Raw genomic sequence first — 115,343 nt, 5'->3', positions numbered from 1 at the left:
TCCGACAACCCTCTTGGAGTCGTCGAGCCAGTAGGTGACTTTTACGCTCTAGCTAAGGGGCGGCCATTGCCTCTCCCCCAGACATTGCGATGTTCATGGAACCATCTATGCGATTCGTCGTCATCTTCTTCACGCCGTTAATCAAGGCGCTAGAAAAATCGTTCTTATTAGCCTTCACCTTGATAAAAAGCGTATTCAGATGGGGGTTAGGGGCAGCGCCAGCAGACACTCACCGCCTTACCAGCGGCATTCGCCCCGTCGGCGCGACCACCGCATGCCATCCAAAGACAGACTCGTCGCAGCAATCATGACGAGCGCTGCAACCTTCACGGGAATTCCTGGAACAAGTCGCATAAAAATCACAGCTCGGGACATACCATCCCTTTTTGGAGGAATACTACATATACTTGCAAGGTATGGCGGGCCTCAAGATTTGTATCGGACGATCCGCCGCTTCGTAAAGCTACCCCACTGATTCAGTTCAGCAGGCAGTACCACCAGAGGGCAATGATGGTGACACCGATGATCGTCACAACAACGACGATGAGCCACGTCAGCCAGTCAGGACGCTTACGCACCGCGAGCTGCTCGTCACTGTCATCACGCATAGGAAACCTCCGGGACCGGGTCGCATGAGGGGATGCAGATGCCAGAGTAGCGTCGCGTCACAACTCTCCCGATCCAGCCGGTTAGCGTTCAGTAAACGGCGCTCCAGATGACGTATCGACGTTTAGGGAGGCGCCAGCGCCGCGCTGTATCATGTATCCCGTTCATCTTCCCCTAAGAAATGAATCAGAGTTCTCATTTCGCGCACACAATCATGGAGGTACTGTGCCATCGAGACTGACCCGTCGTTCGGTTCTGGCTACAGGTGCCGTCGCTTTGCCAATGACAGCCGCTGCCTGCGCCAAGACCTCCGTTGGTAATGGTTTTGGCTCTAGTGGGAACTCTGCCACCCCGACGCCTACTCCGACCCCAACCCCCGCCACTCTGACAATCGCCGCAGACCACCCGATCACCGAGCTCCAGCCTGGTGATGCGCTGAAGTTTGCTGTCGCCAATGGAACCCTCAAGGACGTCAAGGTCACGGATTCCGAGGGCAGCGAAGTCACGGGCACTCTCAAGGACGCAGTGTGGACCCCGTCGAAACCTTGGAGTCTCAAGACCTCTTACACCGTCGCTGCGACCCTCTCGAATACCGACCCCCATGCTGGCTCGACAACGACGGTGACCAAAAACATCAAGAGCATCGATGGCGCCGTCAACGTCGTCGAGATGCTCTACAGCGACGCTTCGGTTGGCATCGGCATGCCGGTCATCATCAAGTTCGGGCACGAGGTCATCGACGCTGACATGCGCGCCAGGATTCAGAAGGCCATGCACATTGATGTCTCCCCACAGCAGGAGGGAGCGTGGGGATGGATCGACCATTCCCAGTTGATGTGGCGCCCCAAGGATTTTTGGAAGGCCGGCACGAAAGTCAACGTGAGCGGCAACCTCACCGGTCTCCCGACCTCCAGTCACCGCTGGATCACCCATGACGTCAAGGGTTCCTTCCAGGTTGGTCAAGCGCGAATCGTCAAGATTTACATCAACAAACACAAGATGGACGTCCTCCAGGACGGCAACGTTGTGCGCACGATCCCGGTGACCACCGGGAAGCCCGGTGCAAGCACCACTACTCGGTCTGGCACCAAGGTCATCATTGAACGCGATGCCACCAGAATCATGGACTCCTCGACGGTTGGCATCCCTAAGGGGAGCTCGGATTATTACCACCTCAAGGTCAAGTACGCCATGCGCGTCACCTACACCGGTGAGTTTATCCACGCCGCGCCGTGGTCCGAGCGCTCTCAGGGCAGCGCCAATGTCTCGCACGGTTGCGTCGGTTTGTCCACCGAGAACGCCAGATGGCTGTTTAACTTCTGCGCCGCCGGTGATCCCGTCATCAACTCAGGTTCAAACCGTATGTTCAAGCCGGACGAAGGTATCGGTTGCTGGTGCTACGACTGGAGCGGCTGGCAGAAACTCAGCGCAGTGTGAGTTAGTCCCCTCATACCTGCGAAACCCTCTACCTCGATGCAAGGTAGAGGGTTTCATCATGTCTAGGTGTCCTCACAGTTTGATGGCTTCTTTTCGGCTCCATGACGCGGTTTCAGCCCTCGTCGACGGTGGCCTATCACCGGTTGACGCGACACGCTCAAACCCTCAACGTCCTTGGGGCGACCGGTGGTGAATTCCTAATGTCCCACCCGTCCCGGAAACGCCGGGATCGAAGCCCCGATGCCTTTAATGGCGAGAGGAAGTCACACCGTGATCCGCCCCAAGCGCTCAGTCCGAGGTGCTGCCGCCACCATCGCCCTCACCTCCGGTATCAGCGTTGTTGCGCCGGCCGTCATTGGCTCGGTCGCACACGCAGCAAATACGCAGACGATGTACACGACCGCGGACGTCAACGTGCGGTCTGCCTCCTCCAACTCCGGCAGGGTGCTCACTGTCGCGGCACGCGGCCAGTCGGTGAAGGTCACCGGCGAGAAGGTGCGCGGGTGGGTCCCCGTTGCCGTCAATGGCACCAGCGGCTGGATCTACCAGCGCTACCTCACCGAGGAGAACGTCCACCCGGTGCACTTCGGCTCCGATCCTCTTCCCGACACCATGATCGCCGCTGTCCCGGTTAACGTTCGTAGCGACTCTGCTAATGCTGGCAAAGTCCTCACCGTTGCCGAGCGTGGTCAGCAGGTGCAGATCACCGGGCGTCCTGACGGCGGTTGGGTCCCGGTCTCCGTCAACGGCAAGTCCGGATGGATTTACGGCCGCTACCTCACCACGGGGAAGGCAGCTGCGGCCCCCGCCAAGCCAAAGACTGACGCTAAGAACGACTCTTCGACGAGCCGCGACCAGGGTCGTCCAGCCCTTGGCAACGCCGCCACCCGCACCACCAGCGGGCTCAACATGCGCACCGCCCCTTCGCCGTCCGGGCAGGTCATCAACCAGCTTGCCAGCGGTGCAGGAGTCCAAGTTACCGGCGAAGTCCACGGCAACTGGGTCCAAATCCGCGCCAACGGCTACACCGGCTGGGCATACCGCACCCACCTCACCGGCAACGTCCCAGCCGCCCAGCCCATCAAACACGCCGAACCCACAAAACCCAGCACCCCAGCCAAACCACGAACTCCAGCCAAGGACGACGCCCCCATCCACACCACCAGCGACGTCAACGTGCGCACCGCTCCCAGCCCCACAGCCAAGGCCATCACCGCCCTCGCGCAGGGAACCGGAGCCCGCCCCACCGGCGAAGTCCACGGCAACTGGGTCCAAATCCGCGCCAACGGCTACACCGGCTGGGCATACCGCACCCACCTCACCGGCAACGTCCCAGCCACTAAGGTGGACACTCCCTCTCGTAACACGCACAGGGGGAGCGATACCAGCCGCGACAAAGCCCGTCCGCCGCGTCAGGATTCGAGCAACGACGATTCGGTCAAGGGTTCCGGTCGCATCGCCGGCCGCTGCATTGCCTCGTTTTACGACGAGCCGCAGACGACCGCCTCGGGCGAGCAGTTCAACCCGAACGCCATGACCGCGGCCAACAAGACTCTGCCGCTGGGCACCCGCATCCGCGTCACCAACGTCCGTAATGGCCGTTCGACCGTCGTCCGGATCAATGACCGTGGCCCGTACGTCGCCGGGCGTTGCGTCGACCTGTCGCGTGCTTCGTTCGCCAGGATTGCGGATATCGGTCAGGGCACAGCCCCGATCACCTACACCATCCTCGGCTGAGCTCAACGCCTCGTAGGGGCGGTTCGCTATTAAGCGGGCCGCCCCTACGCACATCTACCGGGTCTACGTTGGTCGCTCCAACCCAGTGACGAAAACTGTCAGCCGACGCCCGAACACATCTGAACCATGAGAAATATGCCGGTTTCTTGGTGATTTTCATTCGCTAGCCGTAGCCTTGGTTGTGCCATAGTTCACACCGTGGTGACGCTCGGGAACGAACCCGCAGTGCCACCCGTCCACGTATGTCCGGCCACCGGTGATTGTCCGGACGAGGCCGCCAGGAAGGAACGCACGATGGGTTCGAGTGCAAGGTTCGTCGACGAAGACACTCACCTCGATTTCAGCAAGGTTGTCGCTACTGACGGCCAGGTGGGTTACGACGTCGCGGGTCTGCTCAACAAGACCGGCAACGTCATGATCGACCCGGGATTCGTCAACACGGCATCCTGCGAGTCACAGATCACCTACATTGACGGTGAGCAGGGAGTTTTGCGTTACCGCGGCTACCCGATTGAGCAGCTCGCTGAACAGTCGACCTTCCTTGAGACCGCCTACCTTGTCCTCTATGGGGAACTGCCAAGCAAGGCCCAATTGGACGGCTTCGAGGAGCGTATTCGTCGCACTACCCTCATCGACGAGCGGATGCGTGACCTCTTCCGATGCTTCCCCCGTCGGTCCCACCCGATGCCTGTGTTGGCTGCGGGCATCATGGCCCTGTCGACCTTCTCACAGAAATCCTCCGGCACTGATCCCGACCAAATCGAGGCGGCCACCACTCGCCTCATCGCCAAGGTCCCCACCCTGGCCGCCTTCGGCTACAAGAACTCGATGGGCCAGCCGACCCTCTACCCCGATAACTCCCTGAGCTACGTCCAGAACTTCATCCGGATGAGCTTCGGCTTCCCGACTGAACCCTACGAGTTCAATGACGAAATCACCCGCGCTCTGGAAACCCTGCTCATCCTGCACGTTGATCACGAGCAGAACTGTTCAACCTCGACGGTCCGTATGGTCGCGTCGTCGGGTGCCAACATGTACGCGGCGGTTGCCGCAGGCGTCAACGCCCTGTCCGGCCCGAAGCACGGTGGCGCAAACCAGGCCGTCCTCGAAATGCTGCAATTTATTCGCGACTCCGGCATGACCACTAAGGAGTTCGTCCGTAAGGTCAAGGACAAAGAATCCGACATCAAGCTGATGGGCTTTGGCCACCGGATCTACAAGAACTACGATCCACGCGCCGCCATCATCAAGAAACATGCCGACCGCATTATGGAACTCCATACCGGTCGTGAGGACCTTCTCGAGATCGCCAAGGAACTTGAAGAGACCGCGCTAAACGATGACTACTTCAAGGAGCGCAAGCTCTACCCGAACGTTGATTTCTATACCGGCCTCATCTACGAGGCCATGGGCTTCCCGATGAATATGTTCACCGTGCTGTTCGCACTGGGACGTCTGCCCGGGTGGATCGCCCAGTACCGAGAGCAAGTTGCCAGCGGAGGCAACAAGATTTGGCGTCCGCGTCAGATCTTCACCGGGTCTGACAAGCGAGATTACGTACCACTCAACAAGCGTGCCTGACGTAAACCGGCCTGGGAGGAAACTCGACCTCCCAGGCCGGTGTGTCTAAGGACTCGTATGTGTCTCTGGCCCTCGCATACGCCCCGTACCGATATCCGATTCCCCTAACCATTTTTGTCGGCTCCGGGCGCCTCGGATCATCAGGGTGTCCCGACCACCCTTCGCTCGGGATTTTTGTTCACCAGACTTCGGGCTGCTCCGCGCTTCTCCCCGGTGCGACGCCGATAGACTCCGGCACATGGATTCGGCCGAAGCGATGAACCTCCCCAAAGTCGTGCTGCACGATCATCTGGATGGTGGGCTACGTCCGGCGACAGTTTTAGAACTCGCCGCGCAGCGAGGCCGGCCCGTGCCTGCACAAACCCCCGAGGACCTCGCAACCTGGTTTTTTGAGTCAGCCGATTCCGGCTCTTTGGCCCGTTATCTCGACGCCTTCACCGAAACTATCGCCCTCATGCAGGATGCTGATTCCCTCCGGCGCGTCGCACGGGAATTCGTGGTAGATATGGCCACTGACGGCGTTATTTACGCCGAAGCTCGATGGGCTCCCCAACAGCATTTAACAGGTGGGTTGTCCGCTGCGGAGGCCGTCGAGGCAGTCCAGGTTGGCTTAGTAGACGGGATGGAATCTGCATCGCTGTCGGGCACGACGATCATCGCCCGCCAAATTCTGTGCCTCATGAGGCATCTCGACGTCCCCGAGGACGTGGTAGATCTTGCCGTCAACCATGCTCCGGGGGTCGTTGGCGTCGACGTTGCTGGGCCAGAGGATGGTTTTCCGCTAGCTCCGTTTACCAACGCGCTCACGCGCGTCCAAGCGGCCGGAATCCACCTCACCGTTCATGCCGGCGAAGCTGCTGGGCCGGAGTCTATTCTCGACGCCCTTAATCATGGGGCAGAGCGTCTCGGACATGGGGTGCGGATCATTGAAGACCGCGACGAATCCGGGTGGGGTCCGACAGCCCAGCAGGTGTTGTCGAATCAGGTGCCGTTGGAGGTCTGCCCAACGTCGAACACCCAGACCGGCATCTGCCGCAAGGTTGCCGAGCATCCGCTATCGACGCTGTGGTCTACCGGATTTAACATCACGGTGAGCTGTGATAACCGCCTCATGAGCCGTACGACGACGTCTCGAGAGATATCGCTGGTCTCCCAGGCACTCTGCTGGAACCGCGACGACGCCCTGGCTGCCCAGCGCAATGCGCTGCAAGCAGCCTTCTGTTCCCAGGACGATAAGCAGTCTCTCGTTCCCCTGCTGGTCTGAGCGCACGGTAGGTGGGGGTGGTGTGGTTTCACCCCCACCACCAACCTCACAACACCTCAGACACAGGCACACACTCAATACCCAACGCCTCACCCACCGGCGCACTCACCAACTTCCCACCACAAGTCGCCAAACCACGCCGCAAATCATCACGCGACCCACACGCACCCCTCCAACCCTCATCAGCCAACAACAACACATACCGCATCGTCGCATTCGTCAACGCATACGTCGACGTATGCGGCACCGCACCCGGCATATTCGCCACACAATAAAACACCGAACCCCCCACCACAAACGTCGGATCCGCATGCGTCGTCGGATGAGAATCCTCAAAACACCCACCCTGATCCACCGCAACATCCACCAACACCGACCCCGGCACCATCCCCAACACCATCTCATGATCCACCAAATGCGGAGTCCGAGCACCAGGCACCAACACCGACCCAATCACCACATCAGACTCACCACACGCCTCCCGAACCGCCAACGGACTCGAAAACCGCGTACCAATACGCCCACCCCACACCTCATCGATATAACGCATCCGCGCCACATCCACATCAAACACCGTCACATCAGCACCCATACCCGCAGCCACACGAGCCGCACACAACCCAGCCACACCACCACCAAGCACACTCACCCGACCACGACGCACACCCGAACCACCACCAAACAACACACCACGACCCCCAGCAGACTGCAACAAACAATTCGCACCCACCTGAGCAGCCAACCGACCCGCAATCTCCGACATCGGAGACAACAACGGCAACGAATGATCAGCCAACTCCACCGTCTCATACGCAATCGACGTCACCCCACGCCCCAAAAGCTCACGAGTCAACGCCTCATCAGCAGCCAAATGAAGATACGTAAAAAGAACCAAACCCTCATGCAACCGCCCATACTCCTCCGCAACAGGCTCCTTCACCTTCAACACCAAATCAGCATCACCCCACACCGACTCCACATCACCCACAACCCGCGCACCAGCACCCACAAAATCCGAATCCGGAATACCCGAACCCACACCAGCACCAGCCTGAACCAACACCTCATGACCACGACCAACCAACGCATGAACACCCGCCGGCGTCACAGCCACACGAAACTCACTATTCTTAACCTCAGTAGGAACACCAACACGCATCACACACACTCCTTACAACAACACCCGCCAACAACAACGTTGACCGGCTGCGACTAGTTACCACGAGAATAAGCATCGATACAACCCCAATACCACGGCATGACAAAGGAACTTTCGACTTTTCCACATTGACCCCGTAAACCTCGGGATCCATCCATCTGAAACCGGCAGTGCTAGTGATCGGCCCTCTCGAATGCCCCAATGAGCGGCGGGCAGACAAACTCTCCGGTGGTGCGGCCGTCCCGGTCCAAAACCCACCCCATGGACTTGTGGCTGCGCATATACACAATCGTCTCCGCAGGAGCTAGACCCGGTATTGCCTCAGCAACCGCGGACTCGATCATGCCGATTCCGTTCTGACGCTCCACCCGAAAGTTGACCCGTAGGTTGTTACTACCCGTGATCCACATACATGAGCGCAATCCCGACTGCTGGCGCAACAGCTCCAGCACTCGAGTCTTGTGGTTAAGAGGGATGGTGGCGGTCCACGTGCACTCCAAACTCCACCCGCCCAGCTCCGCGACGTCACACCGCAATTCGATCTGCCGATTGGTTAGCAACTTCTGCAGCCGACGATGCAGGGTGCTGGCGGGGACGTCGAGGGTACGGGCAAGTGAGGTGGCGCTGGTACGTCCATCGACAGCGAGCGACTGAGCCAGCTCCCGGTCCAGGTCGTCAGGAGGAAGCATCCATAACTCTCCTGGTCGGGGGCCCCTGGCAAGGATTTTCTCCGTTTTACTCAACGCATCGATGCGCCAGGAATTCGAGCCGATAACGACCGATGTCACTAAGGCGCTGCGCGAGCCATGAACCCCACGCAGCCCTCCGATCCAGTCGATGACCATGTCTGACAGGGTGGGAAGATCAGGCGCAACGACTGTCAAGAGAAGGTCACGGTCCCCCGTCGTCTCGTCAATGCTGACGATCATGGGGTTAGCGCATAGTGTCTTGATGACTTGGGGGAGACTCTCGGTATGGCAGTCGACCTCAACGATGGCCGTCATCTGCTGATTGAGGTTCGGGCACGCAGTTATCCATGCGATTCCGTCATCGACCAGGCGCTGCCAGCGGTGGGCGACAGTCGTCGGGGAGACACCCAAAACTTTGCCTACCTTGGCCCAGCTGGCACGCGGGTCGATCTGCAAGACGTTGACGAGTCGTCGGTCAAGCTCTTCGTACATGTGGCTCCTTCGCCGACGCTGGGAAGATCCTTAAAAGTGTCTCACTTCAATTGGAAATAATGTGCACCTACCCCGCCAATTGTGCGCACATCTGTCGCAAGGATCGCTGCACGAACTCCCAGTGCCAAGGTAGGGGCCACACGGATCAGCGAAGAGCCGTCGGCCTGCACAGCTGCAGGTCAGGGCAGGCCCCTTGGACTGCAGAAATGCCGCCAGTACAGCGCATGTGACTGACAGTGACGCCAAGGAAACCGGCTCTTCAGCATCAGACATCGTCGTCAGGAGGAACCACAATGACCGCCACTAATCCCATCCGAGTCGTCCAGTGGGGCCTGGGAGCGATGGGCCAGGGCATGGCCAAACTCATCACGGCCAAAGACGGACTGGAGCTTGTCGGGGCTATCGACGTCAATCCGGCTCTGGACGGTAAGGATATCGGTGAGGTCCTCGGCATCGATCCTCTCGGAGCCAACGTCACAACCGATCCCGCCTCCATCCTCGATTCCAACAAGGTCGACGTCGTCACCATCGCCACAACCTCGTGGGTCCACGACCAGATCGCCGATCTGCGCACCATCATCACCGCTGGCATCAACGTCGTGAGCATCGCCGAAGAGATGTCCTGTCCTGAGGCCCAGAACCCCGACATGGCCAAGGAACTCGACGAACTCGCCAAAAAGCACGGCGTCTCGGCTGTCGGTGTCGGTGTCAACCCCGGATTCGTGCTGGACCACCTCGTCGTCGCCCTCAGCTCCGGAAGCCAGGACGTCACCCATATCGAAGCCCGCCGCGTCAACGACCTCGCCCCCTATGGCCAGACTGTGCTGCGTACTCAGGGAGTCGGAACCACCCCCGAGGAGTTCAAGGCTGGAGTGGCGGACGGATCCATCGTTGGCCACGTGGGCTTCCCCGAGTCCATCCGGCTCATCAGCGACGCTCTCGGACTGGGAGTCGACTCGATCGAGCAACACATCGAGCCCATCATCGCCAAGGTCGCCCGTCCCGCCCGCGACCGCACCGTCGAGCCAGGCCAAGTGGCTGGCTGCAACCACACCGCCGTCGGCCGCAGGGAAGGCGAGGAGGTCATCCGACTCATCCATCCGCAGCAGGTCGCCCCAGAGGCCGAAGGCCAGGAAACCAGCGACTTCATCACCATCACTGGTGTTCCGGACATCTCCATGTCAACAGGCCCAGAAATTGCCGGCGGCAAAGCCACCGCGGGAATTTGCGTCAACACCATCCCGCGCATCGTCGCTGCCACCCCCGGCCTCAAGCGCATCATCGACCTGCCCTCGCCGTGTGCCCTCATGGGACCGTCGGCCTACGAGCGTCGCTGAGCGAGGTCACCATGGCAGATATATCTCACACCGCCCCGCTAGCGGACAGCCCCATTCCGAAGGGCACCTGGGTCGAGGTCCGTACCATCATCCTGCAGCCTTCCGAACGGGCCGCTGCCGTACCGGAAGACACCGCCGCCACCCCTCTCGTGCAGTGGGTTAGCGGATTTCTCGACGAAGAAGCACACATCGGCGACGAGGTCACCATCACCTCGATAATCGGACGACGTCACACCGGCGTCCTCGACTGCGTCAATCCCAGTTACAGCCACAGCTTCGGCAACACCGTGCCCGAGCTACTGACCATCGGCACCACGCACGAACCCATCACATTTCACGGGCAGGAGGACCAGTCATGAGCAACTCATATGACGACGTCATGGCCCGCCGCAGCGACATCATGCGGCGCGCCCTCGCCCTGGACTATGACAGTTTTCAACACGGTGACCTCATCTTCGATTACGACGCCCTGATGTCCTCCACTGGCTACAGCCTCGATGACGTCGCACGCATCCAGGCCGAGACCAAAGTTGGCGACACCCCGCTGTACGAGTTGCACCGTCTCACCGAAGCCGTCCGTGAGATCGCCGGCCCTGGAAAGGGCGCCCGGATTCTCCTCAAGGACGAGGCTGCTAATGCGTCGGGCAGCTTCAAAGCTCGTCGTGCCTCCCTGAGCGCCCATGAGGCCCAAGCCAAGGGGTTCGCCGGCATGGTAACGGCAACCAGTGGAAACTACGGCGCTGGCGTCGCCTCCCAAGCCGCTCAGCGCGCGCTGGCCTGCATCGTCATCCAAGAAATCTACGACTCCCAACACGTCGGCCAACCCGAGATTGTCGAAAAATCCCGAGCCTGCGAGGCCTACGGCGCAGAAGTGATCAAGCTGACGGTTGGACCGGAACTTTTCTACGTGCTGCTGCGCACCCTGGAGGACACCGGATACTTCAACGCCAGCCTTTACACCCCCTACGGCATCGCCGGTATCGAAACTCTCGGCGCCGAGATCGGCCGCGAGGTGCAGCAACGCTACGGACGCCAGCCCGACGCCGTCGTCGTTACTCACGCCGGTGGCGGAAACATCACCGGGACCACCCGCGGCCTGCGCAAGATGGGCTGCGACCAGACCCAGGTCATCGCCGTATCGGTGGATCTCACCGGGCTGCACATGGCCTCCGACCACGACTTCAACAACAAGTCGTTTACGACCGGCCACACCGGCTTCGGCGTGCCTTTCGCAACCTGGCCGGACCGCGTCGACGTCCCGCGCAATGCCGCACGTCCGCTACGTTACATGGACGGCTACCAGCTAGTGTCCCAGGGCGAGGTCTTCTACATGACCGAGCTTCTCACCAAGATCGAAGGCCTAGAGCGCGGACCGGCCGGCAACACCAGCTTGACGGCCGCGGTTGCCATGGCTCGTCAGATGGATCGCGACCAGATCGTTGTCGTCCAAGAGACCGAGTACACCGGCGCTGGAAAACACCACAACAGCCAGCTGTCATTCGCACGGTCGCGCGGCATCGAGGTTCGGCGCGGGGATCCAGCCGGCAACGTCCCGGGCAAAGCGATCGTCATTCCTGAACGCCTCGATCAAGTGAGCGTCCACCCACTCGACCTCGACAAGCTGCGTCACAGCTACTTGCGCCACGCCAGTCAGATCGTGGCACCAGAGCAATGGGGAGACGCCGAGTTGGAGTTCCTGGCGGCTGAGACCAACACCACCACTGACGACGTCCGCCTGATCGGCACTGAGCTGGCGACGCGCACGAAAGGAGCATGATGTCCAACCCGGATCAGGAGCGCGTCGAACGCTACGAAGCTCTGCGCACCGAACTCGCCGATCTCGACGACGCCGCCCTCAAGGAACGCTTCTGGCAATTGTGCGAAGAGGTTATGACCCCGGTCGTTGACCTCGCCCGCACCCACACCACCCCGTCCATTGAACGGTCCGTCCTACTGCGCATGGGCATCGACTCGGTGACAACCCACGCCGTCGTGGAGAACGTGTTCGCAGCAGGCCTGGGTGGCAAAGGGGCTGGCCACGCCGTGCTGCGACTATCACGTCGTGACGGCATTGGTCTGCGTGACGCAGCTACCCGCATAGCCGAGGACCCCAAGGCCCTCGACGAACTATTCGACGGCAGCCCGCTGCCACCTGCAAAGACACCGACCACGGATTCCAAGGAAGGAGCCTCGGCATGACTATCCAAGACACGTGCCTGCACCACAAGCACACCCGCGAACGCGAGCAGCTCGGCCCGAATAACAAGTCCGCCGTGACGCCTTCAGAGCCCGTCGAGCCCCGCACCGAGCAGGACCTCCCAGGCCCGAATACCAAACTCAATGTCGAGGAGATCCTCACCGACCTTGAGCACTACCACCCCCGTCGCAAGGGATGGACCTGGCGGAACGTGCCGGAAGAGGGAATCGACATGGGCGACTTCCACTACCGGAACATGTCCACCCCGTTGAAGCAGAGCATGCCTCTGCCCGCCGCAGAGTACTTCGAGAACATTGATCCCCAGCCGGCACCCGTCGTCACCTCCGAGATCGCCTCCGGGCACTTCGAGGACGACCTGCGCCGTATGAGGATGGCGGCCTGGCACGGAGCTGACCACATCATGGTCATCCGCACCACCGGACAGAGCCACATCGACGGACTACTAGAGGGCACCCCGGAAGGTATCGGCGGCGTTCCGATCACCCGTAAACAGCTGCGCGCTAGCCGCAAGGCCTGCGACCTCATCGAGGACGAGGTAGGGCGCCCCATCAACTTCCACTCCTACGTGTCCGGAGTCGCCGGCCCTGAGGTGGCCGTCCTCTTCGCCGAAGAGGGGGTTAACGGTGCTCATCAAGACCCGCAATACAACCTGCTGTACCGCAACATCAACGCCTACCGCAGCTATGTTGACGCCGGTGAAGCCAAGAAGGCGATGGCGGGAGCTCAGATCTTCCAAATCGACGGTGCACACAACGCCAACGCCACTGCCCGGCACGGTTGGAAGGTCATGCCCGAGCTCATGGTCCAGCACGGCCTCAACTGCATGTACTCAGTGCTGGTAGGAATGCCGAAGGACCTCATCGGCCTGTCGACGGTTCCGCCCAGCGCTCCCCCGGCGCCGAAACTCTGGTACGACCTGCCGTACGCAGTAGCCCTGCGCGATCTGTTCAGCGAGTACAAAATGCGCGCCCAGCAGAACACCCGGTACATCGAGTCCGACCTCGCCGAGGCCATCCGCACCCACACCATCGACACTCTCATCTCAATGCTGACCAGCGCGGACATCCAGAGCACCATCACCCCTGATGAAGGCCGCAACCTGCCCTGGCACCACAACTCTGTCCGCGGCGTCCAGACGGTCAAACAGACCTGGGCCGCTCTCGATGGCATCAAGGAGATGGTGACCATCAACCGCGAGGGGCCACTCGGCCACATGGTGCGTGACCTCAAGGAGCGGGCGATCGGTTTCCTCACCGAGATGCTGCACGTGGGTGGCTACTTCGTCGCCGTTGAGGACGGATTCTTCGTCGACTCGGCAGAATTCCCGGAACGCAACCACGACGGCATCGCCCGTGACGGCCAAGGCGGAATCGCCGAGGGAACCGTCGTCGAGCGTGACCCCGACTACCTCGCCCCAGTCTGCGACCATTTCGGCAACAACAACCTGCCCGAGGGCCTTAACAAGCCGTGCGACCTCATCGACGGCTGCACCTTGTGCAAACCCGAGAAAATCGTCTACATCGATGAGCTCGACCCCAACGACTCGGCCGCGACCCGCCTGGCCTGCACCCGCCCGTTCCGCGACGGCACAGCGCTACGGCCCGAGGCTGAATGGGCCGGTGACGGTGTCGTCCTGGTACAGATGAACATCCCCGGCTCCGAGGACATCGCCCGCGAGGCGGCCGTCGAGATGGCACGCAAGATGGGCATCACCGACCCACAGGTATGCAACCTGCAAGTGCTGCACCCCGCCGAAGGATGCTTCGTTGAGGTCAAAGGCCAGGCGACCCACGTCGACGTCAACCCATCCAAGCTGACGATCCCCGAGAAGATCGAACTGCTACCCGCCGACGAACTACGCCAATTCGTCACCGACCACGAGTTGTCGGTGGTGGCCGGCACTGTCGGTGAGGACGAGCACAGCGTCGGGCTGCGCGAGATCCTCGACATCAAGCACGGTGGCATCGAGAAGTACGGGGTGCAATATCGCTACCTTGGCACATCGGTGCCGGTGGAAAAGATGGTCGATGCCGCTATCGAGAGTGGCGCCGACGCCATCCTCATCTCCACGATCATCAGTCACAACGACATCCATCGCACCATGATGCGGAAGTTGGCTGATCTGGCCACCGAGAAGGGCATCCGCGACAAGGTCGTTCTCGTCGCCGGCGGCACCCAGGTGAACCGGGAGATGGCAGCAGAGACCGGCTTGGACGCCACCTTCGGGCGCGGCACCAAGGGCATCGACGTCCTTGACGCCATCGTGCGCACTATGCGGACCCACGCGGAAGCCTGATCGATATGACCGTGCTCACGACTCTGGAGATCGGCTCCACCATCACCAAAGCCAACGCCTTCCGCATGGAGTCCGGGCTACTGCACCACATCGGGCAGGGATTCGCCCCCACCTCGGTGGCCGCCGGCGACGTGCGTATCGGCGCGGATGCCGCGATCGCTCAGATGCGTGAGCAATGCGCCTCACCTCCGGCCGCCGGGGAGATCTTCGTGAACTCCTCGGCGGCCGGTGGACTGCGTATGAGCGTCCATGGCCTCACTCGGTCCATGACGGCCAGGGCTGCCCGCGAAGCGGCTCTGGGCGCCGGGGCCATTGTCACTATGACCACCGTCGGGGCAATGGACGAGTTCGACCTGGAAGATCTCCAGGAGAATCGCCCCAGCATCATCTTGCTGGCCGGTGGAGTCGATGACGGAGAGAAACGCATCGTTGTCGAGAACGCGAAAGTCATTGCGTCCGCCCAGCTTGGGGTGCCAGTGGTCTATGCCGGAAATTCCCGAGTGAGGCGGCGGGTCGAGCACATTTTTGTCGATGCCGGCCAGCCGCTGACATGCGTTGACAATGTCTTCCCTGACGTCGACGTGCTGCGTGTCGAACCGGTGCGCGCCGTCATTCACGACGTCTTCAACGACCACATCACCGCTGCCCCAGGCATGCACGGCCTAGTTGAGCTGACCAACCACGAGATCCTGCCAACCCCAAGAGCCGTACTGCTCGCCACTGAGTTGTTCGCCGATGCTGTGGGCGATGCGGTGGTGGTCGACGTTGGCGGTGCCACAACTGACGTTCACAGCGTCACCGACGGGTCCTCGGAGTGGTCGGCTCGGGTGATCGACCCCGAACCACGTACCAAGAGAACCGTCGAGGGAGACCTCGGCGTCTTCGTTAACGCACGTCGCGTCGCGGCGATGACTGACGAGGGAGAGGACGAGGAGTGTCTGGAGTGGCTACGCGCCATTCCCAGCGACGAGCGGGAAGCCGAGGTGACTCGGTGGCTTGCCCGGGAGGCTGTCGAGGCTGGGGTAGGCCGTCACGCCGGGACGGTGACCGAGATCTTCACCCCGACCGGCAAGACCCAGGTGGTGCGTGGCAAAGACCTCAGCGCGGTCCGCTGGGTGGTGGGAACCGGTGGGGCCCTGACTCGAGTGCCGGGCGGTGCGGATATTCTCCGTCGAATCTGTACCGGAGCTGGCGCCCAACTGTTGCCCAGCCCTGAAGCCACCATTGTCATCGACCGCGACTATCGATTCTCCGCCCTCGGGACGGTAGCCCAGTGCTACCCCGACGAGGTCCGTCGTACCTTCGCGGCCTGGATCGAATCCCTCACTGGCAACACAAAACTGCCCAGCGACGAGGGGGTAGGTGTCAATGATGACGCTGCCCCACCCGACGTGACAAAAAACGACACCCCACACGGGTTGGAAAGCACATCATGAACCGCTCCACTCCCCGGTTGGAGATTTTCGCCGACCGTATCCGCGACAACGCGCGAGCAATCGTCACTCAATGCGCCAAACACGGCGTTCAGGTCGCAGCAGTCACCAAGGTGTTACATGCCCACCCAGTGCTCCTCCAGGCTCTGGAGGACACCGGCATCACGATGCTTGCTGATTCTCGACTTCAAAACCTGCGTCAGATCGCCGAATGTGGCACCTCGCTGCCAACCATGCTGTTGCGAGCCCCCGGGCGTCACGACATTGACGACACTGTTCAGCTCGCCGACATTTCTCTCAACTCCTCCCTCACGACGATGACCGCCTTATCGGAGGCTGCTGTTCGGGCCGGAACCCGCCACGGAGTCATCGTCATGGTCGATGTCGGTGATCTGCGTGAGGGAGTGTGGCCCGACCATCTCGTCGATGTTGTCTCCTCGGCAGCCGCCCTGCCCGGCATCGACGTTAAGGGGGTCGGTACCAACCTGGCCTGCTACGGTGGAGTCCAACCGAGCGTCGAAAATATGACTCGCCTAGTCCAGCTACGCGACATGGCGCGCGCGGCCACCGGCCTTGAGCTGGGTCTTATCTCAGGCGGGAACTCGGCAAATCTTCCGCTCATGATGAGTGGTGCCATGCCGTCCGAAATCAACAATCTGCGCATTGGTGAAGCCATCATTCTGGGGCGCAACACCTTGGATCGGTCACCATGGCCGCAAACTCGTCAAGACACCGTCGAGGTCGTCGCCGAGATCATCGAACTCGAGCGCAAGCCGTCAATTCCGCTGGGACGCACCGGCGAGGACGCGTTCGGTCAACATGTCACCTTCACTGATCGCGGCATTCGACTGCGTGCCATCTGTAATCTCGGTCGTCAGGACGTCAATCCGTCCGATCTGGCGCCCGTCGACCCCGGCAACATCGTGCTGGGAGCCAGTTCGGATCACCTCATCGTTGATATGACTGATTCTTCCGAGTCCGTCGAGATCGGCACCGAAGTGAGATTCTGGCCTACCTATGCCGGTTTACTCGCCACCGCCACCTCCTCTGCTGTGTGGAAGGCAGCGGCCACTCCCCATCGCCTATGAGGCGACCATCATCACCTTCACCGAACAAAGGAGTTCCTGTGAGTGCACGAGAAACGCAATCCGTCGACACACCGCGCCGCAGCGCCTTGGCCAGACCCGTGAAGAAACCGCCAGCCACTCTCGACCTGGAAAGCCCCACAGAGGAGCGCGAGCTACAACGCGGGCTGACCAACCGTCACCTACAGCTCATTGCTTTGGGCGGTGCCATCGGCACCGGAATGTTCATGGGATCCAGCAGCACCATCCACCTTGCTGGCCCATCTAGTGCTCTCGTCTACGCTCTCATTGGGTTTTTCCTCTATTTCATGATGCGAGCCCTCGGTGAGATGCTGCTGTCCAATCTCAACTACAAGTCTTTCCGAGATATCGCTGAGGACCTACTTGGCCCAGCTGGTGGTTTTATCGCCGGCTGGACGTATTGGTTCTCGTGGATCGTGGCCGCCATGGGCGACATGGCCGCTATTACCGCCTACTTCCAATATTGGTGGCCGAATATCCCAAAGTGGCTACCCGCAACCGCCCTGGCCGCTGTCCTCCTCGCCCTCAACATCATTGCCGTGCAGTTCTTTGGTGAAGCCGAATTCTGGTTCGCCCTCATCAAGCTCATCGCGGTCGGCGCGCTGGTCATTGTCGCCATCGCGCTGTTGGCAAGCCGCTTCGTCTCCCCTGACGGTGACCCCGCTACTATCGCCAACCTGTGGAATGATGGCGGTTTCTTCCCCAACGGCCTGATGGGCTTCCTTGGTGGCTTCCAAATCGCGTTCTTCGCCTTCGTCGGCATCGAACTCGTTGGTACTGCTGCCGCTGAAACTAAGGATCCTTGCACCACTCTCCCAAAGGCGATCAATGCCATCCCGGTGCGGCTTGCCCTGTTCTACGTGTTCGCCCTGCTTGCTATTACCGCTGTCATTCCGTGGCGCAAAGTCGTGCCCGGGGTAAGCCCCTTCGTGTCGCTGTTCGGCTTGGCGGGCTTCGGCGCAGCTGCCAGTGTGATGAACTTCGTCCTGCTTACCGCTGCGGCGTCCTCGGATAACTCTGGTCTGTATTCGACCTCACGAATGATGTACGGCTTAGCTCTCGATGGTCAGGCTCCCTCGCGGTTCCGAAAACTGTCGAGTAACAACGTGCCACGCAACGCACTCGTCGCTTCGTGCCTGCTGCTGCTAAGCGGCATCACTTTCCTCTACACCTCGGATTCGATCATGCAGGCCTTCGCCCTGGTGACGACAGTTGCCGCCCTGCTGTTCCTTTTCACCTGGTCACTCATCGTTGTGTGCTACATCGTGTACCGCCGCAAGCGCCCACAGCTCCACGAAGAGTCCATCTACAAGATGCCTGGTGGCGTCCCCATGTGCTGGGTTGTGCTGGCCTTCTTCACCATCAGCCTGGTCATTCTTACCTTGGACCCAACCACTCGGATCGCAGTGCTCATCACCCCGATCTGGTTCGCGTTCATCGGATCGATGTACTTCGTGCACCACCGCCACGAACAGCGTAAAGAGGCGCTGCGCTAATTTTTACCGTCACCCCAGCGCCGCAGGCACGCCACATGCTCGCCAGGCCGGGGCTCGGGGATTTTTACGTGAACCGAGGTGACGCGGTTGACTGCGCACTGCAACATGCTGGCTCGACCACCTCAGTGCCCCGTTACACATCGGCCAACACCTGCGCGAAAATTTCATGGGCATGTTCGCACAGACAGCCGTGAATCCTCCTTGGATTACCATTATCCTGCCCTGACCATATATCAAATCCGTCGCACGTAAACCTACCGGTGTTACACTGCAATAAATCGCGTCGCGGCAAGTTGAGTCATCGTCGATTCAGCCTCATCGCGCGCCCCTGATCTTGGTGATCGTTTTTAGGAGGCGATTGATATGACTGGTTTTAACCAGATTCCAGATAGGGAGCGGTACCCGCACGCATTGGCGTCAAACGAGCACCGCGGCTTGACTGCACAGGAACCTGAATCGTCGCCATCCAGCCCCCACCCAGAGGCCCATCTGCATCGCAACCTGAACAACCGTCACATTCAGCTCATCGCCATCGGTGGGGCTATCGGAACCGGACTGTTCCTAGGCTCTGGCAAAGCCATCCGCGCCGCCGGCCCTAGCATCATCGTGTCGTACCTCATCATCGGTACCATGCTTTATTTCGTCGTCAGGGCTATGGGCGAGTTGCTCATGTATAACCTCGACTACAAGAGTTTCCAAGACTTCGCAGCTGACCTGATCGGCCCTTGGGCTGGATTCTTTCTGGGGTGGACGTATTGGCTTTGTTGGATCGTCACCGGTATGGCTGAGCTCATTGGAATTACAACCTATTGGGACTTCTGGGTTAAGAATAGAGGGACTGCAGCTCTGCTCGCAGCCGCCACATTGTTTCTCCTACTCTGTTTAAATCTGCTCACCGTAAGGATGTTTGGAGAGTTAGAATTCTGGTTTGCGCTCATCAAGATCATCGCGATTATTTCCCTCATCGTCCTCGCCATCGTGCTGGCGGTCATGAAGTTCCAGTTTCCGTCGGGAAGCATGGCATCCGTGGCCAACCTGTGGAACCGTGGCGGCTTCATGCCCAACGGCTGGAGTGGGTTCTTCGCTGGTTTTCAGATGGCAGCATTCGCGTTTGTGGGAATCGAGCTCATCGGGACCACCGCCGCCGAGACACGGGATCCCGAGAAGACCCTGCCTCGGGCTATCAGCGCCGTCCCCGCTCGAATCCTCATCTTTTATGTCGGTGCCCTGCTCGCGATCATGACTGCCGTTCCGTGGGACGAGGTCCGGGCAGATTCCTCCCCGTTCGTGCAGGTTCTCGGGCTAGTTGGATTCGCTGGTGCAGCTAGCGTGATGAATTTCGTCGTCCTGACATCGGCAGCCTCGTCGTCTAACTCTGGGATTTACTCCATCTCAAGAATGCTTTTCGGACTCGCTCACAAGCGCATGGCGCCGAAGGTGTTCGGCGGACTCAGTAAGAACGGCGTCCCCCGCTGGGGCCTCGTCATCACTGTCCTGGTCCTGAGCACGGCACTACTCCTAGCCGCATCAGAGTCGTTTGTCGAGGCATTCACTCTCGTGACGACAATTTCGTCGGTACTATTCATCTTCGTCTGGAGCATGATCGTCATCAGCTACATGAAATACCGCAGGGTTGCTCCCGCAGCCCATGCTGCATCGAAGTACCCCATGCCTGGAGGTCGCGGCATGTGCTGGGCCGTGTTGGTGTTCTTCGTGTTCGTCCTCGTGTTGCTGGCCCAGGAAGCCGACACTGCGCGAGCTCTGGCCCTCACACCAATATGGTTTGTCATCCTCGGCGTCGGCTGGTTCTTCGACCGCCACCACGCTACCCATGACGACGTAGGCACCGACGAGGCCCATCCGAAGGGAGATAGCTAAGTGACGATAATCGTCAGGCACGGTTCCACCTGAACGCCGTGCCTGCGCCGCAGTTCTCTACTACCGACCCTCAATCCTCAGGTTTTACTTTTCTATCCCCTACTCGCCGCTTCTCAGCCAATGTCCCCAGTCTTTCTCCGAAGCGACCCGACCCTACTCAACCCGGCCCCGCACCGGGCCAACCCGGTGCTTCGCTATTTCTGACAGTTCACAGGAGTTATGACACATGCCACGTTGTCCATCGCCTTCTCACGCCATTATTGATCTGTCTGCCATCGCTGCGAACCTCGCCGTCGTGAGGAAACGCGCAGGCGACCGAAAGGTCCTCTTTGCCGTCAAGGCCGACGCCTATGGGCATGGGGCAGTGGAAGTCTCGCGCTATGTCGAAAAACACCGGTATGCCGACTGGCTCGCCGTCGCCACGGTCGCTGAAGGCCAAGAGCTGGTTGAAGCCGGCATCACCCTGCCCATACTCAAACTCTCCCCCGCCGATCCTTGGGACATGGATGCAGCCATTACGTCCGGGATTCGTCTCACCGTGGTGGATTTCGACACCCTGGAGGCGGTAAGCAAAGCCGCTGTACGACTAGGAATCACTGCCAAGATTCATATCGCTGTTGATAGCGGCATGGGACGCATCGGGCTGCGTCCTGAATGCCTTGCTGAACTCACTGCTGCCGCTGACCGCGCCAAAGGCGTCGAAGTCGAAGGCGTCTTCACTCACCTGCCCATTAGCGATGTGCCGGAGGGGGCGGAGTTCACCCGCCGCGAGATCGACACTTTCATGACTGCTGTCTCGCTAATAGAAACACATCGTGGGCCGTTCCCCCTTGTGCACCTGGCCAATTCCGGCGCCATCCTCGGGCACGATCTGGGGAAAACCTCCATGGTGCGCGCCGGCATCGTTGGGTACGGATACGATCCCAACCCTCACGCCGACCGTGCCGACCTACACCCTGCCCTGTCCTGGATCAGCCACGTCACCTTCGTTAAAACTGTCAGTGTGGGGGATACCATCGGCTACGGCAGAACATGGACAGCCAGCGAAACGACAAAAATCGCCACCGTCCCAGTCGGTTACGCCGACGGACTGTCCCGAGGACTGTCAAATAAAGGACACGTTCTCATTAGAGGGTCCGTTCATCCCATCGTCGGTCGGATCTGCATGGACCAATTCATGGTCGATCTTGGCCCCGATTCGAACGTCACGGTGGGAGATGAGGTGGTGCTCATTGGAACCCAGGAGGACGAAACTCTGACCGCTGATGACATGGCCGAACTCCTCGGAACCATTAGCTACGAGATCACTTGCGCCATTTCCAAACGCGTGGATCGGTACTGGGTCGGGCAGTGACGAGCCCAAGCTCGTCATCGCGCAATGGCTGGAAGAGAGTATTGCCCAACCTCGTATTACTAAATTCCCCGATTCGGTTGGGAACCAATCACGTGAGGGCCCGGACCATGCTCCGATCGGGAGAAATCGTCACCGGGTTGCTGCTCTCCCGAACCGGACAGGACGTGTGAGGAGAGCAGCGCTGGTTACTCACTCGAAGTGGTAGTGCTTCACGACCTTGTCGATGCATTCGCGAGCCATCTGCGCGACAGGCATCTCGCAAAAGACCCGCAGGAGAGGCTCGGTGCCAGAAAACCGAACAATGATCCACCCACCGTTGGCGAAATAGACCTTCACCCCGTCCATGTCGCTGATGTGATCGACCTCTAGGCCGAAGTCGGGCAGATCCTTGTCCTGGTAGATACGCCTCTTGAGGTACTCCTTGTCCTCAGGGGCGAAGGAGAAGTCGTCCTCCACCATCTCTAGCCGACCGTAACGCTCCTCGATGTCGGCGTAGATCTGCGAAAGCTTCTTACCCCGCTTGGCGATCATTTCCACCAGCAGGGTGCCAGCATAGACACCATCCTTGCCTGCAATATGCCCCTGGACGGTCAAACCACCGGAGGACTCACCACCGATGACGGCGTTGGTCTCGGCCATCTTGGACGACACCCACTTAAATCCGACCGGTACCTCGTAACAGGTCTGCCCGTGGGCCTCGGCGACACGGTCAAGCAGGTGGGTCGTCGCGAGGTTACGCACGCAGGGCCCCTGCCATCCCTTGTCCTCCAGAAGGTAGGTGTACAGCAATACGAGGATCTGGTTGGGATGCAAGAAATGCCCCTGGTCATCAATGATACCGAGGCGGTCTGCGTCACCATCAGTGGCAATGCCGATATCGGCTCCACGCTCGACAACCTCCTGGGCCAGAGTCTGGAGGGTTCGCGAATTCGGAGAAGGAAGGCGCCCACCAAAGAGGGTGTCGCGACGCTCGTGAATGGTATCGACGTCGCAACGGGCCGTCATAAGGATGGTCTGGAGGCAGGTGCGGGAAACGCCAAACATGGGGTCGAGGACGACCTTGAGGTGGGCGTGGCGGATGGCCTCCAGATCGACATGATCAAGGATCGCGTCGATGTACCAGTTCATTGATGTCTGCACCTCAATTACACCGTCACGAAGGGCATCAGTGCGGTGCACGCGCCTAATGTCCTTTGGGCTGATGGAATTGGCGCGGTGCTGAATGGGTTCAGTGATCTCGACCTTGGCATCACGGCCACCCTCCGTGAACACCTTGAGACCGTTATAAGTGGCAGGGTTGTGGGAGGCGGTCACCGCCATACCGTAGGCACAGCCGAGGTCCCGAACGGTCCACATGATCATCGGGGTCGGAGCAGGCCGGTCGATGATTCTCACGACGATGTCGTTACCGGCGAGTACCTCCGCTGCCCACCAAGCGAATTCCGGGGAAAGGAAGCGCTGGTCGTATCCGATGACGACAGGGCGATGTTCCTGATTTTCGTCGTGTATACGGTCGGCAAGCGCCTGAGCGACCCGCTCAACATTTAAGCGAGTAAACGTGTCCGCGATGATGGCTCGCCAGCCGCCGGTGCCAAATTCAATTTCGTCCGCCATGGCTCACAGGTTAGGTCGAAAAAGCCTTCATGGTTCGTAAAACCCAGCCCCATGGCAACTGCGCTCATCGCTCCTGCGCGATAGCAGGAATACGATGAGCGGGCTGCCGAACGGAATCAGTCCAGGCGCCGGGCGGAGGGCCCCGGACGTGTGACCACGGTAACGGCCTGTCCAGCCTCCTCCGAGTACTCGTCGCGGTACTTACCGAGCCACGTACTAGCGAACTCCGGAGCCTCGGCATTAGGCACGAGAGCCCACACCGAGCCACCGAAACCTGCCCCGAACGAGGTGGCCCCAGTCGCTCCAAGTTCGCGAGCGATGCGCGCGAGAGCCGATGTCTGTGGCACTTGATTGCCAAGAAGGTCCTCGGCCGCGCGTTGCGACTCGTCAGCCATTCGACCGAATCTTTCAAGGTCACCACACGCCAGTGCTTTCGACGCCTCAGGAATGATGCTTTCAGACTCAGTAAGGAAGTGATCGAGGCGCCGAGTGAGATCGGCGCGATCGCTCACCACCTCGTGCAACTTCTCAGCATTAGGGTCGGCCACTAGGGCATCCCCGAGGACAGCGTCCTCACGACCTGTGGTCGAATTCCACCGTTCGATGATCTCGCGCGTCGCCAACGATGCCGCGTTGTAAAGATCACGAGCAGCTCCGGTCTTCTCGGCCGCGACCCCGGAAACGATGACGACAAAGGACATGTCTTCAGGGAATGGGACCCGTTGCTGCAATCGAATCGGGCAGAAGCGAAATTGACCGAGCTGCCCGTCCTTACTGCACACCATTGCGGTGTGGTCCTCTGAACCGCCAAAAGTGCCCACACCTGCGGCCCCTACCAGGTTCTTGAAAGTCATACCGTTCTCATGACAGGCCAGATACCCAGCCAGATCGGCATCGTCGGTGATGTTGTCCTGCCAGGTGCGGGTATCAGGCAGCCCATTGAAATCAGCCAGGCCCAACACGATCGCGCTGACGAGGGCAGAGGAAGAACTCATCCCACTGGCTAACGGCAGGTCAGAAGTGAGCCGAATCCTGGCGGGGGCCAAATCACCGAAATTTGCCGCCAAACGGTCAACAACGGCTTGTGCGTACCTACCCCAGTGACCAGCCGGCAATTTTGGATCATGACCCGCGGCTAAGGACAGCTCACCGGGAGCGGCGTCCGTCGACACCGTTATCCCACTGTCACCCGGCTCGATTGAAATCGTCACCCCGCGATCCACGGCGGCCACCAGTGTGGACCCGCCAGCGTAGTCAGTGTGCTTGCCGAGAACCTCTATCCGTCCCGGAACGAACCAGCGTGTCACAGTTTCACCTCACGGCTGCTGAGAGCCTCCACTACAGACGTAATGTCGCCGCGGTTCGACATGTCGAGAACTCCCGACTCGACCGGAACGACATCAAAATGCTCGCCATGCTCCACCATCCAGCGCACTGCATCGACAATCTCGTATTCCCCGCGCTCCGACTTGTCGATCGAGCGGCACGCCTCGAAGATTCTCGGGGTAAGAAGGAAACAGTTCATCGATACCAGCGCAGTCTCTCCGGCAGCATCAACGATGTGGGGGTCCGGCTTCTCGATGATATCCGTAAGTTGACCTGAATCATCAGAATCCAGCAGGGCGAAGGCACGAATGCGCTCAGGATCGATGTTGGACTGCGCGATCATGGCGCGCTTCGTGAAACCTAGGGTTCCTGAGGCGGGAACCTCGCGAAGTCTGGCGACCGCGTCCTCCGGGTAAAAATTGTCAGAGTTCACAACCAGCACACGGTCATCACCGGCAAATTCCTCGGCGGCTGCGACGGCGTCCGCAGTACCCAGAGGATGCTCCTGGACCGCATAGACAATCGATAACCGCGATTTTTCGCATGCGTCGTAGTAGTCCCGGATTACGTTGTGTTCAGGGCCGATCACCAGACAAAATTCGTCAAAGCCAGCGTCGGCTAGCGCTGAGATGACGTAGTCGAGAAATGGACGATCATCAAGACTGATCATTGCCTTGACGCCGGCTGAAGCAGCAGCTGCTTGGTCTGCTGTAAGGGAGACTCCCTCGACAGATTTGCGCATCCGCGTTCCCAAACCACGCGCCATGATGACGACCTTGTGAGGAGCCGTTTGTGCCACGGGATCGTGTGTCATGTGGGTAATCCTAGGAATCAGTTCGAGTCCGCGCGCAGATAGGGCAACATCCGGTCACCTAAGATGATCCTTTTCCATTTCTACCCGTCCGTCAGGGGACACATCAATCACGTATCCTAGCGACATGGTCACCGGTAGTAACGGCACCTCAGGCAAGAAATCGCAAGCTAGCACGCACACCTGGGCAATCCTCTTCTTCCTCGCCCTCATCGTCGTTATGCGGCATAGCGCCTTGGGTGCGCTCCTCAGCTTGGTGGTGGTCATGACGATCATCATGTGGGTCGTTCAAAGACAGAAGGCTCAGGCCAAACGAGTCAAAAACGGTGGGCACCACGAGTCCACCTCGGACAAGCAAAATCTGGGGAACCTGAACCCCAACCCCACAGACGACAAGAAGGTCATTGAACGCAGACCTCGATCATCAGCAAACAGGGCCGACAGCTTCTCCGCCTCTCCGGACAAGGGCCTGTTCGGTGGCTCCTTCGCTGCTCTGACCGATGCGTTGCCCGGCAACGTTGATGAGCCCGGTAAGCACATTGAACCCGCGCAACCTCAGCAACATCACCCAGCCCCGGAACGAGGGTCTTCGCAGCATCATGCTTATGCACCGCGCCCCTCCCATCAGCCTCCGGATTCCGTGAGTTTTCACGACCCCGAATCCCTTCGGCCTGAGATCTCTCGGCCCGGAGTCGAGCCAGCGACCAAGCCTGCCTCCCGTGTTCTGGCACCCGCCCCACCGATAAAAACCACAGCCCCGGCTCCTGCTGTCACTCAGAAAGCCGCCTCAACCGCTGCCCCGGCAAAAATCGCCCGCGGCAGCCGATTCGACGACAACCGAGGCGGATCGGCAGCTATTTCCATGACCCGTGAATCAGCTACGACAAGCCTGCACGAGGTCCCCGAATACAACGGTTCGTGCCTATCCACGTCTTCCCTCTTCGCGCAGCAATGACTGAATTAGCACAGCGGTAATCGGAAAACCCGCTCATTCGCGGTCCCGTCACGAGGAACAGCAAAATAAGTCTGACCTCCGGCGGACCGGGCATGATCCAGCCCCAACCCCCAGCGTGCTGACATTTTTCGCACTCGTGCAACGACCGGATCCGACAAGAAGACGGACCCCAACACAAGCAGCATGCACCTGGTCACAGACCCGACTTGCCGCTTCGTGCCGCTGCAACCACACCCCTATGGCGGCCCCAGAGCGCTGACCTGACGGTGTCGAGTACCAGCTCCGGGTTATCCCGAATCATATTCGGCGTGACCCGAATGACACGCAATCCAGCTCCAACCAACAGCGCATGGCGCCTGGCCGTCGCCTCGTAATCTGCCGGTCTCCCGTGAAAGGCGTAGCTATCGATCTCGACGACCACGTTCTCCTTCTTAAACCAGAGGTCCGGGAAGACGGCGTTCCCGTCAATCCACAACCTCTCGTTTGCCTTCCATCCACTGACCCGGTGGCGGCGGAACAACGCATGAATCTCCCGTTCAGCAACAGACCATGGACGGTCTAACAACTGCCGCAACACTCTTCTGACAACGCTGGATGGGGCCTTCCTTGCCAACTTAGGGCGAACTCCGCGAAGGTCTTCGGTAGCCACGTAGCCTTTCCGAAGGCATTCCGTGGCGGCCTCCCAGTCCCCACGCAACGCCAACCAAAAGCACGTGTAGGCACAGGTAGTACGCACACCGTACCGGTCCTCAATGACGGGCTCGCTCCCAGCGCGATGGAACCTTAACCATGGCCGACGCGAGCACCGGGGCATCGAATGTGGAACGATGACGTCAATCTCGGTCATCTTGAGGTCTCTCATCCCCGCCAGGTACAAAGCAGCTCTGCCAGTGAAGATCGCGCTCGGGCGCCACAACCTGACGGCTCGCATCCACGCCTCTGGGTGCCTAGCGGCCATAGCAGTCATGACGATTCTGGGCAGAGGTCTAATAACGTAACCTTCCCGTGCTGCCCGCCGCGCCTGCCGAGCGACTCGTCCCACTGAACTGATTTTGGCCACACCACCGTTGGCCTCCAGAATGTCAACTAACTCCATATCTTCAGTTGTCGTTTGAAGCCGGGTATTTTCGTCACCCAATTCGACATCTGTGGATAACTACCGCGGAAAATATTGGAGTTGTCCACAGGTTCCTTGAGGCGCCGCCCGCATCTCGCAAGCCCAAGCTCCCAGCCTCATAGACCGAATCCCTGGCCGCACCCTCCCCCTATGTGTCCGCGACCTCCCTGACCAAAAATCCCACCACCCCGCCACCTGTGACATCCCCGTGCAAAGTAGGCTTGCGACATGGCAGAGATGCGCATTGAGAAAGACAGCATGGGCGAGGTCGAAGTACCCGCCGAGCATTACTGGGGAGCCCAGACACAGCGTTCCCTCCACAACTTCGAGATCGGCCGTGACACCTTCGTTTGGGGCCGAGACATGATCCGTGCTCTCGGAACTCTCAAGAAGTCCGCGGCACTAGCCAACAAGGAACTGGGTGAGTTGCCGGGCGACGTTGCCGACCTCATCGTCCAGGCCGCCGACGAGGTCATCGCCGGAAAACTCGATGACGAGTTCCCGCTGGTGGTCTTCCAGACCGGTTCGGGCACCCAGTCCAACATGAACACCAACGAGGTCATCAGCAACCGTGCGATTGAGTTGGCCGGTGGCGAACGCGGGTCGAAGAAACCCGTCCACCCCAACGACCACGTCAACCGTGGCCAATCTTCCAACGATACCTTCCCGACGGCCATGCACATCGCCGTTGTGTGTGCCCTCAATAAGCGCCTCTACCCCGCCGTCCAGCAGCTTCGCGACACTCTCGACGAGAAGGCCAAAAAGTACGACGACGTCGTGATGGTCGGCCGCACCCACCTGCAGGACGCAACGCCGATCCGCCTCGGCCAGGTCATTAGTGGCTGGGTCGCCCAAATCGATTTCGCCCTCGACGGCATCCGCTACGCCGATTCACGCGCCCGTGAACTAGCCATCGGCGGCACCGCCGTCGGCACCGGCCTCAACGCCCACCCTGATTTCGGCCCGACCGTCGCTAAGCACGCGACCGAGGAGACTGGCATTGAGTTCAAGCAGGCCGACAACCTTTTCGCCGCGCTGAGCGCCCACGACGCCCTAGTACAAGTTTCGGGGTCGCTGCGTGTCCTCGCCGACGCCCTCATGAAGATTGCCAATGACGTCCGCTGGTACGCGTCTGGCCCCCGCAACGGTATCGGCGAACTCCTGATCCCCGAAAACGAGCCCGGTTCTTCGATCATGCCTGGCAAAGTCAATCCGACCCAGTGCGAGGCCATGACGATGGTCGCCACCCGCGTGTTCGGTAACGACGCGACAGTCGGCTTTGCCGGTTCTCAAGGCAACTTCCAGCTCAACGTGTTCAAGCCCGTCATGGCCCATGCCTGCCTGGAGTCGATCCGCCTTATCGCCGATTCGTGCATCAGCTTCGACAAACATTGCGCCTACGGCATCGAGCCAAACCCCGACAAAATCAAGGAGAACCTCGACAAGAACCTCATGCAGGTCACGGCTCTCAACCGTCACATCGGTTACGACCTGGCTTCGAAGATCGCTAAGAACGCTCACCATAAGGGCATCAGCCTGCGGGAGTCCGCTCTGACGGTCGGCGGCATGAGCGAGGAGGATTTCGACAAGTGGGTCGTCCCCGCCGACATGACTCACCCCAGCGCCGCTGAATGATTTTCATCGCCACGACGACACGTCGGGCCGGTCACTGCATCAACAGTGACCGGCCCGACGTTTTTGTGCACAGAGAGGAGGAAAACCCGGGACACGGACCGTTTCGAGGGCACGATGTTCCGTCGGAATTGCACACCGAGCGCGACCACCGAAAATGGGGAAACCCGCCCCGACAAGGACCTACGTAGCGTGAGTCCATGCACACCTGATGTGTGGGGCATCACCCCTTGACAGCTCCAGCAGCAAGTCCGGACTGCCAGTAACGCTGGAGGACGAGGAACAAAATCACCAATGGGACCACTCCGATGACGGAAGCGAGCATCACGGCGCCCTTGTCCGGAGCGAAATAGGCCATCATGCCGTACAGTCCCTGAGTCACCGGCTGCAAGTTCTCATCAGTGATCATCATCAGCGGTAGCAAGAAGTTGTTCCACGTCGCAACAAAAATGAACAGAAAGATCGTCACCATGGCCGGGGCCAGCAGACGCAGCACCATAGTGGAGAAGATCCGGAGCTCTCCCGCCCCGTCAATACGGGCGGCTTCGAGGAGCTCCATTGGCACCGACGAATCGGCGTAGACATTGCCGAGGAACACCCCAAACGGGCTGACCATCGATGGGATGATCATTGCCCACATGATGTTGACCAGGTGCATCTTGATAAATAGCAAGTACAACGGAACGGTAAGCAACGCCACCGGCATGAGCAGGCCAACCATGATGACGACGAGCAGCACTCGGCGCCCCGGGAACCGGAATTTTGATATCACATATCCACAGGAGACAGAAATAAGCGTCCCAACGACTCCAGACACCGTTGAGTACAGCAATGAGTTGAGCACCCATCTCGGAAACATCCCCTTGGTCCAGGCCATGAGAGAGTGCCAGTTGGCGGCCCAGTTGAACTCGCCGAAGGCGAACCCAGAAGTGCTCACCAGATCGGTGTTGTTCTTGGTAGACGCGATGACCAGCCAGATGATAGGCAGCAAAAAGTAGCAAGCTACAACGGCCAAGATCACCCATGTGATTGTCCGGGCCGCCTTGGAGGGGGCAATCGATCGAGGCGGGAGACCATCCAATGAGGGGCGGTAAGGGATGCCATCCTTGGTGACGGCGGTCTTGCCGTGTGCCATGTCAGTCCGCCTTCCTCTGGACCAGGGCGTAGATCATTGCGAGCACCCCGGCGACCAAAGCCATCATGATGGACACCGCCGAGGCCGGACCGGCCCCGCTCGGGCTAATATTTCCGTTCATAGTGTTGTAAGCCATCATCATGGGCGTGTAATCACGCGGCATCCAAGTCGCAACGGTGGCCAAAACGGTCGGCTCGTTGAACAATTGCACAGTACCGATGATGGACAGCAGGACTGCCAACATAGCCGCGCCTCGAACCATTGGGATCTTAATTTTCGTCATGATCTCCCAACCGGAGGCGCCGTCGATACGTGCGGCCTCGTAGAGATCCGAGGGAATCGCCTGTAGGGCAGCTAAGAAGATCAACATGTTGTAGCCGGTAAAGGTCCACGTCGTCATATTGGCCATTGATGCGAGGATGACGTGAGAACTTAAGAGACTGAAGTTCAAATGTCCCGCGAAAGGGGAAATCTCGGGCACGTAGAGGTAGGCCCACATAATCGCGGCCACAAGCCCTGGGATCGCGTAGGGCAAGAAGTACGAAAGGCGCCAGAACCCGAGATGGCGCACCAAGTACGAGTCGATAACTAGAGCGAGGAACAGTGCAGCAAGGATCATGATCGGGATTTGGAAGACACCAAATAGCATGACGCGACCGATGCCGTGCCAGAAGGCTGGATTCGTGCATACGTCCTGGAAGTTCTCTAGACCGACAAATTTCTCCACTGTCCGGCCTCCGCCATAAAGGCCGCCTCCCTCGGCAACCTGCTTGTGGAACCCAGCCCGGATGCTCTCAATGATGGGAGCAACGAACACGATGATGAAGACGATGGTGAATGGCAGTGCGAATAACCAGCCAGTTAGCGCCTCGTGTCTGGCCTTGCGACTAGCCATCGTGGATGAGGACATGCCGACTCCTGTGAAGAATTGTCACGGTGCGGATCTTCCCGCACCGTTCGGCGACCATGGCGATCGCCGCGGACTGCGTCAATGACAGATCAAAACTGTCAGTCGAGGTGGGGTTTGGGGCCTCCTGAGCCATAGGAGACCCCAAACCGGCAAAAATGATCGGTCCGGACTGCGCACGCCGCTACCCTCGCCCAACCCGGAGCCGACCACCTTGCGTGAAAATCACCCGTTCACGGGGAGTCCAGCGTCCTTAAGCGCCTGGACCGAGGTGTCTTGCGCAGTCTGGAAGATGTCACCGACCTTGGCCTTGCCGGCAGCGGCACCAGCACCTTTCTCGTTCATCTTCGTGCCCACGACAGTGAAGCCAGGGATATACCCGAACTTCGGGGCGAGCCTCTCATTTGCCTTAGCAAGCTCGGCCATGACGTCTTGGCCACCAAACTGCTTCTTCATCTTCTCAGGAGTAGTCACCTGCCCCTTAGCGGCGGGGACCAAACCTTGGGTAGCGAGGTCGTTGACTTGAGTGTTGAACCAGTCGTTGAACTGCATCGCCTGAGCGGGGTACTTGCAGCCCTTGACGACGGCGACACCGGAGCCGCCGTCAGGTCCAGTCATGTCTGATCCTCCGAAAGATGGCAGCTGGACGACGCGCCACTGACCGTTGTAGCTGGTCTTATCGAGGGCGTCCAGCATGAAGCCAGTCTCCCAAGCAGCAACGATATTGCCGATGAGTTTCCCGCTGACAAGGTCTTTCGTGTACGCGTCGCTCCAACGGGCGTCAGTGACAGCGCTCTCGTCGTCGAGGGCTTTCTGCCAGAAATCGGCAACAACTTTGCTCTTGTCACCGTTGGTATCGACCTTCCACTTATCGCCTTCGGCGGAGTACCACACGGCGCCCGCAGCAGCAGCCTGAGCGGATAGCCAATTCTGGGCTTCATCGGGCTCAAATCCGAGGATGTACTTGCCCTTGGCGGCAGCCTTCTTGGCGGAGGAAAGCAACTCAGAAGAGGTCTTCGGAACCCCAATGCCAAGCTTCTTGAACTCGGCCTCGTTGTATACGTACACCAGTGGGCCAGTGTCTTGGGGCAGACCAACGACCTTGCCGCCAACAGACATCTGCCCGTAGGCACCCGAGAAATGGCCTTTATATTTCTCAGCCTCGTTGGTGACGTCCTGCACCAAGCCCTTGACGTACATGTCTGGGACCTCGGAATATCCCGACTGGACCAGACAGGGGGCAGTCCCAGCCTTCACGTCAGCCTCCAGCTTGGGCATGAGCTCATTGGCCTTGCCCGGGAATTTCGTGGCTTCAACCTTGATGTCAGGATGCTCCGAGTTCCACTTTTTGACGATGTCAGCGACCTTCGTCATCCCCTCCCCGTCGGGCAAACGGTGCAGGTACTTGATGGTGACCGGGCCGGAAGCTGCCGCGGACTGCGACGCAGCCTTACCGGGCGACCCGGATCCCCCCGAGGAACTGCCACAGGCGCCGAGCACGAGTGTTCCGGCGACGATCGCAGCAACAGAGGCCATCCGACGAGTACGGCGTGTGATCATGTCAACCCTCTTCCTTGAGTAAATGGGCCACGAGTGGACCCGTAGCCTGCCGACCGGCGTGTATTGGATACCGCCCTAGAATCCATCGTACATCGCTGTGTACACGTGTACATTACGACTCGTGGCCCACCTCCGACAAGTGGGGTCGCACAACCGAGCGTCACCGATGGTGGACCGGAATAATGAGGAGGATTGTCGATGAGTGCGGAAACAGGCCGACCCACTATGCACGAGGTAGCTCGGGTCGCCGGTGTCTCCCATGCCACAGTGTCACGGGTCCTCAACGGCCACACCAACGTTGCCCCCGCAACCGCACGAGCTGTCGCCGACGCGATCATTACCACCGGTTATGTACCCAATCGAGCAGCACGGTCGCTACGAGTCCAGTCCACCGACACTGTGGTCCTCGTAGCCCGCGAAAAAGCCGACGTTTTCTACAGTGAGCCAACTCTGTCGCCGATGGCATCGGGAGCGAATCTTCGCCTCTCTGAGCACGGGTACCAGATGCTGCTAGCCCTCGTCGATTCTTCCCGATCCGCTGAGCGGGTCGGGTCATTGATTGCCGGGGGATCTTTCGACGCGGCAATTTTGGTAGCGATGAGCAACGACGACCCGCTGATCGCGCGTCTTATGGCCACAAATACTCCCCTCGTAACCTCATCCACGCCGTTTCCGGGCTTTGACATCCCTTCAGCTGACACCGACAACGTCGGAGGTTCCCGGGCTATCACCGCGCGACTCGTAGCCACTGGTCGGTCAAAATTAGTCGCTATCGGAGGGCCATCGTGGGCCCCGGTCACCCAGCTGCGTCTCGACGGGTTCCACCAAGGTGCGAAAAATGCCGCCTTAGGGCACACCACAGTCAATGAATGGACCCTCACCGCCGGCAAGCGGGCAATGAGGGAACTCCTTGAGCTTCACCCGGACCTCGACGGTGTTGTCGCGGCCTCAGATCTGCTGGCGGCGGGAGCAACCCGAGCCCTCAACGAGGTCGGTCGGCGGGTCCCACAGGACGTCGGCGTCGTCGGGTTCGACGATGCACCAATCGCGGCTCTCAACGATCCTCCGCTGTCGACGGTGCGCAGCGATGCCAGGGCAACGGGAATTGCCTTAGCCGACATGGCTATCGCGCAGATTCGCGGCCAGGAGCTCCCCCAACCCCACCTCCTACTACCCAACGAAGTAGTTTGGCGAGAGTCGGCCTGACCGGTCCGTCAGACCACCGACGGGCGTTGCAGGTCGGTGTAGTTAACGGCCTTGGCATCAAGAAGTTCGACAAAAACGTCGAACCCGTTGGCCTCCAGCCACTGACGCTCGGCCTCGGTGATCGGTACGCCAAGTAACCAGTGGACCTTCATGTCGCCAATGTCCACCTGGTCTAGCTGGGGGGTGGTGAAGGGATGGCACCACATGAGATGCGGGGTAGTGGAATTCGGCGCGTACATCGACACAACATCGCCGAAGACGATCCCGGGAGCCATCGACCAGTGATCACGGAGCACCGCGAAGGCGCACGATCCCAGGACCTTGCCCATGACGTCAGAACCGGGAGCGCCCACCACCATAAGCTCCGCGCGAATATCGCTGCTGGTGCCGTCAACGAGGGCGACGGCATTGGGTTCAGCGTGCAGACTCACCGTCGACCAGGTCGACCAACCCGGCGCGGGCGCATCAGCAAAAGCCAGAACATCGATGCGCACCTCTTCGGCGGCGTCTACCATGCCATCCGCACGGGGTGTACCACCGACCGCCTCGACTACGGCCTGAGCAACCTGAGGGCCGGTTGAAGGCATCTGCGTTGGCTCGGCCAGATGCTCAGGCAGGTCTTGTGGGTCCAGCGGTCGCTCAGCCGTTAGCTCATCACCGTCAGGAAGGCGTGCTGCTGGGGAGACGTTTTCGTCGCTCATACATCGATCCTGTCACGTTGATGGCTCTAGCGTGTCCGGGGCGGGGGTTTTCTTGCCCGACGTGGGAAGGTGGAAGTGTTACTGAGAGCACATCCACCGCCTGAACCCGACCGCGAAGGGAGACCATGCCTCCGCTGAAATCCGACGTGTGGACATGGGACACACTCATCCACATCGCCATCATCATCGCTGTAGCGATCATCGCCCGTTGGCTGCTCCGCAAGGGCGTTGATTGGACGATTCATCTCATGGTGTCGCGCTCCGAGAAACGCGAAGCGACGATGCCAGGCCGCACGCGTCGTATCCTCGCAGAGGCGACCGGCGCGAGCATCGATCGACAAAATCAGCGCACCGCAACCGTTGGCGGGCTTCTTTCGAATGTCGGTGTGACGATCATCATCATCGTCGCCCTGCTTTCGGGATTCAGCACCATCGGCTTCAAGATCACCCCCATCCTCACCTCCGCCGGAATTGTTGGCGTGGCGCTAGCCTTTGGCGCACAGACGCTCGTCAAAGACGTCCTGGCGGGACTTTTCATCATCTTCGAGGACCAGTACGGCGTCGGTGACGCGGTGAAAATCAATGAAGTGGAGGGGCTCGTTGAAGATGTCGGCCTACGTGTGACGCGGATCCGGGATTGGAATGGCGCAGCCTGGTATCTACGCAACGGTGAGATCACCAAGGTGGGCAATGTCACTCAGGGCTGGACGACCTCGTTTACTGACATCAACGTGCACGCCTTGGAAGATCCCAACCAGGTGATCCGCGTCATCCGTAAGGTTCTCGACAACCTCGAAGTCGAATTTGAAGGAACCCTACTCGACAAGCCGCTGGTGCTGGGCGTCGGCGACATCACCGGCGACACGATGACCTTCCAGGTCATGACGAAATGCATCGCCAACCAGCACAATAATGTTCTGCGCGCCCTGCGCCGCGAGTGTAAGGACGCCTTCGACGCGGCTCGGATCCGCAGGGTTTTCTGATCGACAGTCCGGTCTTCCTTTTCACCACGATCCCAAGTTTCCTCGGCCCCGGCCATCGCCAGATACCACGTGGTACACCTTTCGTGGGCAGAGAACTCGCCTCTCCCCCCACGACGTGACAGTTTTCGACGTCGCAGACGTCGGACGCTTTTCCGGCAGGTTCACCGGGTCAGCGACCGAGCTCCTCCCGCACTGCCTGCTCCACCGCCCGACTCAACAGCGGCCCAGCTTGGGCCATCGATGCCTCAACATCGGGCTCAATGTCGGACAAGCAGATGATGCGCTCGAAGACACGACGCTTCTCCTCAGGCAGGTCGCACCTCCCGCACACCGCCCATACCGGCACTCCTGCGTCGAGAGCAATCTTGCGGATCGTGTCAGGAAGCTTGCCTAGCAAGGTTTGCCTGTCAAGTCGACCCTCGCCAGTGACAACAAGTCCAGCCCCAGAGATTTTTGACACTGCTTTGGCCCATCCGAGCATTGCAGCTGCCCCCGGGCGGTATTTTGCTCCCAGACAGCGAAGCGCCCAACCAACTCCGCCGGCGGCACCGGATCCCGGATCGTCCCGGTAAGTACTACCGATGGCTGGTTCCATCAGGTCGGCAAGCCTGGTCAGACCGGCCTCAGCAATCGCGATGCCTTCGTGGTCCAAACCCTTCTGAGGACCAAACACGGCAGCCGCACCTTCTGGTCCGAGCAACGGCGAAGTGACGTCACACGCGACTGTCAGCTCTACCCCCGACAATTTTCGATTGAGTCCGGACAGGTCGAGGCGTGTGAGTTCCGTCAACCCTGCTGCCCCGGGAGAAATTGGCGCGAGATTTTTGTCGAGCAGACGCACACCTAAGGCTTCCAACATTCCTGCGCCGCCATCAGTGGATGCTGACCCACCGACCCCAACGGTGATGTCGGTCGCTCCTTTACGCAGGGCAGCTGCGATAACCTCACCAAGACCGCGGCTGGATGCCACGAGGCCACGCCGGGGCGTCGGCCGCCCGGATACCCGGTCGGCCCTCTCTAGACCACAACAGGTAGCCATTTCAATGACAGCATGGCGGTCACGCATTGCGTAGTCGACTTCCGCGAGGTCTCCCGTGGCGCCGTGACACTTGACGGTGACAGCATGACAACCGGCCGCTAGAACTGCCTCAACAGTCCCCTCCCCGCCATCAGCAACCGGGATCGTGATGACCTCACGATCCGGATCAGCCGCAGAAAACCCCCGCCGGACTGCTCGACAAGCCTTCCCAGAGCTCAGTGAGCCTTTAAACGAGTCAACGGCTACGACGACCGGCGCATTCGGATCGGGACGCATGGTCTCAGCATGGCACGCCACCATGTCGTGGCTCGAGACCGGCTCTCCCATCTTGATGACCATTTCTCCCGCCTCGAGTCCTGTATCCTCACTCCTTCGCCCCGACATGCATAATGTCGGCACTTTTCGTCACAACCCGTAAACTCGGGGTCATGGTAAATCGCGCCTACCTGTCCCTGAGCGTTCTTGCCCTCGTGCTGTGGGTGGCCGCGTACCGTCATTTACCCGGCTGGGCAGCTGGGATAACGCTGGCGTGCATCGTGCTGTTCTCACTGTTCTGCGAGTGGTCGCGGGTGCGTACCCTGGCACGCATCGGCAAATCTCGCGGTACCGCTGCCCAGAGCTCGCGCGGTCGTAAGCTGTCCTGATCAGGCCCTCAGCAGCCTTCATGACACGACCGATCCGAACAAGCCCTGTAGTGTTCCTACCGCCCACCAGCCTCGACGCCAATGTCGCGTAGGCTATTTGCCGCCATGCCTGAGAAAAACATCAACAGCACCACCATGCTGCCCGCCGCCCTGCGTCCTACCCCCGACGAATCCGGGATGACCGTGCCGCAGTTGCTCGAGCATCGCATCAATGCGCTCTTCGAGCAGATCCCGTTGGTGGCCGAACTAGGTGAGGCCTTCGCACAGGCTGGTCACGATTTGTATCTCGTTGGTGGATCTGTTCGCGACGCCCTTATGGGCCGACTGGGTCACGACCTCGACTTCACGACCGATGCCCGCCCTGACGACACTGAAGCGATCCTGCGCCAACACACCCACGCGACCTGGGATATCGGCCGAGCTTTCGGAACGATCGGCGCCCAGATTGACGATTGGGTGGTTGAGGTCACAACCTACCGCGCGGATGCTTACCATCCGGACTCACGCAAGCCCGAGATCGTCTACGGCGAGACCCTCAAGGACGACCTTATTCGCCGCGACTTCACTGTCAATGCGATGGCCCTTCATGCCGCTACCCGAACCTTCTCGGATCCTTACGCAGGCCTGACCGACATCGTGTCGGGAATTTTGCGCACCCCCTTCCCTCCGGAGCGGTCTTTCAGTGACGATCCTCTCCGGATGATGCGAGCGGCACGTTTCACCTCTCAGCTGGGTTTTACCGTCACGAACGAGGTACGTGCCGCCATGACCGACATGGCCTCTCGCATCGAGATCATCTCAGCCGAGCGTGTTCGCGATGAGCTCTCCAAGACTCTCCTCACTGACCACCCCCGTGAGGGACTGGACCTCCTCGTGACTACGAGGATTGCCGACTATGTACTTCCCGAACTCCCCGCACTGAGTCTCGAGCGCGACGAGCACCATCGTCACAAGGATGTCTATGAACATTCCTTAACGGTTTTGGACCAGTCGATCGACCTAGAGAAACGTCGCGGCCACGACCCGGACCTCACGGGTCGTCTGGCGGCCCTGCTGCACGACATCGGCAAGCCCTCGACGCGCAAGTTCGAGCCCGGCGGCAAGGTGAGCTTCCATCACCACGACATCGTCGGGGCGAAGATGGCACGCAAACGCCTTAAAGCCCTCACCTACCCCAGCCAGGTCGTCAAGGAGGTATCCAAGCTCGTCGAATTACACCTGCGCTTCCACGGCTACGGTGATCAAGGTTGGACTGACTCGGCGGTTCGTCGTTATGTTCGAGACGCCGGCGACCAACTGGAGCGCCTCCATATCCTCACCCGATCTGACTGCACGACTCGCAATCGGCGCAAAGCCGAGCGGCTGGAATTCGCCTATGACGATCTTGAGGCGCGCATCGCCAATTTGACCGCTAAGGAGGAGCTCGCCGCCATTCGACCCGACCTCGACGGCCAGCAAATTATGGCGATCTTAGGTATCAAGCCGGGACCGGAGGTTGGCAAGGCGTACAAATTCCTGCTCAACCTTCGCCTGGATGAAGGCCCGCATACTCCCGACGAGGCGAAAAACGCACTGCTGGCCTGGTGGGCCACGCAGGATCGCTAAACCTTTCTGATGGTCACAGCTGAAGCAGGTCGGCCAACTACCATGACAGACGTGCCTTCTCCTTCCCGCCTTCGCCCAGCCGCCTGGCTACTAGGCCTGTTGATGGTTTTGGCGACCGTTGTGACGGGATCATCCCCTGCCCAGGCGCGCACCGCTTCCGGGTTAGTCAAGGTGGCGATTACCTCCGTCACGCCACCGACGGGTGATCCCAAAACTCCCATCACCATTAAAGGGACGGTCACGAACACCTCCTCGGTGTCCATGACGTGGGTACAGGCGTCTTTTTGGCGTTCCCAGGACGAGATCAACGACACTCGGGACCTCTCTGACCTCCTCGCTTCCCCGGCTACCGTGCCAGTGGGGATGCGCTGGTTCCGCGAGCCGAAAGAGGCGTCAATTTTTAACATCACGGACCCCGAGGCCAACCAGACCTTTAAGCCAGGAGACACCGGGTCGTTCACCGTCACCGGTACACCCGCTCAGATGGGTCTGACGACGCCAAATGCTGTCTATGCAGTCGGGGTTCATGTACAGGCATCCCCGGGAAATCAACCGCGGAGAACCGTCGGACGAGCACGGGTACTCACGGTGCTCTCGGACGCTCACACCAGCGCGAATCTGGCCCCCGTTATCGTGCTGTCTGCCCCACCGTCGCGACGCATTGACGGTACCTTCACCGACGAATCCCTATCCGATGACATCACCCGCCGGTTGAAACCCCTCGCCGAGGCAGCACATACCCGCAATGCCACCGTGCTCGTTGATCCGAGTCTTATCGACGAAGTTCGTGCCATGGCGTCGGGTTATCTGGTAGCTGGCAAGGGCTCACACACTGTCGCCGGAACTGGCCAAGAGCAAGCCAAGGAGTGGCTCAATCTCGTCGAGCCTCTCTTATCGTCAGGCCGGGCGTATCGCCTGCCCTACGGAAATGCTGACGTCATCGGGGCCGCCCGGCAGGGACGCTCCAGTCTTTTACTGACGGTCAAGCACGCCGTCGACCCTTCCAACCCCGCGGCGCATTTGCCCTTGGCTATCATCGATCCCGCCGCTGAACTCGACAATTCGTCGTTCAAAACCTTGGCTAAAGAGCTCTCCCCCTCCGTCATACTGACTTGCGCAGCATCAGTTCGTAAGGGGGTTCGCGAGGACTTTGGGGTGAAGATCGTCGGGTTGGCCGACACGGTCCGGACCAGCGGCCATCCCCAATCAAACAGTGATTCTCAGCGACGCGGAATGCTGCTGTCCCAAGCCCTCCTCATGACTCGTGAGTCGATCCCTGCTGTCACCCTCGTGACCACCGTGAACGACGTCCAGGCCACTGCTCCCGTCAGCTGGCTCCATCTGCAGAACCTGTCGACAATTCTCAACGGGGCTAAACCGGCGCTACACCTGCCGGAAAGTCATGCCGGAAACACGATCCTCAAAGATTCGTGGTGGCAAATCCAGCACGACGTGGGCGTTGATGCTGACGGCTGGTCAGATTTGGTCGGGGCCTCGCCAGAGACGGCTTCTTTGACCTCGGCGAAATTTGTCAGCCGGACGCTGTCGGCGTCACTCAAGGATCGGGAGGCGTGGGCTACCGACGTTATGCGCCCGGCGTCGGAGGTCATTGCCGGTAACGGCTTGGTCCTGCACTCGGCTTCCCATTTTGTGATGTCGTCGTCACGTAACGAGTTCCCGCTCACGATCACGAACTCGCTAGCGCAGACGGTTCGTGTCAAGGTCGTAGTCACTTCAGAAAACCCGCAACGCATTGACATCCCGGACACCCAGGTTGTTGCGATACAGCCCAAAGAGACGCAAACCATCAAGTTTGCTCCGAAAGCGAGTTCAAACGGCGTCGTTGAGATGCAGGCTCACCTGTCGACTCCGTCGGGACGGCTCCTGGGTTCTCAGTCAACTTTCGTCGTCAAAGCTACCCAAATGGATGATGTGGGCTGGATCATCATCGTCGTGTCGGCATTGGTGCTCATCATCGCGACGGTGCTGAGAATCCGACAAGTGACGGCAAATTCCCAGCGCGACACCGAGACCGCAGCCCGAGATGCTAAGCAACCTGCAACGAAGCTTGATGACATTTCTGACAGCACGCCAGCCACCCCAGCACAACAGGATCAGGAAGCAGCCTCGAGTGACGATTCTGCACGGAGCTCTCACACCGACACTGGCGACCTCACCGCGTGACAATCCCAGAGTTCCGGGCCCGGATCGGTATCGTTGAGGATGCACAGTCGGATCGATCGGGTAGGAGGTGGCAGTGTCTTTCGAAGACCCCGCCGACCGCTACCGCGATCCATATGACTCGGGCTCCTATGAGATGGACAATCTTCCTCACCTCTCCGCGGGGTCCTTTTTGGGCGGGCGTTACCGTCTCGACCAAGAGATTTCACGTCCGGAGCCTTCGCTTGCGTGGCGGGCCTTCGACACTAAGCTGCACCGCCCGGTTCTTATCTACGCCCTGGCCCCACATGGTCGTCGCACCCCTGCTGTCCTTGACGCTGCTAGGCGCGCCGCTGTCGCTACCGATTCGCGCTTCTTACGGGTCCTTGACGCTGTCGTCGCCGGGCCGGGAGAACCAGCTTCGTGGGTCGTCAGTGAATACGCACCTGGCAAGTCGATCGAAGAGCTGCTAGAAACCGGCCCGCTGTCAGCGCTGGAAGCGGCGTGGATCGCCCATGAGATCGCTGATGCTATGGCCCCGTTACACGCCCAGGGGGTCTTCCATGAACGCATCAGCCCCGGGACCGTCCTGGTCACCTCAACAGGGAATCTCAAGATCAGTGGTCTCCTCATTGAGGCCGCATTGCATCCCCGGCCGGGGGATATTTCTCGCTCTTGGCCGGACCGCGAAGTCGTTGACGTGACGGATATTGGTCGCGTTCTCTACGCCTGCCTAGTATCTCGATGGCCCAACGGACAGGGGCACCGACCTTTCGTGGAACCGGCGACGGCCATGTCGTGGGGGCTGCCACCGGCACCTACAGATGCTCATGGCTGGCTCACCCCGCGTGAGGTGCGGGCCGGGGTCTCCCCCACCCTCGACGTCCTTTGCGACCAAATCCTCTCGCGAGTTCCTCACTATGACGAGGTCCCATTGCGCACAGCCAACGAGATCGCACAGTCTCTGGGACGGACCCTAGGATCCGCCGATGCCGCCGCTGACTTGGAGCGCCGCATCCGTTTCCCCGTAGATCAAACGTCTCAGGCCGAAAAAGACCCGTGGTGGTCAGACGAATCCTCGGCGTCGGTGGCACCGCAGGACCCCGATGAACCTGAGCGAGCTAAAGAATACGGTCCCGATGAAGAAGGTTACTGGTCTCCGGAAGCTGCTGCCGGCGAATGGGGTCGTCGCTCAGGACCCTTACCATGGTCAGGTCGTAACGACCCTCACATCACTCAGCTACCCCCTCAGGACTGGCCCAACGACGCTGAAGACGAGCCGGTATTCACGAAGGCCCGTCCACATAACCGGCGCTGGCCACCGATCCTCGTGGCTGTAACGGCCGTGGTCATGGTTGTATGTCTTATCGCTGTCGGGATGCGCCACTCCGACAGTGGCGCCTCACAAACGTCCAGTAATCCGACAACTGTCAAGCTGACGCATGTCCAGGAGTTTGATCCTTCCGAGGACGGTGGCGACGCCAAGGAGAACCATAACCAGGTGAAGTTCGCTATCGACGGTAACCCATCGACAGCGTGGCACACCGTCGTTTATCGCAACTCGGCGAAGCTCGGGAATCTTAAACCCGGGGTCGGACTCGTCGTCGACTTGGGCCGGGTCACGAAGGTCACCTCAGTCAAGGTACGGCTGGTGGGTTCCGGTACGGACATCTCGCTATGGGAGCCGACGCATGACGTGTCCTCGGATCAGCCGCCGATGAAGACGATCAAGGAGTGGACGCGCGTCGCGGCGGTGACGGGGGCTGGGAAGATCGTGACGTTGAAACCGTCGGAGAATACAAAGACCAGGCACCTTTTGGTGTACCTGACCGAGCTTCCTGCGAAATCAGCTACCCGGTTCCAGGGCGGGATCGCTGATATTACGGTCGTCGGCTCCTCATGAGGTAAGGCGTCCCGCCCCGGCTGACGCATCACGACGCGGCCACGTAGCCACAGCCGCGCCGGCCCATGCACTGGTCTGCAACACTGACCGCCTGTCGCCGCGTGCAAAAATTCCCACCTCACGAATACGTCCGGCTCAGGATTTCCCGACTCCTACCCGAATCGGCATTTTTCGTCACAGGTAGCTGCCATGCTCGACTCATGACACAACGGGGCTCATGACGCAACCGATCGACACAGCGGGGCGGCCCAAGCGCCCGGCAATGGCACGAGGAACTGGACGCAGTGGTGCCCCGCGCTGGAAGGCACGGGGCACCACCTGTCAACAGTTCATCAGGATCAGAGCAAGATCACTCCTTGACGTCGTCGTCCACCCAGTCGAAGGTCTTAGTGACAGCCTTCTTCCAGTTGCGGAACAGACGTTCGCGCTCATTCTTGTCCATCTTGGGTTCCCAGCGCTTGTCCTCGGCCCAGTTGTCGGTGACGTCATTCTCGCCTTCCCAGAAACCGACAGCGATGCCAGCGGCGTAGGCGGCGCCCAGAGCGGTGGTTTCGGCGACCACGGGGCGAACCACCGGCACATTGACCTGGTCGGCCTGGAACTGCATGAGGGTTTCGTTGGCGGTCATGCCACCGTCGACGCGCAGCTCCGTCAGCGGCACACCGGAGTCGGCGTTCATAGCCTCAAGAACCTCGCGAGTCTGGAAGGCGGTTGACTCGAGCACGGCGCGGGCAATGTGGCCACGGTTGACGTAGCGGGTCAAGCCCACGAGGGCACCACGGGCGTCTGGACGCCAGTACGGCGCGAACAGGCCAGAGAAGGCCGGCACAAAGTAGGCGCCACCATTGTCCTCGACGGTGTTAGCGAGAGCTTCGATTTGCGGGGCGGTCTCGAACATCTTGAGGTTGTCGCGCAGCCACTGTACCAGCGATCCAGCGACGGCAATCGAACCTTCCAGGGCATAGACGGTGGGCTGGTCACCGATCTTGTAGCAGACGGTGGTCAGCAGACCGTTCTCGGAGAAGATGGCCTCCTCACCTGTGTTCATGAGCATGAAGCAGCCGGTGCCGTACGTGTTCTTCGCCATGCCCTTTTGGAAGCAAGCCTGGCCAAAAGTGGCGGCCTGCTGATCGCCAAGAATGCCGGAGATCGGGGTATCGATCAGCAGGCCGTTCTTGCGACCATAGCCGTAGATCTCGGAGGAGGACTTGATCTCAGGAAGCATGGACTTCGGAATCCCCATGACCTCGCACATCGAGTCGTCCCACTGCAGCTTTCGGACGTCCATGAGCATGGTTCGGGACGCGTTGGTCGGATCGGTGATGTGCACGCCACCGTTAATACCGCCAGTCAGGTTCCACAGCACCCAAGTGTCCATGTTACCGAAGAGCAGATCGCCGGCCTCGGCCCTCGCACGGGCTCCCTCAACGTTGTCGAGAATCCATTTGACCTTCGGGCCAGAGAAATAGGTCGACAGGCCCAGACCACAGATCTCCTTGTAGCGGTCGGCGCCCTTGTCACCAGCTAGTTCGTTACAGATCTTTTGAGTGCGCGTGTCCTGCCACACGATGGCGTTATAAACCGGCTCACCGGTGTTCTTGTCCCACACCACTGCGGTCTCGCGCTGGTTGGTGATACCAGCAGCAGCCAGCTGGTGGCGGTTGATGTTGGCCTTGGTCAGGGCGAGCCCAACGACGTCGCGAACGGCCTCCCAGATCTCGATCGGGTCATGCTCAACCCATCCAGCACGCGGGAAGATCTGCTCGAACTCCTGCTGGCCAACGGCCATGATCTGGCCGGCGTGGTTAAAGATGATGGCACGGGCGGAAGTAGTGCCCTCGTCAATGGCGAGTACAAACTTCTCATCGCTCATGTTGGTTGCCTTTCTTATCTGCATTGACGTGTCTGACACATTACGGCTGACGCGCAATCAGTGTGTCACGAGAGGTATTCCCACTCACCAGAAAATGGAGTAGGTGAGAGCGGCCAGGACAGCACCGATCATCGGGCCAACGACCGGGACCCAGGCATATCCCCAATCGCTGTCACCCTTGCCCTTGATTGGCAAAACGGCGTGGGCGATACGGGGAGAGAGGTCACGGGCCGGGTTGATGGCATATCCGGTGGGGCCACCGAGGGAGGCACCGATGGAGACAATGAGCAAACCGACAGCCAGGGGGCCAATTTTCACTCCCTGGGTGAAGCCGGAGAGGATGACCCACAGCACAAGGACCCAGGTGCCGATGGCCTCAGTTATGGTGTTCCACAGCGGATTGCGAACCTCAGGACCGGTAGCGAAAGTGCCGAGCTTGAGGGCGGGGTCGCAATCCTCGTCATAGTGCTGTTTGTACGCCAGCCAGCACAGCACCGCACCGACAAAGGCACCGGCGAACTGGGCGAGGATGTAGATCGTGATGTTGCCAGCCGTAGCAGGGATACCAGGGGCCAGATCCTTGCCGGCGATGGCCAGACCGACGGTCACAGCCGGATTCAGATGCCCACCGGTCTTGTAAGCGGCGTAAACCCCGAACATCACGCCGAAGCCCCATCCCCAGTTAATCTGGAGGGAACCGGGGGCGTTAGCGTGGCCCTTGCTCTTGGGAAGGAGGTTATTGGCGACGACGCCACAACCCAGGAGAATGAGGATCAAGGTGCCCAAGAACTCCGACCCGAAGATCGTTGCACCGGGCACCGCGGTTTCGAGAAGCATGAAGACTCCTTCGTCGTGGTGTCATCCGTTGACACCGGTTTACTCGCCGGTGGCAGTCGATCCCGTAGAATTTAGGAACGGGGACCGTCGTCCCGCCCCCCATCGGGGTCGGACGTAGCTCACAGTCAAACATCAAGGGCCCCACGGATTCGCGATTCTGCACTCATGTGCATGGCAAGGGGGGAGGCATGAACGAATTGTCCAATGATGTATGGACAGCTGCGTCCATGTATTACATGCAGGGCGAGACAATGGATGCCATCGCCAGCCATCTCGGTACATCTCGCTCGACCGTATCTCGACTTCTCAAGCAGGCACGTCTGTCCGGAGTTGTGCGCATCACTTTGTCCGAGCCAACGGGGCTACGAAGTGGACTGGATTCCACCCTGACGAGGATGTTCGGGGTAAATACCACGGTTGTGCCCGTGAAATCAGGAACCACCGAGATCCACCGCCTCGATCAAGTCGCCAGGATCGCGGGACAGATGGTGACAGATATGGTCGAGGACAATTCCGCCGTCGGTATCGCCTGGGGCACAACCCTTGATGCCATCACCCACTACGTAGTGCCTAAAGACGTCAAAGGGGTCAGCGTCGTCCAGATGAATGGGTCGGCAAACCCCGCTAGTTCGGGAATCCCCTACGTCGGATCGATCCTGTCAAGAATGGCTGCTGCATTTGGTGGCGAGGTTATCCATTTCCCGGTCCCAACCTTCTTCGACAGTGCGTCAACAAAGGCCGCAATGTGGCAAGAATGTTCCGTTCAGGCCGTCCTTAAAGCACATCGAGAGCTCGATCTTGCTGTTTTTAGCGTCGGAGCCCTTGACAGCCCGGTCCCCTCCCACGTCTATTCAGCGGGTTACATGACCGATGAGGAAAAGGCGAATTTGGTACATGCTGGAGTCGTCGGTGACGTCAACACCGTCTTCCTCAAGGCTGACGGTGCTTACGACGTCGAGTTCAACAAGAGAGCAACCGGATTAGCCCCCTTCCAATTACAGCGCATACCGCGTCGGCTCTGCGTCGTCGCTGGGCGCGCCAAGGCCGTCGGACTGCTGGCTGCCCTGCGCGCCAGAGTTGCAACTGACCTCGTCGTTGATGACGCCACTGCCCGAGCGGTCCTCGACCTCATGTGAGAGCGCAGGTAGAAATTCGAACTCTCCGCAGCACATCGGCTGCGGAGAGTTGGCTGTGTTACTGCCAAAATCAAGCCTTCGCCGTGCCCATTGTCACGTCAACCGTCCCCTCCTGGGAACCACGGATATAACTGATTTTCGCCTTCTGCCCAGCTTTGAACGAACGAATAAGACCTACTAAAGACTCCCCCGAGGCGATATCAGTGTCGTCAATCCTGGTGATGACGTCGCCTCGGCGCAAACCGGCCTTGCCGGCAGCCGAACTCGGAATGACCGTCGCGATTCCGGCACCCCGAACCTTGACACCAGCCTTAACTGCAGCCGCGTCACGAACCGAGATGCCTAGGAAAGCGTGAGTGACCTTGCCGGTCCGGATGATCTGGTCGGCAACCGACTTGGCCAAATTCGATGGGATGGCGAACCCGATGCCGATATTGCCCGACTGGGAGCGGTCCGCCGACGGCAAACTGGCGATTGAGGAGTTGATGCCGACGAGTTCACCATTGGCATTGACCAGCGCACCCCCGGAATTGCCTGGGTTAATCGCGGCGCTGGTCTGGATGGCATTGGTGACGACGACCCCCGACGAGGAATCATATGACCCCAACACGTCATCTGAGTCATCGCGGCTCATGGTCGTGACCGGGCGGTTAAGAGCGCTAATGATGCCGGTCGTCACCGATCCGGACAGTCCTAGCGGGTTACCAACAGCCATGACCGGGGCACCGACGGTCAGCTTGCTGGAATTGGCGAACCTCATCGGCTTCATGGATTCGGGCGGATTCGTTACCCGGATGACAGCCAGGTCAGTTGATGGATCACTACCCACCACCTTGGCGTCATACGTCTTGTTGCCCATAGATACCGTCAGTTGACCGCCGGATGCGGCGTCAGAGACGACGTGATTGTTGGTGACGATGTCGCCGTTGGAATCGACGACGACACCGGACCCCTCGCCGCCCCCATTGCCGGTCGTCACGGTGATAGAGACCACCGAGTTCGAGATGGCGGAGGCAGTGGCCGTCCAGTCCGGAGCAGATGACGATCCCTGAACAACCTTGGTAACGGTATTCGGGGCGGCAGACTTTGTGGCCACGGCAGGAGTGTCATTTTTTGTCAAGGAACGATCGACAAGACCACCTGAGACTCCACCCACGGCCGCGGCTAGCAGCGCAGCAAGGACAATAGTCCCGCCTCGGAAACCCTTGCGGCCCGATCGAGACGAGGGCTGCGGCGAGCCGGCATTTTTGTTACCAAGGTTCGGATCAATAGCAGTGGGCTGTTCAGATGATTCCCACGGCTGCCGTTGGGTAGTCGGCGAATCTCCCGAACTAGACCGGGTATCGTCACTGTGCGACCAATATGACTCCTGTGCCCAGCCCTGACGGGCATCCTCAGAGTGCGAGGAATATCCGCCCTCGGCGCTAGCACGCGGGAAAGAATTAGGTTCACGAGGCTCTTGGGGACCATTCGTCGACTCACTCATGACTTCCAGTGTCCACGATCCCATCAAGTGTTCACCCGATCGCCGAGGGAAACATGCTGTCGGCGGAGAGGGAACGACGCTGTAGTGGCACGCGACCGGCCAACCCCATCCGACCATGGTCAGGTAACTAACAGGAGAGATTAGTCCGGGGGTCCGAATCCCGGTGCACGACGATGCGGGTCCTGCCGACAGCAACCACGCCGAGACGGATGAAATCATCGTCGATCGGATTCGTAGTGGGCGTGGCCGACACCAGGTCCAGGCTGTCGAATGCGGCATCGGCGACGACGCGCTCCCGGCGCCCGAAGATGGGCATGGAGCGTCCCGAGGAACCACAGGTAGCCACAATGGGATTGTCGTCGAAGCGGTGGAAGGTGTTGGCCACCTCGGTCACGGCCCGGGCGTATTCCTCAGGTGTCTTGTGGCCCATCTGCCACGGCCCGTCCATCTCATTGCCGAGGCCCCATTGCTGACGCGCCAGGGATCCTCCCAACCGTAGCTTCTTGCAACGTTGCCATAGGTTATAACAACGATATAAAGAGAGGTGCAAAGCCCTCACAAGTCGTTCCCCTGACATTGCTGAACCCCCGTTGGAGATCATAAGATCCTGGCCATGACAGCGCGCCTTGTGGATGTTGCCAAAGCAGCCGGGGTGCCCGTCAACACTGTTTCTAACGTTGTACATGAGAGTCCCCACGTACACCCTGACACTCGTGCACGGGTAGAGCACCTCATCAAGATCGGCTGCCATCGAATTGCGGCAATCGGGGGCGGACCAACCAGGAATCGACGTCCCCATACCGTGGCACCTCGTCATGGGGGGGAGAGCACTGGAAGCCCCACGCCGGGCGTAAAACCCTCCGGGAATGCCGTAACAGCTTCATGCGCTAAATAGGTTGATCCCCGAACCAGTCACTAACCAGGAGACGCCATGACCACTCAGGCCCTTACACCCAACACCATCCTCGGCAACATTTCGCTGTCCGATCCCTCGGAAATCGACACCACCCAGCCCTTCCCTGAGACCGTCGGCGCCGACGTCCACGGTAATGACGAGCCGCGCGACGTCATCATCGTAGGGTCTGGGCCAGCCGGATACACCGCCGCTGTCTACACCGCCCGCGCCGGACTGAAGCCGCTGGTATTTGAAGGGTCAATGGATGCCGGCGGCGCCCTCATGCAGACCACCGAGGTCGAAAACTACCCGGGCTTCTCCGAAGGGATCATGGGCCCCGACCTCATGGCGCAGATGCGTGCCCAGGCCGAACGGTTCGGAGCCGAGCTCATCGCCGACGACGTCACCGATATCGACCTCACCGGTGAGATCAAGAAGCTCGTCGACACCGACGGAAACACCTACAAGGCGCACGTTGTTATCCTCGCCATGGGATCGGCCTACCGCAAACTCGGGCTTGAGGATGAGCCGCGGTTGTCCGGGCGCGGCGTGTCGTGGTGCGCCACCTGTGACGGGTTCTTCTTCACCGGCAAAGACATCGCCGTCGTTGGTGGCGGTGACTCCGCGGTTGAGGAAGCCACTTTCCTTACCCGGTTCGCCAACTCGGTGACCCTCGTGCATCGCCGCGACCAATTGCGCGCCTCTCAGATCATGGCCGACCGTGCCGCAGCCGACCCCAAGATCACCTTCGCGTGGAATAGTGAGGTCGTCGCCATGCAGGGCGAGTCGAAGCTCGAGTCGATCACCCTGCGGGACACCAAAACCGGCGAGGAGCGTCAACTCGAAGTTGCCGGCGTTTTTGAGGCCATCGGCCATGACCCGCGCTCCGAGCTGGTGCGCGGCCAGGTCGATCTGGACGATGCTGGCTACGTCGTGTGCGCCGAGCCATCCACCCGCACCAACGTGCCGGGAGTTTTCGCCTGCGGCGACCTGGTCGACTCCCACTACCAACAAGCCGTCACCGCGGCCGGGTCCGGGTGCCGTGCTGCCCTAGATGCCGAAAGGTTCCTCACTGAACTAGGTCGCTGAGGTACTCGACAGTTTTCGCCGCACCACCCGCGCGCAAGGTGGTGCGGCGAAATGCTGTGCGGGCGCCATGGACGCGACGTGGTATAGGTAAGCGGCATGCGGCGCAGGTTTTTCTCGCTGTCTCTTCCCCCCTGACATTTTTCGTCAGCTCGCGACGGATCGGGGCATCGCTGAGCCCTCGACGATATTGAGCCATCCCTGAATCAACCCCATATCTTCACGTGACGATTTCTGTCAGCCCCCGAAGGTCTCAAGCACCCCAATGGCACCGCTCCCCACGTATCGGGAAAAATAACCACGGGTTGGCAGTTCACCCACGCTGAGCGAGACCCACTGCGGGGAGAATGGGTACAGTCGGCGGGAAATCAGGGCAGGCACATAGGCGGTGACAAGCCCGGTATGCGGGGCGGCGCTCCAAAACGGCCAAGACACAGGCAGACCCCATGTCCGGTTGGCATCACGTCAGGGGCATGACCTTGCCCTCACTGCCAAGCGGCCAACCGCAATCTCGAGGTGAAGGCTCTCGGGTCGCCGGTGACGGGGTCGGTGAATCCCATCCGCCACGCCTGCAGCTGCAAGGGATGGGTGAAATCATCGACTGGGGTGTCGAGAACTACCGGGTAAAAGGGGTCATTCACAATTGGAGCGCCCAAACGTTGCATGTGGAGACGAATTTGGTGGGTGCGACCAGTCCGAGGGCTCGCCTCGTACAGCCCCCACCCGCCGTGTTCACCGATCAGCGCAATATCGGTGACAGCATTCGGTACGCCGGGAACTTCACGGGCCTGCAAAATCCCCCGCTCCTTAATAATCCGGGACCTCACCTGCCAGCCGCTTTTTGTCGCGGTAACCCCCTCCCCAGCTGGATCGTGCACCACGGGTGCCACCAACCGATACTTTTTGACGACCTCACGACGCTCGAATATCTCTTGGTACGGGCGACGCCATTTTCGCTCCCGGGTCAGCAGTAACACTCCAGCGGTAACACGATCGAGGCGGTGAGCGACCGTTAGTTCTGGCAGCCCCAATTGGGTGCGCAGTCGAACAACAACCGATTCGAGGACATGGCGGCCCCGCGGGATCGAGGACAGGAAATGCGGCTTGTCGACCACAAGAATGCGTTCATCGGAATAGAGAATGCCGATCCCGGCCGGAACGGGAGTCTCTGTAGGCAGGTCTCGGTGGAAGAAAACGAAGGTCTGCGGAGTGAAAGGGGAATCCCGCCGGAAAGTACGCCCTGACTCGTCGACGAACCTCCCCTCATCAAGCATCTCGTCAACACGCTGCCCACCCATTCTCGGGAGCTTCTCGACCAGGTAGTCCCGCATCGTCGGCCAGGGCCAGCCATCGACTCCGCGCTCTGTTGCCAACCGACGACACGCCCCATGATCGGGGGTGTGAACCCACGCTGACTCCAGACCGTGACGTTGGCGTAGCGGAGACCTGGGCACCTTATTAGCTTACGGACAACGACGCTTCCCTCCCCGGCGTCCTCACCCAGTGAACAAAAATCCCGCCTCGCAGAGAGTCAGGTCAAAGGGATGCTTGGCCCCTTCCGGAACGGGGTTCTTGGGCCCCGCAGCGTCCGATCGGCCCTATCGACCACCCCAGAGGGTCGTGTTCTACAATACCTAGTGCTACTAGGGTTTTGTTAAGGGCGGTCCGACCCGCACCCCACCGCAAAGGAGCAGACCCCATGACGATAACCCCACGAGAGGGTGCTCAGCCCCAGCACAGGCAGTGCGCTAGTACCGGTCGTCTCAGCGCAGTGATGTTCATCGGACAATTGGGATGGGCGGCGGTCGGAGCTGCCTGCGGCACGCTGCTGGCAGCACTTGCCGCTGAGGTCAAGCCCGAAGACAAGGTCGACTTACTCGCCCTACTCACGACCACCGGCGCCATTGCTGCTGTTAGCTGCATGATCCTGGCCGGGACGCTGTCGGACCGCACTCGGTCCAAGCTCGGCCCGCGCAATCCCTGGATTATCGGAGGTGCCATCGTCGGCACTCTGGCCTTCGCCTGCATCGGCTTAACCCGTAACCCCGCCCTCCTCGTCGTCGCACACATGGTGTACCAGGGCGGGCTCAACTGCATGCTTGGCGCTTTCAACGCCATCCCACCGGACTACGTCCCCAACTCCGTTCTCGGTAAGGTCTCAGCATTCGGTGGCGCGGGCTATCTCCTCGCCCAGATCATCGGGGCAGTTATCGCCGGGACCTTGGTAACCCACCCATCGCAAGGGTTCCTCATGGCGGCATGGATAATGCTGGTATCGAGCATCATCGTGGTGATCCTGCTTCCACCCCACCCATTGCGCAATCGGTCACCCCGTCCACCAGTCACCTGGCGCCAGTTCGGTGCTCAGATGAGGCCGCCCTCTGACGGCCAGTTTTGGTGGATCCTGGTAGGCCGATTTCTCTTTGTCATCTCTTTGTTCATGGTGATGCAATTCCAGCTGTACATCGCCACCGATGAGATGGGCATGACACGAGCAACTGCCGGAAGACTCATCGCGATGAATTCCGCAGTCCTCGCCGTCACGGCAGTCGTCCTTGACGTCATCACGGGTCCGTGGTCCGACAAGATCAAGCGCCGCAAGCCCTTCACAATGATTGCCCCGCTCGTGGCCGGGGTTGGAGTCATTCCCCTCTTCCTTGTCAACGAGCCGTGGACGCTCACCATTTTCGCCGCGATAGGCGGGGCCGCGTTCGGCACCTATATGGCTGTCGACGGGGCTCTCATGGTCGAGGTACTGCCCGACCGCGACGATGCTGCCCGTGACCTAGGCTTCCTCAACGCCGCCAATTCTCTGCCGATCGTCTTCGCACCGGGCATTGGTGCGACCCTCGTAAAGACGGTGGGCTATCCCGGACTGTTCACTGCAGCGATCATCCTAGCCATCCTGGGGTCGTTGTGTATCACACGAGTGAGGAGGGTGAAGTGACATGAAACTGGATCCACGACTGGCAGAAATCCTGGGTCGTCAACCGAAGGAAGAACAAACGCTCGCCGAGAAGCGGGCGCGTCAGAATGACGTGGCCGCCCGCCTGCGGGGAAAAATAACGCCTGCGGTCCCTGATTCGGTGATTCTCGAGGACCGCACGGTCCCCGGACGGACTCACCCGATCCCGGTACTCATTCAGCGGCCGAAGGGGCTCCCAAACCCCGCTCCAGTACTGGTATGGGCCCACGGCGGGGCTTTTGTTCACGGTTCCCCACGCACCGTGCTCTCCCGCACAGCCAGCATCGCCCAGCGAGCGGGGGTATGTGTCGTCAGTGTCGATTACCGATTGCTGCCCGAGCACAACTACCCCGAGAACCTACATGATGTCGTTGACGTCGTGCGGTGGGTAGCCAAAACCGGACTTGACAAGGGGTTTGACACTTCACGCATCCTCGTAGGGGGCGATTCCGCGGGTGGAAACCTCGCCGCTGCGACGGGGATCATGTGCCGCGACGAGGGCAACCCCGCAATTCTTGGGCAAATCCTGGAGGTGCCGATTCTCGACCTTTCTGACACCTCCGAAGCAATGGCCGAGGCTCGTCGTGACGCCCCTGACCTAGCGGCCGCGCTGCACCACAGCCACGTGCGTTATCTGTCTCACGGAGCAAGTCTCGACAACCCGCTGACTAACCCTGCCTGCCTGGAGAACGCGCACGGCCTTCCGCCGACATTTTTGCTCAACTGTGAGGTGGATCCGCTGCGTGACGACTCGATCGCGTGGCAGCACAAGCTCCAGGACGCCGGGGTGCCGGTAGAACTGACAACAGTCCGTGGCATGGCTCATGGCACCCAAAGTTTCACCCTCGCCTTCCCCCAGGCCCGCGACGCCGAAGACAAAATCATCACCTGGCTGCGAGATCTCATCTCCTGATGCCGTAAAACGGCCGGGCCCGGGATTTTTCGTCACCGGGTCCGGCCGCCTCGGTTCCTGTGGAAGACCTTTCGTGAACACGCTCCGCGTAAAAACGCGGCGAGAACGACCCGCCAGGAAACCTCAGTCCAACGGCTCGCCGGCGATACTGAAAGCCACCGGAGTCTGGGCCTCGACGGTGCGCGAGACGGTGCAGTTTTTGTCGCGTGACATCGTGACGACCCGGTTCACCAGCCCGGCAGCCTCGCGTCCTTCCTCAGTGTCGGGGAAGCTCAACTGGAAGTCGACGGCGACGTCACCCAGGGATGCCCGTCCTTCCTCGTCGCTGCGTTTGGTGCCCGAGACGGAAACGGTGAACTGGGTAGGCTCGCCGCGACGGCTTGTCACGGTGTCGACATCAATGGATGAGCACCCGCCGATAGCGGCTAGCAGCAGCTCCACAGGGGTGAACTCGGCGTCCTTCCCTGCCCCAAACCGAATTTGCCCACCACGAGCATTGGTGGCGGTGTAGTGGCCTTCACTACGACGGACCAGGGAAACCTTCTTAGTGGCAGACGGCATGATCCCTCCTTAGGCGACAAACTCTTCGATGATTTTGACCAGCGCCTTCTTCGTCTTGCCGCCTTGCAGCGACTTGACGAGCTGGCCACCCTGCCAGACCTGGATGGTGGGCAGTGACATGATCCCCTGCTCCGCGGCAACCCGGGTGTTGGCGTTGGTGTCGACCTTAGCGAAGACCATCCGGTCGCCGTAGGTCCCAGCAAGCTCCTCGATGATCGGGGAGAGCTGTTTGCATGGGGCACACCAGTCGGCCCAGTAGTCGACGAGGACCGGCTTGGAGGCACCGAGAACCTCGGAAGCGAAGGTCGCATCAGTGACCTCGATGACGTTGTTCATGACAGCCTTTCTAAGACGACCAGACGAGTCTAAGTCGTGGCGGTTCGAACGGCACCTCTCGTTCACGAAAGCCAAGCGGACTCTCGGAGTGCTGCATGAGGCAGCCATCACCCGGTGCGAAAAATCCCGGTCGAAGGATGCATCACGCACCACAGTACCCGGACCCCACCTAGGCCGGTATTTTTCGCACACACGCCGCTGAGGACATCTGAGTACCTCGACACGGTGTTCCGACTCCGGTCACCCAACGTCACTTTTCTCCGCCGAAGAACTTCTCCCAGGGCAAATCGAGGGGAGCATCGTGAGCAACGATGTCGTAGAGGGCGCGCACCATGGGTAATCGGTCTCAGCGATCACTCCGCGCCGAGTCAACTTCTCGATCGCCTCACCAACCACACCGATGGCGGCGACCCCCTCCAGGGTGATGCCTTTCATCTTGACATTACGGATCTGCGAGAACGGCACTCCGGCACCGACGTAGGTTCTGGCACGCACATTGCGTCCGCCCATCGTGGTAACGAACATATCGCCGACACCGCCCAAGCCGGTCGCCACCTCCGGGTCACCACCCATGAAGGCAACCATCTGTTTGAGCTCGCGGGCACCCTCGCCAAACAGCGCCGCGGTGTAGTCGTACATGACGTACTTAGCGTCGGTCTGCCCGGCCTTGTCCAGCATGCCAGCAGCGAAGCCCCCACCAAAGGCAAAGATGTTTTTCATGCACGCGCCGACCTCATGACCGACGAAGTCGGTAGACGTCCAGACGTGGTAGTAGTCGGTGCGGTATGCCGCAACCAAGCGGTCGCGGACCTCCTGCTCCTCGCCGCAGAATACGACGCGGGTGTCACGATGCACCGCCAGTTCACCGGCATTGGACGGTCCAACAATGGCCGCCCAGTGGGCCTCGTCGGCAAGGTTCCCCATGTGCTTCTTCAATACCTCGGGCAGGATGTGAAGGGTGCCGTCCTCATCGGCCTGCATGCCCTTTGTTACGCACAGGATGATCTGCCCGGGTTTGGCTAGCTTGGCCAGCTGTCTACCCACCCAGTCGACTCCGAACGAGTTGACGCCGCTCATGATGACGTCAGCCCCCTCGATAGCCTCGGCGGCGTTAGCAAAATGGTACGCCTTGGCGCGCTCGTCAACCTTAAGTTCAAGAACCGGGTGCTGCCGGGTGGCCTGAATGGAATCGATGATGTCGTCATCGAGGTGGGTGCCAATGAAGCGGACTTCGTTGCCGTTTTCGACAGCGGGGAAGGTCAATGCGGTGGCCATGACACCCGCACCGAGCACTGCAATCCTGAGCATCTTCGTACCTCCGAAGATGGGTTGAGGCCCGGCTGTGGGCCCGACGCAATTCACGCTAGCCCTGGGCCGCGCGCGATTCCCACCTTCGTCGAGAGCCTGCACTTGCGTGCATGACGGCTGCGGCTCCTCCTTCACCCAAGGGCGAGCTCCGCAACGCTGGCATCGACAACCAGGTCAGTACACAAACCACCGCGCAGGGCTACCCCCAGAGCCTCTGCTTTTTCGGCTCCGGATGCGACGACCAGTACGCTCCGAGCCCAGGGGCGACCGTGGCCCCGTCATCCCTGACCTTCACACCGTCCAGGTCTACCGAGATCGTGCGAGCATCCAATTCTTCATCGACAACGCGGCCATGGGCGTCAACATAGTGACTCATGATGTCTGCGCTAGCCCCTTTGCTTCGCAGCTGGTCAATACCGTTGGTTGTCACATGACCAGCCGTCACCAAAATCGAGTCGGCGCTCACCGTTCCTGGCGAATACACCACGAGATCCGCGTTTTGGGCAGCCTCCAGGGGACGCGAAACGGACACGTCCTAACGCAGCATCTCCCCGAAATCTGCTGATCCCACGACGGTCGGGGCTTGCAAGGTGAGGATTCCAACCCGACCCCAAGTGTTGGGCCACATGGGCCGTCGTTCGACCCCAGCTCACCGCGACCACCCGCGGTCGTGGCCGCCACTCGGATAACCGCTGCGCTGCCATCCGAGTGACGAACTCCATCGTCAGTTCGTCATTGGCTTGAACGGGCACGACGACGGCCGACTGCAACCCGAAGGTGTCAACTAACTCGGTTTCGAACCGGTGATACCGGGCGAGGGGATGATCAATTGTGATCTTGACCATCCCCGTACGGCGAGCCTCCTCGAGGATCCTGCCGACGGTCCAACGACTTATTGAGAGTCGCTGGGCGATGGCGGCATGGGTCATCTGCTCGAAGTAGTACATCTCCGCGACGTGGAGCATCTCCTTGTCTTGATTTGCCCGGCGTCGGTTCGACATCGGTATGCCTCACTCCATGAACACGGTGTGAGCGACCTCCGCGACGTGGTCAGCGGTGAATCCGAACTTCTCGAACAGCAGCGCCCCAGAGGCCGAGGCGCCGAAGTGCTCGAGGGACACCGAGGCGCCCTTGCAGCCGACATACTTTGCCCAGCCCATGGCGATGCCGGCCTCGACGCTCACTCGGGCAGTCACTGAGCTGGGTAGCACCGACTCGCGGTACTCCTCGTCCTGCTCGTCGAACCACTCTTGGCACGGCATCGAGACGACGCGGGTCGCGATCCCGTCGGCCTCAAGCTTCTCGCGTGCTTCGAGGGCCACCGACAGCTCGGACCCAGTACCGATGAGGATGACTTTGGGCTCGGCGCTAGCCTCGCAAACCACGTAGGCACCCCTGGCGACGCCTTCGGCAGAGGCGTATTTGCTGCGGTCAATCGTCGGCAGGTCCTGACGCGACAGCACTAGGCCGGCGGGACGGTCGGTGTGCTCCACGATGGTGCGCCATGCCACGGCGGTCTCGTTGGCGTCGGCGGGACGGACGATGTCGAGTCCCGGGATGGCTCGGTAGGAGGCTAGGTGCTCGACTGGCTGGTGGGTGGGTCCATCTTCACCAACGCCGATAGAATCGTGGGTCCACACGAAGATCGACGGGATCTTCATGAGGGCCGCAAGACGCACCGACGGACGCATGTAATCGGAGAAGACAAAGAAGGTTCCGCCGTAGCAGCGGGTCAGGCCCGCCAAGGTGATGCCGTTGAGGATGCCACCCATGGCGTGCTCGCGAACACCGAAGTGGATAGTACGCCCGTAAGGACCACCTGGATCTTTCTCGGAGCAGCGATCTTCAGGCAGGAAGGAGTCGGCCCCCTTCATGGTCGTGTTGTTCGACCCGGCGAGGTCGGCCGATCCGCCCCACAGCTCGGGAAGCTGCGGACCCAGAGCGCTCAGGACCGCTCCCGAAGCCTTACGGGTGCTCATCTTGCCCGGCTCAAAAGTGGGAATGTCGAGGTCGTCGGGCAGCTTGTGGGCGAGCATCCGCTCGAGCAGGGCAGCGCCGTCTGGGTTGGCGTCATGCCAGGCGGCGAACTTCTCGTCCCAGACCTCGCGCAGACCCTTGCCGCGCTCAGCGAAAGCAGCGCGGACCTGTTGCACCATCTCAAGGTCGATGGCAAACGGCTTGTCTTCAAAGCCAAGCTTCTCCTTGAGGGCACTGACCCCCTCAGCGCCAATCTTCGCACCGTGTACCTGGGCCAGACCGGCGAGCTTCGGAATCGGCCAACCAATGACGGTGGTGAGACGGATGAAAGACGGCTTGTCGGTAACAGTCTTGGCGTTGTCGATGGCCTCCATGAGGGCTTCGACATTCTCCTCGTAGGTCGTTCCGCCGTTGGTGAAATCGACGTGCTGGACATGCCAACCGTAGGCCTCATAGCGGGCCTCGACGTTCTCAGAGAAGGCGATGGCGGTATCACCTTCGATGGTGATCCGGTTGTCGTCGTAGAACATGATGAGGTTGCCCAGCTCCTGGGTCCCCGCCAGAGACGAAGCCTCAGATGCAATGCCTTCCTGCATACAGCCGTCACCGGCAATGGCGTAAATGTAGTGGTCGAAGAGGCTCGTACCGGGAGCGGCGTCCGGGTCGAGCAGGCCGCGTTCACGACGAGCTGCCATGGCCATGCCGACGGCGTTGGCAACACCGGCGCCGAGCGGGCCGGTGGTGGTCTCGACGAACTTCGTCAAGCCATATTCGGGGTGGCCGGGGGTCAGGGATCCCCAGGTACGCAGGGACTCCAGGTCGGACAGCTCGAGTCCCAGCCCTGCTAGGTATAACTGGGTGTACTGGGTCAGCGAGGAATGTCCTGCCGACATGATGAAGCGATCGCGTCCGAGCCAATTCGGGTCCGACGGATCGATAGACATGACCTTGTGGTAAAGCAGGTAGCCCAGCGGCGCTAGGGAAATAGCGGTGCCGGGGTGACCGTTACCAGTCTTCTCGACGGCATCGGCCGCCAGCACTCGAGCGGTGTCGACAGCGAGCCTATCGGTGTCGGTCCACGTCAGTTCGGTTGCCACGATATTCCTCTCGTATTGGCTTATAGGCCTGATGTGTGTGATGTGTTTTCGCTCGTCAGGGCGGTGGGTGGGGGTCAGGTCATCATCACAACCCTATTCGTACCCCGGAGGTCATGTACGTGTGGCGTTATAGCTGTCACAAATGTGCACCGTTGCCGCCATTCGACGTTTCCGTCGATTCCCGCGCCCGCAAATGGGCCTGACGTCGAATCTCCTTAAGACGGTGCATCACTTGGTTGCCACCGCGGCCGAAGTAATCGTGGAGCCGAGCGTACTCGGCGTACAGGGCGTCGTACTGCTCGGCGCGTTGCTCGTCGATCTGGTAGACCCCCGCCTTCTTCGCCCCCATCGCAGCAGAGGCAGCCTTAACGTCGGGGTACAGATCGGCGGCGACGGCCGCGAACACCGCAGATCCGTGCGCGCCTGGCTGTTTGATAGTCCCAACGCTCAGAGGAACTCGGCAGATATCGCAGAACAACTGCATAAGGAATGTGTTCTTCGTCAGTCCGCCGGCCACCACCAACTCGTTGATCTCAACCCCGGAATCCCGGAACGACTCGATGATGGTGCGCGCCCCGAAAGCTGTCGACTCCAGCAGGGCCCGGTACTGGTCCTCGGGGGTAGTCGTGAGAGTCTGACCCAAGATCATTCCCGACAAGTTGGCATCCGCGAGCACCGACCGGTTGCCGTTGTGCCAGTCCAGGGCAATGAGACCATGGGCACCGACCTCCTGCCTCGCACATTTTTCGGTAAGCAGGTCATAGACACCGATGCCCCTGTGGTCAGCCTCGTCGAAATACGAGCCCGGGACGCAGTTGTCGATAAACCAGGCGAAGATGTCGCCCACCGCCGTCTGCCCAGCCTCGAATCCCCACGAACCATCGACGATCCCACCGTCGACGACGCCAAACATTCCGGGGACTTCCTTGAGCTGGGGCCCGGGAACGACGTAGCACGCCGAAGTACCCATGATCGCAGTCATCTGGCCGTTCTCCACTGCTTGCACGGCGGCCGCAGTGACGTGGGCGTCAATGTTGCCGCTGGCCACCGTGGTGCCGACTGGTAATCCCAGACGCTCGGAGAACTCCGGCGTCAGGCCACCAACCCGGGCTCCCAGGGGAAGTACCGGGGCGTTCATCTTCTCGGCGAAAACGTCGGCGAACTCTGGGTTGAGGTTCATCAAGTAGTCGCGGGACGGATACTTCCCGTCCTGGTACATACGTTTGTACCCCGAATCGCCCGTCGAGAACGCCAGCACCCCGGTCAGCCTCCACGTCAGCCAATCCAATACGTTGCAGAACACATCGGTAGCCCGGTACACCTGCGGGGCTCGTTCCAGGGTCTCCAATACCTTGGGCATGAGCATCTCGGAGGACAGGATTCCTCCATACCGTGTCAGCCACGGTTCCCGACGCACCTGGGCCAACTTGACGATGCGGTCAGCCTGGTCCTGAGCACCGTGGTGCTTCCAGAGCTTGACCCAGGCGTGAGGCTCGTTTCGGAACTCGGGTAGTTGACACAGTGGAGTGCCGTCCTTCGTCGCAGCGACGACGGTGGCAGAGGTGACGTCTAACCCGATACCGACGATGTGGTCGGGATCAACCCCGGCGTCCTTCACGGCCCCGCGGACGATCGTCTCGAGGGTCTCCAGATAATCGACAGGATCCTGGAGGGCGAAGTCCGGCGGAAGTTTACGGCCGTCGGCAGCGCTCAAGGTGCGGTCCATGACCCCATGGGGATACTCATGGACGGCGGCCCCCATCTCGGCGCCATCGTTGGCCCGTACGACGACAGCGCGTCCGGACAGCGTGCCGAAATCCAGTCCCACCACATAGTTATTGTTCATGGTGTCCTCCTCGCGAGGAAGTCGGGTGGCGCCGGGGCGAGTGGTCGGCCCCACCCGACGTCGTCCTGGTACTCAGTCCTGCGGCCAGGGGCGCCGGCCCCAGAATCCGTCAGGCTCAAACAGCGACTCGACGAGATCGCCGATGGTTCCGGTCTCGACGAGCAGGTCAAGAAGGGTGTAGCGCGACCGAATCATCTGGCACCGGTAGTAGGTGTCGTGGAAGCGCTCCCGAGTCAGGCCGATCTGCGCCGGGTGGTAAATGCCACCAACAGTCTTGATGATCTCCTCGACCTTGGCAGCCGGCATGACCTGGGAGCGGCAGCGTTCTCGGACGGTCGGCCACGTTGACTTGACGAGTTCCAGACGCTCTCGCAGCGCATCGGCGTCGAGGTACTTGTCCATGGTCTGCCTGACAGCAGGCTCGAGCATGTCGCCCGTGAAGTTGGCGCGAACCTTGGCCTCCATTTCCTCGGCCGACGGCCACTTGGCGACAGCGGCGTCGACGTCGAGGGTGCTGAAATCGTGGTTGAGCGTTCTCTCCCACAGAGCGAGCACTGAGATCGTGCCGAGTCCCACCTTGAACCCGTGGGTCAGTGGCGGGTCTTGGTCCATACCGAGATGCTCCATCTCCCACAGGTGGGAGAATTGGTGACCGGCGCCCGAGGCCGGGCGCGACGAGATGCGGTACTTCTGCATCGCTAGACCGGACATCACGAGGCCTTCGATGAGGCCATCAAATGCCTCCGGTTTACCGTTGGCCAGCCCCTCTGGATCGCTGATGGCACTGGTGAGCGGGCCCTGGACGAGATCCCACACCTCGTCGTCGATCGGCTCGATGCCCAGTTCGTCGGCGACGATCCAATCGGCACCGGCCGGGACCTTTTCAATGAGATCGCCCAGGCCGGTAGCGGTGCAGCGTTGCGGAGCCCCGGCCATCGTCGGCAGGTCGGCGATGAGGGCTTGCGGGGCGCGGCAGCTCATGGTGTGCTTGAAACCGTTTTCGGTAATCGAGGCACCGAAGGCGGCGTAGCCGTCCATTGAGGCGGCGGTACATACGTTCATGTAGCGCCGACCCAGTTCGTCGCTGGCTCGTTTGGTGATGTCGTTGAGGGTGCCCGAGCCGATTGAGCAAGCGATCACCCCGTCAAGGTCGCGCATGTGATCACGGATCTTCTCAACGTTCGCGTAGCAGGCGTAAACGGCTGGACGCCCCGGGAAGATCATCGGTTCGACAGTCTCGACTCCGGCGCCCTCGAGGGATGCCTTGGTCTGTTCACCAGCGACGGCCCAGGTGTTCTCGTCGGCGATAATGATGACCTTCGCATCACCGAAGAGTTCCTTGAAGACGCGCCCGGTTTCCTCGAGCACGTTGCGGCCCATGACCACGACGTCCGTGTCGCCGCAATCGGCCAACGCTTTGTCAATCAATTCGGACATTGCTTCTCCTCTGATCAGTGTGATCGTCAGTTTTGTCGGCCTCGTGATCGACCATGTCATGAATCATGGGGCACAGTTGCGGGTAGGTGTCGCAGTACTTGTCTACGTAATATTGATATTCCTCGTGACGCTCCTGGTCCGGCTCAATGAAGTCAATCTCGTGGACCATCTGTGTGGCCGCCTCGGGGAGATCCTTGAACAAGCCAGCGCCGACAGCAGCTACCATGCAGGTACCGAGCACCACAGCGTCCCCGACCTCAGTGAGCACGATCGGCACACCAGGTACATCGGCGTGCATCTGTATCCAATCACGGCTCTTCGTGGCGCCACCACAGGCGACCATGCGGTCTACCTCAAATCCAGCGGCCTTCATGGCGCGCAGGTTGTGGGCCGTGCCATAGCAGACCGATTCCTGAATAGCGTGGTAGAAATGCGCCGGAGTGTGCATAAGGGATAGACCCCAGATAATGCCGCGAGCTTTCGAGTCAGTGTACGGAGTGCGGTTGCCCTGAAAATACTCATTAATAATAAGGCCGTCGGAACCCGGTCTGATGTTTCGCGACTGCTCGTTAAGGACGTCGTACGGATTGAGGCCGATTTTCTCGGCAGCAGCGGTGTAGTCAGCTGCAAAATTGGCCTTGAACCACTTGAGCACTGAACCGGTCGAGACCTGGCTGCCTTCGACGGTGTACTGGCCGGGCATGACGGCGTCGGAGTAGGCACCGAAGAATCCCTCACCGTGGATCTCGGTGTCGGACTGGCCGGTGAGCACGTGCGAGGAGCCGGTGATGAGAGCCATCGAACCGGGCGCGAGCACGCCGAGACCGATCTGACCGGCCCAGGCATCACCAAGTCCTTGGGCAACCGGGATGCCGGGACGTAGACCCAATAACTGGGCCGGGATAGTACCGAGGGTACCGACCGGTGTGCCCAGGTCGAGGACTCTTCCCGGGATCTTGTCGAAGACGTCGTCGCAGCCGATGGTCTCATAGAAATCCTCCGGCCAACCGCCCTTGTCTCGGTTGTAGTACATCCGGATGGCGGCCGAGTTGATGTTGGTAGTCCATTCTCCGGTGAGCTTGAACGTCACCCAGTCAGGGGCATCGACGAGGTGGGCGGCTCTGCGATAAGTTTCCGGCTCGTGCTCTCGTAACCACGCGGCCTTGAAGGGGTACCACTCGGCGGTAGCCGGAGAAACGCCAGCACCGTTGTAGAGGCGGGCGACCGAATCCGAGTTCTCAGCGCGTGCAGCCTGCTCGGTGGCACGGACATCCATCCACATCATGGCGGGACGTAACTCGTTGCCGCGCTCGTCCATGGCAACCATCGTTAACGTCGTAGCGTCATACGAGATACCGGCGATAGCTGCCGGGGAAATTCCAGCAGCCGCAATGGCGCGATGGCAGGACGCCTGCAGCGCCTTCCACCACTCTTCGGGGTCCTGCTCGGCCCAACCGGGACGAGGGTGAGTGGTCTTGTACGGGGTTGCCGCGAAAGTAAGCGGACGTCCCGCAAGGTCAAAGATCGCGACTCGGCACGACTCGGTGCCATAGTCGATGCCTAAGAGGTAGGGGCCGTTGTTCAACATCGTTGTCTCCTGCGAAGTGTCTCTGCGGCAGCGGTGCACGCAGCTCGGTCGTCTTGTCAGTCATCGTTGTCTTCGGTCCAGCCGAGTTCGCGCCATGCCGAGGCTGGGATAAGTCGGTCGATGCGATCCAGAGTCCAGGTGGGACGATGCTCAACGTCGAGAGCTGCAACGTCGTCAGCAGTGGCCTCGCCAGTCAACACACAGGCCGACTTCATTCCGGTATCGAGGGCCATCTGGATGTCGGTTTGCAGCCGGTCACCGACCATAACGCAGTCTGTCGGGTCAACGTCGAGGCCGGACAGGGCTTCGGTAAGCATCACCGGCGACGGCTTGCCCAAGCTGACCTTGCACTGCTGTCCCGTGCATGCCTCGATAGCTGCGGTTACGGCAGCGCAGTCGGGCTCGCCACGGCCGCCAGGGAAGGGGCAGAACCGATCTGGGTTGGTCTGGATGAGGAATGCCCGCTTATGGAACCAGATGGCGTCGAAGGCGATCTGAAGCTTGCGGTAGTCGAAGGTGCGGTCATACGAAGCGATGACGATGTCTATCTTCTCGGGGTCCTCACACAGCTCGATCCCGGCCTCACGTAGGCTCCGCTTGAGGGGCTCCTCAGCGATCGCGAAAACTTTAGCGTCGGGGTGGTTGTTGACCAGCCAGCGCGTTGTCGTCACGACCGTGTTGGAGATGTCCTCGATGGCCGTGGGCAGACCCAATCTCGTGAGCTTGTCGACGTACTGGTCCGGGTCCTTGGTCGGGTTGTTCGACAAAAACCTCACTGGGATCTCACGACGGCGCAATTCCTCGATCATGCGGCGAGCACCCGGCAGTAGGTGCTCACCGAGGTAGATAGTGCCGTCCATGTCGAACACGTAGGCCCGGGCGAAATCAGTAGGTATGTCGATGACGTCATGCATGGTTGCTACTCCTGAAGCGAGATCACGAGAACAGGGTGGCGAGCGAGACGACCACGGTGTTACCGAGCCAGATGGCAGCGGCGGGCGGATCGATATGGCTGGTGCCGCGGTTGTACCAAAGGCGGGCACAGAACTCGCCGAGGCCAGCGGTGAAGACACCGAAGAATGCGGCAATGACCAGGGCAACCGTGGCCATACCCCACGTGTGGGAATCCCACGAGGACGTGTACGTCCAGTGGTAAGTGGTGAGGGTCTTGCCCATAAGCAGCGGGAAGAACTGCACCGCAGCCAAGCCGGCGATGTTCGTCACGTGATGCTGGACCGGCATGTTCCGATTAGTGATGAGGAACAGGATAATGACAGCTGAAATGCCGAAGCAAAAGCTGTTGGCGTTGGCAGCAGCCAGATTGTTGGCGAGTCCCCGTGTGGTCAGGTAGGCGCCAACGTTGGCGGCCAGGAAAAGAGAAGCGCCACCGGCGAAGATGCCGAACAGTGAACCGATGGTAAGGAGCTGACTGGGTTTTTCCTGCCATTCCAACCACCGTCCGTTGGGGCCCGGTTTGATCTTGGCCGGGAAACTGGTGGCGTTCTCGTGGAAAAGCTCTGGGTTGTGCAGGGAGCCGTGGAACAGTCCTTTGCCGGGTACTCCACCAAAGATGAGACGGGCCAACAGTCCGGACAGCAGCACCGTCAGGGCGACTGGGTCGGTGTGCTTGCCGAACCACGGAATGTTTGAGATGCCGATCTGGCACAAGTAGCCGAAAATGCCGAAGGCGGCACCGACGCAGAGGATGTCGGGGTGACCGATGCCGGCAAGCGGGGTGTTGACGTCTTTGCCGTCACCCAGATGCCCTCGGTACCGAGCATAGATGGCGGCCGCAACGCCACCAGCAAAGGCGATGTGCGGGCCCATGAAGGGACCAAAGGCCAGATAGTCCAAGCCGAAGGTGTTTCCGGTTGCGGCAAACACTCCCCAGGAGGCCAGCACACAGAAGCCGGTGAGGACGAAGGCGTAGTTGCCGCCGATGGCAGCTCCGACAGCACCGCCGGCGATGGTGGCAAGGAGTCCGAAGACGAAGACTCCGACAGAGGTGGTGAACATCGATGTTCCTTTGTGAGGGCGGGTGTCCCGCGATCTGTCATCCGCACGCAGCGACGGGTGCGGCATTTCTGGGCAACCCTAGGCGTTGGCCCAGGGGTGGGGTGGTTCAAGCGTGCGCCGGTGCACGTCTGAACCACCCGGTATCAGCAGTTGCCAGGGGCGGATTCCCCAGCACCTGACTCATATGCGTCGATGAGATCGATGTTGGCCTTGGAGTGGGAACTCGGGTCGAAGGTGTACCCGATGAACTCGTGGGCTAAGCGACGGGCAAGTTCGCGACCGATGACGCGTTGGCCGAGGCATAGCACGTGGGCGTCGTTGGACATGATGAGCCGCTCTACGGAGAAGGAGTCGTGGGCGGTACAGGCGCGAATGCCTGGCACCTTGTTGGCCGTGATGGCCATGCCCATCCCGGTGCCGCAGAAGAAGATTCCTCGATCGGCCTTTCCATCTTTGATGACGTGAGCTCCTTTGATGCCGATGTGCGGGTAGAGGGTGTCGTCACCAGCCTGAACACCGACGTCGATAACGTCATCGACTCGCGAATCCGCTTCCAGGTCAGCCTTGACGACATCCTTGTACTCGACTGCCGCCGGATCAGCGGCGACAACGATCCTTAGTCCCATGGTTCCTCCATGTCTCGCTGCCGTGTAGTGGGGAGTCCCACTCGCAACTGCGAGCAACAACGACTCATGACGTTCATATTAACATCGGTTATGTGAAAAGTGATGGATTTAAATGTGAATTGTGCCACCTTGCACCTATCCGTGACGCGCGAAGGATCCTCCTCGCAACCCTTGGCGCTGTGACACTTCGACCATAAGGAATCGCGACTGAGGCGATCAGGAGGTCACCCCGGTGGACGCAGTCGCTGTGCCGTAACGGTTGATGTAGCGATCATGGTTGGCGTCGATCTCAGACTGCGGCAGCGACGAAATGTCACCGATCATCGTCGCGTAGGCCAGAGTTCGTGCGACGTCCTCCACCATGACGGCCGCCTTGAGGGCTTTCTCGATGGAGGCCCCGACGGTAAAGACACCGTGCTTCCTCAAAAGCACTGCCGGGCACTGGTCGATGAACCTCATGACCTGCTCCCCGATCTGCTCGGTGCCAATGTGGGCATAACCAGCACAAGGTACGGGCCCACCGAACTCGTCAGCAACGGCCGCCAGGGAATACGGGATGTCCTGACCGGTGGCGGCCCACGCGGTAGCAAAGGTGGAGTGAGTGTGGACGATGCTGCGAATGTCATCACGCCGGCGATACACATAAAGGTGAGAGGCCGTGTCCGAGGACGGTCCCCGGTCCCCTTCGATGATCTTGCCCTCACTGTCGACGACGACCATGTCATCGGGAGTCATACCATCCAGACGTCAGATCAAGGGCCTAAACCGATCTTGCGTCCGTTCGGGTCAGGATCTCGATGCAGACGTCTCGACCACCATGAGGTGGACACCCAGATCGCTAAGCTGACTGAGGATCCCGCGCGGAGTGTGTGCGTCGACGACGACATGGTCGAACTCAGTGAGATCTGCGAACTTGAACAGAGCACGGCGTCCAAACTTGGTGTGGTCGAGCAGCAGGACGCGTGTCTCGGCTGATTCCAGCATGGCCCGTTTCACCTCGACAACCTCTTGGTACGGGTGATAGCAACCTGCCTCGAAGATCCCCGACGCCGACAGGAAGCACAGGTCAGCGTGCATGCTGCGGATCATGCGCACGGCGGCGGGTCCCATGAGGGACTGCGCCCAAGACTGATACTCGCCTCCGGTGACGACGAGCTTGTCAGAGCTGGTCGTGATGACCTCCTTGGCAACTAGCAGGGAGTTCGTCACCACCGTCAAAGGGGTGTGCTCAGGTAGGGAACGCAAGACCCACACCCCGGAAGTGGAGTCATCGAGCATGATCGAGCTGCCTGGAGCGATGAGGTCGCTCGCCAGCTCGGCGACGGCCTGCTTATCGGAAGAGCTCTGCTCCAGACGGAAAGCAGCATCGGCCTCGTGCAGACCGTTAGCCACGGCCACAACTCGCCCCCGGTGACGTTGCAGCACGCCGCTGCTTTCGAGGATTGCCAGGTCACGGTAGATCGTCATAGCGGAGACGCCGGTTGACTCGACGAGGTCCTCGACGCTCACCGACCCGGCCCGGACGACCGCTTCCGCGATGGCGAACTGACGCGCCCGAGGCCCACCTCGGGGGGCACCTTCCTTCTTGCTCACCCACTTCTCCCGTCGTCACGGCGGCCGGTAATAGCCCGCCATCCCGGAACCGATCCTAGTGACAGGGATCCGAACGTGGAGGCCGCAGGGTTTTAGATGCCCAGACGAGAGGAAACCCGACGGCTAGGACTCAACCCGCGACCAGCGCCACAGCACCCAACGACATAGCCTCACCGTCAGCAGGCGACCGAACTTGCCCTCGTCAACGGCCTTCATCCCACAAATGCGGCACGACCGCGGAGGACATCCGGTCATCTCCCGTGGTGCTCAGGCTCAATACGCGGAAGCTTTCTCGATAGCCTCCCACAGGCCATTGAGATAGGTGATTCCCAAAGCACGGTCATATAGCGGGTAACCAGGACGACCCGTTTCACCCCAGATCATCCGACCGTGGTCGGGACGAATATAAGAATTCGAGCAATGATCGTGAATAGACTTCATGATCGCATACATATCGAGGGACCCGTCGCTGGAAAGATGCGAGGCCTCCTTGAATTTTTTCGACCCCAGAAACTTCACATTTCTGACATGAGCGGCAGCAACCCGTCCCATATCTCCATATTTCGCGAGGATGGCCGGCACGTCATTGTCGGGATTCGAACCTAGCGATCCAGCGCACACGCACAGTGAGTTGGCCGGGGAATTCACCAGATCAACGATCCTCTGCAGGTCAGAATCACTGTGCACGATACGCGGAATTCCGAAAATGCCCCAGGCAGGATCATCAGGGTGGACGGCCATCCGAATACCGACCTTCTCACAGGTCGGCACGATTCCCTCAAGGAAGTAGCGGTAGTTATTGCGCAGCTGATCCCGGGGCATGTCGGTGTACTGGGCCATAACCTCATCGAGATCGGCCAGCCGCTCGGGCTCCCATCCGGGTAGTGGGAAGGCCGACGAATCCAGAGTGGCCTTGACGATGTCTTGCGGAGTTAGACCCACAAGCTCCTCGTGGTCGTAGTACAAGCAGGTTGAGCCGTCCTCGTTACGATGGAAGAGTTCGGTGCGTAGCCAGTCAAATACCGGCATGAAATTGTAGACAACGACCTTAATACCATGGGCGGCAAGATTCTCTAGGGTCTTGCAATAGTTGGCGATGTAAATGTCACGAGACGGCTTACCAAGCTTGATGTCTTCGTGGACGTTCACCGATTCAATGACTTCACATTCCAAACCAGCGTCATTGACTTTCCGGACGTAAGAAGAAATCTCCTCATCAGACCACATCTCACCGACCGGAATCCAGTCCATCGCGCCCATGATTCCGCTGACTCCTGGAATCTGACGGATATTCTCCAACGTGATGGGGTCGGTTTCTGCACCATACCATCGAAACGTCATCTTCATGATTACGCAAACTCCTCATCCAGAACCGACCTTACGGCACCTGGACCGGCTGTTAGGCGGATAAAAAATCGTTCAACGACGTCAGATAAAGGTGTCATCGTCAGGTCTACGCCGAAGATATCTCCACGACTAAGGATGGGGGAGATGACCTTGGAATCATCATCGCCAAAACGAACACCTGACACAACAGATTCCAGCTGCCCAAGCAGCGGATCGGAGGACAGCTCTACCGGTTCTCCATCGTCAGCAATGCCCATAAGGTACCGACACCAGGCGGCGAAAACGAACGGGATCGCCCGCAATGACGCAACCTTAAGGGAGTCATCAGCGAGATACGACTTCACGGTCTCACCAAATCGGATCGGAATCTTCTGCGAGGTGTCGGTGGCAATACGACTCGGGGTATCACCAAGGAATGGGTTCGGGAAACGCTCTTCTTCGACTTCGCGCAAGAATTCCTTGGGGTCAATAATCCCCGGATCGCTGACGACGGGGAGCCCTTCCTGCCACCCCAAACAGTGTACTAAACCCGCTAAACCCGGGTCTTTCATCGCCTCGTCAATAGTGGGCTTGCGTAGCAGCACCCCGGTAATGGCTAGAGCAGTGTGGAGCGGGTTAAGGCAGGTCGTCACCTTCATTCGCTCGAACCGGTAGCAGGTATCGCGATCCGTGAAGTAAACCCCGGCTTTCTCTAATTCCGGACGCCCATTCGGGAAACGATCTTCAATAACGAGGTACTCAGCCGGCTCGGTGTTGACAAACCCCGCCACCTCGACGTCGGGGTCGATCCCCATGTCCTCAAGCCCCATTGCCGCTAACTGCTCGGCAACCTTCTGGGACGGGGCCGGGGTGATTTTGTCGATCACGGAGATCGGGAACTCAACCTTTTCTGCAATCCACTCGACAACCCTGTGGTCGATGACGCCTCGTTTCTCCCACTCCGCAGCGATCGTCAGCACCGAGGTGCGCAACATGTCACCGTTGTGGGAGAAATTGTCACAGGACACCACGGCCACCGGCGTCGCCCCAGCGTGGAAACGTCGCACCAGCAGAGCGGTGACAAGACCCATTGCCGTCGACATACGATCAGACTCGGGGTCGCGCCCCAGATCCTCAACAACAGCGTCTTGGTAGGAACCGTCGTAGCCGTTGAGCTGATACCCCTTCTCGGTGATCGTCAGGGTGATTAACTGCAGGGACTCGGCGCAGGCAATCTCGGTGATGCGACGAAAATCGTCATCTCGTCGGTAGGCCAGCCCCTCGCTGATCGACGCTATGACCCCGAAGTCGGTGTGACCATCGGCGTGGGAGGTCACACCAAGGGTCAGCAAATCGTGGTCCGTGAGGCCGCGATCGAGGCGCTGTGGATTGCGGGGCGCGATAGCGGCAATGCCGCACTGCTCAGCCCCGGAGTTCATAATGTCCTGGGCTAACCGAGCGATGTGGACACGGAACAGATTTCCTGGCCCAATATGCATCCATCGCGGCCGATCATGGGCCTGGCTACGCATCTCCCCCACGTCAAAGAGGGGTAAGGCGAGCCCAGCGTCCGCCAACGCGGGCCCATGAAGTGCATCGAGATCAAGCTTCATGACATCCTCTTCGGATCACAGACCAAACACCTGAGTGGGCTGCTCCACAACAAGCCGATGAGCTATCTCAACCGCCTCATCCAGGTCAAGCCTGCCCAAAACCACCAGCTCGGCGAGGTGAGCGGCATCAAGGCGCCGACTCATATCGTGACGCGCCGGAATTGAGCAAAAAGCACGAGTGTCGTCAATCATGCCGCTCACCCGACTGAACCCAGCCATCTCAGTAACGGCGTGTTTGAACCTCATCACCGACTCGGGTGCGTCGATGAACCACCAGGGCGCACCGATATAGAGGCTGCGATACCACCCGGACAAGGGAGCGATTTCGCGTGAATAAAGGGTCTCATCGATCGTGAAAACGACCAGCTTGAGGTCCGTGTTGCCAAATTTGTCGAGTAAGGGGTGAAGGGAGTCGACAACTTCCAGCGTCACCGGAACGTCGGAACCAATATCGGCGCCAAATCGATGGAACGCGGCGGTGTCGTGATTGCGGTGCACCGCTGGATGGACGGTCATCGTCAAGCCGTCCTCGCTGGCCATCCTCGCCTGATCGGTGAAAAGATGCCGACGAAGGAGGGCCATCTCCTCGACAGTGGCCCGACCTGCCACCGAGGCGTCAAAAATCGACGCCGCACGATCGTGGTCAAGGATGATGGTGCCTAAGTCGCGGTGGCTGTGGTCACTGGACACCGCGCCGTGCTGTCTAAAGTAAGCGCGCCGGTCCTCCATTGCCTCGGTAAACCCGTCCAGCGTCGTCGCATCGCAACCACTTACCTCAGACAACCTCGCAAGCAAGCCCGTCCAGCCTCCGGCAGCCGGTTCCAGGTACTTATCTGGGCGGAAGGTGGGGGCAACGCGACGGGTGAATGTCTCGTCGGCAGCCAGTCGAGCGTGCCCGTCGAGATCGTCGCAAGGATCATCGGTGGTTGCGATGAAGGCAATGTCGAAGGAGTCCATGAGAGCGCGGGGCAGGAAATCCGGCTGGGCGATTCTTTCAGCGATGGTGTCGTAGATGCGATCAGCGTTCTCAGGGCTGGGTCGTTCGGTGATGCCAAAAATGCCGACAAGCTGGTCAACGAGCCAATAACGCATCGCTGTTCCAGCAAAATCACGCCAGTGCTCGCATAGGATCCGGAAGGCCCTTCGGTTGTCCTCCTCGCTCATCGTCTTGCGCCCAACACCCAGGTCCTCAAGATCGACGCCATTAGCATGCAGCAGCCGATTCACGTAGTGGTCGGGGGTAATGAGCAGGCTCGTCGGGTCAGAGAAAGCCATGTCGTCGGCGATCCATGACACCGGAACGTGTCCATGAGGAGAAATAATGGGCAGACCCTTCGTGGATCGGTAAATTTCGCGCGCAGCAGCCAAAGCGGAGGACTCGCGGGGCAGCAGACGATCCTCGGAGAGGGTGAGAGTCGGCGTTGACATGACGTTCACTGTGCCCCTTTGCAGGGTTTACCCGGAACGAGTTGCCGTCACTTGCCCCGCTTAGCTATCCAGATTCCCGCACCATAAAGGACACCGGGACAACGTCCTCGCTGGGTGCCTGGCGCTCATGATGACTCGGCTTCTCAACCATGTCGAGAAGCCGATTGACGGCCACAACCCCCATTTGGAACTGATTGACGCGAACCGTTGACAACGCCGGCGAAACCAAGGCTGAGAACGGGATGTCGTCGAACCCAATGACGGCGACGTCGTTAGGAATTCTGAGGCCACAGGCCATTGCTCGACGCATGAATCCGATCGCGATGAGATCGTTGTAGGCGATGACAGCGGAGGTCGGATGGGCCCGCCACATATCGAACGCTTCTATGCCGCCCCTGATAGTGGGTGTCGGGCAGGCAAGCTGATGCACTGTGACTTTGCCGTCGCGGCGAGCACGCTCAAGCAAACTGCGCCACCTCACCCCCGATTGCCAAGACGCTGTCGGCCCGGCGAGATACGTCACTGTGGACCGTCCTTCGCTTACTAAATGGGTGAGAGCATCCCCGAGTCCTTCATCGGATGCTGGTGTCACCGATGACACACCTGGAACCTTACGGTTGACCGTCATGACCGGCTTGATCCCGGCCAGGTGCCGCAAACCGGCGTCCGACATGCGCGAACCGACAAAAATGAAACCGTCGACAGTAGCCAAGGATCGTTTCGTGGTTTCAGACTCAATCTCGGATGACTCGTTGGAGTCAATGAGGACGACCATGTAACCGCGTTTGCGGGCACCTGCGAAAATCCCTTTGACGGTAGCCCCGAACACCGGATTCATGACGTCGGCAACGCACACTGCGACGAGGTGATACGTCCTACTCGTCGAAACTCTCGGCACCTCATCCTGACGGTAACCAAGCTTCCGAGCGGCCTGAAAGATCCGTTCTGACGTCTTGACACTCACCCGCCCCGGACGAGAAAAGGCCCGAGAGACAGTTGACGGAGCAACACCGGCAGCCCGCGCGACGTCGCTAATGGTAACCGGTGCGGTGGACTCCTCGCCTACACCCATGGTCTGATTCTATCGCCAACCTACCTGATCCAGGCCCGTAATACACAGGGTGCAAACCATAGCAAAACATCGCAATCCTTGACACTCCGGTGCGAATCTCTAGACAAGGCGATGCTGCCTGTCCACAATGCTGTGACGATAATCGTCGCAGCCTTGAATAGCATAGAGGGTTGTCAATGTCGACCATCACAACGAAAGGCCAGAAGGCTAAGGCGGTGAATGCTCGCGATTTCGATATTCGCGACATGATTGGCTACGCGCTTGGCGATGTGGGCAACAATTTCACCTTCAACTTGGTGAATTCGTTCCTCATGATTTTCTACACCAATGTTTTCGGTCTTGCCGCGGCGCTGGTGGGAGCATTGTTTATGGCTGCCCGTCTCGTTGACGCCTTCGTCGACATCATGGTCGGCCGCCTTATCGACAACTCGAAGATGACCAAACGCGGACGCTTCACCCCGTGGGTCATGCGCATGAAGTTTCCGCTTGCTGCCTCCGCCATTCTCCTCTTTCTGCCAGCTGCCGGCCACCTTCCCATGACGACACGTGTGGTCTACGCCTTCGTCACCTACCTGGCCTGGGGCATCTTCTACTCCTTTGTCAATATCCCCTATGGATCCATGGCTTCAGCGATCTCCGGGAAGCCGCGCGACAAGACCTCGCTATCCACCGCACGGAGCATTGGCTCGGCTTCAGGCGCCGCCATCGTTAGCTATGTCGTGCCGCTTATTATGTACGGCAGCAACTCTCATCAGATCAACCCGCATCGATTCTTTACGGGAGCGGCTATTTTCGCCGTCCTTGGCTTGTTCTGCTACATCGGTCTGACGATGCTGACCGTCGAGCGTATTCGAATTGACAAGACGGAGCGCGTCCCACTGGGCAAGATGTTCTCTGAAATGGCACACAATAAAGCCCTCGTCATGCTGGTCCTTATTGATATCGTTGTCGTCATCAACCAGAATCTTTCTGGTATCACGCTGACCTATCTTTTCAATGATTATTTCCAGAATAAGACTGCGATGTCTATTGCTCTAGTATTCAATTTCACAACTGTTATTCTAGTAGCTCCTTTCGCGCAGACCCTGGTTCGGAATTTCGGTCGAAAAGAATCGGCAGCAGTGGCATTATTCTTCGGCGCCGCCATGTACGGTCTGATGCTCATCATCCACACCCACAGCCCCTGGATTTTCCTTGTTGACCTCTTCTTCGGCTCACTTGGCGCCGGCGTGTTCAACCTCATGGTGTGGGCCTTCATTACCGACGTCATCGATGCCCAGGAGGTCATGTCCGGGGAGCGTGAAGACGGTGTCATCTATGGCGTGAACTCCTTCGCCCGCAAGCTTGCCCAGGCCATTGCCGGTGGAATCGGCGGAGCCATGCTGACGATGATCGGCTACCAGTCCTCCTCCCAAGGTGGTGCCGTTCAGTCGGAGTCCGTCGTCAATCACCTGTACACGCTCGCCACCGCCATCCCGACGATCTGCTGCCTCGGCGCTGCCCTGCTCATGCTGGGCTACCCGCTCACCCGCGACAAGGTGGTCGCCAACGCCGACGAGTTGGCTCGTCGCCACGCAGTACAGGCCGAGCAAAACTCCTGACCCATAACGGAGGCACATCATGGACACGCTCATGCGGATCACCGACCACTTGACAACCTCGCCGGGTATCCAATTGAAAATTGACAAGCGATGGGGTGCCTCCGTCACATTTGTGACGCGTTCCATCGCCCACGTGCGAATTTTCGACGCCGCCGATCCGCAGCTCGACCGGACCTGGAGCATCAGCCTCGGTTCCAACGCCACCCCGCGGACCGGACTGGGGCCCCGTGACCTCCTCGACCATTCCCCTGCCCCGGCATGGGCGGGCAATTCTCGCGATGTCGCGCCCGTCGAGGACATGGAGGTGACGACAACTGTCACCGCCAGCGCCGAAGACACTGCTAGTCACCCGGAGTTTTCCGGGGTTTACGCTGACGAACCGGTCGATTCCCCTGACCCAGACGAGAAGTCCTTCATCGTTGGCACCGATTCGCTGCGAGTCATCATCCGCGACTGCCCATTACGGATGACCTGGCAGCGCCGGGCTGACGACTGGGTCACCGTCAGCGAAGATCGCCCCACCGGGGCCTATGAAATCGGGACTCACACCGGGCGGGTCGCCCACCACAGAGTCCGCAACATCGACGACCGTTACTACGGCCTCGGTGAGAAATCGGGCGACCTGGAGCGCACCGGACGTATCTTCGACATGAGGTGCCTGGACGCCCTGGGATATGACGCCGGCAGCACCGACCCCCTGTACAAACACGTGCCTTTCCTCATGACCCGCACCGCCAACGGTGCCTTCGGGATCTTCTATGACAACCTGTCGGCATCGCGATTCAATCTGGGAGCCGAAGTCGACAACTACCACCGTCCTTTCACCTCGTGGCAAGCCGACCACGGCGACATCGACTATTGGGTCATGACAGCCGACCACCTCTGCGACCTCACCCCGCAGATCTTGCGTCTCACCGGCAACCCGGCCTTTCTACCGCGCTGGGCGCTGGGCTACTCGGGCTCGACAATGCATTACACCGACGCCCCCGACGCCTCCTGCCAGTTGCTGAAGTTCATCGACCTGTTGCGCGAGCATGCGATCCCGTGCGACTCCTTTCAACTCTCGTCGGGCTACACCACCATCGGCTCGCGCCGTTACGTCTTTACCTGGGACCGTGACAAATTTTCCCAGCCCACCGACACTACGAGGCACTTTCGTGACGCCGGCCTCCACCTGGCGGCAAATATCAAACCAGCCCTACTGACGACGCACCCCTATTACCGCGATGTGGCAGAGGCGGGGATTTTTGTCACCAACTCCCGGACTGGGGAACCGGCGACGTCGATGTTCTGGGGCGGTCACGGCGGCAACGTCGACTTCACCAACCCGCGCGGAGTGCAGTGGTGGAAAGACAACGTCCGCCACCAGCTCATCGACATGGGCATCGAATCCACCTGGAACGACAACAACGAGTACGAATTGTGGTCAGAGGACGCCATTTGTGACGGTTTTGGTCACCCTGTCGAGCTGGACCGCATTCGCCCAGTGCAGGCCCTTCTCATGAGCCGCGCCTCCTTTGAAGCCCAACGCGAGGCTGCCCCTGTCGAACGCCCCTTCCTTATTTCTCGGTCTGGGCCGCTAGGTCTGCAGCGCTACGTCCAGACCTGGAGTGGTGACAATTCCACCTCTTGGCGCACCCTGAAGTACAACACCCGGATGGGTGTAGGGATGAGCATGTCTGGGCTAGTGAATTTCGGCCACGACGTCGGCGGATTCGCCGGTACCGCCCGACCCGGCCCGGAGCTTTTTGCCCGCTGGGTGGCCAACGGCGTAATGCATCCGCGCTTCACGATCCATTCCTGGCACAACGATGGTTCGGTCAATGAACCCTGGATGTACCCCGAGATCACCGACATCGTCCGGGAGATGATCCGGCTGCGCTACCGCCTCATCCCATTCCTGTACACCCTGTCATATCTGGCGGCGGAGCGACGCGAACCCATCGTCAACCCGGTGTTCAGCCTCGACGACACGCTTCATGAGGAGTCCGATGATTTCCTACTCGGCCACGACCTGTTGGTGGCATCCGTCGTCGAAAAGGGCCAAACCACTCGAACCGTCACCCTCCCTCACGTCTCCGACGGCTGGTTTGAGTTCGACACCGGCGTCCATCATGACCCAGGCACCGTCACCCTCGAGGCCCCACTAGACCGCCTGCCACTGCTGGTGCGCGCTGGGGCAGGGATCCCACAGTGTGAGTTGCCCGCGCCTTCGGGGGAAATCATCACCACGCGGACGGTCGAAAACTCCCCACACAGGATCGTTCTCTACCTTCCTGACGGTAACGGCCATTCGCAGGGATTTTTCTTCGACGACGATGGCCATACCAATGGTTACCGCCAGGGCCATGGGTACTGGCTCACCTGGTCCGCCGATCACACCGACACCACGGTGATAGTTCATACTCATGTCGAAGGTGACTACCAACCGTCATGGGGAACTATGGCTTTCGCTCTTCGCCCAGGAGATGACCGCGCCATCAAGGTCGTAGCCGACGCCGCCCAGGACTAGAAACCAAACGCCACAACCGGAAGGAGATCATGATGCTGCGACCACAGGACACCGCCACCCGGGACACGAAGTGTCTGTCGGGGATGTGGGACTTTGCCTTCGACGCCGAGGACCGCGGCCAGACAGAGAAATGGTTCACTCGACCGTTGCCCACGTGCACCGAGATGGCAGTTCCGGCGTCGTACCAGGATCTCTCCACTGATCCCGCCGCCCGCGATCACGTTGGCCCAGTCTGGTACCAACGTGAGGTTCGCATTCCGCGCGGTTGGACCGATGATCGCGTCGTCGTCCATTTCGAGTCTGCGACTCATGCCGCCACCGTCTGGGTCAACGACGTCGAGGTCGTCAGACATGTTGGCGGGTACCTCCCTTTCGAAGCCGATATCACCGATCATGTCTGCGCGGGCAAAAAATGTCGGCTCACGGTTCGTGTCGATAATCGGTTGTCCTTCCAGACCATTCCGCCGGGGATTATCGTCGACTCTCCCGAGGGCCCGAAGCAGAAGTACTGGCACGACTTCTTCAATTACGCCGGCATCCACCGCGACGTGTGGCTGTGTCGCCGCCCCCAGGCCCACATTGAGGACGTCACCATCACCACTGACATTGACGGAAATGACGGAATCGTCACCTGGTCGGTTCTTTTGCACGATGCTGAACCTTTAACGACTCGGGTGACAATTTTCGACACCGAGGGCAACGTGGTCGCTGGGGGAACCAGTGCGAACGCCCATGCGCGCATCCCGTCGGTCCATCTCTGGCAGCCAGGCCACGGGTATCTTTACGAGGCCGAAATCTCCCTAGTCGACGGTGATCAGGTAATCGATACTTACCAGCAGGTCTTCGGCGTCCGAACTATCCGTGTCGACGGCGCCCGCCTCCTCGTCAACGGCGAGCCCGTGCACTTGACCGGATTCGGCATGCACGAGGATCACCAGACCATCGGCAAGGCCCACAACGATGCCCTCATGCTGCGCGACGCCGCCTGTCTAGAGTGGATCGGGGCGAATTCGCTGCGCACGTCCCATTACCCCTACTCCGAGCGTATCCTCGACTACGCCGACCGTCATGGTCTGCTCGTTATCGACGAAACCCCTGCTGTCGGCATAAACATGGGTCTGGGTGGCGGCATTTTTGGCGCCCAGGGCTACCCGACTTTCTCCGCGGAGACCATCAATGACAAGACCCAAAAGGTTCATGCCCAGGTCATCCGAGACCTTATCGCTCGAGATAAAAACCACCCCAGCGTCATCATCTGGTCCATCGCCAATGAGCCAGAGTCTGAGACTGAAGCCGCCGAAAACTACTTCCTCCCCCTCTTCGACGTGGCACGCGCAGCCGACCCCACCCGTCCGGTGAGTTTCGTCAACGTCATGCTCGCTCCGTTCGGAAAGTGTCGCGTATCGCAGTACTCCGACGTTTTGCTGCTCAACCGCTATTATGGCTGGTACGTCGACACTGGCGACCTGGCCGCCGCTGAGCGTCACTGGCGAGAAGAGATGGCAGGTTGGGCCAGCGAGAACAAGCCGATCATCATCACCGAATACGGCGCCGACACCATGCCCGGTCTGCACCAAATCCCCGCCCAGCCATGGAGCGAGGAGTACCAGGTCGAAGTGCTCAAGATGAACGAGCGGGTCTTCGACTCTTTCGACGCCATCGTCGGTGAGCACATCTGGAACTTCGCGGACTTCGCGACCACCAGTGGCACGATGCGCGTCGGAGGCAACCGAAAGGGCATCTTCACCCGGGATCGCCAGCCCAAGTCGGCCGCCTTCCACCTGCGCAAGAGGTGGCGTGGCGTCGCGCAGTAACGTCCGCACAAGTAGACCCGGTGGGCGTGAGAGCGAGCGCCCTTACGCCCACCCCCGCCCGGACCGCTTGCCCGTCTGGCCACTCCTCCATGGGAACCACTCGATGGCAGGCACAATTGGTTCTATGGTCACTCAAGCTCACATGGATTCCGTGAATCTAAGACTGGCGCTCAACGGTCTGCCACTGCCGACGGCTGCGCGCGCTTCCTACATTGACGTTGTCGCCCCAGTCTTGGCCCGGCAGCGTGAGCTGAGGAGGGAACTCCCCGAGCTCCTCTGCCCGGCCGACCGCCGTATTCAGGCATTCATCGACCGCTACCTGGGCGAGGACTCTTCCGTCCACCCCCGACTGCCCGACACCACCTTGACCCTTGACGAGCCCGGCCTCGCACGGGCCCTCTCGCTACCCGTCAACGGCGACGATTTCAGTTCCGACCTTGTCTCGAGTTACCGAGTGGCCAACGGCGTCCTACACAATCCCCGCAATGACCGTCGCACCACTGCTGGTGTATTCCACGTCGCCGAGGGCGGACTGGCAATCCCCGACGACAAGAAGGCCGTGCCGATCGACGTCTTCGCCCGTCTGCTCGACCTTGCCTTCCAGGCCCCACCCGAGCACACCCTGCTGCCTTACACTTCTACCCAACCGGTCGACCGCCAGGCCCACACCTGGGTTTCCTTGTTGCTGAGGCCCCTGGTGGTGCCCGAAGTGCCCGGTTTCGTCTCCGAGCGCCGCATGGAGATTCGGTTCTTCGCCCCCGGCGGGCTGGTCTCCAACCTGGACTTCGTGGAGGGGATCTTTGGTAACAGTGGCGATCCCCTTCTGCCCGTGAACGACTCGGCCCTCGCCCCGTCGGGTTGGACTGGCCACAGCGGCTGCATCATCCTCGCCCCGCATCTCAACCTCATCCGTAAGGTAGACCTCGGTCTGCCCCATGTCGACCAGGCAACCGACCGTCAGCGTCGCGACGGGATGTGCTGGTCTGACGAGTCTGAGCTCTACAACGAGGGCAAGCCATTCAAGCTGTGTGCCCGTGACGAGTCCGGGGTCATCCTCACTATCGTCGCCGACAACTACTTCGGCTATTGCAAGAAGGAGGTTAAGACCCAGATCTCCTACTCAGCTAACTTGTTCGGGCTGGCCGAGGAGGAGCATTCCGGCGGCGCCCGCGCCTACATCTCCCACAACGAGGGCCAGGAATACGCCACCCCAGTCTGCGACCAGACGGTTTCCGACGTCGTTATGGCCAATCCGGACCACTTCGAGATGCTTAGCGACGGCCAGGCCCGGGTACTCGATATCGACGACGTCGTCCTGGTGCCGGGTGGGACCAAGTTCAGCCTGCGTGACGGCACTGTCAGCTGGGATAACGGTGACCACTCGATCCGAATGCGCGCTGACACCGAGTACATCTCCCCCGCCGGCTACCGGATTCACATGGTCCACAACGATGCTGACGACCAGTGGTACCTCGAGGGCACTTACGGCGATTCGACGACTCTACATAAGTGCTGCACGGTATCCGGTGGTGGGAAGTCGGAGATTTCCAAGGCCATATCGGACACCTTCCTGTGGGGCAATGCCTACTCTCCGGATTTCGAGGCCGACATGGATGCCGTCGATGACATCTTGCATCGGGACTACTCGACGCGGTTCGCCGATCCCAAGCTTAACGGCATCGACCATCGTCCGGTCCTCTCGACGGAGCGTTCGGTGGGTTCGGTCATCAAGCTCCTCACCCCATCCTCGGACTTCACCGACTGGTACAACGATTGGATCAACTCGATTCCGGCCTTCCGCAAGGAGCTGGTCTTCACCATCAAGCGCTACTACAAGCCGGAATGGGGTGATGACTGGCGCTCCCACTTCAGCGTCGCCCCCACAAATGGTCGCCACGGCAACATGGTCCGTCTCGACGGCCAGAAGGTGCTGGTGAGTATGGCGCGCGTGGGATTCCAGCCCGACGGCTCGTGGCGGCTGTTCACCCTGCGCCACGATTACGCTCCGGCCGTTAAGGTGCAAACCGAGGATGACATGACAGCGTCAATCGTCACATCTCCGGGCGTAGTTACCGGCCCTGAAGGTCTGTCGCGCAAAGTCGTCGCCAACTGCGAAGCGTTGCTCTTCCAGCGCCCTGACGACGCCATTTACCGTGGGTACGACACCCAAACCGAGCGTGATATGAGCGGGACGGACTTGTTCATCTCGAACTACCAGCCGCTGACCCGCGAGGACGTCAGGGCAATGCGTGACGACGTGGTGGCCTTCTCGAAGTTCACCCCACCGATGCGCACCTTCCTGTCGAACTTCGCTGATTCCGACCCTTCGGAGCAGCCAAAATTCGTCGTCTCCAGCGCCGATCCTCGTCTTATCGACGGGGTGCGTTCGCGCAACCCACGCTACTTGCAGGTGCGTCCAGACATTGCCAAGCCGCGCGAAACCGCAATCGCCAATCTTGCCAGCCACCTGTATCACGGACTGCCGATCGACGAACCGCTGCCCCTGCCGGTCGACGTGGTCGCCGCCGGGCGTCGCAACAACCCGCCCGAGGGCAAAATCCCGGCCTTGTGTGCGTACAACCCACTGCACTACATGGAGCTGCCGGAATTATTCATGGAGTTCATCTCCTCGATGACTGGTAAGAGTCCTTCGACGACGGGAGCCGGTTCGGAGGGAGCCCTGACGAAGGCACCGTTCAATGCCTTGCCAGCGGTCTTCGACCTCAACTCGTCCTTCCTGTCCTTCGTGCTATCGGGGTATGATGGTTGGTTATCCTCGGCCGGATTCATCGGCCCGAAGGTTGAGGTCGCCCACGACATTTCCCTGCTCGTCCCGGAAATCTTCTGCCGGATGTCCCCAGCCGAGAGGGATGCCAAGACCCTTATCGAGGGTGGCTATCTGGAGAAGCTGGAAGATTACGATAAAGATGGCGAACTCATTCTCGCCTCCCGTCTGGGCTACCGCATGACGGAAAAGTTCATGCGCGCCTATTTCGGGCGTATCTTCTTGCACCCCGACACCGTCTTCACCCCTGAGATGCTGCGTCCGGAACTTCAGGACGCCGACATCTTCGCTGACTCGGTGCGAACGATCTCGACTACTCACGCTCGAGTAGCTAAGGCCTATTTCGACGACGGGACGGTCTCGCTGGCGGTACCGCCCATCCGGGCTCTGCTGGAAATCATGGTCAATGGAGTTTGCTCGGAGGGTTGGACTCTTGACGATCCCGAGTTGCGGGAGATGTTCACCCGCGAGTCAGTACTTGCCTCCGACTGGTACGCCGAGCGTATCGACGCCAAGCAGGCCGAAGCCGTGCGGCGCGCCGAGCGAGGAATCGCCCACCTTGAGCAGTTCATGGCTGATCCGCGTAACGCGTCCGCCTGCGAGGAAATTGACGTCCAGGCCCGTCTGGATCAAGTCCGCAAGTTCCACGATCGCGCCGTGACGGCTGAGTACCGCCAACAGTTGGTGGGCACTCTTGGTCGGCAGGTCAACTTCCGCTGAGGTTGGTCGGCCCCGCGTGTCATCACCTGGGGCCGATCGTCTGTTACCCAGGTCCCTGGTTCCCGGTATCCCGGGCCGTTCGTGACGTATCCGGGATCTCTAAACCCTGAACACAATCTGGGCGCCGGATCCTTGTGACGAAAAATCCCGCCTCGGGTGGGGTCACAACACTTGAGTGCCTCGCCCCTCACCGTGGCGGGATTTTTCGCACCTCATCCCTTGTCACTGGACTCGCGAAGCAGCATGAGAGGCAGCACTATGGGGGTGTGGACGTCATTGATCTCACTACAGCCGGTTTCGACGAGTGGGTCTGTGTCGAAAATCACCGGCCGAGCGATCTCCCCGCTGGTTCCTGGCTTCCGGCGATTCAGCTCATCGCTCCCGAAACCCTCATCCGCCGTGTCAACCATACCCACGAGGCTCTCCTGACCCAGCGCCATGAGGGAAAGGCGGGCCATGGTCACGAGGTCCCTGCCGCAGATGGCCCGGTTGCCTATCGTGTCGCACTGTCGGCAACCCAACTGGGAATTGTCGCCAGGTTGGTGGTTCCGGTCGTCGCAGCCCGGACCCTCGGCAACGATGTTGATTTCCCCAGGCTCGCGGACCTCTGGTTCCGTGATGTGCCTCTTGCTCCGGTTCCCGTGTCGGTAGCTTGGCAACCGGGACCAGCGAAAATCACCGGTTCAGCGGTTGAAGAGATCACTCGTGCCTTCATCGCCGCCGGGTTGAGCAAAATTGTCGCCTGGGACAACCTAGCCTCAGCAGTGAGCACTTCGGTCATCATGGTGACTCGCTGTCGCCCAGATTTACGCCAGGCAGCCATCGACGTCGCCACAGAGATATTGGCTATGGTCGACCCACGCCCCGGTATCACTGCCGGACCGGGCTTTCACCGCCGCAGCTGTTGCCTCTATTACCAGGTCAGTGGCTCTCGCATAGCTTGCTGTGGGGACTGCGCGCTGGTCTGAACCACGGTCGCCGGGGCATCGTAATCATGGCGGGCCAAACTCATCGGCCATCGCAATCGTCCAACATCAGCTGGAACTAACCCGTTGCCGCGCAACCACCCAAACCAGCGCTCTATCCAGCTCTCTTCCGTTTTAACTGACCGCCGCAGGTCTAACCTCATGCGACGAATCGCTCCGGCGCTCATAGGGTCAACCTCCTGGAATCCCCACGATTCCAACCAGGTGACGGGTGCGATACGAGGATCGGTGCATGGTCCAATAACGCCACCAGCCTCAATGACCGGCACGGATCCGTGTAGGCGAGCTGCCAGGAAGGATGTCCGCACTCTCCCCCAAGAAGCGTCACTCCGATGAGGAAGAAAGCCCACTAGAACCGCTGCCCCAGGTGTGCGGGGAATTTTCGACATCGGATGGTCTGGCGGAAGACAGGTTTCAGTAGCGACGAGCAGGATGCCCTCGATCTCGTCCCCGTGACGACTTGCGACCCCAAAGAATCCCCACCGCTGACAAGCTTCATCAGCCCACTCTGGCAAAGCCTTGTCAGGGTCAATTTTCCATTGCCGCAGTCGGGGGGCGGGTCCCAGAATTCGGGTGTCCTCCCGCTTCAGCGTTGTCAAATGCCTGACTCGCACAATGTCTCCTCCCGATGCGCCCTGCAGCGGATCGACGACGGCTCCTCACCGCGCCCCGCTGTGACGTCCGATGGGTGAAATAGACCGCACCTGGGTGAGTGTCATTCTAGATTTCCGGGTCTGCGGTGGGGCACAGTGGGAGGGTGAGCAGCACAAACCACATCACCAGGCAACCTGTTCCTCCGACCGATAGCGTGCGCGTCAAAGCCGCCGTTGCTGCTCACGAGGCCGCTGACGCTGCTACCGACCGCCGAGTCGACACCACCTTTGACAAGTTCCACGATCGGTATTCCACCCGCTCCCTGGGATTGAAAACCTCTCCCGTCCGTGCCCTGTTCGCGGTAGCGAATCGCCCCGAGGTCGTTTCCTTAGCCGGTGGTATGCCTAACATTGCCGACCTCCCTCTTGACGTCGTCAGTGAGTCGTTGAAGGAGCTCGTTGATACTCGCGGCACTGTCGTTATGCAATACGGGTCGGGGCAGGGTGAACCTGAGATGCGCAAGCACATCTGCGAGGTGATGGCCGTTGAGGGGCTCGTCGCAGACCCTGATGACGTCACTGTCACGTGTGGTTCTCAGCAGGGCCTGGATCTCGTCACGCGCATTTTTTGCAACCCAAGCGACGTCATTATGGCCGAGTCGCCGGCTTATGTCGGGGCGCTCAATACCTTCGCCTCGTACCAAACTGAGGTCATTCACGTCGACATGGACGACAGCGGGTTGGTTCCGGAATCCCTGCGTGAGAAAGTGACTGCAGCGCGTCAAGACGGCAAGTCGGTGAAGTTCCTTTACACGGTTCCTAACTACTCGAACCCGTCGGGAATCTCGCAATCCACCGAGCGTCGCCGGGAGATCCTAGCGGTGGCTGGCGAGCTGGATCTGTTGGTGGTTGAGGACAACCCGTACGGGTTACTCAACCTCGATGGTGATCCACTGCCGACGTTGAAGTCGATGGATCCCGACAACGTCGTGTACTTGGGGTCCTTCTCCAAGACATTCGCGCCAGGCTTCCGCATCGGTTGGGTTCTGTCGCCGTCGTTCGTACGCGACAAACTGGTTCTTGCCCAGGAGTCGGCGACCTTGTGCCCGCCGGTCTTTTCCCAGTTTGCTGTCTCGAGCTACCTGGCCCATTGGGATTGGCGTGCCCAGGTGGATAGCTTCATCAATATGTACCGCATCCGTCGTGACACTATGCTGGCCTCGTTGGCTGAGACTATGCCTGAGGGGACGACGTGGTCTCACCCATCTGGCGGGTTCTTTGTCTGGTTGACGATGCCGGGAGCGATCGATTCTGCCGCCATGCTTCCTCGAGCTGTGACGAAGTTTGTCGCTTATACGCCGGGGACGGCGTTCTACGCGGATGGTCGTGGTCAGCGCAATATTCGCCTGTCGTTCTGTTACCCGACTCCTGAGCGCATCAAAGTCGGTGTCGAGAGACTGGCTGGTGTGATGCGTGAAGAGCTGGAAATCGCCGAGACGTTCGGGCTGGCTGACGAGCGGCGTCATTCCCGCGATTTGGGGCCTGGTCCGAACTTGGCGTGATTCTGACAGGGATCAAACCCTGCAGCGATGCGACTCCAATTCGCGTTCTATAGATATAACGTTATGTCGACTTAGCTATATATGGAAGAAGGAGCTGCCGGGAGCGACTTTGAGCTCGCCCCGTAGCGGGTTTGTTTCAAACAATTGTCGTTTATTGCTCACTTCTATGGCGGGCGCAGTTTGATAACTATGTGAGCATCGGCCCGGCGTGCTTCAACCACGCCTCAGGCGGACGCTTTCCCAAGCTGCTCCCACGTTGCTGCCATTGTCTTATAGATACGGGGAGGGTCGGTTATGCCATCATTGTCTTGGCACTGGTTGAATGGGGGCATGTTGCAACCAGTCGTCGTCCTTGCCGGAGGACTCAGCCACCAGCGCGATATCTCTCTGAAGTCGGGTCGCACCGTTGCACAAGCGCTGCGGCGGGTCGGACACGAAGTCGTGGAAGCCGATATTGACTCCGCACTCATTGAGACCTTGCGTGCCAACGACGGTGCCGTCGTGTTTCCCATGTTGCACGGTGGTCTTGGCGAAAATGGTGCCCTTCTTGAAGTACTTCAGCTCATGGGCATCCCCTATGTGGGCTCCAGTCCAGCAACCTGCCGTATCTCTTTCGATAAGTCCATCGCATCTCGCGCCGTGGCCGCAGCCGGGATCGTCACACCACAGCAGGTCGCGTTACCCCATGACGTCTTCCGTGAGCTTGGCGCTCAGACGGTCATGCGTTCGATCGCCGAAAAGTTTGGCCTTCCGGTCATCGTTAAGCCGGCACGTGGGGGCTCAAGCCTCGGCGTCACAAAAGTCGATGGCGTCGACGATCTTCCTCAGGCCGTCGCGAACGCCTATGCCTATGACGACATGGTTGTAGTCGAGGAATTCATTGTGGGCACTGAGCTCGCAATAGGCATGATCACGACGTCTGAAGGCACGCGTGTGCTGCCAGCCGTCGAGATTCGCCCTGTCGGTGGTGTTTATGATTATTCAGCGATGTACACCGGTGGTGAGACACGACTAACAGCTCCTGCAGACATTAGCGATACAGCGGCCCAAACCGCGACGGCGATGGCCCGAGTCGTGCAAAAGGAGCTCGATTTCTCCGGGATATCTCGTGTCGATGCGATCGTGGACGAGTCCGGTCGCCCAGTTTTCTTGGAGGCCGGTGCTGCTCCCGGGATGACAGCTACTTCGCTCGTACCCGTGGCTATGAAAGCTGCCGGTCTAGACCTTGGCGAGGTGTGCTCTCGACTCGTCGATGACGTCGCTCGCAACCATGGCTGACAGTGTGCACATGAAGGGCTCCCGCCACGCCGTGCGCGTCAAGCAGGCATCTGTCGTCTTGCTCGGCGTCGTCCTTGCCAGTGTGATGGTCTTCCTCGGACTGTGGCAGATGAACGTTTTTGAGTCCCAACGTGACGACTCGACGCAGGCGCGTATCAACGGTCCAGTAATCACCTGGAATGAGGCTCCTAAGAAGGCCGATGTCATGGCCCAGTACGGACGCCGGGTGACGGTGACGGGCACGTTCCAACGGTCGACCACAACCTTGATAGGCACATCGTGGCCAGTACGCGTCGTAACGGGAATCAAATTGACCTCCGGGGAAACGATGGCCATAGTTCGCGGCAAGCTCTCGAAGGGCGAGAGAGTCCCTGCTGCGCCCACGGGCGTTATAACAGTGACGGGTGTGCTCGCGGCATCTGAAGCCGATGACGGTCGCCGAAATTCACAGATGCCGGCTGCCGTGCTCCCCTCCTTGCGGCTGGAAGTGTTGACCCAGACGTGGCCCCAACCCTTGGTACCAGCAACCCTGACCCTCGATAAGAAAAATGCGCTCGCTCAGGGGCTCGCCCCAGCACAACCAGTACTCCCGAAGGGTGACGGTGGCGAACGTAATCGCGGCTACGCATTGCAATGGTGGGTTTTTGCGATCTTTACTGTTGCCATGTCTCTCGCCTTCGCCCGCGCAGCGGGCAAGCATAAGGAATGACGGCCTGCTCGATGCAGCGTCAGTTGACGTGCTTCAGTACTCTGTTTCACGTGAAACACAGCGACGACGTGACCAGTGACGACTTTTATATGACACCTGACAACATCTCTGACGACACTCGCGCTGGCGATGCGGCCCACGACCACTCGACGGACTCCCGTCACTCTGAGACTACCGCCGAGACTGAAACAGAGCCATGGATCGAGCCTGATGACATCTCAGGGGTTCGCAAAGCCCTGCTCTGCTACCGCGTTATGGCGTACATTGTGGGAACACTCTTGATTGTTCTCGTGTGTGTAGCGATGCCACTCAAGTACGCGGCGGGCAGGCCGACGATGGTCAACGTGGTTGGAATCTCCCACGGATGGCTCTACCCCGTACTACTCATCACCGCCTATTTGTTGGGACGCAAGGCAGGCTGGCCACTAACCCGCCTGCTCATCATCGCTTTGGCCGGAACGATTCCGTTCCTGTCCTTCGTCGCGGAGTATTTCGCTCGTAAGGATGTCAACTGTCGTATTGATGACGCGAAAGACTATTGGGCTCATCATGGCGCACCAACTGAGTGACGGGTTGTATGTACTCTCCCGCTACCTACTCCGGTACTGTGCTCCAGGCATCACCTCATTGCAGCAAACCTTTGACGTGTAGCAGCGTGCTCACACAACGCACTGTTTTTCGCAAACTAGCGACCGCTGCGAGCTACTCCCGTCCTTAACGCACGTATCCATTGCGAGCAACATCGGTCCGACCGCGACCAGGGTTCGGCGTGACGCCTTTGGCCACGCTCTCTTCCGTGGCCGAACGCGTTCAGTGTCTTACCTCATCAGTCAGAAAATATGTCGATAAGTCGCTCTAGCTCTTCATTATCATTGAATGGGAAGGTTATGGTGCCTCTCCCATTACGGCGCCGCACTTTGACTGCGGTACGGAACCGCTGAGATAGCTGTTCTCCCAGCTTCACGGCCTCAGTATCCCGACCGGGTTTTTTCCGCTGATGCGGCTTAACCTCTGTCGTATCGTCCAAAGTCTGACGAACCAGCTCTTCAGTCGCGCGTACAGATAAACCTTCGTCTACGACGCGATTCGCTGTGCCGACTTGTACCTCAGGATTATCAATCGCCAAAAGGCATCTAGCGTGACCAGCGGTGATCTCACCATCAAGAAGTCGTTTCTGCACGTCCGCGCTAAGTTTGAGCAACCGGATGGTGTTCGCAATCTGTGACCGGGAACGCTGGATCTTCTCAGAGAGCTCATCCTGAGTGCATCCAAAATCGTTGAGCATCTGCTCATAAGCGGCTGCTTCTTCAAGAGGATTTAACTGCACGCGATGGAGGTTCTCAAGTAACGCATCTCGCAGCATGTCCTCGCTCGCCGTGGTGCGCACGATCGCAGGAACCGTTGCGAGGCCGGCCTTGCGAGCAGCACGCCACCGACGCTCACCCATAACGAGTTCGTAGCCGTTGTCGGCTGGGGTCACAACTACAGGCTGCAGAACTCCGACCGCCCGGATAGACTCAGAGAGTTCGGTCAGTTCTTCCTCGTTAAACATTTTACGCGGTTGGCGCGCGTTCGGAGAGATCTCATCCACGGAGATGAGCTCGAGCCGAGAGCCTCCAACACGTTCGTTTATCGCGTCGCCGTCAGTACTAGCGTCATCAACGCGCTCTTCGTCATCATCATCGAGATCCGTGCGTTGAAACAACTCTCCGAAACCCCGCCCTAAACCGCTGTGCTTGGCTGCCACTGTCATCCCTTCTTAGTGTCAGAAGCATCGGGGTGCTTCACACCGCTGGTGTTTGTACTGTGCTCATCGCACGCGTGCCGCTTTGCAAACTCAGCAGCAGCTTCGCGATACGCAACTGCCCCCGCTGATGTCGGCTCGTAAGTCAAAACGCTACGGCTATAGCTCGGTGCTTCCGAAACTCGGACAGACCGCGGTATGCGCGTTGACATCGTTTCACGTGCGAAGTGGGTACGAACCTCTTCATCCACTTGGGTAGAGAGGCGTGTTCGACCATCGAACATTGTCATGAGGATCGATCCCAGACGGAGCTCTTTATTCATCGCATGCCGAACCGCTTCGATCGTTCGCATCAGCTGCGTGACGCCTTCAAGGGCATAGTACTCACATTGAATTGGCAACAACACTTCGTCGGCAGCCACCAGCGCGTTGAGGGTCAAAAGCCCAAGTGATGGGGGACAGTCGAGAATCACGTAGTCCACGTCATGATTCTTCAAATACTTCCGCAACGCCTTCCGCAGGCGGCGTTCACGCCCCTTCACGTCTACAAGTTGAAGCTCAGCGCCGGAAAGGTCGATCGTGGCTGGGACCACTTCAAGACCCGGAGCTTCCGGGCTTGGCTTTGCGACAAGACCAATGTCCTCCTCATCTAGGAGAACTTCGTACGTTCCTGGCGTTCCCGCTTCGTGGTCGATCCCAAGCGCCGTCGAAGCATTACCCTGTGGATCGGTATCAATTACGAGCACCTTGAGTCCACTCATAGCCAGCGCAACCGCGAAGTTAATTGCAGTAGTCGTCTTGCCAACGCCGCCCTTCTGATTGGCCACCACAACAGTTCTCGGCGACGCTGGACGTGGGAGAGTCAAGGGCACGGTTGGTGCCGCCGGGCCATCGATACTATCGGCAGAAGATTCCGCGACCTCGAGCACATCGGGACTATCGAATGCCGCGCGCTTGGGCGCTCCGTCATAGATGGGGACCTCGTTGGTCATGCGCATCCTTTCAGTCGCGAGCGGAGTGACGTTTCACGTGAAACACTGACACTCGGTCACTTTACCGGCCACATCCTTCAGCGCCAGAGTCATCCGGCAGCTGTGGATAACTACCTATGTTGATAGCAGTAGCCTGTGGATAACCGCTTCCCACCGGTGGACAGCCCAGATTTCCATACCTGCGCGCTGATCCTCCGTTCATCGACACAACGTTGCAGCCATCAACGTCACGTTCATAGAACCGCCACGCCATTATCCACGTGCCTGAGTCAAAACGAAACACAGCCGCCCCGTTAAGCCCCAGTCCTACGGTTACCTGCAGCCAACATACCGGCCGGGCTGGCCCGCTGAAATAGCTCGTGGGCAGGCAGCAGCATCAAGCGCGCGTGACCGCTTCATGCGACTGGTCCCACACCAATCCCACACGAGTCTTTAGTCTGGAGCTCACGTCAGTCACCAAGCGTGTTCACGGCGTCGCCAACCGCACGCACCCACAAAGGGGAAACGGGTCACATCTTGGCCTCGTCTGTCCAACCAGTTCAGTAGAAGCATGTTACGGCTCCTGGTATCCACCTACGCGCCTAGCTCCTCCACGAGCTCTGTCACCAGGCCGCTAACGCGTTGACCGAACGTGTTGGACACAATTCTTGGACGATATTTCGGTGAATTCACCTCAACTCGACCGACCATACCGCCGATTTAATCATGATAGTATGACATTCGGCCCCTGCTTCAACCAAGGCTGCTGCACCGAGCCGTCGACATCCTACGACCGTATAACTGAACGCATGACCGGGTGAAGCCCCATTGCCTCGGGGTCGGGTTGAACACCATTGGAGGCGGGGTCGTGTCTTGCTCTTGACCGGGGTTCGTCGTCAGCTCAGACATGCTAAGCCTCCCATGATCAGCTCACTCCGCGCATCATGCCAATTGCACGTCCTTACCTAGTTGCAGATCGTTACCCCCTGTCCTGCGACCGGACGAGCAAGACGTTCGAACTCGGATGCTTCACTTAAAACCGCGACGCCGCCAGTCGGGCCACCAGTTCAGGTCAATTGCTAGCTTGAGCACGCCAACCGACGGGCTGCTATATACGTAACCGGCAACCTATCAGCACACCTTCGCCTGGATGTAATGGCCAGATCACTCCGTATGTCTGCTCGAAGGTACACACGGCGGTGTGTCGTCCCACGCTAGGAACTGATGTCTTGCTGTTCTTTCGCTCAGGCTTCCACTGATGACGCGTCTGTTGCCTGTCATCCCGCGCAGTTCTTGGACATCGTAAAACTCTTATCCCGCAGTGCTGAACTGGCGAGACGTACCACGCTGTTTCACGTGAAACACCACATTCTCCTACGCGCGGTCTGTCATCCAAGTGCCATGCCTTCGACGAGCGTCCGTACCCATATGATCGGTACGGACGCTCGTCCTAGCTCACCCAAGCTCACGCACACCGCTGGTGTCGCTACGATCACCTGCCGCCATCCTTGCTGGTGCCCTGCCCGCGTGTTGATGGTAGCCGCACCACTCGCCGGGACCTCAACTCACAAGCAACGACTACAGCATTGACATCATCTATCACAAACGCCGGGGCCAATATCCGACTTATCGATCGGTATCACCAGCGGGTTCACCAAGTTTCGGCCTTACAGACGTCGATGCACCTCGCCTTGGACACCACGCCCGGCCGATATTCATGTTCAACATGCGTTGATGCCGCCTCGGTCACTTACTTCGACGACATGCTGCAAGCTCCGTCCGGAACCATCACCGAGACCATGATGCAAGCGATTTGACCTAGCGCCTACAGCAACATCTCACATTTTTACTTACCCGCACGACGTACTCGAACTGCGCGCGTCACGTCGGCGGCCGGATCAGCTCGGATCAGCAGTACTTCAGCAGACAGACGTCGCTTTGAAAGCTCTTTCTTCGCCTTGACGACCTCGTCATCAGCCGATTGCCCCTTCAGAGCCAGAAGACTGCCCGACTCCACGATCAGATCTGCCGTCCAGTTAATCAACGTAGCTAACTTTGCCACGGCACGTGATACAACGACATCAACGTGCAGATCAGCATCCTCGGCTCGGCCACGGACGACGGTCACCCTATCGTCCAAGCCCAACTCGTCAAGTGCTTCAGTCAGAAAATTCGAACGGCGCAGCATCGGCTCAATGAGGGTCATCTCGAGGTCAGGTCGCAGGATAGCTAAAGGAATACCCGGCAATCCGGCTCCGCTTCCAACGTCGGCTACGCGGCAACCCTCAGGTATCAAACTCTCAAGAGCAATACTGTTCAGGATGTGACGCTCCCACAGTCGGCCAATCTCCCGAGGGCCAATTAGACCCCAATCGACCCCGCGTGATACCAATATATCGACATATTGCCGAATCGTTTTATAATTATCCCGATACAGCCTGTCGGCAATAGCATCGTCACTCACCAAGGTCATACCGAACATCCTGCCATGCTTGGCGCCTCACTCCGCCTTTCCTACGTGTATTCACCAGAACTACAGCAGCTAGTCAGCCCCACACACGTCTTCCGAACCATACAGCAGACAGGCCATATCGGGGCACAGGCGCGTGAAATTAAGGGGCGTCTCCCGGCTTACACAGCGGATAGGCTCGAACCACTAGCTTGAGCTCAACTCGAAACAGCCCGGCATTCATCTCAACAGTCCCTTACCACGAGCACCTGGGCGGCACGCTCGCGCCTTCTCGACGCACCAACCATCACAGCCTGACCATGCTCACTTTCCCACGACCGACCAATGCAGGCATTGCCTTACCAACGCACCAGTCGATTCACAACAACCAGAACGCCGAGAGATCTTTTCCCGAACTCAGCACCGTGATCACAACAGCGTCCATCTGGAAGTTCAAGTCAGCTGAACATCAACCGCACGAGTCCAGCGCCGAACATCGGCGCCCGTCCAACATGTCCGTCATCTTGAGGTAGGCGTGCAACAAGACGTCACTATCGACGACGAACGACAGAAGACCGTTAGCGTGATCCGTAGAAGTCTGGTCAGGAGTCGCACCAGGCGTCACCTGGTTGGCAATTTCCCGATAGCCCCGCCAGCCCTGACTTGCCACGGCTGTTGCCTAGCTCCAGTTTGAACCATGCGAACCCCAAGAACATACGAACTCAAGACACAGAATGCGGATCCACGGGAGGAGACATGACCCTCGACAAGAGAGGTCAAACGCAGTCCATAGATTTAGGGATTATCGCCTCATCCAGGAAGTACCGTCCACCATCGAGATACCACCGGTATTCAACTAGTTGTACACACGGGAATTTCAGCAACGTAGTTCTGCGGCGAGACTCCATCGATCTCGCGACATGGCTGAGAACTGGGTTCGCTTCCTCGCGCTCTCAGCAACGCTGCCCGTCTAATATGAGTGAAGAAGACTCAACTTCCTCGCTAGCTCAACTCGACCACGACGACATTCTTCGCATCGCGTTGGGGGACTACCTTCACTGACCTAATCCGATTAACTGATCGCTGACCAGGTTCCATACAAGAGCACCACTACTCCAGCCCGATCCTCAGCCACGGCGCACCAGTTCACAGGATGACTCCTCATGAGAAGCGTTCTTGGTAACCATGAGCTGTCCACCACCGACCACTGGAGTGCTTTCACTGTGGCGGCTCAGTAGGGTCGGTGGGTAAAGCTGGCGGAGGTTCAACGAGTTAGCTCACACGAATCAACGGGTCTAAGGGCAGTCTCTACTGGGATTTGCTGATGATTCTCAACGGCACACCGTCATATGCCTTGACATCACACACGTCCTTTGACGTCACAGGAATACAACAGCTCCCGCGCCACGAGCAATCATTATCACGTCGCCGTTATCACGTCCGATATCACGTCGCCGCACTCACACAACGTGCGAGCTCAACAATCTCAAACGTTAACAGTACTTGCGTACACACAGGATTTCGCCAACTCTACCCGCCTCCGCCAGCACAGAAATTCACAGCGACGGACATCCCTAGTCTACGAAACAACCTCATTACCGACCCTTCACACCATGTACCCACATGCTTCAGGCCCTGTCAGACCGAACTTTCACATGACCCGGTCAGCCCCAACTTCACGTTCCACGTGAAACACATCTTCATCGATTTCTCGTTTTGTCGACATATAGTCCAATATCTATATCCTCCCGTTCAACCGTGACACAGCTCCGAAACCACACTTGCCCAACACATCTCATCCTCGAGGCAACTCACCCAACAGCGGGAGAAGGCAAACATAGGGGTAGGAGACACACAGTCACAGGCTTACACTCCTGCCCGCCAGCCCTACTGACAGACAAACACAGGGATAAGACACACAATCACGGGGAAGAAACATATCGGGCCCTCGAAACCGTCACAAGGCTCGACAGCCACCTCATTTTCCAACTTCACACCAGCGAAATCTCGTCAAAGGTCGCCGTTGTCATGCGTACATTCACCGGCACTTCGTCGCCAACGTGAGTTGGTTCCCCAGGTCCACCCACGAAAACCAAAGACGAATGCATATGCGGTGGTTCAGCGAATACTGCCTTCTTCCCCGCGATAGTAAACGGGCTAATAACCCGTCCCACCATTTGCTGCAGGGCCTCGGCCCCAGGAATCAACCACTGGCGTAGGGACCGAGCTGAGATCGGTGCAGATAACGCGACCCCGTGCGCAGTTCCTCCAGACACTACAACGATGTATCCGTCCGCATGAGTCTTGACACGGTGATAACCCACTGGAGTCCGCTTCGGTAGCCAGCGGACGTCAAGGACAGTCCCTGTTACACGGTAAGCATTGGCATCACCCAACCACAGGCGAGTACCGACCCTCATCCGCACTGGAACATCCAGTTTTTTCGATAACGCGATGTAATCGTCACAGCTGAGATGGGAAAACCAGATACCTCGTGAAGCCAGCGGATGTTGCTTAACAATCCGAGCCATCTCACGGCCCTCGTCCAGAGATGCCCCCGACGGCAAGTGGATAGTCCAGCCTCGCAGGTCAAAACCGTCGAGATCTAAAGCCGCCACCTCGTCGGCCGGAACACCATGTCGATGCATCGACGTCTCGACTTCGACCAAAATCGACGCGCTCGGCGCGAGGTCACGCAACGCAGCAATGTCCTCACGCCGCGAAATCGTCGTAATGACCTTGGGATCATTCAACAGGCCGGCGGCTACTTCGTCGCCAGGGCGCCACGGATTAAGGACGATGACATCTTTGTCCCAACCGTACTGACGGACCGACGCCACCTCTTGGGCTACCCCGACGGCAAGAATGTCGATTCCTAGTCGTTGGGACTCCTGAACCAGCAACTCATGCCCGAAGCCGTATCCGTTCCCCTTCGTAACTGGCACGATTCCGGGGCAGGACTTCGCAAAGGCCGTCAGGTGGTTGCGCCACCGTTGAGCGTCGATAGTGAGTTTAAGCATGTCAGCGTCGTTTCATGTAGAGGTCAAAAGCCTTATAGAGGATCGGGTTGATGGGCTTATCCCACTCACCCGGGATGGCCACTGCCTGGCCACCGCTACCAACCTTAAACTGGATGAGGCCAATCTCGGGGTCGTTAGCACCCACGCCAGCGACGATGCCACGCATGTCGTAAACCGCACATCTAGCCTCATTGGCGGTGCGAATCATGGCCCACTGGATGGCGTTTGAGCCACGCACTTCCCGCTTGGCCGTGGTCGATGCGCCATAGGAATACCAGGCGTGCTCACCGACGGTAACAAAGGTAGTTGCAGCAACAACGTCGCCTTCGTGTTCAGCGAGAAAGACCTTCATACGGCCTTCTTCCTCAGCATTGAGAACATCCCACATATGCTCGAAATATTCCAGCGGGCGACCGGTAAATCCGTCGCGCTCAGCAGTCTCCAGGTAGACCTTATGGAAACGCGCCAGGTCGTCACGGGTGCCAAGTTTCACTTCAACGCCAAATTTGGCAGCTTTTTTGATATTGCGCCGCCACAGCTGATTCATGCCCTTGAGGAGCTCGTCCTCGGATTTCTGAGTGCCGTCCTCGTGGCGCAACGAAAGCTGAAAGTTGAACTGCGGCTGACCAGCAGCAAACCCGTGACCGGTTTCGTCAGTGATCCATCCGCCCTGCTTGAGTACCGACACGACGTGTTCCCCTTCGGGAGTTACGATGTCCGGCTCAACCTCGGTTAACGAGGTGATGTTGTCGTCAGCAATAGCGGTTTTGATGGTTTTGGTTCCCCATATACGGTGCACGACGGCCGGTCCGATACGTACCGCGAAAGCTTGACGCTTCTTGACGTGGGTCACCAGCGCGTCGAAGTGCTCGGCTATATCGTCGCGAGACCAGTCGAGAACCGGCCCCTCCGGCAGATAAGCCAAGTAACGGGGCAGTTTGGGAAGCTTTCGGTAGAGGATCAGTCCAACGCCGGTGAGCTCGTCACCGTCATAGAAACCTACTCGTTCACCCCGCCATTCTGACTTCACCCGTGCCCATGCGGGGGTCTGCAGGAAGGAGGCTGACCCTCGAGCCGCAATGAACTCAAGCATCGTGGAGACGGAAATAGAGCGAGCAGAGATCGGCACTCTTCAAACTATAACGCCGTGATTATCTCGTCTCCAACGAAAACCGCCTCACGTCTAACGACGTTGTCAGCCCAACTTTGCCACTTCTCAACACACCTTGCGGTCGCCATCCGTTGGGCATACGGACGGGGACAGCTAACACCAGACGCGAAGAAGACTGGCACAAAGAGGAGGGCCCGGTTACTCACCGGGCCCTCCTCAATCACTCATCACTGCTCCTGGGTGATAACCACATGGCGCTTAGGCTCGACACCCTCAGATTCACTGACGAGCCCAGCTGCGGCGACCGCATCATGGACGATCTTGCGTTCGAAGGGATTCATCGGGGCAAGATGAGCCGGTTCGCCGGTCTCTTTAACCGATTGAATCGCCTCGGTCGCCAAGACCACGAGATCCTTGCGACGTGACTCCCGATACCCGGCGATGTCAAGCATGAGGCGGGAACGGTGCCCGACCTCAGTCATAACGGCCAGCCGCGACAACTCTTGCAAAGCCTCCAGAACCTTGCCATCTTTGCCAACTAGGGTCTGCGAATCCGTGACGATGGAAACGTGGGCTCGGCCACTTTCCACATAGGTATCGATGTCGCCGTCTAGGTCTGCGATGTCGAGGAGTTCCTCAAGGTAATCGGCTGCGATGTCACCCTCCTCATCTAGAGGGTCGCCGGTCTCCTCGTCATCGTTTTCAGCGCCGTCGCTGTCATTGTCATCGGAATCTTCCGACTCGACGTCGTCAGCCTCAATCTCCTCAGGATCGAGGTTGCAGCAATCCTCGACTTGATCGACGTCGAGCTCCTCACTGCGCTCGCTGCTTTCGCTCATCTGTTACCTCTCAAAAGATCAACTCATGGTTCGGGACAGGCCCCAGGGGTCTTTACTTCTTACGTTGGGCTCGCGTCTGTTTAGCAGGCTGCTGGCGACGGACCACCTGACGACCACCACTGGCATCCTTGCGGACCGTTTGACGGGTCACTCCTTGGCGGGCCACCATCGGCTTCTCACTATCTTCGATAGTGGCTACCGGGGTGGGGGCAACAACTTTGCGACGCCGCTTCTCGCGACGAGCACGCTCGATTTCGTCGGGATCCTTGCCTTTGGCGATCATGCGCTCGCGCCAATCGATGTAGGCCGGGGTATTTGGTGTCGGGTTGTTACGGATAAGGATTTCCTGCTGGCCTAGCGTCCATAGGTTCGAGGTACACCAGTAGAGCATGACGCCGATCGGGAAGCTCACACCACTGAACAGGTACATCAGTGGGAAGAGGTAGATCATCATCTTTTGCTGCTGGGCCATGGGGCCGGTTAGCGATTCCGGAGGCATGTTCTTCCGCATCAGCTGAAGCTGGGTGTAGAACAGCGTCGCCACCATGATGATGATGAGAACAAGAGCGACGACCTGGGTGCCACCGAATCCGTTGTTCATGGGGAGGAACCGACCAGCCAACTCAGCGCCAAAGAACTTGGCATGTTGCAGGGATTCCATCAGGCCAGGGTTTTTAGCGAAGAAGTGACCTCGGGGGATACCACGGGAAGCGCCGTCCAGCACACGAAACAACGCTAGAAAGATTGGCATCTGCAACAACACAGGCAGACAGGACGCCGCCGGGTTGACCCCTTCCTCGCGGTAGAGGTTCATCATCTCCTGGCCGGCACGTTCCCTGTCGTCGCCGTACTTTTCCTGGATGGCTTTCATCTTCGGCTGGATAAGCTGCATCGATCGCGCAGAGTTGATCTGCTTAACGAACAACGGCACCAGCAGCAAACGAATGAAAATCGTCAGACAGACGATGGCTAACGTCCACGAGATACCGGAGTCGCGGCCGAACAGCGGCGACCACAGGTAATGGAAGAGGACGAGCAGGCCGGACACTGCCCAGTACAACGGCACCATGATGGCGTGACCCATCGTGTGCAGGGCGCCGCCCAGGCTAAGTATGACCAGCGGGTTGAGCATCAGTTCTCACCTCGGGTGTGGGAAGGGGTACCCGTGTGGGTACTCCCCGGATCGGTGTATCCGGGGATGGATTTTCGTAGGGCCGGTTCGTGATCCCTGGGATTATCGTCCGTCAGATCGTGAATCGGTTCATTCTTTGAGCGCGCAGTTTCCGGATGGAGTTCACGCCATTGCCTTGCCTCGGGGGTGCCCGGCACTGGGTCGTACCCACCGTGGGACCATGGATTACATCGCAGAATCCGCCAGATGATCATCGGCGTCGCGCGAAAGACCCCGTGCACCTGTAACGCCCGCAGGCCGTACGTCGAACAACTGGGTTGGTACTTACAGACATCCCCGTAGAGCGGCGAGATGAGGGCTCGCCACCCTTTGACAAATCCAATAGCTAGCCAGGTAAGGGGACGAAAACGCCGCACCGTTGCCCATACGCCACCGTCGTCGTTCGGGTGCCGTGAGGGAATCGCCGCAGCTATCATCGCAGTTTCCGCAATGCCTGGTGCCATGCCCCGTCGAGATCCTTGGCAACCCGATCAGGTTGGGTCGCTGCAGCCGGTAGAGCTCGCACGACGACCACGGTGCCATCCTCGAGCTCATCCACGAGAGGACGGCAGAGGTGACGCAGTCGACGTTTGACCCGATTACGTGTCACGGCATTGCCCACGGTCTTGGACACGACAAAACCGACCCGCGGCGTAACGTCAAGGTCAGATCGGGAAGTCGTCGTTGACACTAATGGTTCACCAGAACCACAGTTACCCACAGGTGCTGTGGATAACTCGGTCTTATCAGCTGAGTCGAACCTGAATTGCGCGTGTCGTCCGGCGTGAACGACAAGAGTAGGACGACCCGACCTGACGCCTCCGCGGACCGCGGCACGATAGTCACCGGGACGGTGCATCCGCGACCGGGCAGGCAGCATAAAAACTCAGGCCGACAGGTTGACGCGACCCTTGCGGCGGCGAGCAGCGAGGATGCTGCGACCAGCGCGAGTGCTCATGCGGGAACGGAAGCCGTGGTTACGGGCACGACGACGATTGCTGGGCTGGAAAGTGCGCTTCACGGGGATGTTCTCCCTTGTGTCTTGGGGATCACCCGGGGGATCGACGCGAGCCGGTCCCTCCGGGGCGCCCGGATGGGCGCAGGGGAAGTAGACGCTGAAGACAGCGACTTAACAACTCTACGTTGTCGGAGTCGCTATCGGCAAACTGATGACCCTGCGCCGCCAGACCATCAAGTGACACCCATGAAACCACATTTGTGTAGTCATTTGACCCGCTTGGCAAGCCACTCAAACCGGTTGCGGATGAGCCAAGGACTCACTAGCGTTCAGGGGAGTGGTACATCGTGGGTAGCTTGTCACACCGACTGTGGAAAACTGTGTGGACAACTCTCGACAACTTCTAGAGAACAGGTGGTGGAATGTCCGACACACCGTTCGGCGACGCCGACCACCCTCGTCCCGCGCCGATCCATCCGGATGCTGTATTGCCCCCGCCGATGAGTTCACAGTCGGCTGATAATGATCCCACTGAGGCCCTCAATGAAGCTTGGACCAACATCCTTACGAAGGTTTCGAAACCTAATCGCGCGTGGTTATCCAACACTACCCCGGTGACGATGCACTCTTCTACGGCGATGGTTGCCGTTCCCAACGAATTTGCCCGTGACCGTCTTGAATCAAAGATGCGTTACGAACTAGAAGAACTCCTCTCTGACCATTTTCACAAAGCCATCCACCTAGCCATCACCATCGATCCCGATCTGGAATTGGCTCTTGGTGCTCCTGACCATGAGGACGAGGAAGAAGAGGTTCCACCTGCCCAGTTCGTCCCCAAGGTCACCGTCGGAGTCACTAAACCCTCTGCTCGGCCCACCACCACTATCGACGATGACGAAGGCAACCGACTCAACCCGAAGTACACCTTCGATTCCTTCGTCATCGGTGCATCTAATCGGTTTGCTCACGCCGCCGCAGTCGCGGTTGCCGAGGCCCCTGGAAAGTCGTACAACCCGCTGCTTATCTATGGCGGCTCTGGGCTAGGGAAAACCCACCTGCTGCATGCCATCGGGCGTTACGTCATGTCGTATTACGACAACGTCAAAGTGAAGTACGTCTCTACCGAGGAACTCACCAACGACTTCATCAACGCCATCGGCACCAACCGCACCACGGAGTTCCGTCGCTCTTACCGCGATGTTGACGTCCTGCTAGTTGACGACATCCAGTTTTTGCAGTCGAAGATCCAAACCCAGGAAGAGTTCTTCCACACCTTCAATACTCTTCACAACGCCCAGAAGCAGATCGTCATGACCTCTGACCGGCCGCCTAAGCTGTTGGAGGCCCTTGAGCCGCGTCTGCGCAGCCGGTTTGAATGGGGTCTGCTTACTGACATCCAGCCTCCAGATCTAGAGACTCGCATCGCCATCCTGCGGCGCAAGGTTGCGGCCGAGAAGATCACCGTCGAGCCGGACGTGCTGGAGTTCATCGCTAGCCGTATCCAAACCAATATCCGTGAGCTCGAGGGAGCCCTCATCCGGGTGACGGCTTTTGCCAGCCTCAATCAGCAACCGGTGGATATCTCTCTGGCTGAAGTCGTCCTCAAGGACCTCATCCCGGAAGGTCGCGAGACCCCGGTGACACCAGAGCGCATTATCGCGGAGACCGCCGACTACTTCGACATCTCTGCGGACGATCTTTTAGGCACCTCCCGCGCTCAGACCCTTGTCACAGCCCGACAAATTGCGATGTACCTGTGCCGCGAGCTCACTGACCTCTCGTTGCCCAAGATCGGCGCCGAGTTTGGCGGCAAGGACCACACCACCGTCATGCATGCTGACCGCAAGATTCGCGCCCTCATGGGGGAGCAGCGTCAGATCTTCAATCAGGTCTCTGAGATCACCAACCGCATCAAGCAGTACTGAGCTGAACCGCAGCCTACGGTGACAGCTATACCTGTGTCGTTGAGCTAGGCACAAGCCCGCCCCGTGACACCTATCCCCACACCCATATGTGGAAAACCAGTGGACAGCCAGGGGATAACGGTGGGACAACTTCCTATATCCACAGCCACCCCACCAGCACGCACATCTAGTCCACGTCGTCGTCCACTGCCACAAAACGTTGCTGACAAGGGAGTTTGGCAGTTATCCACAAGTTCCACAGGGGTTACGAGTACGAAGAAAAGACATACATCTCCATCTCTCACAAGTCTGTGGGTGTGGATTTGGGGACAAGGCCTCGCTGCCGCACACCGCTCTAACACGGGAAGAAGATCCACTACCAAGAGAACTCTTGACGTCGACATCACCATGGGCGTGCCAACGGTCGGCAAGCATGGATATGATCAGCATGCAGGCACCATGGAGTGCGAGACGCCAAATCAAGGGGACGCAGTGGAAATCCGTCTGGAACGCGATGTCATGGCCGAAGCTGTCGCCTGGGCTGCTCGCAGTCTGCCGAACCGGCCGACAGTGCCGATTTTGGCTGGACTGCTCGTGCGAGCTGAGGGCGACTCGGTGGTGATGTCGGCCTCCGACAATGAGACCAGCGCACAAATTACCCTTTCCGCTCAGGTTGACGAGCCGGGGGAATCTCTTGTCTCTGGCAAGCTGCTTGCTGATATTGCTCGTAGCTTGCCTAACAAGCCGGTTCAGATCACGACGGACCCCGCCAAGATGGATCTGGTGTGCGGATCTGCTCGCTTTACCCTTCAGGCCCTACCTGTTGATGAGTATCCTGATCTGCCGCAAATGCCTGCAGCAACGGGCACTGTTGACGCCAGTGTTTTCTCCAGGGCTGTCGCTCAGGTCGTCGTGGCTGCTGGTCGTGATGAGCTATTGCCGGTCTTTACGGGTGTGCGCGTCGAAATCAACGGGGAGACCCTCTCGCTGCTGGCTACAGACCGTTACCGGATGGCTCTCAAGGAAATCACCTGGAATCCCAGCGCCACCGACGCTGAGGCTACTGCTTTGGTGCCGGCTAAGGTCATCAATGAAACCGCGCGCTCGATGACCTCTGGCGAGCACGTCACCATGAACCTTTCTTCGGGCGACAGTGGTGAAGGTCTTGTCGGTTTTGAAGGTGACGGGGCCAACGGTGTGCGTCGCATGACCACTCGCTTGCTAAGTGGGGAATTCCCTAAAGTGCGTCACCTCATGGACATCAAGGCCACTCGTTCGGTGCGGGCTCGTACCGATGAGCTCATCAACTCGGTGCGTCGCGTTTCCCTCGTTGCTGAGCGCAACACTCCGCTGCGGATGGTCATTAATGACGACTCGGTCGCCTTGTCAGCGGCCACGGGCGACCAGGCTCAAGCTTCTGAGGCCATTGAGGCTGTTGTTACAAACCACGTTGACGGGGAGCCCACTATTACCGCGGCAGGGTTCAACCCGCATTATCTGTCTGACGCCCTTGGTGCCCTGGATACCCCCTACGTCCACTTCTCTTTCACCGCTCCTGGCAAGCCTTGCCTGGTGACTGGTCTCAATGACTTCGACGGCAAGCCGGAGACGGATTACCGTCACGTCATCATGCTGATGAGATTGCCCTCCTGAGGTAGCTTCGCGTCACGAAGAGTCTTGCTCGATAGCCCCATAAAGCATACTTGTATTGGGCTATAGCACTGCCCTTGATAGGCAAGTGCCATGGGGTGCCAAATGGCCTTGCTAGGGGGATTGCCACACTGGTCCCATGACAACCATCGCTGACGTCAGGACTGGGGTTAACCGCGTCTTCGATGCCCTCGGTGCGCCTTCCTGGTCGAATCCGCACGCTGATCATTCCGTTGCTGCCGAGGAGGAGTACAGCAGGGTCACTGACCCTGAGAGGTACCACGTCCTCATGCTGCGCTTGCAGGCGTGGCAGACGGTTCTTGCGAAACTGTGTGACGTTGACGTCGACACCATGGCCAAAGGTCGGGGCCGGTTGCAGCAGCGGTGGTCAAGCCCTCACAGCGACACGTTGCCTCTGTACGTGTCGGTGGTGACTTTTGACCAGGTTCCTTTTGTCGGGCTGTCCGCCACCTCGGATGCCGATCCCTTCGACATCATCCCGGATTGCGCTTGTGATGCCTGCGACCATGGTTCGGAAGATCTTTTGCGGGTTCTTGACGCGGACTTGGCGGCCGTCGTTGACGGTAGCCTCGTCGTTGTCACTGGGCCGGTGGTCAATGGTGAGCCGACATTCCATCTCGTCGGTACCGGACAGGGCTGCGCGTCGACCTGGGGAGGGGATGAGGTTGGCCCATTAGCCGAGCCGGAAGCCGTTATTGACGCTATTCGCAGTGGGGATGACCCGTTGCTGCCACCTGGATGCACCGTCCTACATGGCAGACCGTGGCTGTGAACATGTCTGTCCGGTAACCTGGCTCGGACGGCCTGAATGTGGTCGGAGGGGGTCCGGATGTTCGTTGAGCGCCTCGAACTGGTTGATTTCCGTTCCTATGTCCGTGCCGATGTCCCCATGGCCGCAGGGGCGACGACCTTCATTGGCTCTAATGGCCAAGGGAAGACGAACCTCGTTGAGGCGGTGGAATACCTTTCAACGTTGTCGTCGCATCGCGTCAGCAATGACACCCCGCTGGTGAGGCTGGGAGCCGACCAGGCGGTCGTACGAGGCCGGGTCCGTGCCGGGACCGACGACGCCCGCAGCTTGCTGCTGGAGGTCGAGATTAATGCGCGACGTGCCAATCGGGCGCGTATTAATCGAGCTCCGTTAACCCGTCCGCGGGACATTCTCGGGGTGTTGAGGACTGTGGTGTTTTCGCCTAATGACCTGGCAGTGGTGCGCGGTGATCCGTCGGATCGTCGAGCGTTCCTCGATGGCCTAGTGGTGACGCGGTGGCCCAGGATGGCCGCGGTGAAGTCTGATTACGAGCGGGTCCTCAAGCAGCGCAACGCCTTACTCAAATCCCTGTCCGGAAAGGGGCGATCGGCGGGAGCTGAGATCGGTGCGACGATGGACATCTGGGACAACGAGCTGGCTACCATCGGTGCTGAACTACTTTCGGCTCGGCTCGATACTCTGTCGGCTGTCATGCCGTTGACTTCGGCCGCCTACCGCGAGATTGCCCCAGTGAATGACCTCACCACTGCGTCGTATAAGTCCACGATCGATCTTGAGGGTCTGTGGTCGCCTCCGCAAGAAAGGGAGAGTTCCACACCGATCGACCGCAAGGAGCTCGCAAACCGATTTCTGGACACTTTGGCGAAACGACGTGCTGACGAGCTCATCCGGGGCGTTACCCTCGTCGGCCCGCAACGTGACGACATCATCTTGCATATCGGAGAAATGCCGGCTAAAGGGTATGCCTCCCACGGCGAATCATGGTCGTTGGCTCTGGCTTTGAGATTGGGGTCTTTCCAGCTTCTGCGTGATGACGGTATTGAACCCGTTCTCGTGCTTGATGATGTTTTCGCTGAGCTTGACGCGACGCGTCGAGACCGACTGGCATCGTCGGTAGTGCAGGCTGATCAGGTGCTAGTGACGGCCGCGGTAGCCTCGGATGTTCCCGAGATTCTGCGCGGGGAGAGGTTCGACGTCGGGGGTGGTCAGGTGCTGGCCTATGAGGGGAATAACGATGACTGACGGCCTTGACGAAGGTCCGACCGAGGAAGATCGTCGCCTGGCGGCTGATCATGATGACGAGGGTGTCGACGTTGCCCTGGCTATTGCTCGAGCCGCTCGTGGTGAACCGGCAGGAACCCCGCGTCATGACGATGATGGCGAGGTTTTGCTGCCGCCACCTCGACGTTCCGCTGCGAGGAAACGTCGTCGTCGCCCCAGTACCCCATCATGGTCCGGTCCTAAGGCTGATGGTCGCGATCCGATGGCCCTTGGCGACGCTTTCACCCATCTAGTGCAATCTAAGGGATGGGGTCGTCAGGTCAATCTACATCTGGTGCTTTCGCGCTGGCCCGAACTGGTTGGTCCGACGAATGCGGAACATTCGCGCCCGGTTAAGTACCAGGGCACAGTGCTGACAGTTCGGACCGAGGCGACGGTGTGGGCGACGTCTTTGCGCACCATTGCGCCTCAGCTGGTGGCCGAGCTCAATCGTCGTCTGGGGGAGGGGACCGTTACTAGGGTCGTTATTGAGGGGCCAAGTGCTCCCAGTTGGAAGCATGGGCCTCGGTCGGTACCGGGAAGAGGGCCGCGAGATACCTACGGATGAGGTGGAAGTCCAGTCATGTTGACTGAGTAGTCACGGTCAACATGACTGGACTTCGTCCATGGTCTACTGCCTTTCCCAAAGTCTGTTGAAAACTCCATCATCGTTAACCAACTCTGCTAGTGGGCCACGTTCAGTAAGCTGTCCGGACTCCAAGACGATGATCTCGTCCGCCGTTGCCAACGTCTTCAACTTATGCGACACGATGATCAAGATGCTGTCTGACGCAACCTGTTGAATCACCGCCATGGACCGCTCCTCAGAAATGCTATCCATGGCGGACGTAGCCTCGTCTAAGATGATGAGCGGCTTAGGGTGAATGAGGATCCTGGCAATGGCGAGCTGCTGTCGCTCACCCCCAGATACCATGGAACCTCTTTCCCCGACCTCGCTATCGAGTCCTCTACCACGTTCTAAAAATTCACCGAGCCCAAGGGTGTTCAATACCTCTAGGGCACGTTTGTCGTCCTGGGTATCTTGCAGCAGCAGGTTTTCACGAATTGTGCCATCGAATACGGGTGGATCCTGGGATACGTACGCCACAGATTCGTAGAACTGGTTCAGGTCTAGATCGCGCGTGCTGATACCGTTGACGCGAACGTCTCCGATGGTCGGTCGCAAAAGCCCCAGCATCAGACGGCATGCCGCCCCCAGTAAGTCCCTCATCATTAGGCAAGAGAAGAAATTGCTCGAGCCGTTCCAGCGATACCCTGTCGAGCTTGTACTGTACGTAAAGGACATTCAGGATCGTGATTGGGTTGTATACCCGGTCCATATAAAGCAATAGAGCCACGAGACCACCGACGCTTAAACTCAACTTTCCGAACGAAAACAAAACAATGGTGGCAATTTTGGCTATGATTATGAGGAGTGCAAAGAAGGCGAAGAAAAATTCGTGAGTCGCCACTACTTTGGCGCTGCGGTTGGTGTTTTCGGAACATAAACGACGAGTCTTAGCCAGCTCTCGGCTACCCAGACCCAGGATCCTCACGGAGACGAACTCCATGATTATGCGGCTTATACTCCGGTTGATGAGCTCGTCGTCGACCACCGCGTTTCGCTTTAGTGCGTAGAGGCGGCGTAGCATGAGGTTAGTGGTAGCCAGCAGGACAACGTAACCCAGAAGAACCGCCAGAGCGATCCTGAAATCCATCCGTGAGATGAACTACAAGCCGAAAATGATATCTGGAAGCACTTCACGCAGCGCCCGCAGCCAGAAATCGCAGATCATCTGCCGCCCCGCGCTGGCCCCCGCCTCAATTCTCTGCAATAGAGCACCGGTACCGTAGGATTTTGCAGATGAGAAGTCGACCAACGTGGCCTTCTTCATAGCTTCTAATTTGAAGTGATAATAAATCCCCTGTCTGAGTTTAGTCTTAGGGATCTCGTCCAAATATGCAATTACACAGGCGTCAACGGTCAAGCCGCCGTAGACTGCAACTGTCATGACGCTTACATGATTATGAGATACTTGGTCCAGCACGGCTTGGAACCTATTTAAACCGAGGTTCTCCATGAAGGACCTCATCACCCCCAGAACCATGCAGACGGTGAAGAGTCGCCCTGAAGCCGACACGGCGTTCGCCAAAGAGCCGGATAGGCTCTTCCCTATTACCTGCTTTCTCACGACTGTCGCACCAAGCCCAAGAATCGGTCAGCGAGCGGGTCCTCAAGCCCCTCCCTCGAAGGATCCTCAACGGACAGTCGCAAGAGTGCACGCACTCCTTCTTGGGCCGTCTCCCGGTCGGTCATCTTGTCATTTTTGTCATCCCTTGAAGGACACCTCTACCCGAGCCTTTCATCGTCATACATTAAAACCTGTTGCCTTAGGCTCAGGTTGAATCCGTAAGATTGTACGGCAGGTGCGATAGATCTCGCTCTATTGAGGAGAGTTGCCCCATCAATACCTTGGCATACCTGGGATTACGAGCCGAGGCTATGACGCGGCAGAGGTTGGGGTAATCGTGTGGACGTAGCCTTGTTATGGTCACAGGTATCTAGGTGGTAACTCGTGAGACCTAGGACCTCTGTGGCGAATGGCTTTTGGCAGTGTACAGAGTGTCTCATGGGGTGACGAGGATGCAGAATTTCGGTGGATGTGTCCTCTTGATCGAGGTGTGATCTACATCGATCAAAAATTGGAGTTGTCATGAGGAAGACAGTGTTTTTCGTCGGTTCCTTGGTTACTGTGTCAGTCTTGTTGATCCCATTAAGTACTTCGCGTCGTCGTGGAAGTCGTGGTACTCACAATCGTCGGGACTGTCCTCACCTAGGTGACTCGAGCCCAACCAACGTGATGAAATCTAACCATGCGTGCACTGACAGGACAGGTCCAGCATTACGACTGGGGATCCGCTGACGCCATTCCCGCCATCCTTGGGACTAGACCCGATGGCACCCCGTGGGCCGAGTACTGGCTGGGAGCCCACCCCAAAGCTCCATCGGCCCTACCGGACGGCACACCTCTGGATCAGTGGTTGACACATCACCCCGACGAGCTGGGAGCTGGGAGCCGCGAGGCCTTCGGTGACCGTCTGCCTTTTTTGCTGAAAATCCTGTCTGCCAATCATGCCCTGAGTATCCAGGCTCACCCTTCACGGGAACAGGCCGAGAAGGGGTTCGCCGCCGAGAACGAAGCAGGGGTTCCCCTTGATGCCCCCAACCGTATCTTTCGTGACGACTGGCCCAAGCCCGAGATGATCGTCGCCCTTACTGATTTCGATGCCCTGTGTGGGTTCCGCGATCCATCCTCGTCCCTGGTATTGCTATCGGGTCTGGGTGAAGTCGATGGACTGAACGAGGTGCTGACACCACTGAGCCAAAACGATGGCCTGGCCACGCTCGTGGCGGCAGTGCTGTCAGGTGACGACGATGTGACTCCGGTCGTCAAAAGGGTCGTGTCTGCCTCTCGCGCCTACCTCAATGACGGTGCAGATGAAGACGTCCGCAGCCTAGCCACCACCGCCGTCGAGCTGTGGGAGGACCATCCCGGAGACCCGTCCATTCTTGTCGCTCTGCTGATGAACCGGGTGCGATTGGCTCCCGGTCAGCAAATTCACCTGTGCGCCGGAAGTATGCACGCCTATCTTGGTGGCACTGGTGTGGAAATTATGGCTAATTCTGACAATGTTTTGCGTGGTGGTCTGACGAGCAAGTACATCGACGTCAAGGCCTTATTAGACCACGCCAACATGACTCCTGAGCCGTGCGTTGGTGAGTATGCTCAGCAAATATCTCCAGGAGTCGGCGTGTATCACACTACGTTCCCGGAATTCCGGCTTTGGGGGCTTGAAGGGCACAATGATGTCCTCGACCTTCCTGCTACCGAACTAGGGCGAATTCTTCTTGTAACAGAGGGCCAGTTAGTGGCCCACTGCGGTACTGACGATTGCGAATTAAGCCGTGGCCAATCCGTCTGGTTGCCTGCCGGGGACGAGGTGAAAGTGACTGGTCAAGGACGTGGATTCCTGGCAAGTGCTGGGGTAGGGGACTCCTGAATGGAAGGTGGCATAACGCTGCTGACGTCGTGACCCCCCACTCGGTACCGGTAGTCGGGTGAGGGGGTCGAATCGCTCACAGGCCCCCTCAACGTCCATCTCGCGGGTTCGGGTGTTCAGTGCCGCGCGGGCTTGCGGTAGTATCGGATCGTTGGGCTCCCCGCTAGTTCATGACATCCGACGGGGACGCCAGACCCGGAGGTCACCGTGACCTCTATAGAGACACAGGAGCGCATTGCCCGTGAGCCAGCCCGAGATGCCCGAGTCCGTGACCGACGGGGACACCCCCGAGGACCTTCTCATTGATGCTACCGATCATCCTGATGGTCTGGACTCAGAGCTTCCCCCGACGGCCGTCGACGGTTCCTACGATGCCGGTCAAATCACCGTCTTAGAAGGCTTGGAGGCCGTTCGTAAGCGTCCCGGCATGTATATCGGCTCTACTGGGGAGCGCGGGTTGCATCACTGCGTCTATGAGATTGTCGATAACTCCGTCGACGAGGCGATGGCCGGTTATTGCGACACCATCCAGGTTGAGTTACTCGACGATAACTGGTGCCAGGTTACCGATAACGGGCGAGGGATTCCCGTCAAGGAGCACCCCGTCGAACACATCCCTACCGTCACTTTGGTACTGACCAAGCTGCACGCCGGCGGTAAGTTCGGCAACGGCGGTTACAAGGTCTCCGGTGGTCTACACGGCGTCGGCTCCTCGGTTGTTAATGCTCTAGCGGCCCACTTCATCGTCGAGGTCCGACGAGACGGCTACCACTGGCTTCAGTCCTTCAGCCTCGGTGAGCCTGACGGTCCGCTGGAGCAGTTTGAGGCACTCGGCCCCGACGATCACGAAGGCACCACGGTGCGTTTCCAGCCCTCCGACGAGATCTTCGATGCCATCGTTTTCGACTACCAAACCTTGTCGAACCGTTTCCGTGAAATGGCCTTCCTTAATAAGGGTCTGCGTATCGTGCTCACCGACCGCCGTGCCGACCACGCTGATGAGGACGGCAACCCGGTTCACGAGGACTTCCTCTATAAGGAGGGGCTTAAGGACTACGTCCGATTCCTCACGGGGACCCGCGACGTCATCAACCCCACCATCATCTCCTTGGAGTCCCACCGTCCCGAGGAGGGTATGGGTTTGGAGATTGCGATGCAGTGGAACACCTCGTACGCCACCAGCGTCCACACTTTCGCCAACGCCATCAACACCATCGAGGGCGGAGCTCACGAGGAAGGCTTCCGTGCCGCTCTCACCAACACCGTTAATCGGTGGGGTGAGACTTGGGGACTCATCAAGAAGCGTGAGGATCGCGTTTCCGGTGACGACATCCGCGAGGGCCTGACAGCCGTCGTCTCCATCAAGCTCACCGAGCCGCAGTTCGAGGGCCAGACAAAGACCAAACTCGGCAACGCCGAGGCCAAATCTTTCGTCCAAAAAGCCCTTAATGAGAAGCTCTCGGACTGGTTCGAGGAGAATCCCAATGAGGGCAAGAGCATCGTCCGAAAGTCACAAGCCGCTGCCCAGGCTCGCGTAGCCGCTCGCAAGGCCCGCGATCTGGCCCGTAACCGGAAAGGCCTGCTGGGGTCGACGTCACTGCCCGGCAAACTCAAGGACTGCTCCTCAACCAGCCCGGAAGAGTGCGAGATCTTCATTGTGGAGGGCGACTCCGCTGGTGGTTCGGCCTCTCAGGGCCGTGATCCACGTATTCAGGCGATCCTGCCGTTGCGAGGAAAGATCCTCAATGTTGAAAAAGCCCGCCTCGACCGCGCGTTGGGTTCGGAAACTATTGAGTCGATCATTAACGCGTTAGGAACCGGCGTCCACGAGGACTTCGATCTGGACAAACTGCGTTACCACAAGATCATCCTCATGGCGGACGCCGACGTTGACGGCGCTCATATCCGCACCCTGCTACTGACCCTGCTGTTCCGGTTCATGCGTCCGGTCATTGACGCTGGCCACGTCTACCTGGCACAGCCCCCGCTGTTCCGACTGCGGTGGACGAACTCCCCGCACGAGCTCGCCTACTCCGACGAAGAGCGCGACCTGCTGCGCGAAGACGGTCTGACCCACGGCAAGAAGCTGCCCCAAGTTAACCCGATCCAGCGGTACAAAGGTCTGGGCGAGATGGACGCCGAAGACCTGTGGGACACCACCATGGACCCCGACAAGCGTCTGCTGCTCCAGGTGACCCTTGAAGACGCCGCGCTGGCCGACCAGATGTTCTCCATCCTCATGGGTGAGGACGTCGAACAGCGCCGATCGTTCATTCAGCGCAATGCCAAGGACGTCCGCTTCCTCGACATCTGAGCACCCATTCCCTCATCCCCTGATTATTCAAAGGACACTCCATGGCTGACGACGAGAAGCCCGACGAGCAGAACCAGGCCGACCGTCAAGGATTGGTGACCGGCCGTCACGTCGGAATCCAGCCGGTCGAGATTCGTGACGAGATCCAGAACGCGTACCTCGACTACGCGATGAGCGTCATCGTCGGGCGTGCCCTGCCCGATGTGCGCGACGGCCTCAAACCGGTACACCGTCGGGTCATCTACGCGATGTACGACGGCGGTTACCGCCCCGACCGCGGCTGGAACAAGTGCTCCCGCGTCGTCGGTGACGTCATGGGTAAGTACCACCCTCACGGCGACTCGGCCATTTACGACACCTTGGTGCGTCTGGCTCAGCCATGGGCCATGCGATACAAGCTTGTCCAGGGTCAGGGTAACTTCGGGTCCCAGGGCAACGACGGTGCGGCTGCCATGCGATACACCGAGTGCAAGATGGCGCCGCTGGCCATGGAGATGGTGCGCGACATCGACCAGGACACTGTCGATTTCCAGCCCAACTATGACAACAAGGAGACCGAACCGGTCGTCTTGCCGTCGAGGTTCCCCAACCTGCTTGTCAATGGTTCTTCAGGTATCGCGGTGGGCATGGCCACCAACATCCCGACCCATAATCTGCGCGAGGTCAACGAGGCCGTGCAGTGGTCTTTGGCTCACCCCAATGCTTCCCACGAGGAACTGCTCGAGGCGTGCATGGAGCGCATTAAGGGTCCGGATTTCCCCGGCGGCGCCCTCATTGTGGGTCGGCAGGGCATCGAGGACGCCTACCGCACCGGCCGCGGTTCGGTGACGATGCGTGCCGTCATCGACATGGAAGAGGACAAGAAGGGACGCCAGTGCCTGGTCGTCACCGAGTTGCCTTATATGTGCAACCCGGACAACCTCGCCACCAAGATCGCCGACCTGGTGAACTCCGGTCGCATCAACGGTATCGCCGACATCCGTGACGACTCCTCAGCCCGTACTGGTCAGCGTTTAGTCATCGTCCTCAAGCGTGACGCTCAGCCGCGTGTCGTCATGAACAACCTGTACAAGCACACGGCTTTGCAGGACACCTTCGGCTGCAACATGCTGGCTCTGGTGGACAACGTGCCGCGCACCTTGCGTCTGGACCAATTCATCAGCTACTGGATTGACCACCAGATGGAGGTCATCCGCAGGCGTACCGAGTACCGCCTGGCTCAGGCCGAAAAAGACGCCCACATCCAGCGGGCTCTCGTCAAGGCCCTCGATATGCTCGACGAGGTCATCGCGCTCATCCGTCGCTCCCCGAACACTGAGGCCGCCAGCACCGGCCTACAGGAACTGCTTGATATCGACGAGATTCAGGCTCGCGCCATCCTCGATATGCAGTTGCGTCGTCTAGCTGCCCTGGAGCGTCAAAAGATCATCGACCGACTTGAAGAACTCGAGCGCCTCATCGCTGATTACAAAGCAATTCTGGCTAGCGAGGACCGCCAGCGCGAGATCATCTCTACCGAGCTTGCCGAGATCGTCGATAAGTATGGTGACGAGCGTCGCACCCGCATTATCGCCGCCGATGGGGACTTTTCCGAGGAAGACTTCATCCCCGACGATGACGTCGTCGTCACCATTACCCGGGGCGGCTACGCCAAGCGCACCCGCACTGACCTGTACCGGGTCCAGAAACGCGGTGGCAAGGGTGTTCGCGGCGCCAGCCTGCGCGCTGACGACGAGGTGGCACAGCTATTCACTACCACGAACCACCAGTGGATCCTCTTCTTCACAAATATGGGTCGGGTGTATCGCACCAAGGTATGGCAGCTGCCGGAGGCTGGTCGTGACGCCAGGGGGGGTCACGTCGCTGGGTTGCTGAGCTTCCTGCCCGACGAGAAGATCGCCCAAGTCATGACCCTACGGTCCTACGACGGCGCCGAGTACCTCCTCCTGGCCACTCGTAAGGGTATGGTCAAGAAGACGGCGCTCAAGGCTTATGACTCGTCTCGTCAGGCCGGCGTTATCGCCGTTAATTTCCGTACCGAGGACGATGAGCTCATCGGCGCCGAGCAGTGCTCCGCCGCTGACGACGTGCTGCTTATCAGCCGTAAGGGGCAAGCGATCCGGTTCTCTGCCGGCGACGAC

At 59.4% G+C, this 115,343-nt stretch carries 108 protein-coding genes (1 of these 108 running past the window's edge); 51 read left to right on the top strand and 57 right to left on the bottom strand.

What is annotated here, in order from left to right:
* Together ACOYO3_RS00540 and ACOYO3_RS00535 are read left to right on the top strand one after the other, a co-directional pair.
* On the top strand, positions 1-141 hold the 3' portion of the coding sequence (locus ACOYO3_RS00540; RefSeq protein WP_002519566.1) for a hypothetical protein. Its footprint begins 174 nt before the window's first position; the window shows 141 of its 315 coding nt (coding positions 175-315); its start codon lies beyond the left edge, outside the window; the stop codon is at positions 139-141.
* A gap of 58 nt (positions 142-199) precedes the next feature.
* On the top strand, positions 200-475 hold the full coding sequence (locus tag ACOYO3_RS00535; protein ID WP_002519565.1) for a hypothetical protein: 276 nt from the start codon (positions 200-202) through the stop codon (positions 473-475).
* Between the two features lies 1 nt (position 476).
* Here the strand turns inward: ACOYO3_RS00535 and ACOYO3_RS00530 are convergent, their stop codons facing one another.
* Positions 477-608 (bottom strand): hypothetical protein, encoded by a 132-nt coding sequence (locus tag ACOYO3_RS00530; RefSeq protein ID WP_002516560.1) that lies wholly within the window; start codon positions 606-608, stop codon positions 477-479.
* A gap of 280 nt (positions 609-888) precedes the next feature.
* On the opposite strand from ACOYO3_RS00530, the gene ACOYO3_RS00525 reads away from it, so the two are divergent.
* The 4 genes from ACOYO3_RS00525 to ACOYO3_RS00510 all read left to right on the top strand — a co-directional run bounded on the left by ACOYO3_RS00525 (position 889) and on the right by ACOYO3_RS00510 (position 6,625).
* Positions 889-2,043 carry a L,D-transpeptidase gene (locus tag ACOYO3_RS00525; protein ID WP_002519564.1) on the top strand — a complete coding sequence of 385 codons (1,155 nt, stop codon included), beginning with the start codon at positions 889-891 and terminating at the stop codon, positions 2,041-2,043.
* Positions 2,044-2,313: 270 nt separating this feature from the next.
* Positions 2,314-3,780, top strand: coding sequence for a septal ring lytic transglycosylase RlpA family protein (locus tag ACOYO3_RS00520; RefSeq protein WP_002547948.1), 1,467 nt, complete (start codon positions 2,314-2,316; stop codon positions 3,778-3,780).
* 294 nt (positions 3,781-4,074) lie between these two features.
* The gene (locus ACOYO3_RS00515) at positions 4,075-5,361 is read left to right on the top strand and encodes a citrate synthase (protein ID WP_002516561.1); all 1,287 of its coding nucleotides are present in this window, start codon (positions 4,075-4,077) and stop codon (positions 5,359-5,361) included.
* A 238-nt stretch (positions 5,362-5,599) separates the two neighbouring features.
* Complete coding sequence (locus ACOYO3_RS00510) at positions 5,600-6,625, top strand: adenosine deaminase (RefSeq protein WP_002519568.1); 1,026 nt, start codon at positions 5,600-5,602, stop codon at positions 6,623-6,625.
* A 46-nt stretch (positions 6,626-6,671) separates the two neighbouring features.
* Here ACOYO3_RS00510 and ald read toward each other — a convergent pair whose 3' ends face one another.
* Positions 6,672-7,784, bottom strand: a complete 1,113-nt coding sequence (gene ald / locus ACOYO3_RS00505; RefSeq protein WP_002518507.1) for an alanine dehydrogenase — start codon at positions 7,782-7,784, stop codon at positions 6,672-6,674.
* Positions 7,785-7,957: 173 nt separating this feature from the next.
* A complete protein-coding gene (locus ACOYO3_RS00500; RefSeq protein ID WP_002517544.1) occupies positions 7,958-8,965 on the bottom strand; it encodes an Lrp/AsnC family transcriptional regulator in 1,008 nt (335 codons plus the stop codon).
* Between the two features lie 293 nt (positions 8,966-9,258).
* Here ACOYO3_RS00500 and ord point away from each other — a divergent pair, with 293 nt between their 5' ends.
* From ord to alr, 10 genes are all read left to right on the top strand, one after another.
* On the top strand, positions 9,259-10,302 hold the full coding sequence (ord, locus tag ACOYO3_RS00495) for a 2,4-diaminopentanoate dehydrogenase (protein WP_427305706.1): 1,044 nt from the start codon (positions 9,259-9,261) through the stop codon (positions 10,300-10,302).
* 11 nt (positions 10,303-10,313) lie between these two features.
* The gene (gene ortA / locus ACOYO3_RS00490; protein ID WP_002512626.1) at positions 10,314-10,661 is read left to right on the top strand and encodes a 2-amino-4-oxopentanoate thiolase subunit OrtA; all 348 of its coding nucleotides are present in this window, start codon (positions 10,314-10,316) and stop codon (positions 10,659-10,661) included.
* The gene (gene ortB / locus ACOYO3_RS00485; RefSeq protein ID WP_002525560.1) at positions 10,658-12,079 is read left to right on the top strand and encodes a 2-amino-4-oxopentanoate thiolase subunit OrtB; all 1,422 of its coding nucleotides are present in this window, start codon (positions 10,658-10,660) and stop codon (positions 12,077-12,079) included. The genes ortA and ortB overlap by 4 nt, the downstream gene beginning before the upstream one ends.
* Complete coding sequence (gene oraS / locus ACOYO3_RS00480) at positions 12,076-12,501, top strand: D-ornithine 4,5-aminomutase subunit OraS (protein ID WP_002518512.1); 426 nt, start codon at positions 12,076-12,078, stop codon at positions 12,499-12,501. Before ortB ends, oraS begins: the two co-directional genes overlap by 4 nt.
* The gene (gene oraE / locus ACOYO3_RS00475; RefSeq protein ID WP_014172595.1) at positions 12,498-14,816 is read left to right on the top strand and encodes a D-ornithine 4,5-aminomutase subunit OraE; all 2,319 of its coding nucleotides are present in this window, start codon (positions 12,498-12,500) and stop codon (positions 14,814-14,816) included. The genes oraS and oraE overlap by 4 nt, the downstream gene beginning before the upstream one ends.
* Positions 14,817-14,821: 5 nt before the next feature.
* Complete coding sequence (locus ACOYO3_RS00470; RefSeq protein WP_002524539.1) at positions 14,822-16,252, top strand: glutamate mutase L; 1,431 nt, start codon at positions 14,822-14,824, stop codon at positions 16,250-16,252.
* Positions 16,249-17,337 carry an alanine/ornithine racemase family PLP-dependent enzyme gene (locus tag ACOYO3_RS00465; RefSeq protein WP_002515856.1) on the top strand — a complete coding sequence of 363 codons (1,089 nt, stop codon included), beginning with the start codon at positions 16,249-16,251 and terminating at the stop codon, positions 17,335-17,337. The genes ACOYO3_RS00470 and ACOYO3_RS00465 overlap by 4 nt, the downstream gene beginning before the upstream one ends.
* A gap of 98 nt (positions 17,338-17,435) precedes the next feature.
* Positions 17,436-18,851 (top strand): amino acid permease, encoded by a 1,416-nt coding sequence (locus tag ACOYO3_RS00460; protein ID WP_002524540.1) that lies wholly within the window; start codon positions 17,436-17,438, stop codon positions 18,849-18,851.
* Positions 18,852-19,214: 363 nt separating this feature from the next.
* A complete protein-coding gene (locus ACOYO3_RS00455; RefSeq protein ID WP_002515758.1) occupies positions 19,215-20,729 on the top strand; it encodes an amino acid permease in 1,515 nt (504 codons plus the stop codon).
* A 226-nt stretch (positions 20,730-20,955) separates the two neighbouring features.
* Entirely contained in the window at positions 20,956-22,083 is a 1,128-nt protein-coding gene (gene alr / locus ACOYO3_RS00450; protein ID WP_002515851.1) for an alanine racemase, read from the top strand.
* 189 nt (positions 22,084-22,272) lie between these two features.
* On the opposite strand, the gene ACOYO3_RS00445 is transcribed toward alr, so the two are convergent.
* The 3 genes from ACOYO3_RS00445 to ACOYO3_RS00435 form a co-directional block, all read right to left on the bottom strand.
* Positions 22,273-23,697 carry a phosphoglucomutase/phosphomannomutase family protein gene (locus ACOYO3_RS00445; RefSeq protein ID WP_002515771.1) on the bottom strand — a complete coding sequence of 475 codons (1,425 nt, stop codon included), beginning with the start codon at positions 23,695-23,697 and terminating at the stop codon, positions 22,273-22,275.
* Between the two features lie 116 nt (positions 23,698-23,813).
* Positions 23,814-25,004, bottom strand: a complete 1,191-nt coding sequence (locus ACOYO3_RS00440; RefSeq protein ID WP_002515823.1) for a galactokinase family protein — start codon at positions 25,002-25,004, stop codon at positions 23,814-23,816.
* Positions 25,001-25,837, bottom strand: a complete 837-nt coding sequence (locus tag ACOYO3_RS00435; protein WP_002515732.1) for a nucleotidyltransferase family protein — start codon at positions 25,835-25,837, stop codon at positions 25,001-25,003. The genes ACOYO3_RS00440 and ACOYO3_RS00435 overlap by 4 nt, the downstream gene beginning before the upstream one ends.
* Positions 25,838-25,961: 124 nt before the next feature.
* On the opposite strand from ACOYO3_RS00435, the gene ACOYO3_RS00430 reads away from it, so the two are divergent.
* A complete protein-coding gene (locus tag ACOYO3_RS00430) occupies positions 25,962-26,789 on the top strand; it encodes a hypothetical protein (RefSeq protein ID WP_002515877.1) in 828 nt (275 codons plus the stop codon).
* Between the two features lie 193 nt (positions 26,790-26,982).
* Here the strand turns inward: ACOYO3_RS00430 and ACOYO3_RS00425 are convergent, their stop codons facing one another.
* Positions 26,983-27,885, bottom strand: coding sequence for an endonuclease domain-containing protein (locus tag ACOYO3_RS00425; protein WP_002515848.1), 903 nt, complete (start codon positions 27,883-27,885; stop codon positions 26,983-26,985).
* A gap of 249 nt (positions 27,886-28,134) precedes the next feature.
* Here ACOYO3_RS00425 and fumC point away from each other — a divergent pair, with 249 nt between their 5' ends.
* Entirely contained in the window at positions 28,135-29,541 is a 1,407-nt protein-coding gene (fumC, locus tag ACOYO3_RS00420) for a class II fumarate hydratase (RefSeq protein WP_002524541.1), read from the top strand.
* Positions 29,542-29,761: 220 nt separating this feature from the next.
* On the opposite strand, the gene ACOYO3_RS00415 is transcribed toward fumC, so the two are convergent.
* The 3 genes from ACOYO3_RS00415 to ACOYO3_RS00405 form a co-directional block, all read right to left on the bottom strand.
* Positions 29,762-30,673 (bottom strand): carbohydrate ABC transporter permease, encoded by a 912-nt coding sequence (locus ACOYO3_RS00415; protein WP_002524543.1) that lies wholly within the window; start codon positions 30,671-30,673, stop codon positions 29,762-29,764.
* Between the two features lies 1 nt (position 30,674).
* A complete protein-coding gene (locus ACOYO3_RS00410; protein ID WP_002518516.1) occupies positions 30,675-31,568 on the bottom strand; it encodes a carbohydrate ABC transporter permease in 894 nt (297 codons plus the stop codon).
* Positions 31,569-31,805: 237 nt separating this feature from the next.
* Positions 31,806-33,116, bottom strand: coding sequence for an ABC transporter substrate-binding protein (locus tag ACOYO3_RS00405; RefSeq protein ID WP_002524544.1), 1,311 nt, complete (start codon positions 33,114-33,116; stop codon positions 31,806-31,808).
* Positions 33,117-33,365: 249 nt separating this feature from the next.
* Here ACOYO3_RS00405 and ACOYO3_RS00400 point away from each other — a divergent pair, with 249 nt between their 5' ends.
* Entirely contained in the window at positions 33,366-34,346 is a 981-nt protein-coding gene (locus ACOYO3_RS00400; protein ID WP_002518518.1) for a LacI family DNA-binding transcriptional regulator, read from the top strand.
* An 8-nt stretch (positions 34,347-34,354) separates the two neighbouring features.
* On the opposite strand, the gene ACOYO3_RS00395 is transcribed toward ACOYO3_RS00400, so the two are convergent.
* The gene (locus ACOYO3_RS00395; RefSeq protein ID WP_002517414.1) at positions 34,355-35,047 is read right to left on the bottom strand and encodes a suppressor of fused domain protein; all 693 of its coding nucleotides are present in this window, start codon (positions 35,045-35,047) and stop codon (positions 34,355-34,357) included.
* A gap of 125 nt (positions 35,048-35,172) precedes the next feature.
* On the opposite strand from ACOYO3_RS00395, the gene ACOYO3_RS00390 reads away from it, so the two are divergent.
* Positions 35,173-36,030, top strand: a complete 858-nt coding sequence (locus tag ACOYO3_RS00390; RefSeq protein WP_002515857.1) for a mechanosensitive ion channel family protein — start codon at positions 35,173-35,175, stop codon at positions 36,028-36,030.
* 169 nt (positions 36,031-36,199) lie between these two features.
* Here ACOYO3_RS00390 and ACOYO3_RS00385 read toward each other — a convergent pair whose 3' ends face one another.
* On the bottom strand, positions 36,200-37,453 hold the full coding sequence (locus tag ACOYO3_RS00385) for a glycerate kinase (protein ID WP_002518519.1): 1,254 nt from the start codon (positions 37,451-37,453) through the stop codon (positions 36,200-36,202).
* A 5-nt stretch (positions 37,454-37,458) separates the two neighbouring features.
* On the opposite strand from ACOYO3_RS00385, the gene ACOYO3_RS00380 reads away from it, so the two are divergent.
* Together ACOYO3_RS00380 and ACOYO3_RS00375 are read left to right on the top strand one after the other, a co-directional pair.
* A complete protein-coding gene (locus tag ACOYO3_RS00380; protein ID WP_002512648.1) occupies positions 37,459-37,713 on the top strand; it encodes a hypothetical protein in 255 nt (84 codons plus the stop codon).
* Positions 37,714-37,818: 105 nt separating this feature from the next.
* Positions 37,819-39,318 (top strand): CCA tRNA nucleotidyltransferase, encoded by a 1,500-nt coding sequence (locus tag ACOYO3_RS00375; protein ID WP_014172598.1) that lies wholly within the window; start codon positions 37,819-37,821, stop codon positions 39,316-39,318.
* On the opposite strand, the gene ACOYO3_RS00370 is transcribed toward ACOYO3_RS00375, so the two are convergent.
* Entirely contained in the window at positions 39,315-39,581 is a 267-nt protein-coding gene (locus tag ACOYO3_RS00370; RefSeq protein WP_002519760.1) for a hypothetical protein, read from the bottom strand. The genes ACOYO3_RS00375 and ACOYO3_RS00370 overlap by 4 nt on opposite strands.
* Here ACOYO3_RS00370 and ACOYO3_RS00365 point away from each other — a divergent pair.
* Complete coding sequence (locus tag ACOYO3_RS00365) at positions 39,580-41,502, top strand: DUF6049 family protein (protein ID WP_002524546.1); 1,923 nt, start codon at positions 39,580-39,582, stop codon at positions 41,500-41,502. The genes ACOYO3_RS00370 and ACOYO3_RS00365 overlap by 2 nt on opposite strands.
* A 133-nt stretch (positions 41,503-41,635) precedes the next feature.
* The gene (locus tag ACOYO3_RS00360; protein ID WP_002519762.1) at positions 41,636-43,381 is read left to right on the top strand and encodes a protein kinase family protein; all 1,746 of its coding nucleotides are present in this window, start codon (positions 41,636-41,638) and stop codon (positions 43,379-43,381) included.
* Here the strand turns inward: ACOYO3_RS00360 and ACOYO3_RS00355 are convergent.
* The 3 genes from ACOYO3_RS00355 to ACOYO3_RS00345 form a co-directional block, all read right to left on the bottom strand.
* Complete coding sequence (locus ACOYO3_RS00355) at positions 43,376-43,498, bottom strand: hypothetical protein (RefSeq protein ID WP_002518524.1); 123 nt, start codon at positions 43,496-43,498, stop codon at positions 43,376-43,378. The two genes, ACOYO3_RS00360 and ACOYO3_RS00355, sit on opposite strands and share 6 nt — an antisense overlap.
* A 232-nt stretch (positions 43,499-43,730) precedes the next feature.
* Complete coding sequence (glpK, locus tag ACOYO3_RS00350) at positions 43,731-45,278, bottom strand: glycerol kinase GlpK (RefSeq protein WP_002524547.1); 1,548 nt, start codon at positions 45,276-45,278, stop codon at positions 43,731-43,733.
* Positions 45,279-45,338: 60 nt separating this feature from the next.
* The gene (locus ACOYO3_RS00345; RefSeq protein WP_002515723.1) at positions 45,339-46,091 is read right to left on the bottom strand and encodes an MIP/aquaporin family protein; all 753 of its coding nucleotides are present in this window, start codon (positions 46,089-46,091) and stop codon (positions 45,339-45,341) included.
* A gap of 188 nt (positions 46,092-46,279) precedes the next feature.
* On the opposite strand from ACOYO3_RS00345, the gene ACOYO3_RS00340 reads away from it, so the two are divergent.
* Positions 46,280-47,227, top strand: a complete 948-nt coding sequence (locus ACOYO3_RS00340; RefSeq protein ID WP_002524548.1) for a sugar-binding transcriptional regulator — start codon at positions 46,280-46,282, stop codon at positions 47,225-47,227.
* 70 nt (positions 47,228-47,297) lie between these two features.
* Here the strand turns inward: ACOYO3_RS00340 and ACOYO3_RS00335 are convergent, their stop codons facing one another.
* Both ACOYO3_RS00335 and ACOYO3_RS00330 read right to left on the bottom strand, forming a co-directional pair.
* Positions 47,298-48,737 (bottom strand): S1C family serine protease, encoded by a 1,440-nt coding sequence (locus ACOYO3_RS00335; RefSeq protein ID WP_002548117.1) that lies wholly within the window; start codon positions 48,735-48,737, stop codon positions 47,298-47,300.
* A 103-nt stretch (positions 48,738-48,840) separates the two neighbouring features.
* On the bottom strand, positions 48,841-49,464 hold the full coding sequence (locus ACOYO3_RS00330; protein WP_002518526.1) for an alpha-L-arabinofuranosidase: 624 nt from the start codon (positions 49,462-49,464) through the stop codon (positions 48,841-48,843).
* Between ACOYO3_RS00330 and ACOYO3_RS00325 the strand changes: the two genes are divergently transcribed.
* A complete protein-coding gene (locus ACOYO3_RS00325; RefSeq protein WP_232051510.1) occupies positions 49,366-49,608 on the top strand; it encodes a LacI family DNA-binding transcriptional regulator in 243 nt (80 codons plus the stop codon). The two genes, ACOYO3_RS00330 and ACOYO3_RS00325, sit on opposite strands and share 99 nt — an antisense overlap.
* Positions 49,609-49,644: 36 nt before the next feature.
* Entirely contained in the window at positions 49,645-50,697 is a 1,053-nt protein-coding gene (gene trxB, locus ACOYO3_RS00320) for a thioredoxin-disulfide reductase (RefSeq protein WP_002515813.1), read from the top strand.
* 234 nt (positions 50,698-50,931) lie between these two features.
* Here the strand turns inward: trxB and ACOYO3_RS00315 are convergent, their stop codons facing one another.
* Both ACOYO3_RS00315 and ACOYO3_RS00310 read right to left on the bottom strand, forming a co-directional pair.
* Positions 50,932-51,129: a hypothetical protein gene (locus ACOYO3_RS00315; RefSeq protein WP_002518527.1), complete on the bottom strand. Its 198-nt coding sequence runs from the start codon at positions 51,127-51,129 to the stop codon at positions 50,932-50,934.
* A gap of 50 nt (positions 51,130-51,179) precedes the next feature.
* Positions 51,180-52,025, bottom strand: a complete 846-nt coding sequence (locus tag ACOYO3_RS00310) for an RluA family pseudouridine synthase (protein WP_002518528.1) — start codon at positions 52,023-52,025, stop codon at positions 51,180-51,182.
* A gap of 443 nt (positions 52,026-52,468) precedes the next feature.
* On the opposite strand from ACOYO3_RS00310, the gene ACOYO3_RS00305 reads away from it, so the two are divergent.
* Entirely contained in the window at positions 52,469-53,641 is a 1,173-nt protein-coding gene (locus tag ACOYO3_RS00305; protein WP_002518529.1) for an MFS transporter, read from the top strand.
* Position 53,642: 1 nt separating this feature from the next.
* Entirely contained in the window at positions 53,643-54,572 is a 930-nt protein-coding gene (locus ACOYO3_RS00300; protein WP_002515878.1) for an alpha/beta hydrolase, read from the top strand.
* A gap of 123 nt (positions 54,573-54,695) precedes the next feature.
* Here the strand turns inward: ACOYO3_RS00300 and ACOYO3_RS00295 are convergent, their stop codons facing one another.
* The 19 genes from ACOYO3_RS00295 to ACOYO3_RS00205 form a co-directional block, all read right to left on the bottom strand.
* Entirely contained in the window at positions 54,696-55,133 is a 438-nt protein-coding gene (locus ACOYO3_RS00295) for an OsmC family protein (protein WP_002515818.1), read from the bottom strand.
* Between the two features lie 9 nt (positions 55,134-55,142).
* Positions 55,143-55,469, bottom strand: a complete 327-nt coding sequence (gene trxA / locus ACOYO3_RS00290; protein WP_002515759.1) for a thioredoxin — start codon at positions 55,467-55,469, stop codon at positions 55,143-55,145.
* Positions 55,470-55,709: 240 nt separating this feature from the next.
* Positions 55,710-56,777, bottom strand: coding sequence for a glycerol-3-phosphate dehydrogenase (locus ACOYO3_RS00285; protein ID WP_002524550.1), 1,068 nt, complete (start codon positions 56,775-56,777; stop codon positions 55,710-55,712).
* Between the two features lie 131 nt (positions 56,778-56,908).
* Positions 56,909-56,986 carry a hypothetical protein gene (locus tag ACOYO3_RS00280; RefSeq protein WP_232051534.1) on the bottom strand — a complete coding sequence of 26 codons (78 nt, stop codon included), beginning with the start codon at positions 56,984-56,986 and terminating at the stop codon, positions 56,909-56,911.
* Entirely contained in the window at positions 56,977-57,261 is a 285-nt protein-coding gene (locus tag ACOYO3_RS00275; protein WP_002548101.1) for a sugar-binding domain-containing protein, read from the bottom strand. The genes ACOYO3_RS00280 and ACOYO3_RS00275 overlap by 10 nt, the downstream gene beginning before the upstream one ends.
* On the bottom strand, positions 57,188-57,778 hold the full coding sequence (locus tag ACOYO3_RS00270) for a sugar-binding domain-containing protein (protein WP_002515724.1): 591 nt from the start codon (positions 57,776-57,778) through the stop codon (positions 57,188-57,190). Before ACOYO3_RS00270 ends, ACOYO3_RS00275 begins: the two co-directional genes overlap by 74 nt.
* Before the next feature lie 9 nt (positions 57,779-57,787).
* Entirely contained in the window at positions 57,788-59,851 is a 2,064-nt protein-coding gene (tkt, locus tag ACOYO3_RS00265; RefSeq protein ID WP_002517325.1) for a transketolase, read from the bottom strand.
* 136 nt (positions 59,852-59,987) lie between these two features.
* A complete protein-coding gene (locus ACOYO3_RS00260; RefSeq protein WP_002519768.1) occupies positions 59,988-61,697 on the bottom strand; it encodes a ribulokinase in 1,710 nt (569 codons plus the stop codon).
* A gap of 72 nt (positions 61,698-61,769) precedes the next feature.
* On the bottom strand, positions 61,770-63,134 hold the full coding sequence (locus ACOYO3_RS00255) for a sn-glycerol-1-phosphate dehydrogenase (RefSeq protein WP_002517435.1): 1,365 nt from the start codon (positions 63,132-63,134) through the stop codon (positions 61,770-61,772).
* Positions 63,118-64,722, bottom strand: a complete 1,605-nt coding sequence (locus ACOYO3_RS00250; RefSeq protein ID WP_002524553.1) for an FGGY-family carbohydrate kinase — start codon at positions 64,720-64,722, stop codon at positions 63,118-63,120. Before ACOYO3_RS00250 ends, ACOYO3_RS00255 begins: the two co-directional genes overlap by 17 nt.
* A gap of 56 nt (positions 64,723-64,778) precedes the next feature.
* A complete protein-coding gene (locus ACOYO3_RS00245; RefSeq protein WP_002517539.1) occupies positions 64,779-65,636 on the bottom strand; it encodes an HAD-IIA family hydrolase in 858 nt (285 codons plus the stop codon).
* Positions 65,637-65,658: 22 nt separating this feature from the next.
* Positions 65,659-66,738, bottom strand: a complete 1,080-nt coding sequence (locus ACOYO3_RS00240) for a hypothetical protein (RefSeq protein ID WP_002515729.1) — start codon at positions 66,736-66,738, stop codon at positions 65,659-65,661.
* A gap of 143 nt (positions 66,739-66,881) precedes the next feature.
* Complete coding sequence (locus ACOYO3_RS00235; protein WP_002515805.1) at positions 66,882-67,364, bottom strand: RpiB/LacA/LacB family sugar-phosphate isomerase; 483 nt, start codon at positions 67,362-67,364, stop codon at positions 66,882-66,884.
* Positions 67,365-67,580: 216 nt separating this feature from the next.
* Complete coding sequence (locus ACOYO3_RS00230) at positions 67,581-68,099, bottom strand: class II aldolase/adducin family protein (RefSeq protein ID WP_002515754.1); 519 nt, start codon at positions 68,097-68,099, stop codon at positions 67,581-67,583.
* 51 nt (positions 68,100-68,150) lie between these two features.
* On the bottom strand, positions 68,151-68,957 hold the full coding sequence (locus ACOYO3_RS00225) for a DeoR/GlpR family DNA-binding transcription regulator (RefSeq protein WP_002515940.1): 807 nt from the start codon (positions 68,955-68,957) through the stop codon (positions 68,151-68,153).
* 273 nt (positions 68,958-69,230) lie between these two features.
* The gene (uxuA, locus tag ACOYO3_RS00220) at positions 69,231-70,304 is read right to left on the bottom strand and encodes a mannonate dehydratase (protein WP_002515832.1); all 1,074 of its coding nucleotides are present in this window, start codon (positions 70,302-70,304) and stop codon (positions 69,231-69,233) included.
* Positions 70,305-70,306: 2 nt separating this feature from the next.
* Positions 70,307-71,896 carry a mannitol dehydrogenase family protein gene (locus ACOYO3_RS00215; RefSeq protein ID WP_002518532.1) on the bottom strand — a complete coding sequence of 530 codons (1,590 nt, stop codon included), beginning with the start codon at positions 71,894-71,896 and terminating at the stop codon, positions 70,307-70,309.
* 15 nt (positions 71,897-71,911) lie between these two features.
* Positions 71,912-73,324, bottom strand: a complete 1,413-nt coding sequence (gene uxaC / locus ACOYO3_RS00210) for a glucuronate isomerase (RefSeq protein ID WP_002525552.1) — start codon at positions 73,322-73,324, stop codon at positions 71,912-71,914.
* A 64-nt stretch (positions 73,325-73,388) separates the two neighbouring features.
* Complete coding sequence (locus tag ACOYO3_RS00205; RefSeq protein WP_002517447.1) at positions 73,389-74,396, bottom strand: LacI family DNA-binding transcriptional regulator; 1,008 nt, start codon at positions 74,394-74,396, stop codon at positions 73,389-73,391.
* Between the two features lie 176 nt (positions 74,397-74,572).
* On the opposite strand from ACOYO3_RS00205, the gene ACOYO3_RS00200 reads away from it, so the two are divergent.
* From ACOYO3_RS00200 to ACOYO3_RS00180, 5 genes are all read left to right on the top strand, one after another.
* Positions 74,573-75,997: an MFS transporter gene (locus ACOYO3_RS00200; RefSeq protein ID WP_002517454.1), complete on the top strand. Its 1,425-nt coding sequence runs from the start codon at positions 74,573-74,575 to the stop codon at positions 75,995-75,997.
* A 19-nt stretch (positions 75,998-76,016) separates the two neighbouring features.
* Complete coding sequence (locus ACOYO3_RS00195) at positions 76,017-78,509, top strand: TIM-barrel domain-containing protein (RefSeq protein ID WP_002524556.1); 2,493 nt, start codon at positions 76,017-76,019, stop codon at positions 78,507-78,509.
* A 29-nt stretch (positions 78,510-78,538) separates the two neighbouring features.
* On the top strand, positions 78,539-80,323 hold the full coding sequence (uidA, locus tag ACOYO3_RS00190) for a beta-glucuronidase (protein ID WP_002518535.1): 1,785 nt from the start codon (positions 78,539-78,541) through the stop codon (positions 80,321-80,323).
* 124 nt (positions 80,324-80,447) lie between these two features.
* On the top strand, positions 80,448-83,828 hold the full coding sequence (locus ACOYO3_RS00185; RefSeq protein ID WP_427305704.1) for a hypothetical protein: 3,381 nt from the start codon (positions 80,448-80,450) through the stop codon (positions 83,826-83,828).
* Positions 83,829-84,094: 266 nt separating this feature from the next.
* The gene (locus ACOYO3_RS00180; RefSeq protein ID WP_002524557.1) at positions 84,095-84,796 is read left to right on the top strand and encodes a (2Fe-2S)-binding protein; all 702 of its coding nucleotides are present in this window, start codon (positions 84,095-84,097) and stop codon (positions 84,794-84,796) included.
* Here ACOYO3_RS00180 and ACOYO3_RS00175 read toward each other — a convergent pair.
* On the bottom strand, positions 84,742-85,428 hold the full coding sequence (locus ACOYO3_RS00175) for a hypothetical protein (protein ID WP_002524558.1): 687 nt from the start codon (positions 85,426-85,428) through the stop codon (positions 84,742-84,744). The genes ACOYO3_RS00180 and ACOYO3_RS00175 overlap by 55 nt on opposite strands.
* A gap of 194 nt (positions 85,429-85,622) precedes the next feature.
* Between ACOYO3_RS00175 and ACOYO3_RS00170 the strand changes: the two genes are divergently transcribed.
* The 4 genes from ACOYO3_RS00170 (at position 85,623) to ACOYO3_RS00155 (ending at position 89,525) form a co-directional block, all read left to right on the top strand.
* The gene (locus ACOYO3_RS00170; RefSeq protein ID WP_427305909.1) at positions 85,623-86,969 is read left to right on the top strand and encodes a PLP-dependent aminotransferase family protein; all 1,347 of its coding nucleotides are present in this window, start codon (positions 85,623-85,625) and stop codon (positions 86,967-86,969) included.
* Positions 86,970-87,299: 330 nt separating this feature from the next.
* Complete coding sequence (locus ACOYO3_RS00165; RefSeq protein WP_002515704.1) at positions 87,300-88,247, top strand: D-alanine--D-alanine ligase family protein; 948 nt, start codon at positions 87,300-87,302, stop codon at positions 88,245-88,247.
* Positions 88,240-88,956, top strand: coding sequence for an SURF1 family protein (locus ACOYO3_RS00160; RefSeq protein ID WP_002519776.1), 717 nt, complete (start codon positions 88,240-88,242; stop codon positions 88,954-88,956). Before ACOYO3_RS00165 ends, ACOYO3_RS00160 begins: the two co-directional genes overlap by 8 nt.
* Complete coding sequence (locus ACOYO3_RS00155) at positions 88,953-89,525, top strand: DUF3817 domain-containing protein (RefSeq protein ID WP_002518539.1); 573 nt, start codon at positions 88,953-88,955, stop codon at positions 89,523-89,525. Before ACOYO3_RS00160 ends, ACOYO3_RS00155 begins: the two co-directional genes overlap by 4 nt.
* 257 nt (positions 89,526-89,782) lie before the next feature.
* On the opposite strand, the gene ACOYO3_RS00150 is transcribed toward ACOYO3_RS00155, so the two are convergent.
* The 3 genes from ACOYO3_RS00150 to ACOYO3_RS00140 are packed head-to-tail and all read right to left on the bottom strand — an operon-like array spanning position 89,783 to position 91,975.
* Positions 89,783-90,709, bottom strand: a complete 927-nt coding sequence (locus tag ACOYO3_RS00150) for a ParB/RepB/Spo0J family partition protein (protein ID WP_002518540.1) — start codon at positions 90,707-90,709, stop codon at positions 89,783-89,785.
* Entirely contained in the window at positions 90,706-91,698 is a 993-nt protein-coding gene (locus ACOYO3_RS00145; protein ID WP_002518541.1) for a ParA family protein, read from the bottom strand. Before ACOYO3_RS00145 ends, ACOYO3_RS00150 begins: the two co-directional genes overlap by 4 nt.
* 55 nt (positions 91,699-91,753) lie before the next feature.
* A complete protein-coding gene (locus tag ACOYO3_RS00140; protein ID WP_002519777.1) occupies positions 91,754-91,975 on the bottom strand; it encodes a hypothetical protein in 222 nt (73 codons plus the stop codon).
* A 103-nt stretch (positions 91,976-92,078) separates the two neighbouring features.
* Between ACOYO3_RS00140 and ACOYO3_RS00135 the strand changes: the two genes are divergently transcribed.
* The 3 genes from ACOYO3_RS00135 (at position 92,079) to ACOYO3_RS00125 (ending at position 93,488) form a co-directional block, all read left to right on the top strand.
* Positions 92,079-92,309 carry a hypothetical protein gene (locus ACOYO3_RS00135; protein ID WP_002518543.1) on the top strand — a complete coding sequence of 77 codons (231 nt, stop codon included), beginning with the start codon at positions 92,079-92,081 and terminating at the stop codon, positions 92,307-92,309.
* 586 nt (positions 92,310-92,895) lie between these two features.
* Positions 92,896-93,261 (top strand): hypothetical protein, encoded by a 366-nt coding sequence (locus ACOYO3_RS00130; RefSeq protein ID WP_002524560.1) that lies wholly within the window; start codon positions 92,896-92,898, stop codon positions 93,259-93,261.
* Positions 93,258-93,488: a hypothetical protein gene (locus ACOYO3_RS00125; protein ID WP_002515810.1), complete on the top strand. Its 231-nt coding sequence runs from the start codon at positions 93,258-93,260 to the stop codon at positions 93,486-93,488. The genes ACOYO3_RS00130 and ACOYO3_RS00125 overlap by 4 nt, the downstream gene beginning before the upstream one ends.
* 29 nt (positions 93,489-93,517) lie before the next feature.
* Here the strand turns inward: ACOYO3_RS00125 and rsmG are convergent, their stop codons facing one another.
* Together rsmG and ACOYO3_RS00115 are read right to left on the bottom strand one after the other, a co-directional pair.
* A complete protein-coding gene (gene rsmG / locus ACOYO3_RS00120; protein WP_002518545.1) occupies positions 93,518-94,153 on the bottom strand; it encodes a 16S rRNA (guanine(527)-N(7))-methyltransferase RsmG in 636 nt (211 codons plus the stop codon).
* A gap of 436 nt (positions 94,154-94,589) precedes the next feature.
* Positions 94,590-94,790: a hypothetical protein gene (locus ACOYO3_RS00115; protein ID WP_002515808.1), complete on the bottom strand. Its 201-nt coding sequence runs from the start codon at positions 94,788-94,790 to the stop codon at positions 94,590-94,592.
* 20 nt (positions 94,791-94,810) lie between these two features.
* Here ACOYO3_RS00115 and ACOYO3_RS00110 point away from each other — a divergent pair, with 20 nt between their 5' ends.
* Together ACOYO3_RS00110 and ACOYO3_RS00105 are read left to right on the top strand one after the other, a co-directional pair.
* Positions 94,811-95,182 (top strand): hypothetical protein, encoded by a 372-nt coding sequence (locus ACOYO3_RS00110; protein WP_002524562.1) that lies wholly within the window; start codon positions 94,811-94,813, stop codon positions 95,180-95,182.
* 256 nt (positions 95,183-95,438) lie between these two features.
* Positions 95,439-95,882: a hypothetical protein gene (locus tag ACOYO3_RS00105; protein WP_002524563.1), complete on the top strand. Its 444-nt coding sequence runs from the start codon at positions 95,439-95,441 to the stop codon at positions 95,880-95,882.
* A 229-nt stretch (positions 95,883-96,111) separates the two neighbouring features.
* On the opposite strand, the gene ACOYO3_RS00100 is transcribed toward ACOYO3_RS00105, so the two are convergent.
* From ACOYO3_RS00100 to rpmH, 8 genes are read right to left on the bottom strand one after another with little or no spacing between them, the layout of a single operon-like run.
* The gene (locus ACOYO3_RS00100; protein ID WP_002517508.1) at positions 96,112-97,140 is read right to left on the bottom strand and encodes an alanine racemase; all 1,029 of its coding nucleotides are present in this window, start codon (positions 97,138-97,140) and stop codon (positions 96,112-96,114) included.
* Between the two features lies 1 nt (position 97,141).
* Positions 97,142-98,269 (bottom strand): lipid II:glycine glycyltransferase FemX, encoded by a 1,128-nt coding sequence (locus tag ACOYO3_RS00095; protein WP_014167370.1) that lies wholly within the window; start codon positions 98,267-98,269, stop codon positions 97,142-97,144.
* Positions 98,270-98,277: 8 nt separating this feature from the next.
* Positions 98,278-98,475 (bottom strand): hypothetical protein, encoded by a 198-nt coding sequence (locus ACOYO3_RS00090; RefSeq protein ID WP_002515712.1) that lies wholly within the window; start codon positions 98,473-98,475, stop codon positions 98,278-98,280.
* A 3-nt stretch (positions 98,476-98,478) separates the two neighbouring features.
* Positions 98,479-99,090, bottom strand: coding sequence for a protein jag (locus tag ACOYO3_RS00085; RefSeq protein WP_002517491.1), 612 nt, complete (start codon positions 99,088-99,090; stop codon positions 98,479-98,481).
* Between the two features lie 52 nt (positions 99,091-99,142).
* Positions 99,143-100,222, bottom strand: coding sequence for a membrane protein insertase YidC (gene yidC, locus ACOYO3_RS00080; protein WP_002517397.1), 1,080 nt, complete (start codon positions 100,220-100,222; stop codon positions 99,143-99,145).
* Positions 100,222-100,698: a membrane protein insertion efficiency factor YidD gene (yidD, locus tag ACOYO3_RS00075; RefSeq protein WP_002522816.1), complete on the bottom strand. Its 477-nt coding sequence runs from the start codon at positions 100,696-100,698 to the stop codon at positions 100,222-100,224. Before yidD ends, yidC begins: the two co-directional genes overlap by 1 nt.
* Entirely contained in the window at positions 100,695-101,141 is a 447-nt protein-coding gene (rnpA, locus tag ACOYO3_RS00070) for a ribonuclease P protein component (RefSeq protein WP_002517419.1), read from the bottom strand. The genes yidD and rnpA overlap by 4 nt, the downstream gene beginning before the upstream one ends.
* A 6-nt stretch (positions 101,142-101,147) precedes the next feature.
* Positions 101,148-101,282 (bottom strand): 50S ribosomal protein L34, encoded by a 135-nt coding sequence (gene rpmH / locus ACOYO3_RS00065; RefSeq protein WP_002512704.1) that lies wholly within the window; start codon positions 101,280-101,282, stop codon positions 101,148-101,150.
* A gap of 359 nt (positions 101,283-101,641) precedes the next feature.
* Between rpmH and dnaA the strand changes: the two genes are divergently transcribed.
* From dnaA to ACOYO3_RS00040, 5 genes are all read left to right on the top strand, one after another.
* On the top strand, positions 101,642-103,144 hold the full coding sequence (dnaA, locus tag ACOYO3_RS00060; RefSeq protein ID WP_002525550.1) for a chromosomal replication initiator protein DnaA: 1,503 nt from the start codon (positions 101,642-101,644) through the stop codon (positions 103,142-103,144).
* A gap of 471 nt (positions 103,145-103,615) precedes the next feature.
* Positions 103,616-104,776 (top strand): DNA polymerase III subunit beta, encoded by a 1,161-nt coding sequence (dnaN, locus tag ACOYO3_RS00055; protein WP_002517483.1) that lies wholly within the window; start codon positions 103,616-103,618, stop codon positions 104,774-104,776.
* Positions 104,777-104,912: 136 nt separating this feature from the next.
* Positions 104,913-105,566, top strand: a complete 654-nt coding sequence (locus ACOYO3_RS00050; protein ID WP_002517540.1) for a DUF6226 family protein — start codon at positions 104,913-104,915, stop codon at positions 105,564-105,566.
* A gap of 36 nt (positions 105,567-105,602) precedes the next feature.
* On the top strand, positions 105,603-106,808 hold the full coding sequence (gene recF, locus ACOYO3_RS00045) for a DNA replication/repair protein RecF (RefSeq protein ID WP_002518554.1): 1,206 nt from the start codon (positions 105,603-105,605) through the stop codon (positions 106,806-106,808).
* Complete coding sequence (locus tag ACOYO3_RS00040; protein WP_002515904.1) at positions 106,801-107,394, top strand: DUF721 domain-containing protein; 594 nt, start codon at positions 106,801-106,803, stop codon at positions 107,392-107,394. Before recF ends, ACOYO3_RS00040 begins: the two co-directional genes overlap by 8 nt.
* Positions 107,395-107,457: 63 nt before the next feature.
* On the opposite strand, the gene ACOYO3_RS00035 is transcribed toward ACOYO3_RS00040, so the two are convergent.
* Genes ACOYO3_RS00035 through ACOYO3_RS00020 form a run of 4 tightly spaced genes read right to left on the bottom strand, consistent with a single transcriptional unit; the run spans position 107,458 to position 109,143 of the window.
* Positions 107,458-107,976 (bottom strand): ATP-binding cassette domain-containing protein, encoded by a 519-nt coding sequence (locus ACOYO3_RS00035; protein WP_230615389.1) that lies wholly within the window; start codon positions 107,974-107,976, stop codon positions 107,458-107,460.
* The gene (locus ACOYO3_RS00030; RefSeq protein ID WP_002524567.1) at positions 107,885-108,544 is read right to left on the bottom strand and encodes an ABC transporter ATP-binding protein; all 660 of its coding nucleotides are present in this window, start codon (positions 108,542-108,544) and stop codon (positions 107,885-107,887) included. Before ACOYO3_RS00030 ends, ACOYO3_RS00035 begins: the two co-directional genes overlap by 92 nt.
* Before the next feature lie 12 nt (positions 108,545-108,556).
* The gene (locus ACOYO3_RS00025; protein WP_002525758.1) at positions 108,557-109,018 is read right to left on the bottom strand and encodes a hypothetical protein; all 462 of its coding nucleotides are present in this window, start codon (positions 109,016-109,018) and stop codon (positions 108,557-108,559) included.
* Complete coding sequence (locus tag ACOYO3_RS00020) at positions 109,015-109,143, bottom strand: hypothetical protein (RefSeq protein ID WP_002522464.1); 129 nt, start codon at positions 109,141-109,143, stop codon at positions 109,015-109,017. Before ACOYO3_RS00020 ends, ACOYO3_RS00025 begins: the two co-directional genes overlap by 4 nt.
* A 557-nt stretch (positions 109,144-109,700) precedes the next feature.
* On the opposite strand from ACOYO3_RS00020, the gene manA reads away from it, so the two are divergent.
* The 3 genes from manA to gyrA all read left to right on the top strand — a co-directional run.
* Positions 109,701-110,888, top strand: a complete 1,188-nt coding sequence (manA, locus tag ACOYO3_RS00015; RefSeq protein ID WP_002515893.1) for a mannose-6-phosphate isomerase, class I — start codon at positions 109,701-109,703, stop codon at positions 110,886-110,888.
* Between the two features lie 256 nt (positions 110,889-111,144).
* Entirely contained in the window at positions 111,145-113,202 is a 2,058-nt protein-coding gene (gyrB, locus tag ACOYO3_RS00010; RefSeq protein WP_002524569.1) for a DNA topoisomerase (ATP-hydrolyzing) subunit B, read from the top strand.
* 41 nt (positions 113,203-113,243) lie between these two features.
* On the top strand, positions 113,244-115,343 hold a 2,100-nt coding region (gene gyrA / locus ACOYO3_RS00005), incomplete at its 3' end, for a DNA gyrase subunit A (RefSeq protein WP_427305702.1).

It is taken from the genome of Cutibacterium sp. KBN10P07758 (assembly GCF_050286205.1).
GTDB classification, from domain to species: Bacteria; Actinomycetota; Actinomycetes; order Propionibacteriales; family Propionibacteriaceae; genus Cutibacterium; species Cutibacterium acnes.
Note: the sequence above shows the minus strand (reverse complement) of the source record. Positions and strands in the feature narration are given on the sequence as shown.

Excerpts from the sequence above, each read along its gene's own strand:
- ACOYO3_RS00510 (WP_002519568.1), top strand. The coding sequence starts at position 5,600 with ATGGATTCGGCCGAAGCGATGAACCTCCCCAAAGTCGTGCTGCACGAT.
- ACOYO3_RS00195 (WP_002524556.1), top strand. The coding sequence starts at position 76,017 with ATGGACACGCTCATGCGGATCACCGACCACTTGACAACCTCGCCGGGT.
- uxaC (WP_002525552.1), bottom strand. The coding sequence starts at position 73,324 with ATGTCAACGCCGACTCTCACCCTCTCCGAGGATCGTCTGCTGCCCCGC.
- ACOYO3_RS00295 (WP_002515818.1), bottom strand. The coding sequence starts at position 55,133 with ATGCCGTCTGCCACTAAGAAGGTTTCCCTGGTCCGTCGTAGTGAAGGC.
- yidD (WP_002522816.1), bottom strand. The coding sequence starts at position 100,698 with ATGATAGCTGCGGCGATTCCCTCACGGCACCCGAACGACGACGGTGGC.
- ACOYO3_RS00145 (WP_002518541.1), bottom strand. The coding sequence starts at position 91,698 with ATGCGCATGACCAACGAGGTCCCCATCTATGACGGAGCGCCCAAGCGC.
- ortA (WP_002512626.1), top strand. The coding sequence starts at position 10,314 with ATGGCAGATATATCTCACACCGCCCCGCTAGCGGACAGCCCCATTCCG.
- ACOYO3_RS00200 (WP_002517454.1), top strand. The coding sequence starts at position 74,573 with ATGTCGACCATCACAACGAAAGGCCAGAAGGCTAAGGCGGTGAATGCT.
- gyrB (WP_002524569.1), top strand. The coding sequence starts at position 111,145 with ATGCCCGAGTCCGTGACCGACGGGGACACCCCCGAGGACCTTCTCATT.
- ACOYO3_RS00375 (WP_014172598.1), top strand. The coding sequence starts at position 37,819 with ATGCCTGAGAAAAACATCAACAGCACCACCATGCTGCCCGCCGCCCTG.
- ACOYO3_RS00410 (WP_002518516.1), bottom strand. The coding sequence starts at position 31,568 with ATGGCTAGTCGCAAGGCCAGACACGAGGCGCTAACTGGCTGGTTATTC.
- ACOYO3_RS00395 (WP_002517414.1), bottom strand. The coding sequence starts at position 35,047 with ATGAGCGACGAAAACGTCTCCCCAGCAGCACGCCTTCCTGACGGTGAT.
- ACOYO3_RS00365 (WP_002524546.1), top strand. The coding sequence starts at position 39,580 with ATGACGTGGGTACAGGCGTCTTTTTGGCGTTCCCAGGACGAGATCAAC.
- ACOYO3_RS00530 (WP_002516560.1), bottom strand. The coding sequence starts at position 608 with ATGCGTGATGACAGTGACGAGCAGCTCGCGGTGCGTAAGCGTCCTGAC.
- ACOYO3_RS00030 (WP_002524567.1), bottom strand. The coding sequence starts at position 108,544 with ATGGATTTCAGGATCGCTCTGGCGGTTCTTCTGGGTTACGTTGTCCTG.
- ACOYO3_RS00425 (WP_002515848.1), bottom strand. The coding sequence starts at position 27,885 with ATGGAGTTAGTTGACATTCTGGAGGCCAACGGTGGTGTGGCCAAAATC.
- ACOYO3_RS00385 (WP_002518519.1), bottom strand. The coding sequence starts at position 37,453 with ATGTCGGGGCGAAGGAGTGAGGATACAGGACTCGAGGCGGGAGAAATG.
- ACOYO3_RS00405 (WP_002524544.1), bottom strand. The coding sequence starts at position 33,116 with ATGGCCTCTGTTGCTGCGATCGTCGCCGGAACACTCGTGCTCGGCGCC.
- ACOYO3_RS00155 (WP_002518539.1), top strand. The coding sequence starts at position 88,953 with ATGACGGCCTGCTCGATGCAGCGTCAGTTGACGTGCTTCAGTACTCTG.
- ACOYO3_RS00270 (WP_002515724.1), bottom strand. The coding sequence starts at position 57,778 with ATGTCGAACCGACGCCGGGCAAATCAAGACAAGGAGATGCTCCACGTC.
- ACOYO3_RS00340 (WP_002524548.1), top strand. The coding sequence starts at position 46,280 with ATGAACGAATTGTCCAATGATGTATGGACAGCTGCGTCCATGTATTAC.
- ACOYO3_RS00305 (WP_002518529.1), top strand. The coding sequence starts at position 52,469 with ATGTTCATCGGACAATTGGGATGGGCGGCGGTCGGAGCTGCCTGCGGC.
- fumC (WP_002524541.1), top strand. The coding sequence starts at position 28,135 with ATGGCAGAGATGCGCATTGAGAAAGACAGCATGGGCGAGGTCGAAGTA.
- recF (WP_002518554.1), top strand. The coding sequence starts at position 105,603 with ATGTGGTCGGAGGGGGTCCGGATGTTCGTTGAGCGCCTCGAACTGGTT.
- ACOYO3_RS00215 (WP_002518532.1), bottom strand. The coding sequence starts at position 71,896 with ATGAAGCTTGATCTCGATGCACTTCATGGGCCCGCGTTGGCGGACGCT.
- ACOYO3_RS00050 (WP_002517540.1), top strand. The coding sequence starts at position 104,913 with ATGACAACCATCGCTGACGTCAGGACTGGGGTTAACCGCGTCTTCGAT.
- ACOYO3_RS00130 (WP_002524560.1), top strand. The coding sequence starts at position 92,896 with ATGTCTTGCTGTTCTTTCGCTCAGGCTTCCACTGATGACGCGTCTGTT.
- ACOYO3_RS00380 (WP_002512648.1), top strand. The coding sequence starts at position 37,459 with ATGTCGGCACTTTTCGTCACAACCCGTAAACTCGGGGTCATGGTAAAT.
- dnaA (WP_002525550.1), top strand. The coding sequence starts at position 101,642 with ATGTCCGACACACCGTTCGGCGACGCCGACCACCCTCGTCCCGCGCCG.
- ACOYO3_RS00470 (WP_002524539.1), top strand. The coding sequence starts at position 14,822 with ATGACCGTGCTCACGACTCTGGAGATCGGCTCCACCATCACCAAAGCC.
- ACOYO3_RS00250 (WP_002524553.1), bottom strand. The coding sequence starts at position 64,722 with ATGTTGAACAACGGCCCCTACCTCTTAGGCATCGACTATGGCACCGAG.
- ord (WP_427305706.1), top strand. The coding sequence starts at position 9,259 with ATGACCGCCACTAATCCCATCCGAGTCGTCCAGTGGGGCCTGGGAGCG.
- ACOYO3_RS00185 (WP_427305704.1), top strand. The coding sequence starts at position 80,448 with ATGGTCACTCAAGCTCACATGGATTCCGTGAATCTAAGACTGGCGCTC.
- ACOYO3_RS00160 (WP_002519776.1), top strand. The coding sequence starts at position 88,240 with ATGGCTGACAGTGTGCACATGAAGGGCTCCCGCCACGCCGTGCGCGTC.
- glpK (WP_002524547.1), bottom strand. The coding sequence starts at position 45,278 with ATGCAGATAAGAAAGGCAACCAACATGAGCGATGAGAAGTTTGTACTC.
- ACOYO3_RS00330 (WP_002518526.1), bottom strand. The coding sequence starts at position 49,464 with ATGGCAGCCGATCTTGATGAGGTGCTCTACCCGTGCACGAGTGTCAGG.
- ACOYO3_RS00205 (WP_002517447.1), bottom strand. The coding sequence starts at position 74,396 with ATGGGTGTAGGCGAGGAGTCCACCGCACCGGTTACCATTAGCGACGTC.
- ACOYO3_RS00515 (WP_002516561.1), top strand. The coding sequence starts at position 4,075 with ATGGGTTCGAGTGCAAGGTTCGTCGACGAAGACACTCACCTCGATTTC.
- ACOYO3_RS00525 (WP_002519564.1), top strand. The coding sequence starts at position 889 with ATGACAGCCGCTGCCTGCGCCAAGACCTCCGTTGGTAATGGTTTTGGC.
- ACOYO3_RS00150 (WP_002518540.1), bottom strand. The coding sequence starts at position 90,709 with ATGACAGTGGCAGCCAAGCACAGCGGTTTAGGGCGGGGTTTCGGAGAG.
- ACOYO3_RS00240 (WP_002515729.1), bottom strand. The coding sequence starts at position 66,738 with ATGTTCACCACCTCTGTCGGAGTCTTCGTCTTCGGACTCCTTGCCACC.
- ACOYO3_RS00285 (WP_002524550.1), bottom strand. The coding sequence starts at position 56,777 with ATGCTCAGGATTGCAGTGCTCGGTGCGGGTGTCATGGCCACCGCATTG.
- ACOYO3_RS00040 (WP_002515904.1), top strand. The coding sequence starts at position 106,801 with ATGACTGACGGCCTTGACGAAGGTCCGACCGAGGAAGATCGTCGCCTG.
- yidC (WP_002517397.1), bottom strand. The coding sequence starts at position 100,222 with ATGCTCAACCCGCTGGTCATACTTAGCCTGGGCGGCGCCCTGCACACG.
- oraS (WP_002518512.1), top strand. The coding sequence starts at position 12,076 with ATGATGTCCAACCCGGATCAGGAGCGCGTCGAACGCTACGAAGCTCTG.
- uxuA (WP_002515832.1), bottom strand. The coding sequence starts at position 70,304 with ATGAAGATGACGTTTCGATGGTATGGTGCAGAAACCGACCCCATCACG.
- manA (WP_002515893.1), top strand. The coding sequence starts at position 109,701 with ATGCGTGCACTGACAGGACAGGTCCAGCATTACGACTGGGGATCCGCT.
- oraE (WP_014172595.1), top strand. The coding sequence starts at position 12,498 with ATGACTATCCAAGACACGTGCCTGCACCACAAGCACACCCGCGAACGC.
- trxA (WP_002515759.1), bottom strand. The coding sequence starts at position 55,469 with ATGAACAACGTCATCGAGGTCACTGATGCGACCTTCGCTTCCGAGGTT.
- ACOYO3_RS00255 (WP_002517435.1), bottom strand. The coding sequence starts at position 63,134 with ATGTCCGAATTGATTGACAAAGCGTTGGCCGATTGCGGCGACACGGAC.
- trxB (WP_002515813.1), top strand. The coding sequence starts at position 49,645 with ATGACCACTCAGGCCCTTACACCCAACACCATCCTCGGCAACATTTCG.
- ACOYO3_RS00335 (WP_002548117.1), bottom strand. The coding sequence starts at position 48,737 with ATGGGATCGTGGACACTGGAAGTCATGAGTGAGTCGACGAATGGTCCC.
- ACOYO3_RS00020 (WP_002522464.1), bottom strand. The coding sequence starts at position 109,143 with ATGACCGACCGGGAGACGGCCCAAGAAGGAGTGCGTGCACTCTTGCGA.
- ACOYO3_RS00430 (WP_002515877.1), top strand. The coding sequence starts at position 25,962 with ATGGTCACCGGTAGTAACGGCACCTCAGGCAAGAAATCGCAAGCTAGC.
- ACOYO3_RS00535 (WP_002519565.1), top strand. The coding sequence starts at position 200 with ATGGGGGTTAGGGGCAGCGCCAGCAGACACTCACCGCCTTACCAGCGG.
- ACOYO3_RS00500 (WP_002517544.1), bottom strand. The coding sequence starts at position 8,965 with ATGTACGAAGAGCTTGACCGACGACTCGTCAACGTCTTGCAGATCGAC.
- ACOYO3_RS00400 (WP_002518518.1), top strand. The coding sequence starts at position 33,366 with ATGCACGAGGTAGCTCGGGTCGCCGGTGTCTCCCATGCCACAGTGTCA.
- ACOYO3_RS00465 (WP_002515856.1), top strand. The coding sequence starts at position 16,249 with ATGAACCGCTCCACTCCCCGGTTGGAGATTTTCGCCGACCGTATCCGC.
- ald (WP_002518507.1), bottom strand. The coding sequence starts at position 7,784 with ATGCGTGTTGGTGTTCCTACTGAGGTTAAGAATAGTGAGTTTCGTGTG.
- ACOYO3_RS00455 (WP_002515758.1), top strand. The coding sequence starts at position 19,215 with ATGACTGGTTTTAACCAGATTCCAGATAGGGAGCGGTACCCGCACGCA.
- ACOYO3_RS00245 (WP_002517539.1), bottom strand. The coding sequence starts at position 65,636 with ATGCATGACGTCATCGACATACCTACTGATTTCGCCCGGGCCTACGTG.
- ACOYO3_RS00260 (WP_002519768.1), bottom strand. The coding sequence starts at position 61,697 with ATGAACAATAACTATGTGGTGGGACTGGATTTCGGCACGCTGTCCGGA.
- ACOYO3_RS00085 (WP_002517491.1), bottom strand. The coding sequence starts at position 99,090 with ATGAGCGAAAGCAGCGAGCGCAGTGAGGAGCTCGACGTCGATCAAGTC.
- alr (WP_002515851.1), top strand. The coding sequence starts at position 20,956 with ATGCCACGTTGTCCATCGCCTTCTCACGCCATTATTGATCTGTCTGCC.
- ACOYO3_RS00345 (WP_002515723.1), bottom strand. The coding sequence starts at position 46,091 with ATGCTTCTCGAAACCGCGGTGCCCGGTGCAACGATCTTCGGGTCGGAG.
- ACOYO3_RS00435 (WP_002515732.1), bottom strand. The coding sequence starts at position 25,837 with ATGACACACGATCCCGTGGCACAAACGGCTCCTCACAAGGTCGTCATC.
- rnpA (WP_002517419.1), bottom strand. The coding sequence starts at position 101,141 with ATGCTGCCTGCCCGGTCGCGGATGCACCGTCCCGGTGACTATCGTGCC.
- ACOYO3_RS00235 (WP_002515805.1), bottom strand. The coding sequence starts at position 67,364 with ATGGGACTAAGGATCGTTGTCGCCGCTGATCCGGCGGCAGTCGAGTAC.
- ACOYO3_RS00300 (WP_002515878.1), top strand. The coding sequence starts at position 53,643 with ATGAAACTGGATCCACGACTGGCAGAAATCCTGGGTCGTCAACCGAAG.
- ortB (WP_002525560.1), top strand. The coding sequence starts at position 10,658 with ATGAGCAACTCATATGACGACGTCATGGCCCGCCGCAGCGACATCATG.
- ACOYO3_RS00310 (WP_002518528.1), bottom strand. The coding sequence starts at position 52,025 with ATGCGGGACTACCTGGTCGAGAAGCTCCCGAGAATGGGTGGGCAGCGT.
- ACOYO3_RS00165 (WP_002515704.1), top strand. The coding sequence starts at position 87,300 with ATGTTGCAACCAGTCGTCGTCCTTGCCGGAGGACTCAGCCACCAGCGC.
- ACOYO3_RS00230 (WP_002515754.1), bottom strand. The coding sequence starts at position 68,099 with ATGACTCCCGATGACATGGTCGTCGTCGACAGTGAGGGCAAGATCATC.
- uidA (WP_002518535.1), top strand. The coding sequence starts at position 78,539 with ATGATGCTGCGACCACAGGACACCGCCACCCGGGACACGAAGTGTCTG.
- rsmG (WP_002518545.1), bottom strand. The coding sequence starts at position 94,153 with ATGTTCGGTATGACCTTGGTGAGTGACGATGCTATTGCCGACAGGCTG.
- ACOYO3_RS00360 (WP_002519762.1), top strand. The coding sequence starts at position 41,636 with ATGGACAATCTTCCTCACCTCTCCGCGGGGTCCTTTTTGGGCGGGCGT.
- ACOYO3_RS00445 (WP_002515771.1), bottom strand. The coding sequence starts at position 23,697 with ATGGCGGACGAAATTGAATTTGGCACCGGCGGCTGGCGAGCCATCATC.
- ACOYO3_RS00100 (WP_002517508.1), bottom strand. The coding sequence starts at position 97,140 with ATGCTTAAACTCACTATCGACGCTCAACGGTGGCGCAACCACCTGACG.
- ACOYO3_RS00390 (WP_002515857.1), top strand. The coding sequence starts at position 35,173 with ATGCCTCCGCTGAAATCCGACGTGTGGACATGGGACACACTCATCCAC.
- ACOYO3_RS00415 (WP_002524543.1), bottom strand. The coding sequence starts at position 30,673 with ATGGCACACGGCAAGACCGCCGTCACCAAGGATGGCATCCCTTACCGC.
- ACOYO3_RS00370 (WP_002519760.1), bottom strand. The coding sequence starts at position 39,581 with ATGGACACCGAGGAGGTGTTCGTGACCGTCCCTTTAATGGTGATGGGA.